We start from the raw sequence: 87,198 nt of genomic DNA, 5'->3' as shown, positions 1-87,198 counted from the left end.
GCTAAAAAATCAATCATAGCCACTTCTCGCAAAATGATCGAAATCCTTTACACAATGATTAAAACGGGAGAACTTTTCGATTCTATGCCTGAAAAAGTATTGAATCGAAAATTAACTCAATATGGTCTTATGTAATAAAATTGCGGAAGGGATTGACACAAGAAACATAGGAGAGAGCACCCACAAGTTGAATAGGATTTTAGAATCAGAAGAATTAAAAACGCACATTTTTCAAGTGTTCCGACAAGAATGAGTCTTTTTACTTGCAAAAAGTATGTTTTTCTGATAGATAAAAATTTTCCCAAGCCTTTCCACCTCCCACCCAAAAATAGGAAAAACTCAACACAACGCTCTTTATGAATCGCGTTGTGGGGTGGGAACTAAATTTTGCAGAGGATTTGTCGTAATTCCACAGATTTATATTGAGATCCAAATACTTGTGGGTAAGGTTATGGTAATCATTGAGTTTAGCAAGCCAAGCACTTTAGTTTCACAAAAATGTGGGAACTATTACAGAAACTTCATCAGTAAAATGTAAAAGTTCCTACATCTTACTGATAACGATTTAGAAAGGTTCACTTTTAAACTGTGCGTAAATTTCAGGACTTGAAAAACCAAACAAAGTGATTTAAATTCTGAAAATGAATTTATCTTATTAATGAAAAATCGAAAACCTACAAAAATCACTCCAATCACACACAAATAAGCATCTAATCTTTGTAATACTATTAATCTCTATAAAATAGAATACTTTAATTTTTTATCGCAAGCCTTAGCCTTATTTCAAAGCAAAACATTATAATTACTTTATATTCATAAATAAGAAAAAGAACGTATTGATTTTAAATATATTATAATATTTAAAATCTAACTTATAAAAGTAGATCCGTAAAAAAGCACTTATAAAATTAATAAACTATTAATTTTATATTATAATTGTTAAAAAATTCAATAGTCGATACATAAACAAAACCGCTTCAATCTTCCAATTCAGTGTAGCAGAAACAAATGAGAATTAATTTTTAAAAACTCTATTATAAAAATTAGAATGTTAGCGAATTACTTAGAAATATAAAAGCTTGTTCTAAAACTTCAAAAGTGGAAACTACTATGAAAATTTAACGATATTAGAACTTCTCGAAAGTTTGCAAATTGCCAAATACAACCTAATTTGTAGGAACTACTGCATTTTATTAAAAATTTCTAAAGAATTATCCCGTAAATTTTTTTGAGGCTTTGGGACAAGATCATAATATTTTGCACTCAATAGGCTTTTTATCCCGAAAATTTTCAGTATTCAACCTTATAGAGATCAGTAATATTTTAAATTAGAGTATAAAATAGTTAACGAATATCACAAATACATAACTCTTTTAAAAACTTTCAAAAGCAAAGGCAGTAAAAACAAGAAATTATTTCAGAGAAACCACCATAAAACCCAAAAATGATTTCAAATCAAACTTTTATATACAACATTTTCATGATTATAATTCATTAAAAATTTATTTTATAAAGACTTTATAAACTATAAAATTTTCCAAAACAAAAAAGTATAACGGATAATATTTTATAAATCCCTACTGACTTCTACAAAATTGAGTGCCTATAAATATTATAGGCAAAATGTAGATTAACGCAAGTTCGGTGTAAGAAAAAATTTTCTAAAAGTAAGAGTCCCTACAATGTTAGAATTTGTTTGCAAAATCGTGATTTGCAGCAGTTCCCATACTTGAATACGACAGATTCAATTCTTATAAACTTCTATTTTATAAATTGTGGTAGTTCCTATATTTAAAGAATCAATCTGCAAAATTACTCTTAACTATATAATAAGGTACCTAATATTTTACATAGAATCAGCGTTTTGTGATAAAATTAATGGTACTCAATTTTCTAGAGATCAGTAGGACTCCAGCTTTTCTCAGCGTCATGGGCTCTTTACACCAAATCCACGTTAGGTTAACGTGTTTTTGGTATAGCCAATGAGAAAACGATCGTAGCGCAAGGGACCTAGCAAAACTCCCTTTCAAATCCAGTGTCTCACTTCTTGAACTCAATAAAACGCTTCCGATGAGTGCCCGACAGATCACATTTTATAATAAATTGTAACTTAAGACAAAATATTGCATTATGTTTCTTTGATGCAATTTATTGATTAGAGTTAAAAGTGAGATCCGAAAACGCCAGATTCTCCCAACTTTTATTTCTCTGAATTCATGGGATTGATGTGCAATCCATTTGATTGAGTTGTTTATTACATAGTTTCAAATATAATAATTTTATAAACTACTAAAAAATATTACTCTTACATTTGCGAACTTTCTAGCAATTCTTCCACCATAAAACCTTTGTAATTTTTAGGTTTTGTTTGAACAAGCTTTCAGTATTACTGTGGAATCTTAGGTCCGAGTTCGATCACCAATTGTTCTTCTGGAACCGTAAGATCGATTTTATCTACTTTTTCCGGAACTCTACCGGATGAAACATCCTCGGTCAAATTTTTAATTTTAGAAAGTATGGTTTCGTCTGTACAATTAGAAATGGAAATTACGTTCGGAAGATTTCTTCCCCAAGAAAAACGAACCCCCGGACTATCTACAAAAAAGGATTCCGTAACTCCGTCTCCTTCCTTATCGATCATCGTAAAAATCGTGGAATCCCCAGCAACTACCACTATTTTTTTTCCTTTTTTCCACTTATCCACTTTGACCCGAGTGTTTGTCATTTCCCGATTCCAAAGATAATAGTATAATTTTCTAATTTGAGAATCGATTAACTTATCCCTTGCGAGTTTATATAACTCTCCATATTTTTTGCCGACTTCTTCTTCTCCTTTCATCTGACCGTCAAGTTCCCTAGGAGTAGTAGAGTGTAGATAAAAATCGGGAATACCATTCACGGTATTTGTATAAAAAGCCTGATCTTTTCTATCACCCGGATATGGATTGGTGGAAGCTCCCGGATTTTTCAGGAAATTGATTAGTATGTTTCTTCTTTCGTTTACTTTTTTTCTGAGTTCTTCCGCCCTAAAACGAATCGTAGTCGTTTTTGGAGAATCTTTTCCATAAAAACGTTCTGATCTTTCAAGTTCCCCACTTACAGCTCTTTCAGAAGCATAATTTTTCAATAACTCTTCATCATATTTTAAAAGAAGATCCAACTCTTTCGTTTTTTTCAAAGGTTCGCTGGAAACTTGAACCATCTCACCTGTGTTAGTTGATGAACTTGAACCCGGCGTAGCATCGGAAGTTTTATTTACAGAAGTGGAACCTACGTCTTGAGATCGATTTGAATGTACAGTCCTCTCCGATTCGGGAAGTTTATAATATTCCGATTCTAACTCTCTCAGTCTTACGTAATTGGAAATTTTGACCAGGTATTCCCTTTCCTTTTCTCGAATTTGATTTGGATCGTCGTAGCCGTCCTTAAGTAACGTTAGTTGTCCTTTATAAATAATTAAGAGAGTTGCTTCGGAAGAATCCCGATTTGGATTGGTTTCGGACAAGGTTTTACCTTCCTTATCCACAAGTTGAATGAAATGAAATGCTAAACGATCTGTCCTAAAATCGGTGATATTTTGTATATCCGGTGATATTTGCAGATCGGAAGATGATGATAGATTTTCCACTAAAATGAATACAATAAGAAAACAAATTAAAAACGATTTTTTTAGATTCAAATTTTTTAATAAGAATCGAGACAGAACCCGTTGAACGACGAGGCTTTGAGCTTTGAAAGCGCCAATAGAAGTGAAAGATTGAATTATCCGACTTAATCTTTTTGAGAAAGTAAAAATAAACTTAAACGTCTCGTTTTTTATGAATCGCTCGAGAAGTTTTTGAACACGCTGTAAGTTAGTTCGTAATTTGGCGCCGAATATCTTATATGCGATATTTCTTATATTTTTGGAAAAATTCTTAAATTTACCGATCGATAACAAACGATCCAGAAATTTGGATTTCATCTTGTTTTTAGTATCGGCCAAAAAAACAGACGAGAAAAGTGAATCAATTCCTTTTATGTGATAAATCGAGAGAATATTCCATTCCGGAGATGTTTTCGGATAACCCGTCTAACCTATATTCCACGCTCTGAATGTCTTGAAAATTCTCGAAAACGGTTTTTTCCAAAGCTAGAAAGGTAGAATCCAAAAGTGCCATTTTTTTTCGAGCGATTTCCTTTTGTTTTTCTTCGTCGTTCATCCTTCGAGCATAAGTATAATCGATTCTAAATTTCATTCCAGAAAGAATTTCCTGAAGAGTGGATTTTCTAAAATCTAAAATCAATGTTCCTCCGTTTTTCCAAATCGCTTTTACCGCGTATTGGATTTCGGGAAGACGCTTTAGATTTTTATAATGTTCTCCTTTTCCTCCCTCTAAGGTTTTATCAAAATAAGAAGATTCGCTAATTTCTCCGATGAGTATCATCGTTTTATGACGAAACTCTTCATCCTCCAAAAGAACTTTTCTACGAACCGGAAAGACCTGGCGTTCTCCATCAGAAACGTAAATTGTTATTTCGGTCCTATGATCCCGGTTACCTAACTCATAAAGTGAAAATGGGACTAAAGTGACAAAAGGACTGTTACCCGAAAGTATAAACGAAGTAAAAAATAAAACGACCCCGATCCACGAATAAGTGAGAAATAAGGTTTTACGAGAAACTCCGTCCTCGCTCGCAGTACGAAAAAGCCAAAGGTATCCTTGATTGATTTTTTCTACCGCTCTTAGGGCCGCTTCCCAAATTGTATCTTTAATCGTATTTGCAGATTCTTTAATGTTTTGCCAATTCATATCCACGGATTCCTTCTACAATGCTTTTCGCTATCTTTACTTGTAAACTCTTGCTCTGCAAAAGTTTGGATTCTTTTTCATGAGAAAGATACCCCATCTCTACGAGAACCGCAGGCATAAGACTTCCTCCCAGGACTGAAAAATCCGCCTTTTTCACTCCCCTGGACAGGATTTGAGGTTGGAGCTTTTTTTTCATCTCCGATTCCAAAGATCTCGCCAAGATTCTACTCCTTCTCTGAATCAAAGAAGACATCATTCCGGCCTGAATTTTTTTGACGACTGGACTTCCCTTCGCTTTGAGAATTTTATTTTCTAAAAGTGCGGTTTCTCTTGCCGATTCTGTAGAAGGGGTTTGTGAAAGATAATAGATCTCGAATCCGTTCACTTCTTCGTTGATGGACGAATTACAATGAAGACTGATAAACAAAGTGCTTCCGTTTTTTTTGAGTTCCCGATTTGCAATCTCGGATCTACGTTCCAATTCTATAAAAGTGTCGTCAGCCCTCGTTAATACTATGTTGATCGTAGGATATACTTTTTCAAAAAATTTTTGTAGAATCTTTGCCACTTGTAAAGCGACTGACTTTTCGTTGGTTCCATCATTCGACAAGGTTCCTGGGTCCTTTCCTCCATGTCCAGCGTCTATAAGAATTGTCTTAACTTCCAATTTTTCGGCACTAGGCAATACTTCCAACTCCAACACGTTTTCCTTATATTCGTAACGAACATCCTCTGGCATAAGTTGTACAAAAAGAGCTTCTACAATTTCAGGAGGAATCAGAAAATCTTTTTCTTTATAAAGAATCGGAACGGAAATTTTTTCTATAGTTTGATTGAACGTATAAAAAGAAGAACCTACTCTAAAACGAACTTCTCCGGAAGGATGTTGAATCGATCCAACAAAAGTCGCGGGATTAAACGTAGATTTGAGAGAAGGAAATTCTCTTTGAACATCTTCAAAGCGCACATAACGTTTAGAAGACTGTGTAGAAATGGAAACTTTGGCTTCCAAATTCCACAAACTTAGTAAAAATAAGATCAGCCCCCAAAGATAGATTTGATTTTTTGCCAAATCGAAACCTTTTTCTTTTTAGTATCTTCTTTTACCGTATCGTTTATATCGAATAGATTCCGTTTGTTTTTATCGTATTGTTTACCGAACTGTTGATTTTTATTCTGATTTCGACTATTCTGTGCACCACGCCCCGTTCGGCTCTGTTTGTCTTTGTTCTGAAATCTATGTTGGTCTTTTGCAGATTTTTTTCCTTTCGGTTCTGAGGATAAAACGGAATCCGCCTTTTGCAAAAATAACTCTGCTTCTTGAATTGCAGCAGCCGGTTTTTTCTTGTGAGAATCTTTCGCGGTAGAATGTGTATGACTTGTATGTCGTTTATCCCTTTTGCGATTTCGATCGTGTTTATGTGGGGCGCGGTCGTTGTCGTGAGGACGTTTCCCATTTTGTTTAAAATGAGTTTCTTTTTCTCGATCGTAAGAATCCCCCCCAATAAAAGATTGAAAATCACCTGCAGGAAACTGAATATATTCTTCGTTTACTTCTAAAATTTCGATCTTTTGTTTTAGATATTTTTCTATCTTTTCTAGTTCCACGTAATCTGATTCGGAACAAAAACCAATCGCTTTTCCTTTTCTTCCCGCCCGTGCAGTTCTACCGATTCTGTGTACGTAATTTTCGGTATCCTGAGGAAGATCGTAATTATAGACGATATCTATATTTTCTACGTCAATTCCTCTGGAAGCGACGTCGGTTGCGACCATGTATCTGTATTTTCCGGATTTAAAATCTCGGAGAAGTCTAAGTCTTTTTTTCTGATCCAATTCGGAAGATATTCCGGTTACTGGAACCCCATATTTACGGAGAGTATATACAATTTTTGGAATATTCGCTTTATAATTTGTGAATATGATCCCTTGACCTTCTTCTTTTGAGTTTATGATTAGATTGGTCATATAAGGAATTTTTTCTTCTCTTCCCAAATGAACAATTTTCTGATCAATTCTTTCGGTGATAATCTTTTCAGGATTGATTTGAATTTCTACTGGTTCGTTTAAGAAACGATAGGCGAGCCTCATCACTTCCACAGACAAAGTAGCGGAATACAACAAGGTCTGTTTCCGATTCTTACACTTATGTAAAAGCCAACGGATGTCTTGGATAAATCCCATATCCAACATTCGATCCGCTTCATCGAGTACAAAAAATTCTACGTTCGATATATCAATAGAACCAGACTTAATCATATCGATTAATCTTCCGGGAGTAGCGACGATAATTCCGTTTAATCCTTCTAAATCCTTATTTTGGGACTTGTAATCGGTTCCTCCTATAATCGGGACTGATCGGATTCCTTCGGAATGTTTGAGTAATTTTTTTGCCTCTTCCGCGATCTGCATCGTAAGTTCTCTTGTGGGAGCTAATACGAGCGCTGCAATTCCTTGTATTCCTTTGGTTAGAATGTTATGAATGACAGGAATTAAAAACGCGACGGTTTTTCCGGTTCCGGTTTGTGCAAGTCCGGTAATATCTTTTCCTTCCAATCCATGTGGAATCGATTTCTCTTGGATCGGAGTTAGTTCCGTATATCCGATTTCTTGAATGGCAGAAAGTAATTTTGGATGGATGGATAGTTCTTCAAATTTCATGTGTGCTGCTTCTGAGCGATTAAGTGGAATGTATCACCATAACAGGCGAGGTCTGAAAGACATGTAAAAAGACGATGATTCAGTGTTTTTCCTCTCCAACCCCGATCTCGGGACGGGTGGTAGGACATCGGTTTCCTATACTCAGTCTTAAAACCGTATCCTTTCAACATTTTTTTCAGAGACCCTGGGCTGTAATCCCAAAAATGGTCTGATGGATGTGTGCGAAACCATTCTTCCGGATTCGTTTGAAACGTTGGGCCATAAAGAGAAGGCAAACCTAAGAATAAAAATCCTCCTGGTTTGACTAGATTCGTTAACTTTTCAAATACAAAATCCGCATCTGGAAAGTGTTCTATTACAAAGAAGGCAGATACTACGTCAAAGATACGACCTTGTAATACATTCTCCTCTAAAAAAGAAGCACAGAAAACTTCCAGTCCCAAAGTCTTTTGAGAATACTGAGCTTCGGCAGGTGAAATTTCAAGACCAGTTACTTGATAACCCTCTTTTCGAGCCTCGTCTAAAAAAAATCCTGCGGCCGATCCAAGTTCGAACAAAGTCGCTCTCATTGGATCTTGAAACTTTCGTATAATTTTAAGCCGTCTTTGTGCCAATATACGAAGAGAAGTTTCGTCCTCGTAATAGGTTTTTTGGTATTGGTTTTTATATTCTTCTAAAAAATAAGAGTCCTTGTATTCCCTAAATTTAGCAAGTTTATAGTAACAAACCCCGGTTCTTTTGCAGATTTGATATTGTTCGGGATATTGAGGATGGGGAACAAGTTCAAGTTTCGGATACATTCTCTGGATCTAGTGAAACCAAAAGGGAAAAGAAAGAAAATTCCTTTTTTCGAAACTGCTTGAAAAATCGAGGGATACTATCTTTCTGGAAGGATCTTCTATGATTCTTTAGAAAGTAATGAACATTTTAAATAAAATCGAATCCCTTGGTTATAAACTTCCACCCCCTCCTCAAGCAATCGCAGCGTATATTCCAGCAAACCGATCCGGAAATTTAGTTTTTACTTCCGGTCAACTCCCTCTTAAGGAAGGACAGTTGATTCTTTCCGGTAAATTGGGCGAAGACCTTTCCATCGAAGACGTAAAAGAAGCCACCATTCAAGCCAGCTTAAACGCAATTGCGGCGGCTTCGGCAGTTTGTGGTGATCCGGATAAAATCATTAAGGTGATAAAAGTCGGAGTTTTTGTAGCTTCTAGTCCGAACTTTTCGGAACACCATTTAGTAGCCAATCATAGCAGTAATTTTTTTCTTTCCGTGTTTGGAGAAACGGGACGTCATGCACGTTTTGCAGTGGGTGTTTCTTCTCTTCCTTTGAATGCTCCTGTGGAAGTGGAAGTGACCTTTCAGGTTGAAGATGTTTCGTAATCTTTGGAAAGATATTCAGTGGAGCTTTCGTTCGGTTCCTCTGGTTTTGAAAGAATGGCTTACGTTTTATCTTTCTTTCTCTGGAAGGTTTCAAGAATTCTGGAAAGAAAAATCCATTTCTGAAAAAGGTCTTTTTATTACACTTACTCTTCAACTTTTATTTAGTCTTTCAACTTGGATCGAATATACGATCAATTTAGGCGGCGAAGAAACCGAGGGGCTTAGAGTTTCGTCTAACTTTTATTTTATTTTTCTTTCCGCAGGTGTTTTTTTCTTTGGTTCGTTTTGGCGCTCTCATTGGTTAGATATTTTTCTTTTGAGTGTTCAATTTCTTCTCGGCTTAGGTGCGTTAGCCGGTATTTTCTTTCCAGAATCTTTTTTTGTGAACTTTCTTAATACTACAGACTACGTCTTCAGTTGGAAATTTTATGCCTTTTTGTTCGCTTGGGGTTTTACTACTTTATTTTCTTTAAGACTTCTTTTTGAAAAAGACTAAATTTGTAACTTTAGAAGTTTATTACGTTTTTTGAAAGTTTATCAGCATTCATGAAAAATTTTAGAAATTTAAAATAACGTGAGTTCTACGTAAAAAACTCATAATTTTGAAATCTGAACTCTACAAATTGATTTTTTAAATGTGGGAACTACCACAAAACTTAGATTTATCTGTAAAATGATGTGGGAACTCTTACAAATTACGATTTTAGGAATAAATTCTAAAATTGTAGAGACTCATACTTTTAGAAAATTTCCTTATGCCAAACTCACGTTAAAATAAGGATAAACCGCACACATTTTACTAAAAGCATAATCTTTTAGAAGTTTCTAATAAAATGCTGGAGTTCCCACATTTCAAAACTTCAACGTAAAATTCTCAATTCGCAGTAGTTCCCACAGATTTAGTCTCATTGCGCTTTTTCAAAAACTTTCTGTATTTCAATCGTGGTGGTAGTTCCCACACTTTTACTGATTTAAATAGCGTGAATTCGATGTAAGAAAATCTGAACGAATCCAGGTGCCCTCGGCAGCCAGAACGGGCTAAACTCTGGTCAATAAAGTATATACAGAAAACATTATACAACAATCGTCTTTATTTTCAAACGGCGTCATACATCCAAAAAACCGTCTCACACAAATACATTAAAAATTTATAATATTAAAAATAAAAGTTCGATAAGCTTACAAATTACAATTCTAAAATCTTCTCAAAACAGAATGCCCATATGGATACGATTCTTTCAGATGAGAAATAAAACCGGAATAGGTAAACCAGCCCCGAGAACCAAATTCTTTAGGTGCTCTTTCAATATGCATTTCCTGAGCTGGCATAAAACTGAATCCAATCAAAAAGAATTTTTCTCCTTTTCGATTTTCTGCTAAATCTAAAATCATAGAGACGTGTCCAATTCCTCCAGTTTCATTCTGGACAAACAAATCTCCTGGTTTTAAATCCGTTTCCGAAATAATTTTTCCACCTTTTTTAATAGAATACGAGTTGGAAGACGCGAACGCTTTTCTCAAGAAGGAAAAGTAAGAAAGTCCGCTTTTGGAAAAAAACTTTTGATTTCCATTATAATCAAAAAGATACAGCCGATTTAAATGGTTGTTTTGTTTATGATATTCTGCCCATATACGCATCGTATAATCCGCGCATTGCTCTAAATCACTCTGAAACAAAAGTGGAACGTCTAAAATTGCAATTGTATCATAACGTCGAATGATATTCTCTTTTTTATATGTCCAAAGAGTTCGATCCGATTTTAACGGAAGATTTTGTACAAAATCCGGAAAAGAATTTTTTTTAAACCGAACCCGTGTACTTTCCGACGGAAGTGCAATTTCATTCACCTTAGAAGGTATAGTATCTGCATATACACAACTGGAAACACCAAATACGATCAAAGCTAATTTTAAAAAAAATCTTAAGGATTGGATTAATGTTAAAATTCGTTTTCGAAATTTATTAGCAAAAGTTAAAATAAGTTTCATTATAATTCTTTTTTAAGAAGGACAAAAACGATCCGTTAAATCTATTTTTTTCTAAATAACTATCGTTCTTACAATCTTATAGAATAATGCAACATTAATTTTGAAACAAACCCAGCCGTTTCTTATAGAATTTTTTAGATACTCTATTTTATAGAAGTTGGCAAACCCCATTCTATTACTGATCCCTAGAAAATTGAGTTCCCGTAAATGTTGCGACAAAGTGTCGGTTAATGCGTATTCGGTATCATACAATGCGAGAACGATTGAAGCTCAGCGTTTCACTTCTTAAATTCAATAAAACGCTGCCGATCCTTAGAGAGGCATTTGCTGAGTTTTGCGGGTCGCGTTTTAGGTCGTAGCTTAAGACGAAATATCATATTACGTTTCTTTCATGCAATTATTGACTGGAGTTAAAAACACGATTCTGCAACGCCGGATTTCGTCCCAATTTTTTTTACGCCGAAATTATATCCAGCTTGAAATCATTGGCTTTTTTGTGTGAGATCCCACATTTTGAAACAGTCTCAAAATCGTATTATTTTCATGCGTTCGAGTAATAATTAACGTGAATAGGAACGTAAGAAAAAATTTTATAAAAGTATGAATTCTTACAATTTTAAGAATTGCTTGTAAAATCATGGTTTGTGGGAGATCCCACATTTTAAGTTTCAAAACAATTTCAGAATTGTATTATTTTTATACATCCGAGTAATAATCATGAGCTTGTCCCAAAACCTTAGAATCAATCGTCTTTAAACTCACAATAAAATGTAGTAGTTCCCACAGAAATCGCAGTATCGAATGATTTATAGTTTTTTAACATTTTTCTGTTACTATAATTTCTATATGAGTTACAGCATTTTGTGAAACCCAATCTCACTTCCTAAGGATCGTTAGATAGGCTTTGAGATAGATCTTATATAACTCTGAGTAATACATGAAAGATTCATAATGTTGTGTAAACTTCCGAGGCCAACGATCAAAACAAAGAATGGTCAAAGTTTTGTATCCTATGATTTGGCCCGATCCAAATCTTTAAATTTTACAAACAAAAATTATCAATTTGTAAACTAAAACTTTATAGTCTCATGTAAAAAGTGCAGAATCATTTTACAAAAGAAACATATAAATCTAATATACGACTGTATCTTCTATTTCTTTTTGCCAATCTTTTCAACCAAATCTACTAAAAGTCGAACCCCGTATCCGGTTGGCCCGTTACCAATTTGAGTTCCAGAAGTTTTTTTTCTCCAAGCAGTTCCTGCAATATCAATATGTGCCCAAGCGATCCCGGGTTCCACAAATCTTTCCAAAAACTTCGCCGCTGACAAAGAACCCCCGGCCCTTCCAGCCACGTTTCGAATGTCTGCAATGTCACTTTTTAAGTCTTCTGAATATTCCTCCCAAAGAGGCATTTCCCAAATTCTTTCATCCGAAGAAATAGACGCTTCTTTTAATAGATTTGTAAGAACATCGGAGTTACTCATCACACCGGCAGCTTCGTGTCCTAAAGAAATGATAATCGCTCCAGTTAAAGTTGCAAGATCCAACATGTAATCCGGTTTAAATTTTTTTCCTACATAAGAGAGTACATCTCCCAAAACTAAACGACCTTCCGCGTCCGTATTTTGAACTTCCACAGTAATTCCGTTATATGCAGTATATACGTCTCCCGGTTTGATAGCTGCGGCGTCAGGCATATTTTCCGCAACTCCAATCGCTGCAATTACAGGAACACCTAATCCTAGTTCGGCGATCGCCCCGATCGCATGGATTGCCGTAGCCGCTCCACACATATCGTATTTCATTTCGTGCATATCCTGAGCCGGTTTAATGCTGATCCCACCCGAATCAAAAGTGAGTCCCTTGCCGATGATCGCAAGTTTTTTCTTCGTAATTGGTTTTACTGGAGTATATTCCAAAAGAATCATTTTCGCTTTTTTATCAGAACCTTCGCAAACGGAAAGGATTCCCCCCATTTTTTCTTTTTTTAATTGAGGTTCGTCAAAGACTGTAATTTTAAGCCCGTTGTCTTTTGCGATTTCTTTAGATCTAGAGACAAATTCTTCCGGAGTAAAATGGTTTGCAGGAAGATGAGCGATATGACGAACTCCGTTGATATAACGGCTAACGATCTTTCCTCGTTTGAGTCCTTTTTCTGCTTCTTTCAATTTTGCTGCGTCTTGAAGTATAAAAGATACGTTCCCTATTTTTTTGGAATTTTCTTTGTATTCTTTTGCCAAAACGTTAATCGCATAAGCTCCTTGTTCTAAAGAGTTTACAATTTGATAAACTACTAAGTCCGCTGAAAGCGAGTTGGTCAAAACCTTTGGAAGATGAATTTCTAAACCCACACCTTCCCACTTTTTAAGTTTCTCTCCAAATTGAAAAAAATGTTGTGCGACTCCCCTGATTTTTATTTTGGAAGTTTCGCCTAACCCTAAATAAATGATTTTTTCGACTTCATCTGTAAAAATCTGTCCGTTTTCTCCCGTAAAAATTCCAGAAGCAGTTTGAAAAGAGAATTTCGTCTTTAAATTCTCAGGAAAATGATCTTTTAAAAGAAGTTGTAATTTATAAAACGTCTTAGAAGGATTTTTCCCGATCGAGATTTGGATTTTATTTTTATCCAGTTTCATTTTTTCTCCAATGTTTTAATGTCGGAAAGGATTTCATCTACATGTCCTTTCACGCTGACTTTGGGATATACCTTGAGAATTTTTCCGTCCGCTCCGATCAAGAATGTAGTTCTTACAATTCCCATAAATTCTCTTCCCATGAATTTTTTCATTTGCCAAACTCCATAGTCCTCGCAAATTTTTCCGTCCTCGTCCGAGATGAGTGTGAAGTTTAGTTCCTGCTTTTCAATAAATTTCTGATGCGATTTCACACTGTCTTTTGATACCCCAACCACATTAAATCCAGTTTTTTTAATCCTTGAAAAATTATCCCTAAAATCGCAAGCTTCGGTCGTACAGCCTGGAGTTTGATCTTTTGGATAAAAATAAAGTACAGTTCCTTTTGGCCCGGACAAATCGGAAAGTTTAACCTTTTCACCTTTTTCGTTAAGCGCAGAAAAACCAGGTGCTTTAGCTCCCGTTTTGAGTTCACTCATAGATACCTCTTTAAATTATCTTAGAATTCTTTTTTTAGCGTCTAGTCTTGCAAGATAGTTCTAAAAAAATTCTCATTTTTCAAAGCGGTCGTAACTCTGACCTTACAGGCAAAAATCCTTTCTTAAGAACAAGAAGTTGTCCTAAATCTAAAAAAATCACGATTAGAATTAGCGTAAGTTCGACATGAGAAATCCATAATTTATTTTTCTGAAAAAGTTGGAATCTAAACGTTTTAGATCGACTCTTTAAATGTGGGAACTACCACAAATCACGATTTTACTCAGAACTATAAAATAAGTGTCCGTATTTTACGCTGAAATAGGGCTTTGTAATAAAAATTTACGGTTCTCAATTGGATAGAGATCGGTAAGAATAAATTCTAAAATTGTGGGAACTCATACTTTTAAAAAATTCTCTCTCAGCCAAACTCATATTCATTACGAAGCTGTTACTACTATTCTAATGATTAGAAGTTTTAACGATCATTAACATTTTAGATATAAAGTAAGGACACTCTTGTTACATGATCGTCCCTGAAAAAGGCTTCAAATGTCGTATAACATAAATAAAACGCCATCCAAGAACAAATAGTAAAAAACAAAATCACCGGAAAGAATCAAAAAATTATAGAAAACGCGATGAAAATTAAACTGGAAAAAAGCTCAAATTTTTTGAAATTCTTTCGATCCTCTTCTTTTAGTCTCAAAATTTGAATTTTTCATTTTTTCAGGAACGATTACCATAGTGATTCAGTAACAAAATGTAGTAGTTCCCACAAATTATTACTCGGACACGTGAAAATTATATAATAGAATTTTTGAAAAATTAATTCTCCATCTTGTTTCTGTTTTATGAAATAATCGATTGAAGCAGTTTTGTTAATCGGAACTAGGGAATTTTTCAACAACTCTAATAATAAAAAATTATCATTTTATACCTTTCAAAATATTTGGACAAATTCTTTATAGAAGTTGCTCTTAAATTTTTACCAAACGATATACAAGATAATAAAATAAATTCAATATATTATAATATTTATTTTTTTTGATGAACTAAATGAGGTTCATCTAAATCCTTCCAAAGAGCCGAATTCCCGATTGTGAGAGACGCTTCGTGTATTTCTTCTAAAAACCGAGTTTCTTTTTCCGGAATTTTTTTCTTATCTTTTGAATCCAAAGCTTCCTTTACATTTTCGAGAATTTTATCCAAAAGAAAATTGATAGGTTTATCCCAAATCGCAGAAGTGACTACAATTACCATTCTTCTATGAGGAATCACATACACGAACTGACTTCCTTTTCCATTGGCCATAAAAGTCTTTTTACCTTCAAACTGATGCGTCCAAAGTTGATAACCATAATTTTGGGAAGCTCCCGGTTTGATCGCCTGTCTGATCCAATCCGGTTTAAGAATTTTTTTGCCTTTATAATTTCCGTTATTCAAATATAAAATCCCTAGTTTCAACATATCCACAGGCCTTAATCTCAAACCAAAACCAGCGGTCTGTCTTCCCGAAGGAGAGGTGTACCATTCATAATCTTTAAAATCCAACCAAGAGAATAAAGTTTTTTCAGCAAACTGAAGCAGTGTAGATCCAGACTTATTTTCCAAAACCGCAGCTGCAAGTTGTGAGTCCCCATTACTGTAATCAAACTTCGTTCCTGGTTTATCTTTCACTTCGGGCAATAGAGCAATTACAAGCGGATCTTCCGCCGTTCTTATATCTTCTCGTTCCGGAAATTCGGACCAACGCATTCCGGAAGCCATATGCAGAACATCTCTCAATCTTAAAGATTCTTTTCCTTCTAGCAAAGGAAAAGGTAAATTTCCCAGGGAACGAAGTGAATCCATCACCGGTTCGTCTACGTTTTTTAAAACTCCTTCAAAATTCAAAATCCCGAGTAATGTAGAAGTAACCGTTTTTGTGACCGAATAAACGCTATGGTTATGATTTCTAGTGACACCTCCCGCATAACGTTCCATGACCAACTTCCCATCTTTTAAAATCAAAAGAGAACGAACCTCTAATCCTTCTTCTCGAATGGATTTTGATAAGCGAACTAAAGGAGCAGAATCTAAATCGGCATCTTCCGGTAAAACGACCGAAAAACCTTCAAATGGAGTTCTGTTGAGTTGTTTTGGAGCAAAAGAACGAGAAACTGTTTTAAGCGCCACTTCTCCATCTCGCCCAGCACTGGTGCAAGAAAGAAACCATACTACCCAGATCAGAAAAAACAAAATTCTCATATTAACGCTCACACTTTTTATAAAAGATTGAAATCGATTCTTTTTCATCTGTATTCTGATTTTTGAAATTTATTTCCTATCGTTTTTTTAAACCGACGGACCTTTAAACAACTTTCAAACCAGGATTTGAGTAGATTTTTTTTAATCTTTTGTAAGAATTTATTCATTGAGACTGTAGTTTTACGATGGATTCAAAATTTGTTGTTCGTTTTTTTCTGATCTGCTTTTTTTGCGCTTCCATTATAACCACGAATTGTTTTGCCCGAGTCGACTGGGATTCTCCCAATCCTAAAAAAGGAAAAAATGCTCCATCACCAGACGCTTTTCCTACCGCAGAAGACGCCAATCTTACGCAAGTGGAACGCGCCAAACTGATCCAAGAAAAAAAACGAATCGGACTTTCTCCGGAAGGGTTTGCACTGATCGGTCAAGAATCTAAATTCTCTTACGAAAACGCCTGCACTCAGTTACTCTCTAAATGTCAGGCAAACTGTATGGAGGAATGGTATCCTTTTACTTCTATTTTCTTACCAATTATAGGTTATAGAAGCGCAAAACAAAGACAATGTATGGATCGATGTAATCAATTTTGCAAACTACCTAGTAGAATTCTATCCGGAGAGACAAGTACAACTCCTTCGACCCCAGTTTCATTTCCTCAATAAAATTCTTTCAATAAACACTGATTAGTCGGTTATTTGTTTCGCAATACTTCGACTGAACTCAATTTTACTCTATAAAACGAAATCCATGAGGAGTGTTTGTTGAGTTAGACAAACGTGAGTTTGACATAGAACTTGTCTTAAAACCTCAAAGAATTTTACGTGATCATTCTTTAGAAATTTTTAATAAAATAGAGTTGTTGAAAAATTCTATAGTGGAGTTCAACAAAACTACTTCAATCGACAGTTTCCATACAACGAAAATCGATGGCGAATTAATTTTTCAACAACTCTAATGTAGTAGTTCCTACAAAAACCGTCTCATTTGGCAGTTTGCGAACTTTCAAGTAGTTCTAATGTTGTTAAATTTTCGTAGTAGTTCCCACATTGGACGGCTTTAGGACAAGCTCACAAGAATTCGTTTGATAAAAACCTGATTTTTCCATAAAAAATAAATGTAGAACTCCCCAACTTGAATCACAAAAAATGAATGTTTAAAAATTTATCATGGGACTTAATCTGTGGGAACTCTCACAAATCTATATTTTACGGTAAAACTCTGAAATGTGGGAACTCCACTGTTTTTACATTTAAAAATTAAGATCAACCATTTCCATAAACGAATGTAGAAACTACTACTTCATAGAAAAATTTTCTTAGTTTTTCTTACACCAAACTCACGTTAAACAAAACCTTGTATGGGTCACCGCGATCATTGCTGGGCAAGAGCCTACGCTCCGCTATCTCCGGCTACGTCTCGCTTACTATGCGCGCGAGATGTATATAAAACATCCCAGATTCCCCAGAAACGACCGATTTCTCCTGCATTTGGAACCAGTTTAAAATCCATTCTTCCTTGAATCAACTCTCCCGGATCCACACGAAATCTCACAGGAAATTGAGAAGAATACATATCATTCCCCGGAAATCGAATCGTCGTCTTTAAAATTCCGTTCATATATACTTTCAATTCTCTTGGTTTAACCCCCTTTGGTCTTTCAGTATATGTAAACTGCGTTAGATCCATTTGAACATAAATCGGATCGTTACCGAACGGGTCTGCGGTCAAATAAAAACGAAGCCCTTCTTCTGGAATCATTCTACAAAGGCCATCTTGAAGTATACCTGTCCCAGCACCGGGAGCAACATCGGGACGATCCCTCTCCAATTGCATTCCATTATGAATCGCCCAGGTAGAAAGTTCGACATAAGTTCTAAAATCTTCCGTTCGAAGAGGTTCCCCATCTTCTCCTTGATGATCAAAGTTGATGAATTTTTTAAATTTCGGATTTTCTTTCGATTGTAAAAACCACGTATTGGTAAAAGTAAAACAGAATAAAACGAGTATTAACCGGTGCCAAAACCATCTACTCTAGTATCGACAGGATTGGGAAAAATTTGATCACATTCCATACAATTGAACAGGCCGGAAAAACAATTCATTCCCCTTGCGTAGTGACCTTAGGAAATTTTGATGGAATCCATCTGGGACATCAAGCGCTTTTGGATCAGGTTTTAAAAGTTTCCCAAACAACCGGACTCTCTTCCTGTGTAGTCACCTATGATCCAAATCCAGCGATCGTACTCGGAAAAAAAGCTGGAATGAAAATTTTGATGTCCCTTGAAGACAAAGAAGAATGGATTCGTCAAAAAGGAATTGATTTTTTAGTCGTTCTTCCATTTAACACCGAATTAGCGGAAATGAATGCGGAATTGTTTTTAGAGGAAATTTTACTTAAACAATTAAAAGCTAAAAATATTATCATTGGCTTCAACCATTGTTTTGGCAAACAGAGGAGAGGTAATTACGAACTTTTAAAAGAATATTCAGAAAAACTAAAGTATTCAGTAAAAAAAGTAGATCCGGTATACTTAAATGATACTAAACTTTCTAGTTCGTATGTAAGAAGATTGATAACGGAAGGTAACGTAAAAGAAGCCTTTCATTGTTTGAATCGTAGTTACTCTATATCCGGAATTGTAGTGGGAGGGCACAAGCGAGGAAGGGACATCGGGTTTCCAACTGCAAACGTTAAACCGAATACGGATATTTTACTTCCAGGCATCGGTGTTTACGCTGGTCTTACTCAGGTAGAAGGAATTGAATATCCTTCTATGATCAATATAGGTCGTAATCCTACATTCGGTATAAATTCGTTGACCCTAGAGTCTCATATATTCGACTTTCAAAAAGATATATACGACCAAACTGTGAGAATCTATTTTAAGGAAAAAATCAGAGATGAAATTAAATTTTCAAGCGTTGAAACATTGATTTCCCAACTCAAACAAGATGAAATCCTCACAAGAAACATTCTAAAATCCACAATTGGAAAAAACTCGGCCCATTTTTAAGTGTAGTTTAAATAAACTAGTAAATATTATAGTTTTAAATTTATCATCGCAGCTTACATTGAGGCGGGTAAAATTTTCAAATTCATTTTTTTTGCATGAACTATTATCTTTTTCTTCCGATGATTGCTTTTGTTGCGAACACTATGTTTATAGCTTTCGTATATGCAAGACGTACCAAAAATCCTGTTATTCGTTCTTACTTACTCTATACGATTATTTTAGAAACCTGGCTTTTTACTCATATATTCTATTGGGCCTCTCCTTTCGAAACTTGGACGACTTGGGCTTTTAGAATTCTTTCTATCACTTGGCTTCCAGTTGGTTTGTTTTATTTAGAATTTGTTTATATCTTTTCTCAAAATTTAAATTCAAGAACTCAAACTACAAAAAGTCGTTCTTTATTAGGATCTAAAACTTTTTCCTTAGAAATTTTTCTTTGGTTCTTCAGAATCGGAATTCCAATCCTATACTTGATAACACTTTTCACAAACTGGATCATTCATGGAACTGCACACTATTATTGGGGAAATGAAAATGAGCCCAGTCCTTTGTATTATTTTGTAATTCTCATTTTTATAACATTTCCCTCCTTTATAGGTTTGGGAATTTTAACGAAATCTCTTCTGACTTCGGAAGGTGAACAGAAAAAACAAATTAGTCTAGTACTATTCGGTTCTACATTTTTAATCTTAGCAAGTCTTTATTACGAAGTCATTCAAATAGACGATCAAGGAAGATTGTTATCTCCACCTCTAACTTCAATTGGTATTTTAGTTCAATCCTTTCTGATTTTTATCGCGATTACAAGATACGGCTTTTTAAAAATCAACGTGGAAGGATTGGCGACAGAATTGTTTCGAGACATTCATGACGGAATGATTTTGATAGAGCAAGATAGATCTCTTTTTTTTATAAACGAATCTGCAATAAAAATATTAGGAATTTCTAATTTTCTTCCCTCTCATTTTTTTCCTTCCGATTTTTTAAAGGATTATCAGGAAAACCTGGATCATTTTTCTAAAGAATACAAACCGGTTTTTAACGCCGATTGTAGAGGGATTGAACTTACTCGATCAAACATACAGCTGACCGGAAAAGGAAACGGTCATCTTTTTATTTTAAGAGACATCAGCGAAAAAATAGAATCTAGAGAAAAAATAGAAAGTATCTATTCTGCATTTAATAAAGATTTAGAAATTGCGAAAATAGCTCAAACCTCAGCGATTTCTACTAAGTTTCCAGAAAGCCGCAAATTTAAGTTTTACTCTCACTTTCAACCTTTCGAACTTGTAGGTGGAGATTTTTTGAAAGCCCTACAACGTTCTGACGGTAAATTAGACGTCTTTTTTGCAGACGTTTCCGGTCACGGAATATCTTCGGCTATGGTTACCGGAATGCTCTCTATTTCTTTTCAGTTAGCAGTGGAAACAAATCCAACCCCAAAGGAAGCTTTGGAAAAAATACAATCTTTACTTTTAAACGCCGTATTAAATCACCACGTTTCCGCAGTATATTTTTCTTTCGATCCAAACACAAAAATATTAGAATATTCTTATGCAGGACATCATCCGATTTTAGTTTTCAGAGAAGGCAAAGTGATTCCCTTAGAAGGTGAAGGAAGAATTCTTTTGATTACATCAGAAACTGAATTAAACAATTATACCTTCCAGTTTAAAAAAGGAGATATTGTATTTCTCTATTCGGATTGTCTTTTCGAAGTAAGAAACGCATCGGGGGAAATATTTGGGTACGAAAACTTCATACAAAAGATGAGCGAAATACCGATTTATAGTCCATCCAAAATTCTCAAAACCGCAATCGATCTAGCCCTCAACTTTAATAACGGAAAACTTACAGACGACTTGACAATTTTGATTTTGGAGATTCTTTAAAAGATGAATCCATATATTCTGATTCCTTTTTCAGCATTAATCATCAATGGGTCATTGTTTGCCTATGTAAGCGCACTCAAAGGAAAATCTGAAACGGTTACTCTCTACCAAAGATTTTCTTTTATACTTTTTATCTGGCACATTTCTCTCATTCTTTATTGGTCTTTCTTACCAAACGACTGGCCTATAATCATTTTCAAAGTGTCTTCCTTTTCTTGGATTTTTATAGGTTGTCTATTTTTTGAATTTGCGGTTCGATTCTCAAACTCTTCATTTCAATTTCTAATATACCTATTTAGAGGTTTGTGTTTAGTTTCATTTCTCATAACGATCAGCACCGATTTAGTAGTTCAAGGTATTATTCGCGCTTACTGGGGAGACATGATTCAAGCCGGCCCCTTATATCTTCCCATTAGTATTTTAGTAACTGGAATTCCTACGTTAACCGGTTCTTTGATTTTAATTTTTAACGGACTACGCTCCCACAATGCACTTTTAAATAAACAATTTAGACTAGTCGCCTACGGAACGATATTTTCGTATCTAATTAGTTTTATTACTACACTCCTTCCTAGATATTGGAACGCTTCGCTTACATTTCCTCCGTTAAGCGGAAGTTCGGCTCTCATTCAATCGATCTGTATTTTTATAGCGATCCGTAAATACGGTTTTATGGATCTCAAATTGGAACATATTGCATTACAACTTTATGCAGAAATCAGGGAAGGAGTGATCCTTCTTTCTTCTAAAGGAAATCTTATCTTTAGTAATTTATCCGCAAAAAAAATGTTAGGAATTTCGGATAACGTATCTACAGGATCAAATTTCAATCTAAGCGATTATCTGGAAGGATTCCCTTCCGACTCCTTTTTTGAAAGAAAAGAATTTATCAATCTTACCGTAAAAATCGAAAACCATCCGTCCGAAATTATAGAAAATAAATATCTTGAAGTTTCCTCTTCTCCGATTTCTCTTTCTGGAAAAAACGACGGGAAGGTATATATACTCAGAGACATTACCGAAAAAAAAGACTCTCTCGATAAAATTAGAAAGTTATTATATAGGTTAGAACTAGATTTAGATCTTGCAAGAGACATCCAACAGATGATTACCTCTCGAAACTTTCCGGATTCTTCGGATTATAAACTCTATTCCTACTTTCAACCTTACATAAAAGTGGGTGGAGATATTTTAAATGTAATCAAAGAAAAAGATGAAAGTCTTCACATACTTTTTGGAGACGTTTCCGGGCATGGAATCTCTGCGGCCATGGTAGCCGCTATGACCTCGATTGCTTTCGGTGCTACAACCAAAAGAAGCGATTCCACCGATAAAAACCTTCTTTTTATACACGAACTTTTAAAAGATACGATCACACTTCATTCCTTCTCTTCTGTGTATATGAGATATATTCCATATGAAAGAAAATTAGAATATACTTATGGAGGACATCATTGTGCTTTATTGATCCGAAACAAAATTTGTATTCCAGTAGAAGGTTCTGGAGAAATTCTATTTACAACACCTATTCCCTACCTCCGAAGATATGAACTCTATCTAAAAAAAGGGGACAGAATTCTTTTATATTCAGATGGTTTGTTTCAGGTAAAAAACAGAGAAGGAAATCCTCTAAGCCAATACCAATTCCTCGAAGCAATCAGATCTTTGGTCGTAGAAGACACAAATTCTATGATCCGTTCGATTCTTTCGTATTCCAGTTCTTACGGGGATGGAGAAATTTCAGACGACGTTACGATTTTTTGTTTAGAAGTATTTTAGCGTAAATTCGTTATAATCGATATGAAGGGAATTGCAGCAGAACCAATCAATTGCGATCTCAAAAGTTTATTTTCTTTTAATGTTCCGTCAAGGGTTTGATTAGAGCAAAAAGCGCACGCCTAAACCTTGAGCAAAACCAAGGACGAACTCACCTAAACTTTCCTGAATTCAAAACAGAACATAAATGAATCTTAATATTTTAATTTTTTAAAATTCTATACAAAACAAATTAGAATTGTTGAAAAATTAATTCTTCATCTGTTTCTATTTTATGGAAACCGGCAATTGAAGCAGTTTTGTTAATCGTCGCTATGGAATTTTTCAACAACTCTACTATGCTTTATAGTGTATCGCAATAGTAATTATCCATTGTTGGTCTTTTTCTTTCCGGTTTGATCACTAAATCCCCCGACAATAAAATCGTATCCACGATAAACGACAAGGGTACATTGAGAATGACAAAAGGCACAGGAATGTAAAAAAGAATAGAGGAAAGTTCCACAAGACACGGAAAACTTGTTATAGAAATTTGTGTACCTATATATGGATGCCCCCAATTATTTGTTTCTACACCATGCTCCTGAATCGAAAAACAACGGAGTAGAGTTACGAGTAACATCGCAATCAATAAACTACGTGTCGTTTGTTATTTTAAGAAATTTTTTCCCGAATTAATTTTAGAAATGGAAGTATTTCGTCTAACGTTCCAGGAAGTTCATACTCAATCGAATCTCCTGCACGGATAATATCCTTCTCTTCTAATGCGACCGCAATCGAAGCCAAAATTTCGTTTAATTCTCCGGTTTTTTCTTCGAAACCAATTCCATTAATTTCAATCTCTGAAAAATCTAAATCCGGTTTTTTCAACTTCAAAGTGATAAACGAAGTCAACAACACGTTGATTTGTGAAATGGATTGAGTCAGTAGCTCGATTGCTACTTCGTCCTTTCCAGATTGATACGATTCATTTACTTTTACAAAAGCCTCTTTAAGTCCACCTATGTTCTCTATAAACGTATTCAAAATTTCTTTTAGAGTTGGCAGATCTAAATCCAAAACTTGAGTCCGAGCAATCAAATCCATGATAAAAAGTTTCAGATCTCTTAGATGTTCTAAAAAGTTTTCGATGGTTTCAGTGTTATCCAAGCTACCACAGTTAGACGAAATCTCAGCCAGAATTTGTGATACAGTATTTCCGGTTCCCATCGGCTTGATCTGATCTAGTTTGAGGTGTAATAAGTTAGAAGCGGAATCTAAAACGCTACCGATCCATTTAATTCCGTCTGATAGTTCTCGGGATTCTTTTTCGGTCAAAGAATCTCTTCCAAATAAAGTAGAACCAACCTTATCCACGTATAAATCCAACTCGGTTAGTGTGGAAACGAGAAAGTCCATCTCTTCTCCCACAAAAAATTCCATCTTGGCAACTGATTCTATTTCTTGATCATTCATAATAGAAGTTTGAAATTCTACCCCGTCTACGGTGCAACTTAGAAGATATTTACCTTTTGATTCGACCCATTTGTTGACTTCTCCGAAAACTTCGCCTAACTTTTTTTCGTTTTCAAGAGAACTATCTATGAGATGTTCGTTGATATAAATTTCCATTTCATTCTCCTACTCTATCACTCGTTTCTAGCGCCTTTTAGATTGTTGTTCAAATAAGCGCCTACGGCTTTGTTCTTACCGACTCCTTGTTCCATATAGAGAAACTTGGATTTCAATTTTTTCTCGTAACTTACAAGATGATTTTCAAATTCTTTAATCTTCTTGTTATTATCAGCAACCTGTTCCTCGAGCATTTTCACTTTTCCAGAAACAAGCCCTCCCGCATACTGAGTGTAAGGTTTAATATGTTCTAATAAATCTACCCCAACTCCAGTATCCATCCTTGCATCCGAATTTGTATCGATCGCAAAAAGATTTCTGACAGAATCCGGATTTTCGGCAAGTTTAGAACGTAACTTATCTTCATCCAAGATCAAAAAACCGTCTTGTATATCGGCCCATTTACTTCCCACCTTACCGGTATTAATACCGATGTCGCTTAACATTCTGACAGAATTTTCTCCGCTTACCGGATAGGATGAGCTCGCAACTGTTTTCATTCCAGCGATCAATCGAATCACTGTGTGTTCTCCGGATAAAAGTCCCGTTTTAGTTTTTCCTTCCCAAAAACTTTGCCCAATTTCTCCACCTTCTTCCTTTCCATCCCGAACGGTAGAATTCTTGTCCACGGCGGTGGATTCTTTAGAAAATTTTAATACAGTGTTATAAGCAGCCACGAACTCCTTGATCATCTCTATACCTTTATCGGAATCCGTTTTTATATCTATGTTTACGGGCCCTTCTGTTTTTTTATGAAGATTGAGAGAAACCCCATCTAAAACGTCTGTAAGCCCTTCGTTTTTAGGACGATTAACTTCGATCCCATCTACTAAAAAAACCGCGTCCTTGGCCTCGGCAATTTCTTTGGAAGGTTTAGCTCCTTTAAATTCTCCTGGAATTATTATATGAAAAGAATCTAATATAATGGTTTTACCACTCGAATTCGCTAAAAGTATTTTATGAACCTTTTGACCAGAGGGAAAATTTTTTAAATTGAGAACCACTTTTCCATTCTCTTTGGAAGCGGTTTCAAAGATCATTTTTTCCTTATCATTTTCTTTATAAAGAATTCCTAATTCTATTTTTTCTTCCGGTGCAAATTCGGTAGAAGTGGCAAGTTCAATTTTTGTGTTTTTTTTAAACTCGGTAGTAGGAATTCCAAATTGAAACGAAGCAACGCTCGCAATTTCCATCCACTTCTTACCACTTTCTTCTTTAAAAACGGGTTTAGAATCGGAAGAGATTCCGTATTTTTCAGGTTGAAAAATTTGGATCTGATCTTTTTCGGGAAGAAAATTCAACTCTTTAGGAGGATCTGCGGGTTCAGTTGCACCTACAAGATTGGCTGCTTGTAAAACTCCGTTTGAATCTTCGAACTTTAGTTTACGATCTTTTCCGGAAAAAGTCGCCGTTAAAGTAAGAACGTAATTATCTCCGTCCACTTTGACAAGTCCGGTGTTTACAAGTCCTGCTGCGGAAACTTTTATCGAAGAAGCAAGATCCCGAATCGTTCCTCCTGAAAATTCTATTTCTTTTTCGGAATCTCCGGAAAAAATTTTAAATTTTCCAGCGGGAATCTGTTTGTTTACGTCTGTCTTTTCTCCTGAGATTTGGTGAGAAGTTGCAAGTTCTTTAATTTCGATCCTACGTTTACCGGAACTTGCGGAACGAGAAGCGTCTCCACTAATAATCCCTTCTGGTTCGGAAACGATACTTTTCATCGCAAATGGAGCCGTAAAAGAAATAAGTGCTCTTGTTTTTTCTTGTAGATCGGTTGTTACCGTTTTGAGGTCATTCCACGCTTTCGACTGAGCTTTGTTAAACGAATTCTGTTGTTCAAGTCTACGGATTGGTTTTGCTTCCAATTCCACTAATTTTTTTACGATCAAATTTGTATCTTGTCCGGAACTAAGTCCTGGAATCGTAAACGCGGGCATCTTGTCCTCCTACATTCTTAATCGGTCGATTCAGAAAAAAGATAAGGGAAATTGAAAAAATTCAATGTAGAAACCAGTAGGAATACTCAAATATTCCGAGTCGTTTTATCAGAGTTTGCCCCAATACTTCTTTAGAAGTTTCTAATAAAATTCCGGAGTTGCGACATTTTTAAATCTCAACGTAAAATTTCAAATTTGCAGTAGTTCCCACAGATTTAGTCTCATTTCAACTTTACTGGGCTTTTTGAAAAACTTTCTGTCTTTCAATCGCAGTGGGAGTTCCCACAAAAATCATTACATTCTATAATTTACCCCCCTCTTTGAACCGTTTTTTCATTGGTAAATTTTCGTATGAGTTCCTACAAATTATGTCTCTTTTTAGAGCAATTTTGGTTTTAGAAAAACTTATTCGCAATGTATCAGTTCCTACATTGAAAGTTTTGAGGTAAAGTTCTCGCTCCTTCACAATCTTATAAAATCTTTTAAACAGCCATTTTTAGGTATTTTTGTTGAGTAAAAATAGAATTTCAGAACCTTGTCTGGGTTTTAGTTTCGATCATTAGAGTTAGGGGGAAGGATGGGATCGCCTATTTTAGGAGAATTTTTAGGAACTTTTGTATTGATTCTTTTGGGAAACGGAGTTGTAGCCGGGGTTTTGCTTGAAAAAAGTAAATCCAAAGATGGAGGCTGGATCGTAATTACGGCAGGCTGGGCCTTTGCGGTGATGATCGGAGTTTTTGTTTCCAACGCATTTGGAAGTTTAGACGCACATCTCAATCCCGCCGTGACGCTTGCGTTTGCAATCCAATCCGGAGATTACACTAAATTGATATTTTATATTCCCGCACAAATTGCAGGAGCGTTTTTAGGAGCCGTTTTCAATTACCTGCACTATCTACCGCATTGGAAAGAAACCAAAGATCCGGGAAAAATTCTAGCCGTGTTCTCCACCGAACCAGCAATTTCGCATAACGTTTATAATTTTTTCAGCGAGTTTTTAGGAACCTTTTTACTCATCTTGGGAATCGTTTCTATTTTCTCACCCAAACTACAAGGTTTAAGCGTTCATTTTGGGACTTTTTTAGTAGGAATTCTTGTTTGGAGTATCGGTCTTTCCATGGGAGGAACGACCGGTTATGCAATCAATCCGGCCAGAGATTTAGGACCAAGAATTGCCCATTTTATTTTACCCATAGCAGGAAAAGGAACCTCCAATTGGAAATACGCTTGGTTGCCTGTATTCGCTCCTTTAAGCGGGGCTGCCTGCGCGGGAATATTAATTCGATTTTTATAATATATTAAAGAATAATATTTTAATGTTATATAGAGTCCTCCAAACAATTTTTTGAAAAAGAATATAACTTTTTCAGAATCATTGGAGTTTTTTAAAATTAGATTTATTGAAAAATAGAATTGTTGAAAAATTAATTCTCTATGGGTTTTCGTTATATGGAAACGGCCGATTGAAGCGTTTTGTTAATTGTTGTTATGGAATTTTTCAACAACTCTAATGAATTTACCATTGGTTTCCGCTGTATGAAAACGATTGATTGAAGCAGTTTTGTCAATCTCCACTATGGAATTTTTTAACAACTCTAATTAACGTGAGTTCAGCGTAAGGTGTTTATAAAAACCTGATTTTTCCATAAAAAATGAATGTTTAAAATTTATTATGTGACTTAATCTGTGGGAACTATCACAAATCTATATTTTACAGTAAAACTTTGAGATGTGGGAACTACCACAAAACTTAGGTTTATCTGTAAAATGATGTAGGAACTACAGCAAATCACGATTTTACGAACAAATTCTAAAATTGTAGGAACTATTCTTTTAGAAAAATTTTCTTACACCGAACTCAATGTTAATGAATGCCTTTCGGTTTCCTTTTTATTAACAATTCCTAATAAATAACCCGTAAATTTTTATCATAAAACCTGTTCAAACCTAAATATTGGGACACTTATTATATAATTCTGAGTAATAGAAAATTATGGAATTTTTCAACAACTCTAATGAAAAATAAAATCTTACAAATATAAAGGTACACTACTCAGACACATAAAAATGGTATTCAAAATGAACCATCGATTTTACAAAAATACGGAAGTTCTCAAAAATTACGTCTAATCTGGAATTGTTGGCCGTTTTTAAAGTAGGTTTGTGCCTATTCTAACTTTTGAAACAAACTAATAGTAGTATTTTTTTCATACGTTCGAATAGTAAAAATCAAATGAACTATGGATACTAGTAAAAAACTTATTTTCTAATTTACAGCACATCCGAAAATTTAATTCTTCTTTATCAGAAAGATCAAGCTGCAAGGTTCTGTCCCTGGCGCTGCGATTCATAGTGAGCAGTGCCATTGAGTTACTTTTGAGACAGGTTCTTATATCTTTTAGAAAAAGATGAAACGAGATGCGAAATATCATTTTCATTTTTATTTCATTCACTTCTTATAATCTATCTGCGGATATTCCAGATTTAAAAGGAGAATGCAAACCCAAAGAATGGATCTGTATTCTCACACGAAATGAAAATAATAAAATAGAATTCTACGTTCAAAACCGAACTCCTTCCGGAGAATATCCATTCTCAGTGAACTTCTACTTTACGAGTTTAGAAAATTTTGAATCCGACGTTACTCTTCCTTATCGTTTTATTTCCAGAGGTAGTTCAGAACCGAAAAAGATTCTTACAATCAGTCCGATCGACATTTATAAATCAAGTTCTTACAGTTCTCAAATTTACGTAAGAGCAGGAGACAACAACGCCCCCAAAGAAAATATGATTCCTTATCGTTTACCTTTCGAATCCACTTCCAGAGTTGGACAAGGTTACAAAGGAAAGTTCACCCATGCCGGAACAATTCCCTACGCACTCGATTTCGTTCTTCCGGAAGGAAGTTCTGTTTTAGCGGCAAAGGGTGGTCTTGTAATCGCCAAAGAAGACAAATATCAATCCGGCGGAATCCATCCATCCTTTAAAGATAAAGCAAACTTCATCCAGATTCTTCATAAAGACGGAAGTATAGCAGAATACGCTCATTTAAAATACAAAAGTGTATTTGTTCAGATAGGACAAATCATTCAGACTGGGGACAAAATTGCTCTTTCCGGAAACACAGGTTTTAGCAGCGCCCCTCACTTACACTTTCACGTTTTAAGACCATCGATTGACTTTCAAACCTTAGAATCTTTTCCCACTTCTTTCGAGACCGACGAAGGAGTGTTAGACGAACTCAAAACCGGAACCGTCTATTGGAATCCTTCTAAAGTTCTACCCGCAGGAAAAATTTTCTTTGAAGAAGATCTAAAGATTTGTTCTGATCTAGTTCAAAAAAAACTCTTGGACTGCGAAGAAAAATTGAATCCTCAAAAACGAGCGATTCTCGCGCTCGAAGTAAAAAAACCTGGAAAATATGATTTAAAGGTGGAAGTATGTAATCCAAATTTTGTTTGTAAAAGAATCGATTGGATTCTTCAACCCGAATGGAAGTCTTCGATATTTTACCTCGACTGGAATTTATTTCCAGAACAGATGACCGGCAATTATAGAATTCAAGTGATCAACGATATTGAAATCATCAAGACCTGGGTTGTTGAAAGATAACAAATGAATATAATTTTACTATTACTGATCTCTATAAAGAGTTTGCCTTCAATTCTTAGAATGAATCATTTTTGAATTTTCAATAAAATGTGGTAGTTCCCACAATAATCGCTATACCCTATAATTTATAAGCTTTTTAAAATCCTTTTGTTATTAGAGTTTTTGAAAAATTAATTCGCCATCGATTTCCGTTGTATGGAAACTGTCGATTGAAGTAGTTTTGTTAAACTCCACTATAGAATTTTTCAACAACTCTATTATAGTTTTTGTATGAGTTCCCACATTTTTGTAAAACTAAAACGTACCGCGTCGTGAATTCAGTAAAATGCTCTCTATCATCACCAACCCCACAAGTTGAATAGGATTTTAGAATCAAAATGAACTCAACAGAACGGGCTTTCTATGGATCGCCGTTCTGGGCTCAAAAAGGCATATTTTTCAAGTGTTCCGACAAGAATGAGTCTTTTTACTTGCAAAAAGTATGTTTTTCTGATAAAGAAAACTTTTCCACCTCCTCCCTCACCCAAAAATAGGGAAAACTCAGCACAACGCTTTCCTATGGGTCGCGTTGTGGGGTGGGCTAAGTTTTACAGAGGATTTGTCGTAATTCCGACAGATTTATATTGAGATCCAAATACTTGTAGGTAAGGTGATGGGTCGTTATTTCTTTACTTTGCAAAGAACCTTCACTTCTTTGTGGCTCACTCCTCATGGGTCACAAATCAAATCGTCGTGATCATACTTCAATTTTTACAAAACTTCTATAAAGAAGTCATACATTTTGTTTTGAAGATCACTATCTTTTATAAACTCGTGCTTTTCCAAAAAACTAAAAAATGTGGGAACTACTGCGATTACTTTCGATTTCTGTATTGCAAATACTGATTGGAATCGGAAGTAAAAAATTCCAAAATTGGAGTTCCCACACTCGATCCTATTTTCACGGAAAAATGAACCTTCATAAATAATTCCCAAAATAGAATTCAAGTTCATGAAATAAGAAACAATTCCTAGTTTTCAAACGACCAATCTTTTCAAAAAGTCGGAACTAAGCAATTTTATGCAGAACTTACCACAAAGCTAGGATTCTATGTCTCTTTCCGTCTAATATAAAAGGAAGATGAATCAGTTCATCAAAATATCCATAGAATCATTTGACTCCCGATAAAGCAGGTTTAAACAGGAATAGAAATCCCCCGACAAAACTTGAAACACTTCGGGGCTTTTAAAAATTTTCAGGTATCGAATGTCAAAATCCAAAGTACAAGGCCAAACTCCGGCAATAACAAATCAAAACGAATCTTCCAACGGAAGCCAACCGGAAATTCATTTAAACAACCCAAATATATTTTTTGACCGGGAACTTTCTTGGATCGATTTCAATCGGCGAGTATTGGAAGAAGCTAATGATCCCGAAAATCCACTTTTGGAAAGACTGAAATTCTTAAGTATAACCGAAACCAATTTAGACGAATTTTATATGGTTCGAGTCGCCGGACTTCGTAACCTAGTAAAAGAAGGAAACGACGAAAGAAGTTTAAACGGAGACAGCGCGTCCGAAATTTTATCCGACTTATCAGATAAAGTCAGAGTTTTTGTAAGGGAAGAATATGAAACCTTTGCCAGAACATTAGAAGAATTGAAAGTAGCCGGAATTCATTTGATACTCAATCCAGAAGAACTAACGATAGAAGAAATTAAACAGATTCAAAACTATTATCAGGAAGACGTATCTCCAATTCTTACTCCTCTTGCAATCGACACGGCTCATCCTTTCCCACATATACTTAACAAATCCTTAAACCTTGCGATGGTATTAAGTACAGACGATGAAAAAACCGGAGGAAAAAAAGATTTGTTCGCTGTCGTACAAGTGCCTTCTGTACTTCCAAGATTTTTGCAACTCAAAGGAAAAGGAGAAGAAAGAAGATTTTTTCCATTGGAAGAAATCATCAAACTGCACGTAGACGATCTTTTTTACGGAATGACCGTAAGAGAAATTTATCCGTTTAGAATCATAAGAGACGCAGACATATCCATCGACGAGGAAAAATCCGTCAAAGACCTACTCATTACGATGAAAGACGAACTTAGAAACCGAATCTGGGGAGATGCGGTTCGGATGGATATACACCAAGGCACATCACCTTTTATTAAAAACACCTTGAGAGAACTTTTAGAATTACAAGATAACGAAGTATTCGACGTTGCCTCTATTTTGAATATAAACGACGCAATGTTTTTTTACGGATTGGATCACACTTCTAAACTCAAATATCCTTTTTTCCAACAAAAGACCACTCTTAAGTTCGAAACTCCAGAAAAAATTTTCGAGGCGATCAAAAAGAAAGACAGACTACTTCATCATCCATATCAATCTTTTTCTGCCATTGAAGATCTGTTACGAATTTCTTCCGAAGATCCTAAAGTTTTAGGAATCAAGATGACACTTTATCGTACAAGCGGAGATTCTCCTATCATACAATATTTAGGAGAAGCGGCGGAGAACGGAAAACAAGTAACCGTTCTTGTAGAACTCAAAGCTCGTTTTGACGAAGAAAGAAATATCAAGTGGGCTCAAAAACTTGAAGCGAGAGGAGTTCACGTAGTTTACGGAGTAGTTGGACTAAAAATTCATTGTAAAATGCTTATGATCGTTAGAAAGGAAGATGATCATCTAGTGCGTTATGTGCATCTTGGAACCGGTAATTATAATTCCACCACTTCCAAATACTATACCGATCTCAGTTTTTTTACGGTAAATAAACAGATCACGGAAGACGTAGCTACAATCTTTAACACGATCACTAGTTACGCTAAGATGCCAACTTTAAACCTTTTATCCGCTTCTCCGCATAATCTAAAATCCACCTTCATTTCTTTGATCGACAAAGAAAAAGAAAACGCACTTTCGGGAAAACCGGCAAGGATCATTTTTAAAATGAATTCCCTTGTGGACCCACATATTATACTTTCCTTATATAAGGCAAGCCAAGCCGGAGTAAAAGTAGACCTGATCATCCGGGGAATCTGTTGTCTCAAACCGGGACTAAAAGGGATTTCTGAAAACATTACCGTGTTATCAATCGTCGGAAGATTTTTGGAACATACTAGAATCTATTACTTTCATTCGGGAGGTTTCGAATCTGTTTTTCTTGCGTCTGCGGATTGTATGCCTAGAAATTTTGAAAGAAGAATAGAAGTTCTTTTTCCAATTATAGAAAGTAAAAATAAAGAACGAATCAAAAAGATCTTAGATGTACAATTACGAGACAACGTAAAAGCTCGGTTTTTGCGCCCAGACGGACATTACGTAAAGAAAATATTAGAAAAAGATGAAAAACCCGTAGATTCTCAAATCGAAAGAATGACATTTGCGGAATAAAACTTTAAAAATGAGTATGACTACAAATTTTACAATCAACAAATCCGAACTTAAATCCCTTATTGGACCCGGAAAAATATTTTTCAGAGACGATCCAGAGTTTGACGAAACTACCTTTCTTTCTTTCGGAACGGATAGAACCAAGGTCTACCAACCAGACTTCAATATTCTCGCCTTTCCTACAACAACGGAGGAAGTTGCAAAAATTATAAAATACGCATACGAAAACGAAATTTCAATCGTTCCTTCTGGAGGAAGAACCGGATACGCAGGCGGAGCGATCGCCAAAAACAAGGAATTAGTGCTTTCTCTTTCCAAAATGGACAAGGTTTTAGACTTTGATCCTTTTTTTGGAAGTATCAAAGTACAGGCGGGAATGATCACTAAAAATCTTCACAAAGAAGCGGAAGAAAAAAATTTCTATTTTCCGGTAGATTTTGCATCGACAGGCTCTTCTCAAATCGGAGGAAACATAGCGACTAACGCAGGTGGCGTTAGGGTCGTTCATTACGGATTGATTCGCCAATGGGTTTTAGGACTTACGGTAGTTACCGGAACTGGAGAAATTTTAGAGTTTAACGGAGAAGTTCTCAAAAACAATACCGGATACGATCTTAAACAACTATTTATCGGCTCAGAAGGAACGTTAGGCGTCATTACGGAAGCAACTCTTAAATTGACCACAAAACCTCTGGATAGTCGGGTTTTACTCGTCGCGGTTTCTGATTTCGCATCTATTCTTTCCTTATTTCAAGAAACTCATCTTGTCAAAGTTCCACTACTCGCGTTTGAATTTTTTACGGAATACTGTCTCGGAAAAGTTAAATCTCACCTTGGAATTCCAGATCCGTTTCAATCTCCAAGTCCATATTACGTTTTAATGGAATTTGAAATTGCAGACGAATCCGACGACGAAAAACTATTCGGTTTTTTGGAAACGATTACGGAAAAGGGTCTGATCGTAGACGGAAGCCTAGCACAGAATTCAAGACAATCCGAAACTTTTTGGAAATATAGAGAAGGGATCAGCGAAAGTATTTCTATAGAATATACGGTTCATAAAAATGATATCTCTCTTCCTTTGAGAAACATGGAACCGTTTCTTGTAGACATGAAATCGCTGTTAAACGGAAAATATCCAGGATTCGAAATTGCTCTTTTTGGTCATGTAGGAGACGGGAATCTTCATTTAAACATAATAAAACCGAAAGATCTTTCTAACGAAGATTTTTTTAAAAAATGTAAGGAAGTGGACCCGGATATGTTTCGTTTATTACAAAAATATCATGGATCGATCAGCGCCGAACACGGAATCGGTCTTTTAAAAAAAGACTTTCTCCATTTTTCCAGAACACAAGCTGAAATCATTTTGATGAAAGAAATTAAAAAATCAATGGATCCTAAAAACATCATGAATCCGGGCAAAGTATTCTAATGATTTCCCCGAACGGCTCCAGCGGCAAAAAACCAAGTAAAAGAAAAAAGAAAATACAATCCGAACATAGAATTGTTATGCGAAGTCTCACTTTAGACGACTACGCAGACGTAAAAGAGATCATGGACATCGTCTTCCCGGAGTTTGACGGTGCTTGGAAAAAAAATCAATTCGTTTCTCAGATCACAAAGTTTCCCGAAGGACAAATTTGTATCGAAGACAACGGCAAAGTAGTAGGTGCCGCAATCAGTCAAATCGTCAAGTGGTCTGATTACGGAGACAATCACACTTACGAAGAAATTGTAGGAAAGGGAGATCTTAAAAACCACAACGAAAACGGAGATTCTCTTTACGGAGTAGATATATTCGTTCATCCGGAATACAGAGGTTTGCGTCTCGGTAGAAGATTATACGACGCAAGAAAAGAACTCTGTGAAAAATTAAATTTAGAAAGAATCGTTGTCGGAGCCTGGATGCCCGGATACGAAAACTACGAAGATTCCATGACTCCAGCCCAATATATCGAAAAGGTAAGAGACAAGGAAATTTACGATCCGGTTCTTTCTTTTCAATTAGCAAACGGATTTCACGTTCGCAAACTGAAACGTGGATATTTCGGAAATACGAAAGGTTATAGTTCTTATGCGGTTCTATTAGAATGGTTGAATATATATTATGAAAAAGAAGAAATCACTTTGATCGGAGGACAAAAAACCGTCGTTCGAGTAGGAGTGGTTCAGATGCAGATGCGTCCAGTTGCGGGAATCGAAGAATTGATGCATCAGGTGGAATTTTTCGTAGATACAGTCGCAGGTTACAACGTTGACTTCGTATTATTTCCTGAATTTTTTAATGCGTCTTTGCTTGCAAGATACAACGACAGAAGTCCTTCGGATGCAATGCGAGCACTTTCTAGCCATACCGAAAACATCATCGAAAAAATGGTAGAACTTGCAGTTTCATACAACGTGAATATCATTTCTGGTAGTATGCCTGAATACAGAGACAATACACTTCATAACGTTTCCTATCTATGTAGAAGAGACGGCACCTATGAAGAACAATATAAACTTCATATTACGCCAGACGAAGATTTTTATTGGGGTGTTAAAGGCGGATACAACCTTTCCGTATTTAATACGGACGCCTGTAAAATAGGAATTCTCATCTGCTTTGACGTAGAATTTCCAGAACTTCCCAGATTTTTGGCGGATCAAGGAATGGATATTCTTTTCGTTCCGTTTTATACGGATACTAAAAACGGTTATAATCGAGTCAGACATTGTGCAATGGCAAGAGCCATCGAAAACGAATGTTATGTGGTTATTTCTGGTTCCGTTGGTGCTCTTCCTCACGTGGAAAATATGGACATTCAATATGCTCAGTCTGCAGTTTTCACTCCTTCCGATTTTGCTTTTCCTCACGACTGTGTTGCCGCCGAATCCGTTCCCAATACCGAAATGACTTTGATTGCTGATTTAGATCTGGACCTTTTAAAAGAACTTCGTAAAAAAGGTTCTGTTCGCAATCTTTCCAATCGAAGAAAAGATCTTTACGAACTAAAATGGATTTACGAATCATGAAATTTTTTTCAATCCTAACAATTTTAATCTGGCTTGTGTTTGCGGGACTTCAATGGAACGATCCCGATCCTTGGCTTTGGATTTCAATTTACATGAGTGTTGTTGTACTATATGCAGGTTTCATAATATATCCAACAAAAATGAAAATTTGGTTTCACGTCTCTTGGGTTCTTTCCGTTCTTTTTCTTGCCGGAACAATATTCGCCGCAACGCTGATCCCAAACTTTTCTTTTGACGACGAAGTCACAAGAGAAACTGGAGGCCTGATTTTATCTACGATTTGGTCCGGAATTTTAGGTTATTGGATTTATAAAAAAAATCCAAATTAAGTCGAGCGTGATTTTTGGGAACTCTGCATCTTTGTAAGATTGATCTTTAATTTTGGGAACTATTTCCATACGTCCGAATAGTAAAATTGCAGTATTTATTATATTAGAATTTTTAGTTTAAAGCTTGTCCAAAACCTACCCTTAGAAAAGTGTTTGCTGAGTTACTTCGAGCACCCATTGAAATGAGACGCTGAATTTCCACCAACCCTGTTTGTCTAGTTTTTCGAACGACCGTGAAATTGAGTTTCACAAAAATATGGAAGCCAATACAAAAACTAAACGATATTAGAACTAATCGAAAGTTAGCAAATTACCAAATGCGACCTAAGTTGTAGGAACTACTGCATTCTATTAAAAATTTCTAAAGAATTAAATTATAGCGTAAAATTTCTTTGAGGTTTTAGGACAAACTTAGTAATTTAACGTGAGTTTGATGTAAGAGATTTATTTCACAACAACTTGATCTTTCTGTAAAAAATAAATGTGGGAACTCTCACAATCCATATTTTACCATAAAACTTTGTAATGTGGGAACTACCACCAACAGTTATAATAGAATTGTTGAAAAATTAATTCTCCATCTGTTTCTATTTTATGGAAACGGGCAATTAAAGCAGTTTTGTTAATCGGAACTATGGAATTTTTCAACAACTCTAATGATAAATTAGCTATTTAACGTAAGCAAGGCGCAAGAAAACAAGAAAGAATTTTCTAAAAGTATGAGCTCCTAACAATTTTAGAATTTGTTCGTAAAATCGGGATTTGCGGGAGTTCCCACATTTTAGGAATCGAGATCACAACTTTTTTAGAAAAATGAACCATAGATTCCTTACGTCGAACTTACGTTATTTAAGTAACTTAATTTGTAGAAGCTACTCCCACCAGTTTATATTTTATAGTTAGGCATTAAAAACAGGAACATGTCAATGCTACCACTATTTTTAGTCTTGAAAATTAAACAACTGAGATCAATCATTTTCATAAATGAAATAACTTTTACCCTTAAAAAAAATCCTAGTTTCTATTACGCAGAATTAAATTAATTTTAAATATTATAAAATACTTAAATATAAACATCTCAAAAATGATCAAGAACTACATTTAAAAATAAAATAACTTCGAGATGGTTTTTAGAAAAAGAGAAAGAATTACGAACCGATCGATAATCGATTTTGATTCGATCGGTCCTTTACGAAAACTATTGAAATGATCTTTCTTCTAATTGGAATTAGATTACCAAAATGCCTTTCTCATCTGACTACAATAACCTATTCTTAAAGAACAATAAATGGGCGAATCGTAACCATATAGTCTTCTACTTCTCCTTGGATAAATTTTTCATCCGGACGAGGATATGTCTCTGCACCGGTCGCCGCCTTCATCGAAACGCGCATTCTAGTAGTCCCAGTCAAAGCATCCGCAGGAATTGTGAAAGTTTTTTGAATTATTCCTCCGTTATAAGAAGAAATCGTTCCCTCAGCAACTAGCTCAGTCGAATTAACAGAATTGTTAAACGTTCCGTTCCGATCGAAATCGATCCATACCCTCCATTTATGTGTTCTGGACGGCATATTGATAATCGAATCTCCTCGACTAGACAACCGAATCGTATATGTAAAACCCTTATATATGGTTTGATTTAGATAGGTACTGTCTTTATATCCGCAATCGTTCCCGGAATTTCTTTCCATCTCTGAAAGTTTTACCGAAGTAATATAATAATCCGGCTTCATTCCTGCACCACCGCGTGAACTGGTATTTGCCGGCACTCCTACCGCATCCCAAGCGTCGATTGTACTTTTTACTTCCTGCGAAAACGATCCGTATAAATACTTGGATGCCATGATACTCGCTGATCTTACATCAGGGTACTCAGCGGTAGGCCAGAGATACAATGATGATGAATAGGCTATTTTTTCCGCCTTCTCAATGCTGATACCGGAAGTATTGTATTCACACCAAATATCATTGATTCCTTGTTTTCCATTGGAGAGTATATAGAACCAATGGCTTAAAACGTTACTGTTCCTGTGAACGTCTACATCACTAAAATCCCACAATTCTCCTTTATATGTATTCGGTCCCGGATACTTAACCGTAGTGGATTTTGGATTGGAAGCGGAGCGTATACCACCCGATGGGCGAGTCTCATCACCAAACAACCAAATATTCTTATTCATTGCGTGAATCTTATTTACGTAATGATTTACGACTATATTCCAAATATCCGAAAAACCTTCGTTCAAAGCTCCTGGTCCACGACTATATCCTAATTCGGAAGTATATGCGCTTAGTCCATGTCCAAACTCATGAGATACGAAATCAAGAGAAGTAGTATCATCATATTGAGGATCTATCTGTCCAGGACTTGTATAAACAGTTGCACAAAGACTTTCCGGAGGACAGTAATAATAATAAATCTCCTCGGTTATTGGATCCCAATGAGCATTATTAGCGAAGCCATACGCATGAACGTTACCGATTACCTTGGCGCCGTCTCTGTCATATCCCGAATGATTGTGAACCGTCTTAAAATAATCGTAGGTCTTTTCCGCGCCCCAATGCGCATCCAATACCGCATCATGATTATAGTCGTCATGATATTCGCTCGCAGACCAATAATTATCAGAATCGATCATAGGTATGTTCTGAAGTTGAACGCCTAAAATGCCTAAATCTACAAACTCCCAAGAATAAGTGATAATTCCTTTACCTCTGGAATAATCCTTAAGCTCGTAATGATTTTCTTCTCTTGCTGTCCAGGTTGTGATTGTCTTATATCCGCTAAATCGAGTTTTAGCCGTTGCATTTTTGATACAAGGTGTTGGATCCGGAAAACAAATTCCTAAATCCGTGGGCGGTGGCAGTGGCGTAGTACCTCCCCCGCCATCACCAGGCTGAGTTTCAAAGCGTCTGGCATCTCTGCTCGCCAGAATCTCTCCAGAACGAGCGTCCACATAAACGTATTTTGAACTCGGCGGTTCTAAAGAAGAAATTCCGAACTTATACGTTAGACGATATTCATTTTTAAGATTTGATTCAGCTCGATTGTATACGATCAATTCTCCTTTAGGAAAGTAAGTCGCCTTCGAATCTCCTTTAATGGAACGAAGTCTATCTTCTCTTTCAGGCGATTCCCAAAGATATTTTTTTGCACCAAAATGAACTAACGCCTTTGATAAGGCGTCTTCTTTAGATAAGTTCGGAGTTATGTTTAAATCTTGTTCGATCCCAGAAAAATCACCTCCCATAAACTCGATTCGATTATCTTTGGATACTACGGTGTAGATTTTATTTTCGACCTTTATACCTTTATAATATTGTTGAAAACGATCCAAAACCTGTCCGTTAGATTCGTTTGAACGTACAAGTTTAGGTGTATATTCGGTAGGAATTTGTAGATACGTTTTCAAAACCTCCGAAGCTTGACTTCTACTGTATGGAACAAGGTCTGAATTGAATCGGACAAAGTTTATAGTACCATTTGAAGAAAGTTGACTTTCCATGACTGCCTTTGGATCCATCGGAACCGAATTTAACATTCCCAACCAATACTCTACGCCGAACGTTGATCCACCGCCATCTTTACAACCTTGTAGAAAAAAATTTAGAAAAACCACTAAATAAAGAAAAAATATTTTCACTTTCTCAAATCCAAACTTTTGTTTATATTTCATTTGATATTCCTCCTATATTTTCAGAATTGGGTTGGTTCCGTTTTTACCCAGTTACAACACAATTCTAGAATATTTAAAATTATTAAATTATAACACTTGTATGTTTTTGTTTTGATTAAGTTTTTAGATTGAGAATAAAAAATTTTGAATTTGAAATTTTAAGGACCGAATTTTCGGTTTGAAACCTATTTACGATCATTTTATGCGATTTAGAATATTTAGTTGTTAAAAATCTTATCTGAATTGGTCCTATTACTGATCTTTATAAAATTACTACTCGGACGCATGAATAGAATACTTGTATTAGATTGTTTCAAAAATTTGAATATTTTGATCTTGCTTTAAAATGCCGTAAATCCCGAATTTGCGGTATTTCTTAAGTACCCCTAGTTTTTCGTAAATTAGGCCGTTAATAATTTGGTACTATTTTCATGCGTCCGAGTAGTAAGTACCGTAAATTTTACTGCAAAGTCTTGTTTTAGTACAAAATACTGAGCACTGTGTTATCTGGTTTTGAGTAGGTACAATAAAAAACAACCCTTAAGAAACAAAATTTTTACACCTAATCGACATTAAATGTTCCTATATTTTAAAAATAAATTTTTTCCCAATTAAGATTTAAATTTTACAGTTAGACACAATCGTGTGGGAACTCCTTCTGCGAATTTATATTTTACAGTTAGATTCTAAAAATCGGGGGCATGTCATCACCACTCTTTTCAGTCTTGAAAAACTAAAAATAAAGTGAGTTTAGTATAAAAAATTCGATTCGTTTTATAAAAACCTGATTTTTCCATAAAAAAATAAATAGGAAACTCCCCAACTCAAATCATAAAAAGTGAATATTTAAAAATTTATTATACGACTAAATCTATGGGAACTCTCGCAAATTGTAGATTTACTAGTTAAACTTTGAAAATTGTGGGAACTACTATGAAATATAAAAAGAATCATTGTCCAATCAGATTTTTTGCACAAAACAGCTGTTTTGCGGCCATCATCAAAATTTAAATTCCATTTTAATGTTTAACGTGAGTTCTGGTTGAGAAAAATTTTCTAAAGATAAGAGTTCCTACAATTTTAGAATTTGTTCGTAAAATCTTGATTTGCTGTAGTTCCCACATCATTTTATAGACAAACCTAAGTTTGCGTGAGTTCCCGCAATTGAATACGACAGTTTCAATTGATATAGATTTTTATTTTATAAATCGTGGTAGTTCCCACATCTAATTTTACTTTGGAGAAAAACGAACTTTCACAAACCAATCTTATTCGGTCTATATAACAGAAAAACTTTCCTTTCATTCTCTAAATCTGATTTTTTAGAATTTTTCTCTCAAAAAGAAACAATTTCAAATCATTCTCCCTTGACTCTAAAGACCACCAACAAATATTGAGAATCATTTTCAAAATTGAAACTCAAAATGAAACATAGATCCGCTTTGCCTCTTTGTATTTTTCTATTTCTTCTTTTTTCTTGGGAAGTTCCAGCACAATCAGAAGAAACAAACAAACCAATCCTTTCTGAAACTTCTTCCAACGGAGAAGAAACCGAAAAAGAAAAATGGAATCAAGGAACCATTTCAGTAATAGGAAAACGAAAAACAGACCTTAAAAGAATTCCTGGGTCTGCCACAGTCATTGAAAAGGAATTTTTGGAACAGACCAAACCTGTAGACTCAATGGAGGTTTTAAGAAGAATTCCAGGCGCCTCAATCCGTTACCAAGATACTGGTTTAATTTTAAACCTTGGATTTAGAGGAGTAAATAACGACCTCGGAAGAAAAGTACTCATTTTAGAAGATGGAGTTTTCACTTCTCTGAACCCCTACTCCGCACCAGAACAATACTACACACCTAACATAGATCGTATGGAGAGAATAGAAGTAGTCAAAGGTTCAGGGGCAATTCTTTTTGGGCCTTCTACAATCGGAGGAGTAGTAAACTTCATCACAAAACGTCCACCCAAAGATCCTATGCTTTCCGTTTCCGTTCAAGGAGGATCTTACGGTTTTTTTTCTTCTCAAGTTTCTTACGGCGGAACTTTCGGAAATACAGGAATCGACATTTCAATTCTTAGAAAACAAGGAGATGGATTTAGAGAACATCAAAGTTTTCGAATTCACGAATTTTCATTTAAGTCCGTCACCGATTTAAACGACAAACATACTCTTACTTCTAAATTTCTTGCAACCGCACAAGACGCAAATATGACTTATTTAGGTCTTACCACGGCTCAATTTTGGAACCATTCTTCTTCTAATTTTGCGGAACAGGATAACCGAAAATTAGAAAGATACTCGGGTGATATAGGTCACGAATGGAAACTTACAGATCATTCTAAACTCGTAACCAAAGTTTACTCCGCTTATACAGAAAGAAATTGGGCAAGACAAAATTACCTTAGAAACACAGGTTCCAACTTTAATACAATTCCGTCTAACGTAATTAAATCGTACGATACAGAACCTTTTGTAAATCGTCCAGGTGATACGGTTTATATGTTAGATAGTGTGGGTCATAGAAATCGTTCTTATCGTTTTGTAGGAGCGGAATCTCGCTATCAACAAGACTATCAATTTTTAGGAATTAAAAACCAACTAGATGCTGGACTTCGTTATCACTACGAAACCGCAGACATCAAATATCTGGACGGGCCACCTACTCCCGATTATGCGATCTTTGGTAACGGTTTTAACAATCCACCTACCGGAGTTGCTTCCTCTGAATATTCTCTTGCAAAATCAGGAAACGTAAGAGATCACGAAGTCAATAATACCAAGTCACTTGCAGGTTTTGCTCAGAACAGTTTTCAATTCCAGAATAGGTTTTCCGTAATTCCAGGAATTCGTTACGAAATGTTTACACAAAATAGAACGATCCTCCGTCAACAAACCATTGACCCAGTGACCAATCAACCAGATCCAAACTCTCCTTCTCAAGAAGTGGACAAAGGAAGTAAACATACCTATCACGTAGTAATTCCAGGACTTGGTCTTACATACGATATTCGTAAAAACGCAAACTGGTTCAAAGATTTGACTTGGTTTGCAGGAGCTCACAAAGGTTTTTCTCCACCTAGATACCAAGACGCATTGAATAATTCAGGAATCGTAAATCGAATCGACCCGGAATATTCCTATAATTACGAAACCGGTTTTAGAGGAGATATTACAAAATACTTAAATGCTCAGATTACTTACTTTAACCTAAACTATATCAATCAGATCATCATCACTTCTTCTACTTCCGGTAACGATTCCGCTTCTTCAGCTAAAAACGGTGGCAGAACTTACAGTAGAGGTGTGGAAACTAACGTTACTTTCGATCCGGCCCAATTGTTCGACTCTTCTTTTAAACTTCCAATCGATCTGATTTACACAAGAGCAGACGCGAGAATGAACCAGTATTCCATAGACACTTCTAAAATTACAGCGGATCAATCTCTTCTCGATTTTGTAGTTACTCAAAAAGATAAAAACGGAAATTACGTTCCGTATGTCTCTAAAGACACTGCAACTTTAGCAATTGGTTTTATTCATCCAAAAGGTTTTTATGCAAGAGTAGAATATCAATATTTTTCCTCCCAGTATCATGACGACTCAAATACCAGAACCGTTTATTGGGCAGATTCCATCACCGATCCTCTTGGTAAAAAAGTATTACAATATTTGAATATTACTTCTAATAGTTCCGGCGAAACCGGCGTAATCCCCGCATACGAACTGATCAATTGTTCCTTAGGATACAAGGATCCTATCAAACGTTGGAGCCTTTTTATAACAGGTAAAAACTTGGCGGACGTTCGTTACATTTCAGGTCGTCTTCCGGAAGGAATTCAAGTCGGTCCATTCCGCCAAATCAACGTAGGTGCCACGTTTGAACTTTAATCTTTGTTTTAATAGATTCCGTCTTTTAAAATTTAGAAAATCAAACTTTTAGTTTTGTGAATTGTTTTAGGCACACGTTATGCGTATTTTTGATGATTTAAAACGTAATTTTATTGTAAACGTTTTTGAGAAGAGTTTTTTACTTTTGTTCCAGAGAACCTCTACAAAAATGAATTTTAAATTTGAGGATAACCGCAAAACAACGATTTGGTGCAAAAATTTTTTGTGACATCTGTAACAACTCACTTTGATTGGAAAAATTTTTGTATGAGTTCCCACAAATCCACCCTGATGAATTATTTTGAGTTGACAGGAAATCTGATATTGAGAATTAGTATCAATATCATAACAACCAGTTCATCGAAAATTCCCCGGTTGCGGGCAACGGCCCTCTTCCGGGATCTTTTTTGAAAACTTTCAGGAAATTTGAATGAATCTAAAAAAAATCACACACTATCTTCTACTTTGGATCGTTGTATCGTTTCTTTTCTCAAATTGTAAATCAGAAGCAAACAACGACTCAGAACGTTTAGCCTTATTGATGACTTTATTCCAACCCACTGCGACAAGAGCTCAAGTCGTAGATCGTTATCTTCAACTCGGCTACGAATCCTACGATCAGAGTTATAAAGACGCAGTCGCTTTTCAGACCGCAGTTACAGCCTTTGCCGCCAATAACAACCCGACCGCAGCGGATCATATCAATCTTAAAAATTTATACGTAGTAGCAAGAGCTTCTTATTTAACTACGGAAGCATTTCGTTTTTCATCTGGACCGATAGACAACGTAGACATTTTAGGTTGCGGAAGTAATGCGGATGGTTCCGGAGACGAAGAATGCGAAGGACTGATCAACGGATGGCCGTTAGACGAAAGTGCGATTGATAATTATATTAATAACAATGCTGCACAACAACCAACCTACGCAGCCATCTTAGCTGCAAACGGAGATGCAGGTGCAAATAACGCAGTTGATCAAGACGATGAGACAGCGCTTACAGTCGGTTGGCACGCCATCGAATATATACTCTGGGGTCAGGATCTATTTAACGGAGGAATCAATCAAATTTCAGGACAACGTAATATAGCTGATCTTACAGGAGCTTCTCCAGGAACAGTTGGAGGCAGAAGAAGAACTTATATGAAAGCAGTTACGGACGGACTGGTTCTTCAGCTAAAATTGATTCGAGATCAATTTGAAGACGGTGCCAGATATTCGGATGGACTTAAATCCAATCCTGACGCAGCGGTCACTTATATCTTTCAAGGACTTGGTAAATTCATCGCTGGCGAATGGGGAGGAGAAAGACTTACCGGAACTTTTGGTGGACAACAAGAAGAAGAACATTCTTGTTTTAGCGATACTACAAAAGCTGACTTCTATTACAACGCACAAAGTGTGTTGAACATTTGGAACGGATCTTACGAATTGAAAAAAGGAACCGTAACTTCCACGGGTCCGGGTTTAAAAAATCTTTTTGGTACTTTTAACGTTCCTGGAATCGGTTTTCAAGCGACTGCAGCCAGAGACACATTCTGTATCAATCTTTCGGAACAAACCGCAGATCCAAATTATACTACCTCTTGTAAACCAGGTTCTTTGACCGGAAGATACGATCAAATTATCAGAAACACGGATAACGAATATCAAATCCTTTTTGACGTGCAAAAGTTTATTGGAGACAAAATGAAAAAGACGATCACCGATGCCGCAAAAACTATAGGAATTTCTATCACGGACTTTTCAATTTAAGTTAAAAAATAAAATATGAATATGAGAAAAAATGAAAATTAAAAGATCTTCAACGCGGGGAATATTGATTCCCCGCAAAATTTCAGTATATTCTAAAATTCAAATAGGATTTCTAATCGGAATCCTATTCTGTTTATTGACTCAGTGTAACCTCAAAATTTTTGACCATAAAAAAAACAACAACCAAGAACTGGCGATCCTGTTGTTACTACTCGCCTATATGGATCCGGGAGAACAATACTCCGGAGGTTACACTACTACCTTTGATACCACGGTAAATGCTTTCGACCTCGCCGCCTCAAATTTGAGAGAAGGTGGAAACATAGAATTTCAAGGCGGAAATTCATTTTTCAATCGTACCTGGGTTCAAGGAGGTAATTCCGCTTCCGACGGACTGGGGCCGGTTTTTAACAGTACCGCCTGTAACGGTTGTCACGTAAAAGACGGGAGAGGAACTCCCCCACCGGATGGAAGTAACGTTTTTTCTACCATGTTGATTCGAGTCAGCAAAGATGGAAAAGACCCGACTACGGGTGGTCCGGTTGGACTCGACAATTACGGACTTCAGATCAATAACCGAGGAATCCCGGGAGTTCAAGCTGAGGCGACTACTACCGTAAACTTTGCGGAAGAACCTGGAAGTTTTCCAGATGGAGAAACCTATTCTCTGAGAAGACCTACATTCACAATTTCAAATTGGAATTTCGGAGCGCCCGCGCTTGTACATCAATCTCCTCGAACGTCTCCCATGATTCCGGGACTCGGACTTTTAGAAGCGATTCCGGAATCTACGATCCTTTCTTTTGCTGATGAAAACGATTCAGACGGAGATGGAATATCAGGAAAACCGAATCTAGTTTGGGATGCAAAATTACAAAAGAAAGTTTTAGGTAGATTTGGTTGGAAGGCAAACGAACCCACTTTATTCCAACAAAACCAAGGTGCATTTTTAGGAGATATAGGAATTACAAGTCCTCTGTTTCCTAATCAAAACTGTGTCGGTGCACAAGCCGCCTGTTTTGCCGCTCCCGCCGGTAATAATGGAAATCCAGAAGGAACTGAAATTTCCAATAGAACCGCAGAGTTAGTAACCTTTTACACCAAACTCTTAGGAGTTCCAGGTAGAAGAAACTGGACTCAACCAGACGTAGTTAGAGGGAAAGAAATTTTTTCCCAAATCGGTTGTAACGCTTGTCACAAACCTCATATCTTTACCGGATATTCGGAAGGGTTTCCTGAAATTTCGTTTCAACATATCAAACCGTATACGGATCTTTTATTACACGACATGGGACCCGATCTTGCAGACAATAGAGAAGATTTTGAAGCTTCGGGAACAGAATGGAGAACTCCTCCTCTCTGGGGAACGGGCCTTATACAAAAGGTCAACGGCCACAATCATCTTCTTCACGACGGACGCGCGAGAGGCCATAAAGAAGCGATTCTTTGGCACGGAGGTGAGGCTTTGACGTCCAGAAATAAGTTCGTAAACCTTCCAAAAGACGATAGAGATAAGTTGATTTTATTTCTGGAATCTTTATGAGAATTTTAGAATTTACGAATATGTCTTTTAGAAAGGCCTGGTTCCTCAAAAGGATTACAGTTTTTTTTCTGAGTCTTGCCGTCTTATTACCGGGCATACGATGTCAAGACTTGGGGAAAATTACAGGAACCGAAATTTTACTAGTCGCATTATTTGCAAATGCAAGTACAGGAGAATTTTTGAATTATACCGCCAATCAAGTCGCGATTCCTCAATTCAAACGTCTTCTATCTGCAACGGACGAATTAAAAACGAGCGCCTCTGCCTATCAAGCCAATCAAAACGATAACACTCTCTCAGATCTTCAATCCAAATGGCTGGTCGCGAGAAAACTTTTTAAACAATCGGAAATTTTCTATATCAACCGGTCTTATTTTCCTTCTAATTATTTTCATAGATTGGATGGTTATATTTTAAATGAGAATAGTCGTCCCACACCAAACGATTTAACCGTAGCCGCGGCCACCAATCCGAGCATAAGTACTGTAGATTCTTACCCTCTGACAAGAAAAGGTTTTGCCGCTTTAGAATATTTTATTTTCGACGATGGGAATGGAGTACATACGTTAGCCGCAATCAACGTTGCAAATGGAAACGCTGGAAGAAGGGCTTATATAGTTTCACTTGCAAACGTAATTCAACTGGACGCGCAAAGACTTTTAAATTCCTGGAGTCCTTCTTCTGGAAATTTTGCGGAAGAATTAGCATCCGGTCAAGGTTCTTTCGGTGGTATCAAGGATGCGATCGATTCGTTTATTAACGGTTTGGTCCAATTAGAATATACAAATCAAGACGTACGAGTAGGAGTTCCAGCAGGCCTCACGGTTTCAGGAACAACTCAATATCCTACGAAACTGGAATCCGTCTACAGTAATACAGCGTATCAAGATTTGTTATCTTCTTTAGAAGGTTTGGAACTAGTTTATTTTGGTAATCCAGGAGATCGCGAAGCAAAATCTCTCAGTTATTTAGTTCAGTTTCAAAATAGTGCGTTAGACGCTCGTGTAAAAACTAAAATTTCCACTTTAAAATCACTCATTCAAGGAAGAATCGACGCATCAGCAACTCTAAAATCCGATCTCGTTACAAATCTTAGCTTTGTCAATACAGAAATTTATTCAAGGTTTAGAGAACTTAGAATCATCTTTGCTACCGAAATCATCGGCATCTTAGGCGCCAATGCTCTTCCTTCTAATTCGGATGGTGACTAAAAAAATCATATTTTAAAATCGTCCGAACTTCTATCGTTAGGTTATAATTTCTTTTTATACTCGGAAATAGATTAGTTTAAAAACTTTAGAATGTAAAAGCTTTTGCTTTTAAAGGTAAGAGCTCCTACATTTTATTTTTTATGAAAAACTCGGTTTCTTATATCAAACTTATAACTGCAAGAAACCTCTATAAATGAATTTTAAATTTACTACTCGGACGCATGAAGATAGTACCAAGTTATTAACAGCCGAATTTGCGAAAAAAATAGCGATACTTAAAAATGATGCAAATTCGGGATTTACGACATTTTAGAGCAGAACCCAAACATTCAAATTTCTGAAACAATCTAACCAAGTATTCTATTTATACGCCCGAGTAATAAGAATACGTGAGTTCGTTATAAACAATATGAAAGGAATCGATTCTAGGAAACTCAAGCCATCGTTCTCTCAATTAAAGCGTCTCATTTCTTGAACTCAATACATCGCTTCCTGAATGCAGACCTTTAGAGAAGTATTCGCTAAGTTTTACGGGTTGCGTTTAGAACTTAAGACGAAATAGTATATTATGTTTCTTTCATGCAATTTATTGACCGAGCGGAGATCCCGGCGGCTTGTGGTGTGACAGCCGGATACACCCAGATTTTCTTACGCCAAACTCACGTTAAATATAAACCCGATCTCTGGTTCATCTCTTTGAAATCGAACTGGAAGATCAATTTTTACGGATTCGGTCACCGGAATCCCAAAAACTTCTCCTTCTAAAATTCCAATCGTTTTGATTCCCTCTTCCAACTCTACAACTGCTAAAACATAGGGAACTCTTTTAGATAAATGTCCGAAACCTACGTAAACGACTGTGTAAGTGTAAATTTTTCCCTTTCCAGAAAATTGGATTTCAGATATTTTAGAATTTCCGCAGTGTGTGCAAGCAATGATAGTTTCTACAGTTTGAAATCCACAGGAATCACATTTTTTTCCTTTCAAAATTTCTAATATACTTTCCGACATGTTGAATCCCTTATCAAGTGTTTTATAAGAAGGTTATTACTAATAGAGTTGTTGAAAAATTCCATAGTTCAATTAACAAAATTGCTTTAATCGACCGTTTCCATTAAATAGAAACGATGGAGAATTAATTTTTCAACTATTCTAATCTCTATAAAATTGCGTACCGTTGGTTTTATCACAAAACACTGATTCCATGCAAATATTAGGTACTTTATTATATAGTTATGAGTAGTCACAAGAATGTCAGACTACTCTATCGTTTTCCTAAAAACATTTATCTTTTATATTGCTATTTTTCGCAATCGCAAAACGATCATCACATTTTTTAAACTTGGATTTTAAAACCAATATAAATAAAGCCAAAAGGACATTTAATTTTAAAGTCCGATTTAAATTAAATAAGAATATTTTAAACTTCTAATTCATAAAATTTTTCACTTTACACTAAACTTATGTCAAAAGCTTAGAGTTCATCATTTCTAAATCTTCAATAAAATATGAAATTCCCACCAAAATTGCCATATGTATGATTATAGTTTTTTAGCATTTTTTGTTATTTTAAAGTGAATTCGATGTAAGACATCCGTTTTATCTGAGGTCAATTTTTTCGTAAAAAAATAAATGTGGGAACTCTCACAAATCCTGAATTTACCAGTTAAACTTTAAAAACTGTGGGAACTACTATAAAATACAAAAAAAATCATTGTACAATCAGATGTTTACACAAAACCGCCGCTGTTTTGCGGCCATCATCAAAATTTAAATCCTATTCTTATGCAAGTTCGATGTTAGAAAATAAGAAAGAATTTTCTAAAAATATGAGTTCCTACAATTTTAGGATTTGTTCGTAAAATCGTAATTTGTTATACTTCCTACATTTTATAGACAAACCTAAATTTTGTAAGAGTTCCCACACTTACTACCCGGACGCATGAAAATAGTACCAAGTTATTAACGGCTGAATTTACGAAAAAAATAGTGGTATTTAAAAAATAGCGCAAATTCGGGATTTATTGCATTTTAAAGCAGGATTAAAATATTCAAATTTTTGAAACAATCTAACACAAGTATTCTATTCATGCGTCCGAGTAGTAAATACGACAGATTCAATTTTTACAAACCTCTATTTTATAAATTGTGGTAGTTCCCACATTTAAATCAATCTGTAAAGTTCAGATTTCAATTTTTTCAGAATCATGGACTCCTTACGTCGAACTCACGTTATTTTAGTTTCTGTATAAGTTTCCACACTTTTTAGACTTTACTTTGAAACGCATAAAAATGGTATTAAACATAAATGGCGTTTTTATGAAGATGCAAAAATTTTCGCAGATATGTTTGGTTTAAAAATTTATAAGCTTTTTTATGGGAGATCCCACATTCCAACTTTTTGAAGAAACCAATAGTAGTTCCCACAAACCCCGAGATCTCACAGTAAAAACTCTAAAATGTGGGAACTACTGCAAAATCAAAGACAATCGAAATAACGAATACCATTATTTCTAGCGTTCACTTCTACGGAGATAAACTTGGATTCTGCAATTTCGATCAATTGGGGAATTGTATTTTTTTCACAACTCCAAGTCACAGAGCTATCTCGTATATTAAGATTTCCGCAACCTCCAATAAAATTCAAATTACGCCATACAAGAACGTCTAAATTTTGAAACGGAATTTCCCGCATAGCCCCGCCAATGGAAACAATTCCAATCTTCAATAAATTCTCGCCTTTAAAAATATAAGACCATTCATATTCTGGTTCTATAATTTCCACATCTTCACTAAGTGTAATTTTATTTGGAATACTTCCCAAAGTTAAATTGAATGTAACATTAGTCGCGTTGTCTTGTACGTTTCCGGAAATCAAATCTAGATAATCTAATCCCTCTCCTGGTTTATTTAAAAAACCGGCTTTGAGATCTCCTGGGGGATCCGCAAAACTCCAAGGACTTGTATAATTTTGAGAAGAACATGGAAAACTCGCCGTCGTTAAAAATAAATATCGAATATAATAATCTTCACTGGGTTCTTCTAACTTATCTCCGAAACAATACAACAAACAAAAAATAAATAAACATAGAATTATATTTTTCGAATACACTAAAGACTCCAAGGGCAAATCGAAAAACCGGAACCACTCTGATACGCACAGGAAATTCCTTTTAGTAAAGCTCCGCTTTTGATACCCTGCGTTAAAGAAATTAAACCGGTGTTTAGATTTAAATCGTTCATACAAGCAGCACTAGTTGCAGGAATCAAGGCCAACTCTGCCTCAACGCCGTCCAATTGAGATAACTCCATAGAATTTAGTAAACGGGAAAATCCTCCCGTTATAAACGAGGCCGTTTCCAATTTTAAATCCTTACAGCTACTCTGATTGGTAAATTGAAACTGCGATTCTACATTAGCTCCATCGAACCCGAAAGAATCTTTCCATATCATAGAAGCTGGGGTTTGTAAGTTCGAATATTTTAGAAACAATGGCGCGGTTCCGGACGCACAATTCGGAAAGTTAATACTAATAAATGTTAAATCGTCCCTCCTATTTTGCAAAACTACAGGTGTTTTAATATTATTAAAAAAATCTAAATTACAAAATTCTTTTTCGATTTCGTAGCAAGTAGTAACCATTTTCCCAAAAACTAGAGTATTGACAAGACAAGCTCTGATTTCTGGAATTTCATATTTTGCCAAGACCTGCAACTGAGATTGAACAAGCACCAATTGCAGACTAGGATTAGATTCATTTTCTTGAATACAAAAAATAAATAATATACTAAAAATAAATAAATATAAAGGCCGTATTTGTTTGGGAATCACCAACATTTTCCGGTAAAAATACAAACCAATATCCAAAAATCAATCGGCCATTCCTCCACTTCTACGTTTTGTGGTGGCTGTTCTTCCGGCAGAGCAACAACCACAGTATCGTCCCCAGGAATAGAAACCGCTCCGTTGTAATGTGGCGGACCGTTTCTTAAAGAATTATGCCAATCTAGTTCAATCACCTTTGAGGACAAAGCCCCCGCCCATACGGTATATCCAATATAATTTAAATGTCCTATCTGATCCTGATACAACCAAGGATTTGCTACCCAACATTGACCAAACTCAAAACAATCTCTTTTGCGTATAAAAAGATGATACAAAGGTAAAAAATGTACTTTCCCGTATCTACCATTTACTTCTTGTACCGCTTGTTCAATAGCCCCTTGAGAAAAATACATTCCTAAACTAGTCACCATACTGACATTGTTTTTCACTCTGTGTAACCAGAGAGAGTACCAATCGTCTTGCATGGTGGGCGACGTACCCGCGTTTTTGATCTGTGTACGAAGTCTATCCAATTCTTCAATTCCGGTTTGAATTTCTAGGTTTACTATAACTCGATTGTAAGTCTCCTTAATATAAAGGATTGATTCTACAAATTCAGTATGCAAACGATCTAAATCAATCGGCATATAAAGTAAGGTAATCCATCCTGTTGGAGGCAACAGAGCTAAAACAGCAGCTTCTTCTTCCTCACGCATTGCATTTTTTTGTTCAGATTGTAGCTGACTCATATTATAACTAAAGCCACTATCCGGTTGAGTGGCCATCGGAGAAAAATATTGATTCATATTTCCTAATGTAGGACTATAAGATAGATTTGGAAAATTTCCCATGACCAAAATGTCTTTATTCCGTCTTGGATTTCTCAATTGATACAGAATCGATTTAGTATTAAAAGCTACACGACCGACTACGGAACTAAACTTCCAAGGCATGGCAGTTAAAAGAAGTGCATTGCGCCAAAAGTCGTTTCCTCCGATTTCAAATGCTACATTAGGTGCCGTTTTAAAATTGATACGCCTCTCGTATCTATCTGTGCATGCTGTAATAAAATCATATATACTTTTTGTTGTATATCCTCCTATGGCTAGGTTCTGCACATTCCATTCTACACTAAAGTTCATCAAAGTTAGATATTGATCCCAACCGAAATATCCGTAAGCAGGTTCATCTATAAAATCTCCCAGACTATCTCCATACATTGTAAGAAACGTTTTATTAGGTTCAAAAGATTCTGGATCATTGTTATTGAATTGTGTATTACAATTTGTATCTTTAACTAGATGATCGTATGTATGGTTTGTATCCGGAAACCAAAACTTAAAACTATTTTTGTCTGCAAAAATCGGATAACTTAAGCTCAAAAGTAATCCGATAATGAAAGTTTGTTTTTTATTAAATATTTTCATAATTTCATTCCTTATATTCATTGTGGAGGATCTGGCGCACTTGGAGTTGTAAAAGTAATAATTCCTGAGCCAGTTACGGCTTTTAGTTTTGTAAAAAATCGAAATCTCTTTACAGGCAGAGGTGGTGTTAATAAAGCAATACTTAGTGTTTCAAATTGTCCTGGTAATCCAGAATCATCATCCGCTTTAAATTCATCAGAACTATTTCCACATTCGGGAGTTGTGAGTTTCATTTCTTGTCCTGGATTTTCTTGAATTGTAAATGTAAAATATCTTCTCTCACCTGACGGAGCTGATTGTTGAAACCTAGCTCTATTATCAAAAATATACGTATCCCCTTCCGACATATATCTTGTATAAGTTCCGGGTTCTAAGATTGGAATTTCCTCCGTGGGCGGACAATATTGATTGAAATCAAGATTGGGAAGGATAAAGAAAACCGAATATTCTAACATAAATTCATTATGATAATCACTGGTTGAAGTCCCCTGTAAATAATCACAGTAAAGATTTAAGTAAGAGATAAGAATTAAATATAAGATTTTTTTTAACATAAAAACCTATAAGTATTTTATTATTTCATAATATCAATGTGCATCTTTAAAGTCTGGGGATGCTGGTGTCGTAAAAGTGACATTCCCTTGTCCGAAAATTGTAGTCAGTTTTATAAAAAAATCTGATCTTTGCGGCGGGAGCGGAGGAGTTTGTAAACTTATAAATACATTTTCAAGTTGCCCTGGCAATCCAGAGTCATTATCTGCTTTAAATTCTATAGAACTCGTCCCACACTTAGGAGTCGTAAGTCTAACTTCTTGTCCTGGATTCTCCTGAATTATAAAGGTAAATATCCTTTCCTCTCCCGCTGGAGCTGATTGTTGAAACCTAGCCCTATTATCAAAAATATACGTATCCCCTTCCGACATATATCTTGTATAAGTTCCGGGTTCTAAGATTGGAATTTCCTCTGTGGGTGGGCAATATTGATTGAGATCAAGATTGGGAAGTATAAAGAAAATCGAATATTCTAACATAAACTCGTTATGATAATCACTCGTTGAAGTCCCCTGCGAGTAATCGCAGTTAAGATTTAAGTAAGAGATAAGAATTAAATATAAGATTTTTTTTAGCATAGGACTCCCTCTGGAATATTCATTTTTTTAAATATGTCTGAACAAAGCGGTCAATCATAAGGATTTAACACCACGTTTTATGAGTTCTAAGTTTACTTTTTGGCGGATCGCCACCGCCTTCTCGCGGGCCATAATTAAAAAAGAAGCAGGAATTCCGTTAGGAGTATTTCCATAATCGATCATAAACCGAATCATAACCAAGCTTAAGGTAAAGTTTTCTCGGACTTTGATCAGCTGAGGGACCGTCATATTAGGAAGATCAGTTTCCACCCTATCGTAAAAAACGTCTGCAGCCTGACTTTCTTGAAGAAGAATTTGTTGTTCAGTACCATATGTAGGAGTCGGATAAGATTGACCTTTCAATTCCGCTTCTACCTTTGCTTCTAATTCGGCATCGGATAACGGGCGATTAAAAAGTAAGTCTCTGGAAGCTATAGAAGATTCCTTTACAAATTTCTGATCTAGTTGACCATTTTCGTTCATTAAACGAAACGCTTCTTCAATAGATTCTCGTTCCTTGTCTGAAATAGCGGGTAACGTTGCTAAAGGAGAATCCGCCACCGGGGTTTCGATACCCAAATCGGCAGGAGTATATGGAGTCACGGAAGATAAGAATAATGGCGGAAATTTACCGGAACTAGGCTTAATACAACCCAGGACTCCTATAAAAACAATAATCGAATATTCTAAAATTTTAAAATATGTAGAACGAATCTGATTCATAACTTGTTTCCTCAAAAGTATAATGTAAATGCAAATTGAATATTTGAAGTACCCCAAACAGAAGTTCTCGGATCCAAGGTTTCGCCAAATGGTCTTAATTCTCTCCCTTGAATTTGCAGGTCTTTGTAGTGATCATTTTTACCAAAACGAACGTAGGCCTTAATGGTGGTAAAAGTGAAAAAACCAATCGTAATTCCACCTAAGATTTGGTATCTTGTATAAGAATTTTGGAATGCGTGTTTTTCCTTACCGTTAAAACCGGAATAAGCGTTTTTTAGAGAGTGATTTCGTTCATCCGCATCTGCATAGGCTGCTGCGGTCAATAGAAGTAGACCGATTTTAATCCAGAGAGTAAAAAAGTCTTCTAACCTTCCGTCAGTAGGAGAATTGTCTTGAGGGAATCCTCTCCATTGTTTGTCTGCGGAGGCGTTAAAAAAAACAAGAGATCTAAATGCACTTTTTAACGCCGAAGAGTATTTTATTTTATTATAATATTCTTCTGAAACAAAGTCAATAACTTGATCTTTCGAAACTTTTTTACCAATTTTAGAATTACGAATGAAATAAAAACCTTGGAATTCGCCTACTTCTCCGAATAAAGCAGGACCGTTATTTAAAAGTAAAATACCTTCGCGATACTGAATCTCGCCAGAAGTTTGATTTTCTGAAAACAAACTCGTAGTCGTAGAACCTACGAGAAATACGAAAAGGATTCGGACGAGTTTTTTCAAAACCATCGAACCGCTTCCGCGTCAACTTTGGTTTCTTTTTGACCGTTACCGATCTTCTCTTTAAAAAGAATCCATTTTCTGCCGTTTTCTTTTCGAGTAGTATAGGAAAGAAAACGGAGACTTCTACCTTCTAAAAAGTCAGGAGGATGAGGAAGAATGCGAACGACTGAGTAGAATTCCCTTTTATCTTCCACTTCCTTACGGCAGTCGGGCTTTGTCGTAATCGCTTCTGGTTTTGAAAATTTTTTGAAAACCTGATAAACAAATAGTAAATTACAGAAAACGGAAATTCCAAATAAAATCAAAATGATTCGCTTTTTCATAATTAGTCATAAAATACAAAATTTTAACATATTTTATTTTTTATGACCTTAAATCAACAAATTAATAGTAAAAATATATTAATAATTTAATTATTGTTTTTTAAATGTAAAATACGTCAAAATATAGAATTATGGCATTTTTTTAATTGAAGAAGGTGAGCGAAAATACTTATAAAGCGTAGTATTATTTGAGTTAGTATAAAGAGGCTTATTCTTTTCAAAAAATTGAAATCTGAGCCTACAGGTCGATTCCTAAAATGTGGGAACTACCACAATTTATAAAATAGAAGTTTATAACAACTGAATCTGCCGTATTCAAATGTGGGAACTACTGCGAATTACAATTTTACTACTCGGACGTATAAATAGGAATACTTGGGTTAGATTGTTTCAAAAATTTAAATGTTTTGGTCTTACTCTAAAAATGCCGTAAATCCTGAATTTGCGGTATTTTTTAAATACCTCTATTTTTTTCGCAAATTCGCCCGTTAATAACTTGGTATTATTTTCAGGCGTCCGAGTAGTAAGAACAAATTCTAAAATTGTAGGAATTCTTATTTTTAGAAGTTTTTTCTTACACCGAATCACGTTATTTTATAGAGATTCCTAAGAAAATTTTAAAACTTATCCAATAATTTAAAATGTAGGAACTATGTGGGTTATAACTTATTCCTATAAGAATCTGTCCCAGAATTTAAAAACTACAAAGATTTGATAATTAAAAACTACCTAGAAAGTTCTCAAATTCCAGATATGACGATTTCTGCGGGAACTCTTACAAATTGAAACATCTAGGAAAACCACTGCACAAGTCAATTGCTACCAATTAGACATACTCTGTGGAAGTTCCCACACTTTAAAACAAATTCATTTTTATATGTTTCTGCAATCATAAAGAGATAAATTACTTAAAACGAATTTCTATCAGAGCCTATCCCAAAACCTCAAAGAATTGTACACGATCATTCTTTAGAAATTTTTAATAAAATGCAATAGTTCCTACAAATTAGGTTCATTGACAATTTACGAACTTTCGAGCAGTTCTAATCTGTTAAATTTTCGTAGTAGTTCCACATTGGACGACTTTGGGACAAGCTCAAAATCAAAAGACAAAAGTTTTGTTAATTACTACTATAATACAGTCGTGTAAATTTTATAACCGAAAGGCCGAATCTCGTTAAAATTAAAAACACTCTAAGCTGGGTACGATAAAAAATAATCTATATACAAACCACCACCCGACGGCCCAAATACATACAAAATTTAATATATAAAAATTTTTTAAAATACTAAAATCAGATAAAATAAAAATCTGAACGATTGAGGAGATTTGAATTATTTTTCTATTATCTCCACAATCGCTTTCTAAATTACATACCGATTGCTGCACCACCATCAACTCTTAAATAAGTTCCGGTAATGTAATTGGATTGATCGCTTAAGAAAAACTTCACGGCATTTGCAATCTCTTGTTGTGTCCCCGGCCTTCTAAGAGGAATAAAAGCAGGATCGGTCAGTTTCTTTTGAACTTCTTCTGGCAAAGATGCAGTCATATCGGTTTGAACGTAACCGGGACAAACTGCATTGACTAGAACATTTCTTCCTGCAAATTCTCTCGCCGCAACTTTTGTCAATGCAATCACTCCCGCCTTTGAGGAAGAATAGTTTGCTTGTCCCGGTTGTCCAGTAAGACCGGAAACAGAAGAAATGTTTACAATCCTTCCAGACTCTGCTTTAAGAAGAAGTTTAGAAGCATACTTAGTCATCAAAAAAACGCCTTTCAAGTTTACGTCTAAAACAAAATCAAATTCTTGTTCGGACATACGTATAAAAAGATTATCCTTGAGAACTCCGGCATTGTTAACGAGGAAGTCTAGTTTTCCAAATTTTTCTTTTACTCCGGCAATGACAGAATCGCAGTCCTCCGGTTTAGTGACGTTACAAGAAAGTCCTAAAGTTTTTACTCCAAATTCTTTGGCTACATCAGCCGCCGCTTGTTCTATCTGTTCTTTGTTAAGGTCGACTAGTACTATGTCGCCTCCTTCTTTAGCGATTGTATTTGCGATCGCTCTTCCGAGACCGCGAGGAGACGCCGCTCCGGTAACGAGTGCTACTTTTCCTTCGAACTGTTTAGACATGATTTCCCTCAAATCGAGATTCTAATTGGCTTTCCATTTCCGTAAGAGAAATAGAATTGCCAAGTTAAAAACTTTCTTTCGAATTTCCTTTACCTTTTGAAATTGAAAATATAGATTCGTTTCTATGAATATTCATTCATTTTGTTTTTGGAGAATTAAAACATGCAGTCTTCTTACAATCGACCTTTGGAAATGATAGGACCGATCGAAGCGGTTTATATCCCTGGAAATCCAGAAACATACACTGTAATTTTATTTCACGGTTACGGAGCAAACGCATACGATCTTTCTCCTCTCAGTGCGTACTTAGATCTTCCAGATGGAACTAATTGGCTATTTCCAAATGGAATTTTGGAAATTCCTGTAATGCCCGGTTATAATGGAAGAGCTTGGTTTCCAATCGACATGGAAGCTTTACAAAGAGCGATGACAACCGGAGGTTATCGGGATTTTTCGGATCGTTATCCTGCTGGTTTGGAAAGCGCTAGAGAGAAAGCAATGGAGATGATTCGTATTTTAGGAGTTCCTATGGATAAGATTATCTTGGGAGGTTTCAGTCAAGGCGCGATGCTTGCGACTGATATTACTCTTCATTCCGAAATAGCTCCAGCAGGTCTGATGATTTTATCCGGAACTCTCATCAGCGAAACTGACTGGAAAAGACTCGCTGAAAAAAAGAAGGATTATCGTTTTTTTCAAAGCCACGGTAGACTGGATCCGGTGTTAGGTTATCCCGCTTCTAAAAAGTTAGAACAACTTTTAATCGGAGCCGGATGGAAAGGAGAAATGATCGCTTTTCAGGGTGGGCATGAAATTCCGGATGTAGTACTTAAGGGGATGAACCTGTATCTCAGGAACATTACAGGATGACAAAACTCATAGAGAAATACATCGCTTTAAAAAATAAATATCGGAACTACGATACCAAGGAAGCTCTGAAAAGAATGCAGGCCTTTCGAATCGTCTTAAAGGAGTTAGGTGAGAAAGGATTTCATACAGGAGTAGAAATCTTAGGTTCAATTAATTTTGGAATTGTGGAAACCGCTTCCGACATAGATTGTATTTTACTTCATTATTGTGATCTTCATAAAGATGTGGAATGTCCAGAATACTGCCCCAATTTTCTTTTTGAAACCGAAGAAATTAAAACCTCTCTTCGTAAACGTCTAAACGACGAAAATTTACAAGTGGAGTTTTTGGATTGTATCAATCTAAGAATGGTGGAAAAGGCCATGGAACAAAAGGAGAATTTGAAAGACAGCGATCTTCTCAAACGACTTATGTTTTATAGAACCATCGGAAGGCCGGTAAATAGACCTTTGTTTATTCCTTACTGTGAAAAATTAGAAGAGAACGAGGAATTCATCCAAGAAATTTTAGATTGGGGCTCAGAAGCTTTAGAAGATTATTTAAAAACTTCCAGACATAGATTTTCATTTAGTAAGTACAATGAAAGAATTGAAAGTTCTGGACTTCAACTTCCACCCGGACTTAAAGAAGAATTAAAAAGTTATCTGGACGAGGTTCCGGAAAACAACTGATTGGTTCGCAAAATTGCGTTAGGCGAAATTACTAAAGATCGTTCGAATAGAAATATTCAGTAAAAAAAATAAAAAACATGTCTAGTTATAGTTAGTATGGAACCTTAGAAGATCACATCGAAATTCTAAACTACTTGTTTCAAAAAAAGAATTGTTCTATCTATGAATTATATTCAGATTTTGAAAAACCTATTCGAATAGGAAATCATTCAAGAGTTTCAAATAAGCAAGAATTAAACACGGTTTATTTGAATATTTATGTTCAAGGTAGCGAACTTAAATTTAAAGCACGGAAAATTTCATTCGATCTAAAAAAATGTAACGAGGCTAAATATCGATTTAGTTCGGACAATTTAGGAATGATTCAATTGCATTTGAGTACAAATACTGGAAATCGTTTATGTAACTCTTATACCAATCATAATACTCTCAAAAGAGCTGAAGAGTGGGAAAACTTTTATAAAAATTTAGATAGTCCTTCTTAATGGAATTTTGATTCAGTCAGTCAATTTTCCAATCAATTCATTAGAAAAATGAAATCCCAAACCTATGCAAAAATCGGATCTCGTATAGTTACTAAAAACGAGTTTTTACTTTGGGAAAACGGATATTTTTTAAATACCTATCCAAAAGGAACAGATACGATTCAAGTTTTGTAAACCTAGAAAATCAAATTGAAATCGCTTAGGATATTTTAGAATCAAAAAAAATCAAAACTAAAAAATAGAATACGGTGAGTTTATTTAATTGTTCCATCTTATCTTAACGTGAGTTCGATGGTTGAAAATCTGGTGCCTATAGCAGTCGGACCAAACTCTCAGCTCCGGTCAATAGATTGTATACAAAAAACATAATACAACAATTGTCTTTAGTTTCAATTTATTATAGAACGTGATTTGTCAAGCGTCATTGCGACCCGTTTTGTTGAGTTAACACAACCAGCGAATACCTCTAGAATCGGCATTCAGGAAGCAATGTATTGAGTTCAAGAAGCGAGACTCTGAGTTTTTCGAACGACCCGTGAGATTGAGTTTCACAAAAACCTGGGACCTATTACAAAAATTTAATAACTGCTCGAAAGTTCACAAATTGCCTACTCATAACTATATAATAAAGTACCTAATATTTTGCATGGAATCAGTGTTTTGTGATAAAATCAACGGTACTCAATTTTATAGAGATCAGTAATACGAGCTAATCTGTAGGAAACTCTGCATTTGATTCAAAATTTCTAAAAAATTAAATTATAGCGTAAAATTCTTTAAGATTTTTGAGCAAGCTCTAAGTTAAAAAGAATGATTTTACTAATTTCTATAAAATTGAATACCGAAAACTTTTACTATAAAGGATTATTTGAGTGCAATCATTGGGTATTCTATTTTATAGTTCTAAATAATCCTATGAAAATGTACAATAACAATGATAGATTTTTATGTAAATTTAGAAGTTCTTGCAGAACAAGTTTTTTAAGTATTTATGGCTACCTTTTTAGCAAACCATTAGATTCCAAAGTCTTAAAAAAACTCATAATATTATTAATATCTATATTAAACTTTAATTGTAGTGCTCGCCCTCAAAATATTAGTTTTTTTGTTGATCGAGTCCAAAAGCCTTTTGCAGAAGACTTTCTAAATAAATCCAAAGTTCAATTCTCCAACAAAAATTCCGTAATATTTATTATAAAAAATGATCATAATATTCATAAATTAGAATATTTTTTAACGATTCAAATAGCTCATATCGAACAGTGTTACACAAACCTTATAAATGTAAATACAATATCCTATAAAAAAAGAACCATACAATTACAAGACGATGGCTCTTTTTTAATTTCCGAAAACTCTAATCAAAGATATTTATTTGAGCCTACACATCCCGATGCAATTAGAACCGGAAGTGCCAAAGGTTATATCACATATCCAGATATAAACGTCGCCGAGGAACTCTATAATCTAAAAAGCAATATTTCATTGTATAATTCTCTAACATCACTCATAAACAAAGAAAACAATACTTCTATCCCAAGGGAATCTTTTGATAATTATATAAAATTATTAAACTATTTCAATGAAGTCAGTTTCAGTAATTTGATTTTACAATTAATATCGACAAGAACCAAAGAGTAAATCTTACAATTACAAAAAATCAACCGTATCAACTTCACCATATATATCACTCAGAAGCATAAAAACAATGTTAAACTTGCTTAAAGCTTAGAATATAGAATTCACTTCAAAAAAAAGAATAATTTGGATAAAACGTAATTTTTAAAACTTCTGTTTCTTTGCAAAAATCGATCGTTAATTTTTAGTATCATTTTCATACAGTGAAACCGATCTACTTTAAAAAATACGAATTAGAATTCAGTTATAATTCAAATCTAAGTCCAAAATAAACCAATTATCATCTTTATTCATTACAATGTTCTAACATATAATGTAAACTAAAAGCCGTGTGGATGTTATACTTTCCCTTAAAAAATTGTTGTTGTCTATGTTTTAGAGAATTTAAATATATTTGATGTTTGTTCCACAAAACATCAACTTACAATTCAATCTTCTAAACACTGTATTTGTTTCATGATGCATTATAATTATTGAATTAACAAAAAAAGGTGTAGAAATGTATAAGTGGAAAGTGTTAACAGCATTTTTTTTAATTTCAATCGGATCTGGATTCGAGTATGGAGTAAATCATACACATATCCACGCTTTATCAAAGATTGAATACTCAGTTATTCAAAAACCTACCGATCCACCAAAAGACAAACCAATCAAAGTAATTGTAAGCGATGGAGGAAAGTTTTGTTACGGTCCTAATTTTAGCGGCGGTGAAAGTTATATTATAATTGAACAGTGTTGGCAAATGCACGTTATGAATGCAAGATACGACGTGTTTCAAAGAATTTCGTATAACATCAATAATACGTGGTTATGTATTACTGCTCCGGAGAAAGTAATTAAAGCAGAGAAAAACTGGGACTATGTTCATCTCAGACCTTGTACGATCAATGATCCTCTGCAAAGATGGATTATAAAAAACAATTCTTTTTGGACTGCAAATGGGTTTTACCGATTGAAGGATTATAATTGGTACGGCTATATCTCTAGAAATTCTGGTGATAGATACAATCATACTTTAGATTCTTCCATGAACGATTGGGTGAATACAATAGCCACTCCCGGAAATATCAGCATTCAAACTTCTATAGCCTGGGATTTGCAAACTACTGAGGGACAGGAACGTTATTTTATTCGCTGGGGTGGTTCAGATAAAAATACAACTCCTCTCTACTACAATCCTGAAAATGGACATCTCGCTCAGTATGATCCAATCAGTGGTTCTCTCTACTGTATGTATTCTCAGGTAGACAACTATCAATGGAATTGGGTGAAATGGAAATGGTGTAGTGATTTACTTGAAAGTAAAAGCAAGGGAAATCCAACTTTTTGGAATGTCTTTTTTGAAACTGATCAAGGAGGAATGATTACAGATTATAAGGGAAATGCGCTGAGAGTTACTAGATATGGATCCAATTGGGGCTCTGCCTATACAGCCAAACCTTCTTATTTAGAAAAGGACACTACCAATAGCCCAACTTCTCTGTTTGTTGTTAATAAAGATTTATTGGATTGGACACGTTATACAGCAAGTAACCTTGGTAAAACAGGACAATATTGTCCGGCTGGCAAAAGAGAAAATATTGTACATAGAAGAATCAAAAGAGAATTACCGCCCGACTTTCAATTAACTGAGGCTTGGATCCGAAGACTTTATGAAATAGCAACTTCAGTTTCCGCTGAATCCGAGACTCGAGTCAGTGGAATCTGTGGCCCTTGTGCTCTTCATAGCTTTCAGATGTTGGCAGAGCTTCTGGAGTATCATTCTCGAGAACCTCTTCAGAGTGGAGGTTACTTTTTTGATACAGCTCCAAATACAGATCCTTTTATATCGTTTGGTCAACGTTATCCGCATTTGGAAAGACTGTTAGAAGATATACCTAAAAAGTATGCTCCTTATCCTCACTATTCTACACAAAGTTTCTTATCATTTGCATCTATTGATTCTATGCTGCCCCAATATTTTTGGTCTGCTTCTACTGAATTTACGAATCGGGATGAGATTCTTTCTCACATTAGCTCACTTATTAATTCCCCTGCTGGAAGCATTTGGTTAGGAGTCATGGAGCAACAACATCCTGATGGAACCATAACAGGACACGCAGCTCCAATTCTTAGAATCTCTCAGGGATTAGTAGTAATTCCAACTAACGTGCATTTGTGGACATTAGAAGAATTCAGAAGATTTTTAATACCCACCACAGAGCTGTCTCAAATAGTTGCGAATTTGGAAGGATCAAATACACTGATAAGGTTTACAACTATACAATCATTGGGAATGCTCACAACAAATATGTTTGATTCCATGGTCTCTAACAGAAATTGTACGGGAGAGGGAGAAGACAGAAGAGGTTCTGGAGAATATCCAACAAGTACATCCGTAAATCAATGTCCAAGCGGCAGATGTGCATTACCATTTTAAAACTTGTTACTGATCCCTATAAAATTGAGTACTGTAAATTCCTATTACAGAGCCCGGTTTTAGTGCAAAAGACTAGGTACTTTATTATATAGCTCTGAGTAAAAAGCCAATCATTCAGGATTAGACACAACTTTTTGAAAACTATTGTATATTTACAAAATTGACCATTCATTTTTAATATTACTTTCACTCGTCTAAGTAGTAAGAAAAAGGTTTCCGTTTTTTGAATACAATGATACGCTTCTAAATCGGGCCTAATATGACTGACAAATCTAAAAACCTATTTTGCAAAGACAAAAAAACTTACAACCCCTCCCAAAGCCAAATTGTGCTTAATCAAAAAGATCAAACTGAATTATTCTGCGTCTCACTTATATTGGCACTCGACGGGCTTTGTTTCGATCCCCGTAAGGAGCTATGACATTGAATTTTTTTGTGACAGGTTTTTTTCTAAACTTAAAACAGCTCCAGTTTTCGATGTTCCGTTTATTTATTTTATTTTTCTTTCTTTTGATTCCGATTTCAAGTTGGAGTAAATCAAATGGAATGATGACCATCGACGGAAATTATAAATATTATAACGTAGGATTACAGGATCAGTTCACCTATGTCGAAATTAACGGACAAATCGAAAATTTATCCGGAAAAGATCATACAGAGGCTTTTTTTACGATGAACTTTTACGATAAAGAAGATATTCTTTTGGAAACCTGTCGTTTTGCAGTCCAAGGATTCCCGTCAGGACACAAGAGAGATTTTTACGCGAGTATGAAATACGTAGATCCAAAACTGATCAAACGTTTTACGATAGAATTTGACGGAGAAAATTAGTTTGTTCACAAACTCAAAAAGAAACTATTAAATGAGTCTAATCTCAAATCATTTAGAATTTTATAATACACCTTCTAAATTTTTGCGTATCATTCATTTTAAGCCAAATAGCTCTAGAAACTTTTATGTAGCTAGTTCTAAGAAATGATTTCAAAATAAAATTATAAAAATTGAATGTTTTTATTAAGAAATTTATACTACTCAAAATTATAAAATAGAATACCTAGTGTTTTACAGCGGAACAGAACTTTACAATAGAAATTTGCGGTAACAATTTGATAGAGATTAGTAAAATAGAGTTGTTGAAAAATTCCATAGCAACAATTAACAAAACGCTTTAATCGACCGTTTCCATACAACGAAAACCGATAGAGAATTAATCTTTCAACAATTTTAATAATGTGTATTCGACGTAAGAAAATCCTGACGAATAAAAAACTCAACGCTCCAATTTCCTCAGAATTTAACTCAATATTACTTTTTGAACTCAGTAAAACCGCTTTCGCAAACTCAGTGCTCAGTCCATTTGACAGTTTGCGTTAACTCAGCAAAACGCTCTCTATGGATCGTGTTTTAGATCATACATAATAACTATTTTTACATCGGTTATACCGAACTCATGTTAAAATAGAAATAAATCAGCATAAGAAAGTTTAAAAAATAAAATCGAAAATTTTTATAGTGATTTGATATAAGAAAGTTTTAAAATAGAGAGTCAGATTTTAAATAAAATATAATTTTAGGTTTTAAATGTTGATTGCTGAAAACCGTACATTTAAAACGATCGAGACACAATCAATTCGCTCGCCCGAACGGCTAAGGAAAAGAAAAACTATGAATGGAAAAAAATTTTGGTTCGTTTTAACATTGTTACCAACTTTGTATTGCGGTTCTACGGTAAAAGCCGGGGAAATAGGACTTTTTTGGAAACCTTTCGGGCTTTCGGATATAGGTTTGCACAAAGAACCGGTATTAAGCGGATTTTATTGGTTATACCCTTGGAATGATATTTATACCTATTCCACACAATGGAATGCATATAAGGAAAAGGTAGACGTACTTACCAATGATGATTTGAAAATAGACGTTCAAGCAATAGTCATCATGAGACCGATTCGAGACGAAGTATATCAACTTCACATAGAAGTTGGTCCGGAATATTATAGAAGTATTGTACAGCCGGAGTTTAGGGCTTCTATTAGAAACGTAGTTTCCCATCATCAGATGATCCAAATTTCTAAGAATAGTGCGGTCTTAGCGAAGGACATTAAATCTGCAGTTATAGAAAGAACAAAGGGAAAACATATCGAAGTGTTCGACGTGATTTTAGATGATGTGGAATATTCCCCTAATATGTTACACGCAATTGAAACAAAGTTAACAAAACAACAAGAACTGGAACAACAAAAATACGAACTGGAAATCGCAGAAAAAAACATAGAAATCGCTAAGAAGAAAGCAAAGGCAGATGCAGAAGCTCAGTTAATCCGGGCAGAGGCACAAGCGAAGTCTCAATCGATTATCAACGACAAATTGACTACTAAGTATCTTCAGTATAAATCATTTGAGAGCCCAAATTCTAAACTGATCTTTGTTCCACAGGGTAAGGATAATCTTCCGATTGTAGTAAACCCAAAAGAATAAGTATTAACGTTATGCATGTTTTCTCGACAAGTTATACTTCATAACCATATAATAAAGTACTCAATCCAATAGAGTTGTTGAAAAATTCCATAGTTTAGATTAACAAAACTGCTTCAATTGACAGTTCCTATAAAACAGATGGAGAATTAATTTTTTAACAGCTCTCATAGTTTACATTTCAATAATGTGAATTCATTTTGTGTAAGAAAATAGGAGCAAATCCAGCTTTGCCAGACCGCACTTCCAGCTCGATCAACAGATTGAGGGTTCAATTGAAAATAAAATCTTTTCCTGATTTCAATTTTTTATAGAAGCGAAACGCTGAGTTCTTGAACGACCCAGAAACTCAGTGAATACCCTCTAAGGATCGGCATTCAAAAAGCAATGTATTGAGTTCAGAGAGTGAGAAGCTTGAGTTTGCAAGAATGTTTTACTGAGTTCCTTCACCAATCGCTTTCGCATTGGAACTCACGTTAATCGACAATTTATCACAACATTTACAGATACTCAATTTTATAAGGACGAGTAGTAGTATAAGCTCTTAGTAAAAATTTAAATTTGTAGTAGTTCCACATTTTAAAAGTCCTACAGTAGAATTTCAAATTTGCAGTAATTACTACAATTATGCTTTGTTCTAAAATTCATTACGTTTTTTGAAAGTTTCTTGGCAACTAATATGAGTTCGGCGTAATATATTAAACTCTTCTAAAATGGTTGTCTCGAAACCTAGGAATTCCTATTTTCCTAATGTTTAGACAAAAAAATTCAATACAAAGTATATTTGATTTTACGGTTTTTAAAAATGTGTAGGAATTACTGCATTTTATTAAAAATTTCTAAAGAATGATCACGCAAATTTTTTGAGATTTTAGAACAAACTTATCTCTTAGATGTGAGTTCCCACATTGATTTAAAATTAAAAAGTTGGAATCAATATCTTTTGTTCAACTCGGTGGCTTCAGTCTGAACAAAGACATAATTCGTTTTTTGAAAATAAAACGAAATGGTCTTTTTAAAATAGCAGAAAGAGAAAAATCCCAAATAGGTTTAGAATGAATTACTAAATGCCAAGTTTCATTCGGTTTCAAAAAACTGAGTTCAAGTACTCGTAAATCTACAATATCTATCTTTTCCACATATAAAAATGAAACATAAGGATCAAATATCATGTCCTTAACTTCCAAATCGGTATTTAGAAAATAATACCAGTAATCCGTGCCATCGTAATAATTATAGGAAGTAATCAGCAAAAACCCACCGGAACATTTAAACTGAGCTTCTATCTGCTCCCCTTCCAATACTCCGCAGATTTTCCTATTTTCAAAAATCAGAGTTATAGTTATAATTTCAATAGAATATTCTATTTTTTTAATAGTTTTAATAAAAGAAAAACTAGATATGCTTTCCAAAGTAAATTTACTCCAAAACAAAGCGGCCAAAACACATTTATATTTACTTTTGAATCATTCAAGTTTAAATCTATAGGTAGTTTTAGAAAATAATTATTTAATATGAGTTCAGCGTAAGAAAACGAGAAAGAATTTTCTAAAAGTAATAGTTCCTATAATTTTAGAATTTATTTGTAAAATCGTAATTTGCGGGAGTTCCCACATTTTAGGAATCGAGATCACAACTTTTTTAGAAAAATGAACGATGATTCCTTACGCCGAACTCACATTAAGTAGTTCCCACAAACCAAAATTTTATAGATAAATTCTGAAAACGTAGAAACTCATATCTTTAAAAATTCTTGATTCATTTTTTTCATTCGTCTGAGTGGTAAAGACTATTTATAAAGCGATAGACTTCTCAAAGAGACGTAATTTGTGGGAGCTACTACATTTTTAAAAATTTCTAAAGAATTAAATCATCCCGTCAAATTCTTTAAGGTTTTGGGACAAACTCTTAGTAAATTCATCATAAAATAGAGTTATCAAAAAATTAATTTTCCATCTTGTTTCTGTTTCATAAAATGATCGATTGAAGTAGTTTTATTAATCACCGCTATAAATTTTTTCAATAACTCTAATGTAAGAGTTCCCACAAATTATGTCAAATGGTGGCTTATAAAATTTTTATTGTTCTTAAACAATCATAAGAGTTCCTACGGATTTGAAACGGACTCTTTATAAGTTTTACCTATACACTTTAAAAATTTCTAAATTTTAATGTAACGTAACCAAAGAATGAAATTCAGGATCGTCTTTAAAATTGTCAAAATCACTGTCTTCGAAATCTTTTTTAGGTTTTCCTAAACTCAGAGCCAGTTTCGTATAACGTAACAAGTTTGGTTTGTTTTTTTCTAAAGAATTTAGACAAGCAAGATTGAACGCAAGTCTTGCGTCTTGAATGTCGGCAGGTAAAAGATCTTCAAGTAAGTTCAAATATTGGCTTCCGCCGTATTTAGCTATAAATACAATGATGTCACCTGCAAAATATTCAGCCGTGTTATACGAATTTCCAGTTTCATTTCCTTTGAGAGTAGAATTTCGACTGATCCCCAAAGAACGATAAATATCCTTATAACAATGAAGAACCCATTCTGCAACGTCAGGTTTATTTTCCTTTAAAAATCGATTAAGTGCCGCAGAACTCATTTGCATTCCAAGACTGACTAACGTTGTTTTTTCTTCCTCTCCAACTTTGTCTTTGTATTCTAAAATTTTATTAAATTCTCGTTGATAACGTTCTTTGTTTTCTTGAAAATCCTCCGCAAGACGATCAATACTTTTTTCGATCGTACTTTTCCAAACCCAAGGATAATCATCCATTACGTCGCCTACAATATCGTCAACGACTTCCTGTTCCTCTTCAGAAATATCCTTTTCTTTCTTAGAGGTTTCATCTTTTGGAAAGTAGTTCTTAAAAAATTCTTTTTTGATTCCTTGAGAAGAATGAAAAGCGACTTCGGCTTCCTCGTCGTGATAGTGAGAGTATGCGATATAAATTCCTTCTTCGTCCCTTGAAAGTTTTTTAAACTCTTCTCCATTCGAGATAGAAATTAAATTTTCCACGGAAAGATACGCTAAAATATCCCTTGTAATCGAGTAGTCGTCCTCTAAAGCTTTCATAACGTCTCTGCCATTCAATTTTTCGTTATGAGAAGATCCTAAAACGTATTTGTAAAACGAAGTAAAATCGAGAGGATAATCTATTACGTTAGCTCCATCAGACATAGCGTCGTCGTAGTTATCGCCAGCATGCCAGTCGAGTCCGAGAAAAATAATCTCGCCAGCATCATCCCAATAAGAATCAATGACCAAAATATCTTTAACCGAATCGTCTTTGGATAAAGAAGAAATCCATTTTAGAATCGTCTTATGAATATAACGGGCTAAAAAATCCCAATTATACTCTAACAAACGTTTGGCGACTTCTGGTTGATTCTCCGAAATTTCAATCGCCTTTTTAGCCATAAATTCTTGAAAAGCTCTGGTAACAACGGGGGAGCCATCTAACACAAGTTCTTCGTCTGCGTCCGAATAAATATCTCGGACCCAATAGCAGATTTCTCGAAGTAAAACTCCTCCGAGCCCGTAACGAACTGTGGGAGATTCTAGTTCACAACTTCCATGGTCTACATTGGAAATTGCAGGTTCTCCATATTTGTTCTTGATAAAAGGATGATATACGAACCAATTTTGACATTCATCATAAGAGCCTAAAGATTGAACATCTTCTAAACTTTTTTCCACAAGTTCCAAAGGTGTAATCCACCAACTGTCCCCTTCTTCTAAAATCCCGTCTTCCCAACCATAATCATCTTCAACGTGCGCCGGTTTATCCGAATTCTCAGAATGTACACCTTGGATAACAAATGTAGGTATATCGTCATCGTCATGAAAGATTTCTATCCCGTTAAAGATAGAAACAAAACGGGCCATAGAACCTGGAACGGAAGAATGAATTTTACCTAGATAAGGAGGATTCCAACAAAGATGAACCGGAGTTTCGTCGTCATACGACCAAGGAAGTGTAATTACAAATCTATCTTTTTCATCTATTTTAACTTCCGTAATCTGATCTAAAATTTTTTCCCAAAGGGATTTACATTCTTCCGTTTCAATCAAAAATAGAAATTGATCTCTCAAAGCTTGTTTTTGATCGGAAGACTCTATAATTTTTTTCCACGTTTCTTTATAATCCGGATTTCCAGTTAAAGGTTTTAGCAAAGGAACATAATCAGATTCTTGAAAACCTAACTTCAATTTTTCATTTGCTAATTTTTGAAATTCCTTAAGACATTGTTCTCTATTTTCAAAATTGAGAATTTTACGTTTTCCTGAGGAGCCAGTTTTTCCAAAGGAAATAATTAAAGAATAACCAGAGAGTTCGATTTGCCAAAAGGTTTCGGAACCGTTTTCCGAAAGAATGAAGTGTTTTTTCATACTTGAACCAAATTCTTTTTTGATGAGAGTGAGTTAAATAGCATAATTAATTTCGCTTTTGTTTGCCTATCAGTTTATATTTTGAATTCGATTAAATTATATTTCCCGAATATTCTAAAAATTGAGATTGATGCGAATAAATCAACTTGCAGTTTTTGCAATTGCCTGGACCGGATCAGAAACGTGTCTAATATCCATTCCAGTATTTAAACGAACCAATTCTTCCGCAATGTTCACTGCATAGTCGGCGGTCCTTTCCAAACAAAGAATCAATCTATACACGTCCGCAAATTGGTTTTTATCCAGTCTAGAATCCATAACAAACTTTAAAAAAGCGGACTGACATAAATTATTGATTTCTTCTTCCACCGTATGGACACTTCCGTAAAATCTATTTTTTTCCTCTACCAAAGATTCAACGGCCATACCTACAATCGTGATCACCCTGGATAATAATCGATTGAGAATTTCTTCGTCACAGAAAAATCTTTTCGGAATCAGACCTCTTCGAAAACATTTTGCGCAGTTTACGATCTGATCTCCCATTCTTTCTAAGTTTCTAGTAATTCGAATCGCGGAAAGCGCAAATCGGAGAGGATCTCTTTTTAAAACCACTTCTCCGTCTACCTGATCCATTCCCATAGAATTACGATTGGCTACGGCTTCTAAAATAGCGTTCTGAGAAAGATTGTCGTTTTGTTTTTCGAGATTATCAATTAGGTCATCGCGGTCAATTAGCTTTCTTGCAAGTTCTCCGTCGTCTTTTTCCAAAGCGTCGTCTAACAGAAGTACTTGTTCAAGACATAGTTCAGCCATGCTATATAGATTTTTACGAAGGAAGTCGAACTTGAAAAACATAAAGGATCAGACGGGCAAAGGCTCGAGTAAATAAAGAATCCTTTTGAAAAAAAGCGTTCGGTCAAGTAGATTTTCTTTTCTATAAACTTAACAACAAATCTAAAAAAGATTATCCTAAAGTCATCCTTTGAATCTTCGTTTCAAAAGACAAAATCGGAAAACTTCTGTCTCTTGAAAAACTTTCGGTTTTTAGATGATTTGAGTACTATGCAAAATATGCCAGAGAAGATATAGAAAACATCCGTATTGAATCATAAAACCTGTAAAACGTGCATTAACCGCAAATACGGAACCAGAACTTAGATGTGCGAGAGTCTGGAAAATTCTCGCGCCTAAAATGATCTGAGTTGCCAGTTCAAAACGATGATCTAAAACTCCTGCAAAAACTCCGATCAAAACCAAAATTCCGAAAATAGGAAGATTCTCGATACAATTGATATGAGCCCGGTTGAGCCTCCAATAAAATTCGCTTCCGTGTTTAATTCCGGCGGGGAATTCGTTTGATTTGTTTGAACCAGTAAGCACCTTAAATGATCGAACACTTACCACACACAATCCAAGAAAAAGAGTCCAAAATATAAAACCTAATAACACTATAATTGCAGGATTCATTCCTCTCTCCGTAATTCTTTTTCGGAGAATAAAATCAAATCCGATTCTGAAATCAAGTCCGATTTAAAAGATATATAATATTTGAAATAGATTCGTTCAAACTTATATACGCCCGAGTTTAAAAGTAAAATATTGGACTAAAATCGGAATGTTTCCCAAGAAATCGTTTTTTTGTTAATTTACAAATTTTGAAAACTCTTTTTACTACTGAACTTTTACTAAATACTAACATAATAGAACATCTAAAATTCTGCATTTGGAGATTTATCTCAAAATTTATGGTAATCTTTTTCACATACTAAGAGGGATCTAAGAATTCATTTTAAAATAGATTTTAATCACTACTAAAATTCATGTATGAATATCACACATTTTTCAGTTTTTGGGTAGAAACTACTGAATCGATTTTTGAATCACATTTAAGATTTCTTCTTTATAATTTAAAGACTCCATTGCGCCTAGGACACTCCATCTAAATTCATGAAAGTGATTCGCATTACTTAAGAATAATATAAAATATTGATTTTCTAAATCTGCTTCTCTAATTTGAGAAGATTCATAAACATGATAAATAGGAGATTCGGAATATCCGATTCCATAATAAAGGATGTGAATATATAAATCGCTTTCAAAATTCGCGGAAAAAACTTTGATTTCATTCTCTTCTAAGTTTCCTTTATAAACTTCTGCCACTTTAAAATGTTGAATTTTAACTCTAAAATCGGGAACGTCATTTTTAAGTTTGGTTTTAATTCCAAGTTTCTTTAAAAGTTTTGTATTGATCTTAATGTTTCGATCCGAATACGAAGGTTTAGATATACGGCCTAAAAGTATATGAGAAGAAGCTCGAATCATCTCCTCTAAATCGATTTTTTTGTAAAAAACTTCGTTCCTACAAATCGCCGAAACGATCATTCCGATCCAAATAAAAATCCTTAGAGGTCTCTGAAATCGTTTCTTAAAAAAAATCATAAAATAAGATACGTCCGGCGTAAAAGAATCTGGGCGAATCCGGCTGCCATAAGCAGCCGGACCGGGCTCTCAGCTCTGGTCAAGTTATTGTGAAATTCCAGAACCAAATTCAATTTTTATAAAATACCAATAACTTAACCTCGCATCGATCCCTTTCGCGTTATGTCGAATTCACGTTAAAATATATCTCCATATCAATAGATTGATTTATCTTTTTTATTTTATAACAAAAAAATCCGTAATTTTTATTCCCCCAATTTTTGAGTTTGTATCCTCCTTTTCGGTTTAAATTTTGACTTGAAGACCTTAAATAAGGATATAACTTAGAGAACGATAAAAATGAAATATTTTAGTTTCACAAAAATGTGGGAACTAACACAAATCTAAATTTTACAGCAAAACTTTAAAATTATCACAGAAGTTTAGAAAAAAACGATTTAAAAAATAGAAATTCTCAACCAGTAGAGACTAACACAATTCTTGTACAATAAAGGTAATGAATTTTTCTATTAAACCGAAGAAATCACAACTTGCAAAAATTCGCCTTCGATATACGATCCACTAAAAACAATTATCTGTTTTTTCTAAGATATAATTCGATAAAGCGACAATGGATAATTTAAAAATTGATCCTGTTTAAAATTTTAACAAGTGAAATTTCAAAGTATATATCATTTCGTAATGGTTATAAAAAACAAAAAGGATTTAACTTCGCAAATCAAATGAAATTAAAATACATCTTCCCTATTCTGTTAATTTTATTTTTCTTTAGTTGCGAAAAAGAAAATAAAATCAGCTCCGCAGACTACTTCATGATGGCTTGGTGTATGTCTCCAGCAGATGCTCCATCTAAGCCAATCACTGCGAACGAAATAAAAATTTTCTCTTCTGGTTCCATTGCAGCCCTTTATCAAAGTCAAGAATTTTATGAATCGAACTCTAAATCGGATATGACTCTTGTATGGAGCGAAGACGGAAGAAATTTTTCTAATCGAACGCCCACTTACGTCGTTTCTGGTCAATATAACTTCCATTATTTCATAAAGTCAGAATCAGAAATTTATGCAGTAAATCATAATAAAGTAAATTATAAAACTCTCAATGGAGGAAAAGATTGGGCTCCGATGAAATACGAATCAACTGCTCTGGGAATTTTTGACTTAGGACCTCAAAACACTGGCAGTTATCATTGGATTCGTTTTTTAGATAGCCAAAATGGAATTAGAATTGGCACAAAAGAAGATACAAATTTTAAAAATATTCCTTTTTTAGACCGCACTGTAAACGGAGGAGAATCTTGGGAACGTTCTGCACTACCTCAAGATCTTAGAATGTTAGATTTATTTTATAACTCTATACAAGAAATTTTATATATTAGTTATGGACTAACTTATTCCAATTCGGTTATCTATCATTCCAATGATGCCGGAAATTCTTTTCATTCTACTGGTCCTTCAGCCAGCTACGATAGTAGATTCTATTTTTTAGATTCACTCAACGGCTGGGTAAATTCAAATTCTCTTATACACACCGTAGACGGTGGGAACATTTGGACTACTGTTCCAAATAATTTAACGGGAGGAACTTTTCAAAAAGTAAAATTTTTAAATCCAACACTCGGCTACGCATTTTACGGACCTACTCAATCTTACAAACTTTATAAAACCGTGGACGGAGGAGCCAACTGGGTTTTAATTCCTTTACCTTTTGCGTTAGGCGGAATAGACGGAACTTTCGATGTTGGCGCAGGTAAAATTGTAATCGCTTATCAAGAAAAACTATATGGATCCACAGACGAATTTATTACCTTTGATGTCATGGATCCAGGTCTTAAGAAAGTAATGACTTCCTATTCAAACACAGTCGGTAACCCTGCTTGTGTATTGTATTCTTTTTAAAATTTTATTTAACCTTCCATTTTATTCAAAGAGAAACTGCAACTAATGTTGGTTAGACGAAAAAATAGGTAAGAATTTTCTGAAAGTTTGAATTCCTACAATTTTAGAATTTGCTCGTAAAATCTTGATTTGCAGTAGTTCCCACAAATTACGTTTCTCAAACATTCATTTTATGTGATTAGAAATACAAATGAAGTTCCTACAGGATACATAAAAATGGTATTCGAAATTAACCGTCAATTTTACAAAAATATAGAAGCCTCCGCAAAATTACGCCAAATCTAGAATGTTGTTTTTGAAAGACCTCACATTCTAAGTTTTAAAACAAACGCAACATAGTCTTCTTTTCATCGTCCGAGTAACAATATCTAACTGTAAAACTCAAACTCGTAAGAGTTCCCACAGATTACGTCTCATCATTACGATCCTATAAAATAAGTATTATCAATGTTGTAACAAAATGTCAGCTAACACATTTTCAATAGAATCTAATTCGAAAACGACTGAAGACGTTGGAAAACTCAACACAACGCTTTCCTATGGGTCGCGTTGGAAAACTCAACACAACGCTTTCCTATGGGTCGCGTTGTGGGGCGGGAACTAGTTTTACAGAGGATTTGTCGTAATTCCGACAGATTTATATTGAGATCCAATTATTTGTGGGGTTGGTGATGGCTCTCTACGGATCGCGTTCTAAATTGAAACTTAAAATGAAATATTACGTTTCTATTATACAATTGATTGATCAGAGTAGAAAGAACAGTTCAGCAACCAGATTCGCCTAAATTTTCTTATACAAAATTCACGTTAAAGAAATAAAAACATTTATTAAAAACAAATTTTAAATCGAAAATTTTTCCATCAGACGTTTTACTTTATCAGATTGTTCATCAATTCGTTTTGCGCCAGAACTGATTTCTTGAGAACCCGCAGAAATCAAATTTGCTCCCTGAGAAAGATCCTGAATCGACTGTTTGATGGAACTGTATGCGCTTTTATTTTCTAAAGAAGAATGTTCCAAATCCGTAATATTCGAAGCGATCTCGTACATCTTACGAGAACAAATATTTAAACCAGATTCTTGAGTCCTCATATCTTCCAATAAATGCATACTAAAACGAGCCATATTAGACGCATTTTCTTGGATAATCGTAAAAAAGTCGGAGAACTGATTCATCTCTCCGTCTCCGGATTCAATACTGGATCTTGTAAATTCGATCAAATCCGTAATCTCTCTGGTGTTTTTCATTGTATGTTCAGCCAGTTGTGAAATTTCATCGGCAACAACCGAAAAACCTCTTCCATGATCTCCCGCTCTTGCCGCCTCGATCGCCGCGTTAAGAGCGAGCATATTCGTGCGAGTGGAAATATCTCCAATCTTAACAAGAGATTCGTTGATTTTGTGAACGGTCCTCTTTACTTCTAAAAAAGATTTTTGGATCCCATCTACCTTTTCTTGTCCTTTTAATGCAGTATCGGAAGATTCCTTCGCCTGTAAGGCCAAAGAGTTTAAGGACTCCGTTACGTCGATTAATGAAGAAAGATTTTTTTGAATTTCCTTTTCCAAATTTCTAAGATGCTCCGCAGAAGTAAGAATAACAGAAGTATTCGCTTCTACTAAAGTACTTAAACGATCTATATGATCGGCTACTTTTTGAGAATCATTTGCCTGAGTTTCTGAAGTGGAAATAAATTCTTTCGAAACTTTATAAAATTCTTTACTAGCCTTTTCAGAGTTTTCGACAGAAATCCTCGCCTCTACAATGATCTCACGAAGTGAAACTTCCATTTTCTTTAAGAATTCCAAAAGTTCTCCCATCTCATCCAAACGATCAATTTGAATCCGATTGTTCAAATTTCCATTTTGAATTTCGGACGCAAAATGAATCGCCTTTCTTAAAGGAAACATTACGGATCGTATAATGGATCTCGAAAATAAAATACCCGCCACCAAAGAAAGAAGAGAAAGTACACAAATCATATACAAGGAAAAGGTAAGTTGAGATTCCGCCGCGTCTTCGTTTTTACGGGAATTAGACGCTTCAAACTCAATCAAGGTTTTGACCGTTTGACGAAGAGAAGCACTCAGAGGATTCACTCCACGAACGTAAAGAATCTGAGCTTCTTGTCTTCTATTATCTTTACCTAATATATGAATCGTTTCTGCATATTGAGCAAAATTTTTGATACCGTCTTCAAGAATTTTTAAATTTTCAAGTTCGTTCTCTTCCAAAGGAAATTCCCGAAATGTGACGTTACTCTTCTTTATTTCTTCTAAAAGAGTTTTTACTTTTTCGTATTCCTCTTCGGAAAGAAGAGAGTCAATCGTGGACACTTTAGACGAAATCGTCAGCTCCGCAAGAATCAACTTTTCCAATGTCAAATTCATCAGTTGGAATTTAGGTTGAGAATTTTCTATCATCGATCGAATCGTTTTACGATACACAAAAGTATTGTAGACGATCAGAGCCGAAGAAAGAATAAACACTCCTATGATAGCGCCAAAACTGAGACGTAATCTTGTTTTAATCCTAATATTGCCGAGTAAATTCACTGTTTAAAAATTGTTGCGGAAACTTTTTTCCGATCATTTCGATTTCGAAAGGAAATTGATGTAAGAAATCACGTCCTTAATTTGTTCTTCAGACAATTCATCTTTCCAAGGAGGCATAAACGGAGAACGATTTACTCCACCCCCACCTTTTTTGATAATTTCTTCTTTTTGTGCGTCAGTCAGTTTAGTAATCGTAAGATTTGCAGGAGGAGGAACTTTTCCAGTTGCAAGTCGTCCTTTTCCGTCAGCAGCCTCTCCGTGACAAAGAACACAGTATGTTCGAAACACGATACTTCCCCGAACCGCTGATTTTTCCATAGTATCTAAAGCTGTCAAAGAAAACAAAGAAGCCGAAATAAGAAAAAGAATTATAAATTTAGAATATTCTTTCATTATTGTACTTCTATAGTCATTTTCATTTCTGGATGTATCGCACATTGAACTGTGATCTTACCCGATTTCTCAAATTTTACCTTTTGTGTTTTACCTTGAGAATAAGAACCTAAATCGAAAATTTTTGCGGGTGACAAAGAATACACATTATGATAAAAAGTATCGTAATTTGGAAAACTTACCACGTCTCCGACCTTGATCTTTAAAGATTCTACAGTAAAACCTTTATTCTTTTGACCAACCTCGTGTTCTGCAGCCGAAACATTTCCGTTCCAAAAAACCAAAGAAATAAAAACCACCAAAAATCGAATCAACATTCAATACTCCTAATTTATAAATCAATAATACATTATCTTGGAAACTCAGGAATCGTAATTGAAACCCTTTTACCACTTAAGGATTTCATAAACTCTACAAGATCCGTTTTTTCTTGATCTGTAAGTTTAAGTGCGAGCATATTTGGATCCAAATTATTTTTTTCGTCTCCACCTCGATCATAATGTTCGATCACTTCCTCTAATGTTGTATAACTTCCGTCGTGCATATATGGCCCCGTTAAGGCAACGTCTCGCAGTCCGGGAGTTTTAAAAGCACCTTTCATAGATTTTACCGGCACAATTTTAAATCTTCCGACTTCTTTAACTGCATTTTTTAAACCTATATTATGAAATCCATTATCTGAAAATTGTTCTCCTTGATGGCAAGAAGAACAATTTGCTTTTCCATTAAATACGGTAAAACCTCTTTGAGCCGATTCAGAAAGCGCGGCTTTATCCCCTTTTTTCCAACGATCAAAGGCCGACTCCGTAGAAAAGATCGTTCTTTCAAAACTCGCGATCGCCTTTCCAATCGTAGCCGCACTAATTTCCTCGCTTGGATACGCTTTAGAAAACAGATTTTTATATCCCGGAATATTCTTTAACTCTAATATAAGTTCTTCCATATTCTGGTTCATTTCGTCCGGAGAAGTGATCGGCCCCAAAGCCTGTTCTTCCAAATTATCCGCCCTTCCGTCCCAAAACATTTTATTTCCATATGCACCATTGAGAATCGTAGGAGTATTTTTTCCTAAAATCTTCATATTATGTCCAACAGCTGTTTTAAGTCCGTCCGTCCAAGCAAGTCCAGGATTATGACAAGAAGCACAACTGATCCAATTAGAACCAGATACAATCGGATCAAAAAACAGTGTTTTTCCGAGCAAGATTCTCTCCGAAGTCGGAACATTATCCGGAGGAAAAGGATAAGAAGCTATCTCTAGTCTTTTTGTTTGATCGTCTTTACGAACGACTTCTTTTTTTTCGTCTTTGCAAGATAGAGTCAAAAGTGAGTTGAGAATTAAAAACGAGGCTATAAAAATTCGATTCAAGTTAACACCCTTTATAACGTTTCCGCTTTTTATCTTTTTAGAATATTTTAATAAGCCTCGCCTATCCACTTAGTTTATAACTTAGAATATCGATTATTATAATCCCGAGAAACTTGTCTCAAAATCTTTTAAAAAAGAACCAATAAACTCAAAGTTCAATTTTAGAAAATTGGAAAGAATTTTCTAAAAGTATGAGTTCCCACAATTTTAGAATTTGTTCGTAAAATCGTGATTTGTGTTAGTTCCCACATTTTAGGAATTGATCTGCAAAGTTTAAATCCCAACTTTTCTTACAAAAACGCATCGTGACCGAACTTACGTTAGGATAACGTGAGTTCGACGTAAAAAAATCTGGGCGAATCCGGCTGGTCGGACCGAGTCCTCAGCCCCGGTTAACAAATTGCATACAAGAAAATTATACAACATATTCGTCTTTAATTTCAATTTAGAACACCATTCGTAGAGAATGTTCTGCTGAATTTCAAACGCGATTGATCGAACGATCCATGGAGAGTGAGACGTTTTGAGTTACTTCGGGCGCCAATAGAAGCGAGATGTTGTGGAATTACCTCGAACGCCTAAAACGCAACATCTCGCGACCCGGAAACTCAACGTCTCGCTTCTATTGGTGCTCGACGGGGAGAGAGATTTGAGTTTAGGAGGCGTTTATTGAGTTAAGAAGCGCGCTGATTTTGAGAGACTATTTCACTGGATTTCCTTGCTTGCATCGATCCCTTTCGCGTTATACAAAACTCATGTTAAAATAGAATCTTTTTGAAAATGTAGGAACTACTGGTAAAATTTTAGTTTTAAAAGTATAATTCAAAATCACAAAACAAACTTAATTTGTGGGAACTAACACAAATCTAAATTTTACAGCAAAACTTTGAAATGTGGGAACTAACACAGAAGTTTAGAAATGAAAACGGTTTAAAAAATAGAAACTTCCAATCAGTAGGAACTAACACAAATCTATTGGAGAATTCACAGATAACGATTCTAAGTTTTTAGGCAGATTCTTAGAAAATCTTTACCTAAGCGATGTGAACAGTCGTAATTTCGGCGTGATTTTTTCTATCAAAGTTAATTTTCGAAAAATCAAATCCATAAAAAGTCTTTTCTAAAAACAATTTTCAAGATCCTAAGATCAAATCCAGAACTACTTTACCATCCATTTCACCAGTAATTGGATTCATTGCTCTTTCTGGGTGAGGCATCATCCCCACAATTTTAAAATTTTTAGAAGTAATCCCAGCAATCGAATCCAAAGAACCATTTGGATTCTCCCCAGAATAACGAAATAAGATTCTATCTTCATCCTCAAGTTGTTTCAGAACATCTGAAGTCGCATAATAACAACCATCCGCGTGAGCAATCGGAATTTTCAATTCCTTACGAACATCCATAGAAGCGGTCACAGGATTTCCAGCAGAACCTTTTGTTAAAATTACAGTTTTACAGATATATTTGAGAGTTTTATTTCTTATCAGTGCGCCCGGAAGATATTCCGCTTCGGTCAAAATCTGAAACCCATTACAGATTCCAAAAAGTTTGCCGCCCTTATCCACATGTTCCTTAACAGATTTCATTACTGGAGAAAAACCAGCCATAGCACCGGAACGAAGATAATCTCCGTAAGAAAAACCACCAGGCAATATTACAAGTTCGTATTTTTTATCAAGCCCATCTCTATGCCAAATTCGATCCACTTCGGCGTTATATTGATCTTTTAGAACTCGATAGATGTCCGAATCACAATTAGAACCGGGAAAAGTAATTACCGCTATTTTCATATTTTTTGAATATTCATAGAATATGTTTCTATAATATGATTGACTAAAATCTTATCACAAAGTCTTTCTACGTCTTTTCTAGCAACTTCTTCGCTCGGGGCGTCTATTTTAAGTTCGATGTATTTACCTACTCTCACGTCCTGAACCGATTTTTCTCCAACTTCGGAAAGAACTTTTTTAACCGTACTTCCTTGCGGATCTAAAACGGATTCTTTGAGAACTACTTGGATTTTTGCGATGTACATGAAAGAATGAGGTCCTCTATCTTCTGGTATTTTTCTCTCAACTCTTGGATAAGCTCCGCTGGGAGATTAGGCGCGGGAGGCATCTTGTTCCAGCTCGTAGTTTCCAGATAATTTCTAAGAATCTGTTTATCCAAACTAGGAGGAGAAATTCCAACGGAATAAGTATCCGTAGACCAATATCGGGAAGAATCCGGAGTCAAAAGCTCGTCGATCAAAATCACTTGGCCATCCAAAATTCCGAACTCGAATTTGGTATCACAAAGAATGATTCCCGCCTTATCTACCACTTCAGAGGCGCGTAAGAAAATGGAAATCGATTTTTCTTTCAGTATATTAAACAGTTCCTTACCGATTCGATTCTCCATCTCTTTTTCCGAAATATTTTCGTCGTGTCCCTGATCATTTTTAACCGCAGGAGTAAAAACAGGTTCTGGAAGTTTTTGAGATTCTTTGAAACCGGACGGAAGTTTGATTCCTGCAAGAGTTCCATCATTTTTATATTCTTTCCAACCAGAACCAGAGATATAACCGCGCACAACGCACTCATAGTCGATTCGTTTACACTTCTTTACAAGAACCGATCTGCCTTCTAAGTCAGGATGATTTTGAAATGGAATCGGAAAGTATTTCACATCCGTTTCTAAAATATGATTGGGAACGTCTTTAAAAAATTCAAACCAAGAAACAGAAATTCGATTGAGAACTTTTCCTTTGTCCGGAACCAGTTGTGGAAACACAACGTCAAACGCGGAAATACGATCAGAAGAAGAAAGAATCAATTTATCTCCTAGATCATAAATGTCTCTGACCTTTCCTTTGTAAGAAGGATTCATAACTTCAACACCATCATAGCAATATCGTCGTCATTCGTACCTCTATCGGAATGCGCAAGAATCGATTCCATCATAGAAACTAAAATGTCCCCGCCTATAGAAACGGATTCTTGAAATATTTTTTTTAGCTTATCTTCTCCGAGAATATTCATACTCTTATCGCTGATCTCGGTCGCACCATCGGTATAAAGAAGCATATAAGAATCCTTTTGAAGTTGGACAGATTTAAATTCTTCTTTAACGTTGATTTCAATCGGAATAATCAAAGGACCCATTCCAGGAAGAATCGAAACCTCTCCGTTTTGATAGAGCATAGGAGCAGGATGACCACCGTTCGAATATTCAAAACTCAAATCCTTATGTAAAATTCCATAAAAGAATGTAATTGAAAACTCGTCCGGAAGAATCTTTTCTAAATTATGGCGAAGAGTCTGAACCTTTTCTTGCAAACTCTGATCCGGAGAAAGACTAGAAACCTGCATCTTAAGCATCGCTGCAAGTAAGGCCGCAGAAGGACCATGACCAGAACAATCCGCTATAAAGATATGAAGAGAATCGTCTTCGATCCAAGCGTCCGTATAATCCCCTCCAATCTGCATCAGAGGTTGAAAGATCGTACTCAAACTAACTCCGTTCCATTCTAGTTCTTTTTCAGGAAGAAGTTCCTGTTGAACCTTTCTGGCCATAATCAATTCTCTTTCGTAATTTTTCTTCTGCTCTAAAAGTTCGTCCTGAAGAATTTTAATCCGAATAAAAGCTCGTATCTTTGCGATTAATTCTTTAGGTTGAAACGGTTTCTGAATGAAATCGTCGCCTCCGTGAGAAATCGCCTCATCAAAACCAACTTCACGGTTGATTCCTGTAATAAATAAAATGGGAAGGAGTTTAAATCTTTCTATTTCTCTCAGTTCTCTACAAAACGAAAAACCATCTTGATCGGGCATACTTACGTCCAACAAAAGGACGTCGATTCGATTGGTAAGAAGAACGTTACGCGCATCCGCGGCGGACTCCGCGGTAAAAATCTGAAAACCAAAAGGTTGGAGGGTATGAACAATCAACTTCAAATTGATTTCGGAATCGTCTACCGCTAAGACCGTATAACTACTGTAATTTGGAGTTGGAGACAAGATTTTTTACGCTTCCCTTTCCGGTAGATTTTCTTTCAGATTTTCGATCTTAGACAAACGATAAACAAAACGAAATAAAACCAAAAACAAAACGTGATAGGCAAGAACCCCCAGCCAAAAACTCAGACGAATGTCGGAATCCATTCCACCCTTACCCATAATCGATTCTGGATGATTTCCAGGATTGTCTATCCAACGAATCGCACCCCAGGTAATGACCGCGTTGATCGCACATAAAATACTTAAAAAAGCCGAAAAAATCTTTTTTTTGGAAACGTCCGTAATCAATATTCTAAAAACAAAATATGCAATTAAACTAATAAATAAAACCGTAAAGGATTGAAGACGAGCGTCGGTTTTATCCCAAGGAACTCCCCAAGCACTCGCGGCCCAAATTCTACCCGAAAAAATAACTCCCACTGCAAATAAAAGAGCGATTTGATTTGCGGAAAGAGAAAGTAAATCCCATTTAGATTCCTTACGAATCAGATAAAGAACCGCAAAAATCAGCGAAAAGATAGGACCATAAAGAGCGACCCATGCGACCGGAACGTGAAAATAAAAAATTCGGTGAGCAGTCCCTTGTTGTAAAATCACGTTCGGATAATTGAGTGAGAATAAAACCACAATCGGAAAACCGGTTAAAAAAATTGCGGATAAAACCCAATCCCAAAAAGGATGGGCGATTCTAATTTTCATACGAAATAAAGTATTTGTAGGAATGTCGGTGGAATCAAGAAAGATTCTTGGATCTTCAGGGTTCGTCTCCGGAAAGTTCCAAAAGTAGAATTCCGATTCCTGCATAAAAAACACAAAACGAAAGTAAGATGGAAAGACCCGGAATCGGATCAAAAACAGGAAGTCTTTCCAATTTTCTTTCCGCTTCCATTCCAAAAAGTAGAATCGGAATCGTAAATGGAATCATCAGAAGAGGAAGTAAAATTTCCTTCAATCTGGAAGAATCACTGATATGACTGAGTGCAACTCCCAAAAAAGAAATACAGAGAACTCCAGGTAATAAAAAAATCAAGTTTACAAATAAATCTTTCCAACCCAAAGAGAAAGCCTGAAAAAAAACGGATAATAAAATCATTAAGTAGATCGCCGCAATAGAAAGTCCGATAAACACAACCAGAGACTTAGAAAGAAAGCGCATCCATACAGGTAGAAAAAGTGAACTGATTCTACCTCCTCCGCTTTCTCTTTCTTCCCAAGCAGATTGACCGATAAAGACGTATGAAGTAAGAAACAAAACCGACCATTTGATTCCGATTAAGGTTTGGCGATCCAATCTACCTGTCTGTTCTAATGCATAATTAAAAATGAATACGATTGAAGTGATCAAAACTAATACGGAAAGAATTCCGTTGATCGCTTTTCCTAATAACAGAAATTCCTTATGGAGAAGAGAGAATAGAAGTTTCAAGATTTCCCTCCTTTAAAGTTAAAGAAACAGTACGTCGTCCGAAAGAAATTCCAGGATCATGAGTTACCATAAGAACTGCGGAGTTTTGCGAGTATTCGTTTAAAAGACGAATTGCAGTTTCTAATCCGGATCGATCCAGAGCTGTAAAAGGTTCATCCAAAAGAATCAGATCTCCTCCGGTTAAAAGTGTACGAACTAAAGCCGCTTTTTGTTTCATTCCTCTTGAAAAAGTAAAAATCGGATCCAATCTTCTTGTCCAAAGTTGGAAGGCTCTAAGAAGTGTTTCCACTTTTTCTTTCGAATATTGGATTTTAGCAATGGAAAGAAAATAACGAAGATTCTCTTCAAGACTGAGAGAAGTATAAAGCCCGAGCTCATGTCCTAAATAAGAGATTTTTACAGCCGATAAGCGGTTTTGAAACGTAAAACAATTCTTATGACGATCGTGATTGAGAATTGCTCGAAGAAGAGTGGTTTTGCCAGCTCCGTTATCTCCTCTTAGAAGAGAAATTTCACCTCGGAAAATAGAAAATGAAACCTGTTTGAGAATCTTTTTTTTTCCGATAGAATAAGATAGATCCTTGCAGACGAAAAGCGCTTGTTCGTTAGGCGGCAAAACGATTCCTCTTTGTGATGCCAGAATCCCTTTGGAAACAGAATTTACAATGCGTTTTTTAGGGCACGGATTCTCCAAATCGTTTTGAAAGGAACTTTGAAGGAGACTTTACAATCTCAAGAATTGCACTTTGTGGTGGTTCCCACATTTTACAATTGATCTTACAACTTTGTGAGGTTCCAGAGAAAGGGAAAGTTTTTCCAAAACACGATCCGTAGAAAAACACAACCAACCCCACAAGTTGAATAGGATTTTAGAATCAAAATGAACTCAACAGAACGGACTTTCTATGGATCGCCGTTCTGGGCTCCAAAAGGCACATTTTTCAAGTGTTCCGACAAGAATGAGTCTTTTTACTTGCAAAAAGTATGTTTTTCTGATAGAGAAAAATTTTCCACCCCACCCAAAAATAG

The 87,198-nt window shown here is 35.3% G+C and carries 66 protein-coding genes and 1 pseudogene; 26 read left to right on the top strand and 41 right to left on the bottom strand.

Annotation, left to right across the window (positions count from 1 at the left end; all coding sequences use genetic code 11):
* Nucleotides 1–135 (top strand): annotated as a pseudogene (locus BW942_RS21035) (IS110 family transposase); the annotation flags it as partial.
* 2,251 nt (nt 136–2,386) lie between these two features.
* Here BW942_RS21035 and BW942_RS13260 read toward each other — a convergent pair.
* Genes BW942_RS13260 through BW942_RS13240 form a run of 5 tightly spaced genes read right to left on the bottom strand, consistent with a single transcriptional unit; the run spans nt 2,387 to nt 8,254 of the window.
* Nucleotides 2,387–3,964 (bottom strand): hypothetical protein, encoded by a 1,578-nt coding sequence (locus BW942_RS13260; protein WP_000836885.1) that lies wholly within the window; start codon nt 3,962–3,964, stop codon nt 2,387–2,389.
* Between the two features lie 43 nt (nt 3,965–4,007).
* Complete coding sequence (locus BW942_RS13255) at nt 4,008–4,793, bottom strand: LIC_10740 family protein (protein WP_001104455.1); 786 nt, start codon at nt 4,791–4,793, stop codon at nt 4,008–4,010.
* The gene (locus BW942_RS13250) at nt 4,774–5,865 is read right to left on the bottom strand and encodes an N-acetylmuramoyl-L-alanine amidase family protein (RefSeq protein WP_002968904.1); all 1,092 of its coding nucleotides are present in this window, start codon (nt 5,863–5,865) and stop codon (nt 4,774–4,776) included. Before BW942_RS13250 ends, BW942_RS13255 begins: the two co-directional genes overlap by 20 nt.
* On the bottom strand, nt 5,832–7,454 hold the full coding sequence (locus BW942_RS13245) for a DEAD/DEAH box helicase (protein WP_000667199.1): 1,623 nt from the start codon (nt 7,452–7,454) through the stop codon (nt 5,832–5,834). The genes BW942_RS13250 and BW942_RS13245 overlap by 34 nt, the downstream gene beginning before the upstream one ends.
* Entirely contained in the window at nt 7,451–8,254 is an 804-nt protein-coding gene (locus tag BW942_RS13240) for a class I SAM-dependent methyltransferase (protein ID WP_000283287.1), read from the bottom strand. The genes BW942_RS13245 and BW942_RS13240 overlap by 4 nt, the downstream gene beginning before the upstream one ends.
* A 118-nt stretch (nt 8,255–8,372) precedes the next feature.
* On the opposite strand from BW942_RS13240, the gene BW942_RS13235 reads away from it, so the two are divergent.
* Together BW942_RS13235 and BW942_RS13230 are read left to right on the top strand one after the other, a co-directional pair.
* The gene (locus BW942_RS13235; RefSeq protein WP_001023796.1) at nt 8,373–8,840 is read left to right on the top strand and encodes a RidA family protein; all 468 of its coding nucleotides are present in this window, start codon (nt 8,373–8,375) and stop codon (nt 8,838–8,840) included.
* The gene (locus BW942_RS13230) at nt 8,830–9,336 is read left to right on the top strand and encodes a hypothetical protein (protein WP_000489535.1); all 507 of its coding nucleotides are present in this window, start codon (nt 8,830–8,832) and stop codon (nt 9,334–9,336) included. Before BW942_RS13235 ends, BW942_RS13230 begins: the two co-directional genes overlap by 11 nt.
* Nucleotides 9,337–10,034: 698 nt before the next feature.
* On the opposite strand, the gene BW942_RS13220 is transcribed toward BW942_RS13230, so the two are convergent.
* The 4 genes from BW942_RS13220 to BW942_RS13205 all read right to left on the bottom strand — a co-directional run bounded on the left by BW942_RS13220 (nt 10,035) and on the right by BW942_RS13205 (nt 16,240).
* Nucleotides 10,035–10,829 (bottom strand): DUF4846 domain-containing protein, encoded by a 795-nt coding sequence (locus BW942_RS13220; RefSeq protein ID WP_000767160.1) that lies wholly within the window; start codon nt 10,827–10,829, stop codon nt 10,035–10,037.
* Nucleotides 10,830–11,980: 1,151 nt separating this feature from the next.
* Nucleotides 11,981–13,468: a leucyl aminopeptidase family protein gene (locus BW942_RS13215; protein ID WP_000762682.1), complete on the bottom strand. Its 1,488-nt coding sequence runs from the start codon at nt 13,466–13,468 to the stop codon at nt 11,981–11,983.
* Entirely contained in the window at nt 13,465–13,944 is a 480-nt protein-coding gene (gene bcp / locus BW942_RS13210; RefSeq protein ID WP_001292536.1) for a thioredoxin-dependent thiol peroxidase, read from the bottom strand. Before bcp ends, BW942_RS13215 begins: the two co-directional genes overlap by 4 nt.
* A 1,036-nt stretch (nt 13,945–14,980) precedes the next feature.
* Nucleotides 14,981–16,240, bottom strand: a complete 1,260-nt coding sequence (locus BW942_RS13205; protein WP_000742170.1) for a serine hydrolase domain-containing protein — start codon at nt 16,238–16,240, stop codon at nt 14,981–14,983.
* A gap of 137 nt (nt 16,241–16,377) precedes the next feature.
* Between BW942_RS13205 and BW942_RS13200 the strand changes: the two genes are divergently transcribed.
* Nucleotides 16,378–16,857 (top strand): LIC_10730 family protein, encoded by a 480-nt coding sequence (locus tag BW942_RS13200; protein ID WP_000377463.1) that lies wholly within the window; start codon nt 16,378–16,380, stop codon nt 16,855–16,857.
* A gap of 727 nt (nt 16,858–17,584) precedes the next feature.
* On the opposite strand, the gene BW942_RS13190 is transcribed toward BW942_RS13200, so the two are convergent.
* Nucleotides 17,585–18,202, bottom strand: a complete 618-nt coding sequence (locus tag BW942_RS13190) for an LIC10729 family protein (RefSeq protein ID WP_029782584.1) — start codon at nt 18,200–18,202, stop codon at nt 17,585–17,587.
* Nucleotides 18,203–18,252: 50 nt separating this feature from the next.
* Between BW942_RS13190 and BW942_RS13185 the strand changes: the two genes are divergently transcribed.
* The 3 genes from BW942_RS13185 to BW942_RS13175 all read left to right on the top strand — a co-directional run bounded on the left by BW942_RS13185 (nt 18,253) and on the right by BW942_RS13175 (nt 22,880).
* A complete protein-coding gene (locus tag BW942_RS13185) occupies nt 18,253–19,209 on the top strand; it encodes a bifunctional riboflavin kinase/FAD synthetase (protein WP_000627565.1) in 957 nt (318 codons plus the stop codon).
* Nucleotides 19,210–19,304: 95 nt separating this feature from the next.
* Nucleotides 19,305–21,101 carry a SpoIIE family protein phosphatase gene (locus BW942_RS13180; protein ID WP_001110373.1) on the top strand — a complete coding sequence of 599 codons (1,797 nt, stop codon included), beginning with the start codon at nt 19,305–19,307 and terminating at the stop codon, nt 21,099–21,101.
* A gap of 3 nt (nt 21,102–21,104) precedes the next feature.
* Complete coding sequence (locus tag BW942_RS13175; protein ID WP_001070419.1) at nt 21,105–22,880, top strand: SpoIIE family protein phosphatase; 1,776 nt, start codon at nt 21,105–21,107, stop codon at nt 22,878–22,880.
* 340 nt (nt 22,881–23,220) lie between these two features.
* Here the strand turns inward: BW942_RS13175 and BW942_RS13170 are convergent, their stop codons facing one another.
* The 3 genes from BW942_RS13170 to fliD are packed head-to-tail and all read right to left on the bottom strand — an operon-like array spanning nt 23,221 to nt 26,425.
* Nucleotides 23,221–23,499 (bottom strand): YceK/YidQ family lipoprotein, encoded by a 279-nt coding sequence (locus BW942_RS13170; RefSeq protein ID WP_000928020.1) that lies wholly within the window; start codon nt 23,497–23,499, stop codon nt 23,221–23,223.
* A 32-nt stretch (nt 23,500–23,531) separates the two neighbouring features.
* The gene (locus BW942_RS13165) at nt 23,532–24,488 is read right to left on the bottom strand and encodes a hypothetical protein (protein ID WP_000409256.1); all 957 of its coding nucleotides are present in this window, start codon (nt 24,486–24,488) and stop codon (nt 23,532–23,534) included.
* A 17-nt stretch (nt 24,489–24,505) separates the two neighbouring features.
* Nucleotides 24,506–26,425, bottom strand: a complete 1,920-nt coding sequence (gene fliD / locus BW942_RS13160) for a flagellar filament capping protein FliD (RefSeq protein WP_001110736.1) — start codon at nt 26,423–26,425, stop codon at nt 24,506–24,508.
* A 577-nt stretch (nt 26,426–27,002) separates the two neighbouring features.
* Between fliD and BW942_RS13155 the strand changes: the two genes are divergently transcribed.
* Together BW942_RS13155 and BW942_RS13145 are read left to right on the top strand one after the other, a co-directional pair.
* Nucleotides 27,003–27,719 carry an MIP/aquaporin family protein gene (locus tag BW942_RS13155; RefSeq protein WP_000535416.1) on the top strand — a complete coding sequence of 239 codons (717 nt, stop codon included), beginning with the start codon at nt 27,003–27,005 and terminating at the stop codon, nt 27,717–27,719.
* 1,124 nt (nt 27,720–28,843) lie between these two features.
* Nucleotides 28,844–30,037 (top strand): M23 family metallopeptidase, encoded by a 1,194-nt coding sequence (locus BW942_RS13145; RefSeq protein ID WP_001244294.1) that lies wholly within the window; start codon nt 28,844–28,846, stop codon nt 30,035–30,037.
* Nucleotides 30,038–30,787: 750 nt separating this feature from the next.
* Here the strand turns inward: BW942_RS13145 and BW942_RS13140 are convergent.
* Complete coding sequence (locus BW942_RS13140) at nt 30,788–31,030, bottom strand: hypothetical protein (protein WP_001052700.1); 243 nt, start codon at nt 31,028–31,030, stop codon at nt 30,788–30,790.
* A 253-nt stretch (nt 31,031–31,283) separates the two neighbouring features.
* On the opposite strand from BW942_RS13140, the gene ppk1 reads away from it, so the two are divergent.
* Genes ppk1 through BW942_RS13120 form a run of 4 tightly spaced genes read left to right on the top strand, consistent with a single transcriptional unit; the run spans nt 31,284 to nt 36,769 of the window.
* Entirely contained in the window at nt 31,284–33,422 is a 2,139-nt protein-coding gene (ppk1, locus tag BW942_RS13135) for a polyphosphate kinase 1 (RefSeq protein ID WP_000045686.1), read from the top strand.
* 10 nt (nt 33,423–33,432) lie between these two features.
* The gene (locus tag BW942_RS13130; protein ID WP_002086035.1) at nt 33,433–34,857 is read left to right on the top strand and encodes an FAD-binding oxidoreductase; all 1,425 of its coding nucleotides are present in this window, start codon (nt 33,433–33,435) and stop codon (nt 34,855–34,857) included.
* Nucleotides 34,857–36,440 carry a bifunctional GNAT family N-acetyltransferase/carbon-nitrogen hydrolase family protein gene (locus tag BW942_RS13125; protein WP_000625287.1) on the top strand — a complete coding sequence of 528 codons (1,584 nt, stop codon included), beginning with the start codon at nt 34,857–34,859 and terminating at the stop codon, nt 36,438–36,440. The genes BW942_RS13130 and BW942_RS13125 overlap by 1 nt, the downstream gene beginning before the upstream one ends.
* Complete coding sequence (locus tag BW942_RS13120) at nt 36,422–36,769, top strand: transmembrane 220 family protein (protein ID WP_000365826.1); 348 nt, start codon at nt 36,422–36,424, stop codon at nt 36,767–36,769. Before BW942_RS13125 ends, BW942_RS13120 begins: the two co-directional genes overlap by 19 nt.
* Before the next feature lie 1,274 nt (nt 36,770–38,043).
* Here the strand turns inward: BW942_RS13120 and BW942_RS13115 are convergent.
* The gene (locus BW942_RS13115; protein ID WP_000875705.1) at nt 38,044–40,446 is read right to left on the bottom strand and encodes a M4 family metalopeptidase thermolysin; all 2,403 of its coding nucleotides are present in this window, start codon (nt 40,444–40,446) and stop codon (nt 38,044–38,046) included.
* A 1,424-nt stretch (nt 40,447–41,870) separates the two neighbouring features.
* On the opposite strand from BW942_RS13115, the gene BW942_RS13110 reads away from it, so the two are divergent.
* From BW942_RS13110 to BW942_RS13085, 4 genes are all read left to right on the top strand, one after another.
* A complete protein-coding gene (locus BW942_RS13110; protein WP_001983065.1) occupies nt 41,871–44,336 on the top strand; it encodes a TonB-dependent receptor family protein in 2,466 nt (821 codons plus the stop codon).
* A gap of 430 nt (nt 44,337–44,766) precedes the next feature.
* A complete protein-coding gene (lruB, locus tag BW942_RS13095) occupies nt 44,767–46,089 on the top strand; it encodes an imelysin LruB (protein ID WP_001049563.1) in 1,323 nt (440 codons plus the stop codon).
* 31 nt (nt 46,090–46,120) lie between these two features.
* Entirely contained in the window at nt 46,121–47,632 is a 1,512-nt protein-coding gene (locus BW942_RS13090; RefSeq protein WP_000695170.1) for a di-heme oxidoreductase family protein, read from the top strand.
* Entirely contained in the window at nt 47,629–48,843 is a 1,215-nt protein-coding gene (locus tag BW942_RS13085; RefSeq protein WP_001221057.1) for an imelysin family protein, read from the top strand. The genes BW942_RS13090 and BW942_RS13085 overlap by 4 nt, the downstream gene beginning before the upstream one ends.
* A gap of 648 nt (nt 48,844–49,491) precedes the next feature.
* Here BW942_RS13085 and BW942_RS13080 read toward each other — a convergent pair.
* The 10 genes from BW942_RS13080 to BW942_RS13025 all read right to left on the bottom strand — a co-directional run bounded on the left by BW942_RS13080 (nt 49,492) and on the right by BW942_RS13025 (nt 59,140).
* Nucleotides 49,492–49,854, bottom strand: a complete 363-nt coding sequence (locus BW942_RS13080; protein ID WP_000004301.1) for a Zn-ribbon domain-containing OB-fold protein — start codon at nt 49,852–49,854, stop codon at nt 49,492–49,494.
* A 1,468-nt stretch (nt 49,855–51,322) separates the two neighbouring features.
* Nucleotides 51,323–51,955 carry a hypothetical protein gene (locus tag BW942_RS13065; protein ID WP_000287028.1) on the bottom strand — a complete coding sequence of 211 codons (633 nt, stop codon included), beginning with the start codon at nt 51,953–51,955 and terminating at the stop codon, nt 51,323–51,325.
* Nucleotides 51,955–52,680, bottom strand: a complete 726-nt coding sequence (locus tag BW942_RS13060; protein ID WP_000960241.1) for an LA_1694 family PerA/PerB upregulated protein — start codon at nt 52,678–52,680, stop codon at nt 51,955–51,957. The genes BW942_RS13065 and BW942_RS13060 overlap by 1 nt, the downstream gene beginning before the upstream one ends.
* On the bottom strand, nt 52,671–54,116 hold the full coding sequence (locus BW942_RS13055; RefSeq protein ID WP_001026249.1) for an LIC10707 family hydrolase: 1,446 nt from the start codon (nt 54,114–54,116) through the stop codon (nt 52,671–52,673). Before BW942_RS13055 ends, BW942_RS13060 begins: the two co-directional genes overlap by 10 nt.
* Nucleotides 54,113–54,649, bottom strand: a complete 537-nt coding sequence (locus tag BW942_RS13050) for an LIC_10705 family lipoprotein (RefSeq protein ID WP_000913842.1) — start codon at nt 54,647–54,649, stop codon at nt 54,113–54,115. Before BW942_RS13050 ends, BW942_RS13055 begins: the two co-directional genes overlap by 4 nt.
* Nucleotides 54,650–54,682: 33 nt before the next feature.
* Nucleotides 54,683–55,225, bottom strand: a complete 543-nt coding sequence (locus BW942_RS13045; protein WP_000913838.1) for an LIC_10705 family lipoprotein — start codon at nt 55,223–55,225, stop codon at nt 54,683–54,685.
* Nucleotides 55,226–55,279: 54 nt separating this feature from the next.
* Nucleotides 55,280–55,948, bottom strand: a complete 669-nt coding sequence (locus BW942_RS13040) for an LA_3478 family PerA/PerB upregulated protein (RefSeq protein ID WP_001071893.1) — start codon at nt 55,946–55,948, stop codon at nt 55,280–55,282.
* A gap of 11 nt (nt 55,949–55,959) precedes the next feature.
* The gene (locus tag BW942_RS13035; protein ID WP_000243193.1) at nt 55,960–56,685 is read right to left on the bottom strand and encodes a hypothetical protein; all 726 of its coding nucleotides are present in this window, start codon (nt 56,683–56,685) and stop codon (nt 55,960–55,962) included.
* The gene (locus BW942_RS13030; RefSeq protein WP_000746007.1) at nt 56,676–57,002 is read right to left on the bottom strand and encodes a hypothetical protein; all 327 of its coding nucleotides are present in this window, start codon (nt 57,000–57,002) and stop codon (nt 56,676–56,678) included. The genes BW942_RS13035 and BW942_RS13030 overlap by 10 nt, the downstream gene beginning before the upstream one ends.
* A 1,370-nt stretch (nt 57,003–58,372) precedes the next feature.
* Nucleotides 58,373–59,140 (bottom strand): SDR family oxidoreductase, encoded by a 768-nt coding sequence (locus tag BW942_RS13025; protein WP_000043153.1) that lies wholly within the window; start codon nt 59,138–59,140, stop codon nt 58,373–58,375.
* Nucleotides 59,141–59,302: 162 nt separating this feature from the next.
* On the opposite strand from BW942_RS13025, the gene BW942_RS13020 reads away from it, so the two are divergent.
* From BW942_RS13020 to BW942_RS12985, 8 genes are all read left to right on the top strand, one after another.
* Nucleotides 59,303–60,010, top strand: a complete 708-nt coding sequence (locus BW942_RS13020) for an alpha/beta hydrolase (RefSeq protein ID WP_001191980.1) — start codon at nt 59,303–59,305, stop codon at nt 60,008–60,010.
* Entirely contained in the window at nt 60,007–60,681 is a 675-nt protein-coding gene (locus BW942_RS13015) for a hypothetical protein (protein ID WP_000163651.1), read from the top strand. The genes BW942_RS13020 and BW942_RS13015 overlap by 4 nt, the downstream gene beginning before the upstream one ends.
* A gap of 134 nt (nt 60,682–60,815) precedes the next feature.
* Nucleotides 60,816–61,166 carry a hypothetical protein gene (locus BW942_RS13010; protein WP_000486779.1) on the top strand — a complete coding sequence of 117 codons (351 nt, stop codon included), beginning with the start codon at nt 60,816–60,818 and terminating at the stop codon, nt 61,164–61,166.
* Nucleotides 61,167–61,214: 48 nt separating this feature from the next.
* Entirely contained in the window at nt 61,215–61,340 is a 126-nt protein-coding gene (locus tag BW942_RS21990) for a hypothetical protein (protein WP_000842064.1), read from the top strand.
* Nucleotides 61,341–61,976: 636 nt separating this feature from the next.
* A complete protein-coding gene (locus tag BW942_RS13005) occupies nt 61,977–62,807 on the top strand; it encodes a flagellar basal body rod protein FlgC (protein ID WP_000601945.1) in 831 nt (276 codons plus the stop codon).
* Nucleotides 62,808–63,303: 496 nt separating this feature from the next.
* Complete coding sequence (locus BW942_RS13000) at nt 63,304–65,223, top strand: DUF1561 domain-containing protein (RefSeq protein ID WP_000280002.1); 1,920 nt, start codon at nt 63,304–63,306, stop codon at nt 65,221–65,223.
* A gap of 423 nt (nt 65,224–65,646) precedes the next feature.
* Nucleotides 65,647–66,054, top strand: a complete 408-nt coding sequence (locus BW942_RS12995; protein WP_001009021.1) for an FxLYD domain-containing protein — start codon at nt 65,647–65,649, stop codon at nt 66,052–66,054.
* An 834-nt stretch (nt 66,055–66,888) separates the two neighbouring features.
* The gene (locus BW942_RS12985) at nt 66,889–67,698 is read left to right on the top strand and encodes a prohibitin family protein (protein ID WP_001013490.1); all 810 of its coding nucleotides are present in this window, start codon (nt 66,889–66,891) and stop codon (nt 67,696–67,698) included.
* Between the two features lie 944 nt (nt 67,699–68,642).
* Here the strand turns inward: BW942_RS12985 and BW942_RS12980 are convergent.
* The 5 genes from BW942_RS12980 to BW942_RS12960 form a co-directional block, all read right to left on the bottom strand.
* Nucleotides 68,643–69,137, bottom strand: coding sequence for a hypothetical protein (locus tag BW942_RS12980; RefSeq protein ID WP_000729345.1), 495 nt, complete (start codon nt 69,135–69,137; stop codon nt 68,643–68,645).
* A gap of 726 nt (nt 69,138–69,863) precedes the next feature.
* The gene (locus BW942_RS12975; RefSeq protein WP_002968838.1) at nt 69,864–72,086 is read right to left on the bottom strand and encodes a WGR domain-containing protein; all 2,223 of its coding nucleotides are present in this window, start codon (nt 72,084–72,086) and stop codon (nt 69,864–69,866) included.
* 141 nt (nt 72,087–72,227) lie between these two features.
* Nucleotides 72,228–72,944, bottom strand: coding sequence for a phosphate signaling complex PhoU family protein (locus BW942_RS12970; RefSeq protein WP_000465176.1), 717 nt, complete (start codon nt 72,942–72,944; stop codon nt 72,228–72,230).
* A 189-nt stretch (nt 72,945–73,133) separates the two neighbouring features.
* Complete coding sequence (locus tag BW942_RS12965) at nt 73,134–73,556, bottom strand: MAPEG family protein (protein WP_001067456.1); 423 nt, start codon at nt 73,554–73,556, stop codon at nt 73,134–73,136.
* 393 nt (nt 73,557–73,949) lie between these two features.
* Nucleotides 73,950–74,528 (bottom strand): hypothetical protein, encoded by a 579-nt coding sequence (locus BW942_RS12960; RefSeq protein WP_000575861.1) that lies wholly within the window; start codon nt 74,526–74,528, stop codon nt 73,950–73,952.
* 626 nt (nt 74,529–75,154) lie between these two features.
* Here BW942_RS12960 and BW942_RS12950 point away from each other — a divergent pair.
* Nucleotides 75,155–76,426, top strand: coding sequence for a WD40/YVTN/BNR-like repeat-containing protein (locus BW942_RS12950; protein ID WP_000600072.1), 1,272 nt, complete (start codon nt 75,155–75,157; stop codon nt 76,424–76,426).
* Between the two features lie 841 nt (nt 76,427–77,267).
* Here BW942_RS12950 and BW942_RS12945 read toward each other — a convergent pair.
* From BW942_RS12945 to BW942_RS12895, 11 genes are all read right to left on the bottom strand, one after another.
* Nucleotides 77,268–78,980: a methyl-accepting chemotaxis protein gene (locus BW942_RS12945; protein WP_001050379.1), complete on the bottom strand. Its 1,713-nt coding sequence runs from the start codon at nt 78,978–78,980 to the stop codon at nt 77,268–77,270.
* 33 nt (nt 78,981–79,013) lie between these two features.
* Nucleotides 79,014–79,373, bottom strand: a complete 360-nt coding sequence (locus BW942_RS12940; RefSeq protein WP_000666507.1) for a c-type cytochrome — start codon at nt 79,371–79,373, stop codon at nt 79,014–79,016.
* Complete coding sequence (locus tag BW942_RS12935; protein WP_000908409.1) at nt 79,373–79,690, bottom strand: methylamine utilization protein; 318 nt, start codon at nt 79,688–79,690, stop codon at nt 79,373–79,375. Before BW942_RS12935 ends, BW942_RS12940 begins: the two co-directional genes overlap by 1 nt.
* A gap of 32 nt (nt 79,691–79,722) precedes the next feature.
* The gene (locus tag BW942_RS12930) at nt 79,723–80,742 is read right to left on the bottom strand and encodes a cytochrome-c peroxidase (RefSeq protein WP_001079546.1); all 1,020 of its coding nucleotides are present in this window, start codon (nt 80,740–80,742) and stop codon (nt 79,723–79,725) included.
* A 1,133-nt stretch (nt 80,743–81,875) separates the two neighbouring features.
* A complete protein-coding gene (purQ, locus tag BW942_RS12925; protein WP_000686200.1) occupies nt 81,876–82,535 on the bottom strand; it encodes a phosphoribosylformylglycinamidine synthase subunit PurQ in 660 nt (219 codons plus the stop codon).
* On the bottom strand, nt 82,532–82,780 hold the full coding sequence (gene purS, locus BW942_RS12920) for a phosphoribosylformylglycinamidine synthase subunit PurS (protein ID WP_000275007.1): 249 nt from the start codon (nt 82,778–82,780) through the stop codon (nt 82,532–82,534). Before purS ends, purQ begins: the two co-directional genes overlap by 4 nt.
* Complete coding sequence (locus BW942_RS12915) at nt 82,756–83,613, bottom strand: phosphoribosylaminoimidazolesuccinocarboxamide synthase (protein WP_001070066.1); 858 nt, start codon at nt 83,611–83,613, stop codon at nt 82,756–82,758. The genes purS and BW942_RS12915 overlap by 25 nt, the downstream gene beginning before the upstream one ends.
* The gene (locus BW942_RS12910) at nt 83,610–84,743 is read right to left on the bottom strand and encodes a PP2C family protein-serine/threonine phosphatase (protein WP_000075442.1); all 1,134 of its coding nucleotides are present in this window, start codon (nt 84,741–84,743) and stop codon (nt 83,610–83,612) included. Before BW942_RS12910 ends, BW942_RS12915 begins: the two co-directional genes overlap by 4 nt.
* Before the next feature lie 6 nt (nt 84,744–84,749).
* Nucleotides 84,750–85,442 carry a cytochrome c biogenesis protein CcsA gene (gene ccsA, locus BW942_RS12905; RefSeq protein ID WP_000702045.1) on the bottom strand — a complete coding sequence of 231 codons (693 nt, stop codon included), beginning with the start codon at nt 85,440–85,442 and terminating at the stop codon, nt 84,750–84,752.
* Nucleotides 85,443–85,497: 55 nt separating this feature from the next.
* On the bottom strand, nt 85,498–86,169 hold the full coding sequence (locus BW942_RS12900) for a heme exporter protein CcmB (RefSeq protein ID WP_000770650.1): 672 nt from the start codon (nt 86,167–86,169) through the stop codon (nt 85,498–85,500).
* A complete protein-coding gene (locus BW942_RS12895; RefSeq protein WP_000431145.1) occupies nt 86,141–86,863 on the bottom strand; it encodes an ABC transporter ATP-binding protein in 723 nt (240 codons plus the stop codon). Before BW942_RS12895 ends, BW942_RS12900 begins: the two co-directional genes overlap by 29 nt.
* Nucleotides 86,864–87,198: the final 335 nt, after the last annotated feature.

The organism is Leptospira interrogans (genome assembly GCF_900156205.1).
Taxonomy (GTDB): domain Bacteria; phylum Spirochaetota; class Leptospiria; order Leptospirales; family Leptospiraceae; genus Leptospira; species Leptospira interrogans.
This window is presented reverse-complemented; position numbering and strand designations above follow the sequence as displayed.

Excerpts from the sequence above, each read along its gene's own strand:
- BW942_RS12960 (WP_000575861.1), bottom strand. The coding sequence starts at position 74,528 with ATGATTTTTTTTAAGAAACGATTTCAGAGACCTCTAAGGATTTTTATT.
- BW942_RS12915 (WP_001070066.1), bottom strand. The coding sequence starts at position 83,613 with ATGAATCCTTCTTACAAAGGAAAGGTCAGAGACATTTATGATCTAGGA.
- ccsA (WP_000702045.1), bottom strand. The coding sequence starts at position 85,442 with ATGAAAATTAGAATCGCCCATCCTTTTTGGGATTGGGTTTTATCCGCA.
- BW942_RS13020 (WP_001191980.1), top strand. The coding sequence starts at position 59,303 with ATGCAGTCTTCTTACAATCGACCTTTGGAAATGATAGGACCGATCGAA.
- BW942_RS13060 (WP_000960241.1), bottom strand. The coding sequence starts at position 52,680 with ATGTTGGTGATTCCCAAACAAATACGGCCTTTATATTTATTTATTTTT.
- BW942_RS21990 (WP_000842064.1), top strand. The coding sequence starts at position 61,215 with ATGAAATCCCAAACCTATGCAAAAATCGGATCTCGTATAGTTACTAAA.
- BW942_RS13000 (WP_000280002.1), top strand. The coding sequence starts at position 63,304 with ATGTATAAGTGGAAAGTGTTAACAGCATTTTTTTTAATTTCAATCGGA.
- ppk1 (WP_000045686.1), top strand. The coding sequence starts at position 31,284 with ATGTCAAAATCCAAAGTACAAGGCCAAACTCCGGCAATAACAAATCAA.
- BW942_RS12965 (WP_001067456.1), bottom strand. The coding sequence starts at position 73,556 with ATGAATCCTGCAATTATAGTGTTATTAGGTTTTATATTTTGGACTCTT.
- purS (WP_000275007.1), bottom strand. The coding sequence starts at position 82,780 with ATGTACATCGCAAAAATCCAAGTAGTTCTCAAAGAATCCGTTTTAGAT.
- BW942_RS13115 (WP_000875705.1), bottom strand. The coding sequence starts at position 40,446 with ATGAAATATAAACAAAAGTTTGGATTTGAGAAAGTGAAAATATTTTTT.
- BW942_RS13015 (WP_000163651.1), top strand. The coding sequence starts at position 60,007 with ATGACAAAACTCATAGAGAAATACATCGCTTTAAAAAATAAATATCGG.
- BW942_RS13080 (WP_000004301.1), bottom strand. The coding sequence starts at position 49,854 with ATGTCGGAAAGTATATTAGAAATTTTGAAAGGAAAAAAATGTGATTCC.
- BW942_RS13200 (WP_000377463.1), top strand. The coding sequence starts at position 16,378 with ATGGATTCAAAATTTGTTGTTCGTTTTTTTCTGATCTGCTTTTTTTGC.
- BW942_RS13030 (WP_000746007.1), bottom strand. The coding sequence starts at position 57,002 with ATGAAAAAGCGAATCATTTTGATTTTATTTGGAATTTCCGTTTTCTGT.
- BW942_RS13125 (WP_000625287.1), top strand. The coding sequence starts at position 34,857 with ATGATTTCCCCGAACGGCTCCAGCGGCAAAAAACCAAGTAAAAGAAAA.
- BW942_RS13240 (WP_000283287.1), bottom strand. The coding sequence starts at position 8,254 with ATGTATCCGAAACTTGAACTTGTTCCCCATCCTCAATATCCCGAACAA.
- BW942_RS13145 (WP_001244294.1), top strand. The coding sequence starts at position 28,844 with ATGCGAAATATCATTTTCATTTTTATTTCATTCACTTCTTATAATCTA.
- BW942_RS13215 (WP_000762682.1), bottom strand. The coding sequence starts at position 13,468 with ATGAAACTGGATAAAAATAAAATCCAAATCTCGATCGGGAAAAATCCT.
- BW942_RS13055 (WP_001026249.1), bottom strand. The coding sequence starts at position 54,116 with ATGAATATAAGGAATGAAATTATGAAAATATTTAATAAAAAACAAACT.
- BW942_RS13220 (WP_000767160.1), bottom strand. The coding sequence starts at position 10,829 with ATGAAACTTATTTTAACTTTTGCTAATAAATTTCGAAAACGAATTTTA.
- BW942_RS13050 (WP_000913842.1), bottom strand. The coding sequence starts at position 54,649 with ATGTTAAAAAAAATCTTATATTTAATTCTTATCTCTTACTTAAATCTT.
- fliD (WP_001110736.1), bottom strand. The coding sequence starts at position 26,425 with ATGCCCGCGTTTACGATTCCAGGACTTAGTTCCGGACAAGATACAAAT.
- BW942_RS12970 (WP_000465176.1), bottom strand. The coding sequence starts at position 72,944 with ATGTTTTTCAAGTTCGACTTCCTTCGTAAAAATCTATATAGCATGGCT.
- purQ (WP_000686200.1), bottom strand. The coding sequence starts at position 82,535 with ATGAAAATAGCGGTAATTACTTTTCCCGGTTCTAATTGTGATTCGGAC.
- BW942_RS13025 (WP_000043153.1), bottom strand. The coding sequence starts at position 59,140 with ATGTCTAAACAGTTCGAAGGAAAAGTAGCACTCGTTACCGGAGCGGCG.
- BW942_RS13120 (WP_000365826.1), top strand. The coding sequence starts at position 36,422 with ATGGATTTACGAATCATGAAATTTTTTTCAATCCTAACAATTTTAATC.
- BW942_RS13175 (WP_001070419.1), top strand. The coding sequence starts at position 21,105 with ATGAATCCATATATTCTGATTCCTTTTTCAGCATTAATCATCAATGGG.
- BW942_RS13005 (WP_000601945.1), top strand. The coding sequence starts at position 61,977 with ATGATTTTACTAATTTCTATAAAATTGAATACCGAAAACTTTTACTAT.
- lruB (WP_001049563.1), top strand. The coding sequence starts at position 44,767 with ATGAATCTAAAAAAAATCACACACTATCTTCTACTTTGGATCGTTGTA.
- BW942_RS12940 (WP_000666507.1), bottom strand. The coding sequence starts at position 79,373 with ATGAAAGAATATTCTAAATTTATAATTCTTTTTCTTATTTCGGCTTCT.
- BW942_RS13140 (WP_001052700.1), bottom strand. The coding sequence starts at position 31,030 with ATGAACTTGAATTCTATTTTGGGAATTATTTATGAAGGTTCATTTTTC.
- BW942_RS13180 (WP_001110373.1), top strand. The coding sequence starts at position 19,305 with ATGAACTATTATCTTTTTCTTCCGATGATTGCTTTTGTTGCGAACACT.
- BW942_RS13155 (WP_000535416.1), top strand. The coding sequence starts at position 27,003 with ATGGGATCGCCTATTTTAGGAGAATTTTTAGGAACTTTTGTATTGATT.
- BW942_RS13165 (WP_000409256.1), bottom strand. The coding sequence starts at position 24,488 with ATGGAAATTTATATCAACGAACATCTCATAGATAGTTCTCTTGAAAAC.
- BW942_RS13255 (WP_001104455.1), bottom strand. The coding sequence starts at position 4,793 with ATGAATTGGCAAAACATTAAAGAATCTGCAAATACGATTAAAGATACA.
- BW942_RS12975 (WP_002968838.1), bottom strand. The coding sequence starts at position 72,086 with ATGAAAAAACACTTCATTCTTTCGGAAAACGGTTCCGAAACCTTTTGG.
- BW942_RS13035 (WP_000243193.1), bottom strand. The coding sequence starts at position 56,685 with ATGGTTTTGAAAAAACTCGTCCGAATCCTTTTCGTATTTCTCGTAGGT.
- BW942_RS13130 (WP_002086035.1), top strand. The coding sequence starts at position 33,433 with ATGAGTATGACTACAAATTTTACAATCAACAAATCCGAACTTAAATCC.
- BW942_RS12935 (WP_000908409.1), bottom strand. The coding sequence starts at position 79,690 with ATGTTGATTCGATTTTTGGTGGTTTTTATTTCTTTGGTTTTTTGGAAC.
- BW942_RS13230 (WP_000489535.1), top strand. The coding sequence starts at position 8,830 with ATGTTTCGTAATCTTTGGAAAGATATTCAGTGGAGCTTTCGTTCGGTT.
- BW942_RS13235 (WP_001023796.1), top strand. The coding sequence starts at position 8,373 with ATGAACATTTTAAATAAAATCGAATCCCTTGGTTATAAACTTCCACCC.
- BW942_RS13170 (WP_000928020.1), bottom strand. The coding sequence starts at position 23,499 with ATGTTACTCGTAACTCTACTCCGTTGTTTTTCGATTCAGGAGCATGGT.
- bcp (WP_001292536.1), bottom strand. The coding sequence starts at position 13,944 with ATGAGTGAACTCAAAACGGGAGCTAAAGCACCTGGTTTTTCTGCGCTT.
- BW942_RS13090 (WP_000695170.1), top strand. The coding sequence starts at position 46,121 with ATGAAAATTAAAAGATCTTCAACGCGGGGAATATTGATTCCCCGCAAA.
- BW942_RS12985 (WP_001013490.1), top strand. The coding sequence starts at position 66,889 with ATGAATGGAAAAAAATTTTGGTTCGTTTTAACATTGTTACCAACTTTG.
- BW942_RS13205 (WP_000742170.1), bottom strand. The coding sequence starts at position 16,240 with ATGAAAAAGAATCGATTTCAATCTTTTATAAAAAGTGTGAGCGTTAAT.
- BW942_RS13110 (WP_001983065.1), top strand. The coding sequence starts at position 41,871 with ATGAAACATAGATCCGCTTTGCCTCTTTGTATTTTTCTATTTCTTCTT.
- BW942_RS13045 (WP_000913838.1), bottom strand. The coding sequence starts at position 55,225 with ATGCTAAAAAAAATCTTATATTTAATTCTTATCTCTTACTTAAATCTT.
- BW942_RS13245 (WP_000667199.1), bottom strand. The coding sequence starts at position 7,454 with ATGAAATTTGAAGAACTATCCATCCATCCAAAATTACTTTCTGCCATT.
- BW942_RS13085 (WP_001221057.1), top strand. The coding sequence starts at position 47,629 with ATGAGAATTTTAGAATTTACGAATATGTCTTTTAGAAAGGCCTGGTTC.
- BW942_RS13040 (WP_001071893.1), bottom strand. The coding sequence starts at position 55,948 with ATGAATCAGATTCGTTCTACATATTTTAAAATTTTAGAATATTCGATT.
- BW942_RS13260 (WP_000836885.1), bottom strand. The coding sequence starts at position 3,964 with ATGAAATCCAAATTTCTGGATCGTTTGTTATCGATCGGTAAATTTAAG.